Origin of the sequence: Roseovarius sp. MMSF_3350 (genome assembly GCF_030733425.1) — a bacterium.
In the GTDB taxonomy this organism is placed as follows: domain Bacteria; phylum Pseudomonadota; class Alphaproteobacteria; order Rhodobacterales; family Rhodobacteraceae; genus Roseovarius.
Map to the genome: position 1 here is coordinate 169,879 of NZ_JASHIZ010000003.1, position 109,229 is coordinate 279,107.

Here is a 109,229-nt window from a genome sequence, read left to right on the forward strand (position 1 = left end):
AACGTGGTCGAGCATGAGAAATCCAACAATGACGACCAGGTGGAATACGCCGATGCGCTCATTCGCAACAACGAGTGGAAGCGCGCAGACGAAGTGCTGGACGCGGTTCCGCCCACGCACGAGACCTTCAAGCGCTACCGCCTCGAGGCGATGATCGCCGACAGCAACCAGAACTGGACGAAGGCCGACAGCTTTTACGAGACCGCCGTCGGCCTGACGACGACGCCCGCCAGCGTGATGAACAACTGGGGGTATTCCAAGCTGACCCGGGGCGATTTCGCCGCAGCCGAGCGCCTGTTCACCGACGCGCTGCGTCAGGACGACAGCCTGTTCACCGCCAAGAACAACCTTGTCCTGGCCCGCGGCGCGCAAAAGAAATACTCGCTGCCCGTCATGCAGACCAGCCAGGAAGAGCGCGCGCAGTTGCTTTACACGCTGGGCCTCTCGGCCATCAAGCAGGGCGATACAAGCATCGGCAAGGGCCTTCTGCGCGACGCCATCGACACCCATCCCCAGCATTTCGAGGCCGCCGCGCGCAGCCTGCAAGCGCTGGAAAACAACGTCGAGTAACCGGCAGACGAGGCGCGGTCCATGCCCCTTGAAATCACCAGCTGGGCGGCGCTCTGGTTCCTGCCCTTCGTCACCCCGGTTTGCCTCTGGGTGATGTGGAGCGACCTCAAGGCGATGCGCATTCCCAATACCTCGGTTATGACGCTGGCGGGGATATTCGTGATCGTGGGCCTGTGGGCCGTCACCCCCGTCTGGCCCGATTACGCCTGGCGCATCGCGATCATGTTCATCGCGCTGGTGATCGGTTTCATCGCCAACGCCGGCGGTCTGATGGGGGCGGGCGACAGCAAGTTCATCGCCGCCGCAGCCCCCTTCATCGCGCCCGCCGACTGGCGGATCATCATGTTTCTCTTCGCCGCCAACCTTCTGGCCTGTTTCGTCAGCCACCGCGTGGCCAAGCACTCGCCCCTGCGTCGGCTTGCCCCCGACTGGGTCAGCTGGGACCGGGGCAAGAAGTTTCCCATGGGCTTTGCCCTGGGCGCCACGCTGGTGATCTATCTGGGCCTCGGCGCAGCCTACGGGGCCTGAGGCCACTGCCCCATCCCCGCCCGCAGGCGACCATAATTTCCGCATGATTTGATGCCATCCTGGCCCGGATTGCGCCGCTCAACGCGGTGCGTGAACCATGTCGACTTGTCAGAAAATACGGGCAGAATACCATGAACATGCAAGTGACCTCCGGCGTTCAGCCACCCCCGCCGCCGTCCGGGATCGAAGAAATGCGCCTTCCGGTCGTGATGATGCGGGACATCCTGCTGAAGACCATGTTCCGCAAGAACCTCGACATGGTCAGCGAAATCGCCGAGGCGATCTGCCTGCCCAGGGCCGTCACGCAGGAACTGGTCGACATGGCCCGCCAGCAACGCCTGCTCGAGGCGACCGGCACGCTCAACGCCAACTCGGGCGGCGAAATGGGCTTTCAGCTGACCGACGCGGGCAAGTCCCGCGCGCTCGACGCGCTGTCGCAATCGGAATATTTCGGCGCCATGCCCGTGCCGCTCGCCGTCTACCGCGAACAGGTTCAACGCCAGTCGATCCGCAACATCCAGATCACCCGCGACGAGCTTACGGGCGCCATGGGCCACCTCGTTCTGCCGCCCAGCCTGCTCGATCACCTCGGCCCCGCCGTCTCGGCCGGCCGCTCGATCCTGATGTACGGCCCCCCGGGCAACGGCAAATCCTCGATCTCGAACGGCATCCGCGACGCCATGGGCGACAAAATCTATGTCCCCCGCGCCATCGAATATGCAGGCCAGGTCATCACCGTCTACGACCCCATCGTCCATTCCAAAGCCGAGGTCGAGGTCGACGACCCCAACTCCCTGCGCCGCAAGCGCACCTTCGACACGCGCTACGTGCGCTGCGAACGGCCCACGGTCATCACCGGGGGCGAGCTCAGCCTGTCGATGCTGGATCTGGTCTACAACCCCACCGCGCGCACCTACCAGGCACCGCTGCAGCTGAAATCGACGGGCGGCATCTTCATCGTCGACGACCTTGGCCGCCAGGCCGAGCCACCGCAAAGCCTCGTCAACCGCTGGATCGTGCCGCTGGAGGAATCCAAGGACATCCTCGCGCTGCAATCGGGGGAAAAGTTCGAGGTTCCCTTCGACACGCTGGTGATCTTTTCGACCAACTTCCACCCCAACGAGATCTTCGACCAGGCCGCCCTGCGCCGGATCTTCTTCAAGATCAAGATCGACGGGCCGAACCAGCAGGATTTCCTAAAGATCTTCGCCATGGTGGCCAAGAAACGCGGCATGCCGCTGGACGAGGAAACACTGCTGCACCTGCTGAAGGTCAAGTATCCGACGATCAACAATGTCTACGCCAACTACCAGCCGATCTTCCTGATCGACCAGATGATCTCGATCTGCGAGTTCGAGGGCATCCCCTACCAGATGCGCCCCGACCTGCTCGATCGCGCCTGGGCGAACATGTTCGTCAAGGACGAGAAGATCGTGAAGTAGGCGCGCCCCGGAGTTTTCAACAACCCCGGGCAAAACTTTTCCTGAAAAGTTTTGCGGTTGCGCCTACATCTGGCGGATGACGTCGCTACCCCCCGTTTTCACCGAGTGGTTCGCCGCGCGCGGATGGTCCATCCACCCGCACCAGCAGGAGATGCTGGACCGCGCCGATGACCCTGCCCTTCTGCTCATCGCCCCCACCGGCGGCGGCAAGACGCTGGCCGGGTTCCTGCCCACGCTGGTGGACATCGCCGAGCACGGCCACGAGGGTTTGCACACGCTCTATATCTCACCGCTCAAGGCGCTCGCTGCAGACATCAAGCGCAACCTCACCACGCCTGTGTCAGAGATGGGCCTGCCCATTCGCATCGAGGACCGCACCGGCGACACGTCCTCGTCGGCCAAGCGGCGCCAGCGCGCCGACCCGCCGCATATCCTGCTGACCACGCCCGAGAGCCTCGCGCTGCTGACCTCCTACGAAGACGCGCCGCGCATCTTCAAGGGCCTCAAGCGCATCGTGGTCGACGAGATCCACGCGCTGGCGGAATCCAAGCGCGGCGATCAACTGTTCCTCGCCCTCAGCCGCCTCCAGGCCATGTGCCCCGGCCTGCGCCGCGTCGGCCTCTCGGCCACGGTCGAGGACCCCGCCGCCATCGCGCAATTGCTCGCCCGGCACCCCGACCCGTGTAAAATTCTCATGGCTGATCCCGGCCCCGAGCCGGACATCGCCATGCTGCAAACCGACGCTTACCCGCCCTGGTCCGGGGGTGGTGCCGCCTACTCGATCCCGGCGGTGCTGGAAGAGGTGAAACGCCACCGCATCACCCTCATCTTCCACAACACCCGCGCCCAGGCCGAGATCTTCTTTCACAACCTCTGGCTCGCCAACGACGATGCGCTGCCCATCGGCATCCACCACGGCTCGCTCGACCGGGCGCAGCGTGAACGGGTCGAGGCCGCCATGCAGCGTGGCGAGCTGCGCGCCGTGGTCTGCACCGGCAGCCTCGATCTCGGCATCGACTGGGGCGACGTGGACCTCGTGATCCAGGTCGGCGCGCCCAAGAACGTCAAGCGGCTCGTCCAGCGCATCGGCCGCGCCAACCACCGCTACAACGCGCCGTCAAAGGCGCTCCTGGTGCCCGCGAACCGCTTCGAGGTCATCGAATGCGTCGCCGCGCTACAGGCCGTGCGCGACCACGATCTCGACGGCGAGCCGCGCGGCCCCGGCCCCCGTGACGTGCTCTGCCAGCACATCCTCATCCGTGCCTGCGCCGGGCCGTTCGATGCAGATGCATTCTATGACGAGATCAAGACCGTCGGCGCCTACGCCACCCTTACCCGCGCCCAGTTCGACGCCTGCCTCGATTTCTGCGCCACGGGCGGCTATGCCCTGCGCGCCTATGACCAATGGCAGCGCCTGCTCAATCGCGACGGGCTGTGGCAGTTGCGCGACCCCCGTAGTGCCCGCCTCATCCGCATGAACATTGGCACCATCCAGGATGCCGACCTGCTCAAGGTCCGCATGCGCCGCAACCGCGGCGGCAAGCCCCTGGGCGAGGTCGAGGAAGGCTTTGCCGCCTCCCTCACCCCCGGCGACACCTTCCTGATCGGCGGCCAGATCGTGAAATACGAGGGCCTGCGCGAAACCGTGGTCGAGGTCAGCCGCGACGCCGCGAAGAAACCCAAGATCGCCACCTTCGCCGGGACGAAATTCGCCACCTCCACCCAGCTCAGCCAGCGCATTCTCGCGCTCCTGCACTCGGGCGACCACTCCGCCCTGCCCGCCCACACCACCGACTGGATCGCGCTTCAACAGGACGTGTCGCAGCTGCCCAAGGCGGGTCGACTGCTGATCGAAAGCTTCCCACATGAGGGCCGCGAACACGCCTGCATCTACGGCTTCGCGGGCCGAAACGCGCAGCAGACGCTGGGCCTGATCCTCAGCAAACGCATGGAGGAGATGGGCCTCGCCCCCATGGGCTTCGTCTCGACCGATTACGCCACCCTCATCTGGGGGCTGGAGCCGCTGACCGACGCCAGCGGCCTGCTGGACCGCGCGGCCCTGCGCGAAGGCCTCGACAAGTGGCTCGCCGGTAACCAACTGATAAAACGCACCTTCCGCGCCTCGGCCACCATCGCCGGCCTCATCCAGCGCAACCTGCCGCAGGTCCGCAAGACCGGGCGGCAGGCCACGTTTTCGTCGGATATCCTCTACGACACGCTCGCCAAATACGACCCCGATCACCTGCTTCTGGACATCACCCGACAAGAGGCGATGCGCGGCCTGATCGACTTTGGCCGGATCGAGGAAATGCTCGACCGGATCGGCAACCGCGTCGACCTTGTCCGCCTGCCCCGGGTCACGCCCTTCGCCGCGCCGCTCTTCCTCGAGGCCGGGCGCACCCCCGTCGAAGGCAGCGCACAGGACCGCCTGCTCGAGGAAGAAACCCAACGCCTGATGCAGGCCGCCGGCCTCGCCTGACCGGGCGGACAATTCCCCGGAAACCGCTTGCAAAATCGCTCGCCCCGCGTGATGAACGAAGCATGAACGGCTACGAGTTCACATTGGCAGGCGCCCGCCTCACCGCTCTCGGCTCCGGCGCGCTTTACTGGCGTGACCAGAACCTCTTGTGCGTGTCGGACATGCACCTTGGCAAGACCGAACGCCGCGCGCGGCTGGGCGAGGCGCAACTGCCCCCCTACGAGACGCACGATACCCTCTCGCGCCTGCAGGCCGACCTCGAGGCGACCGGCGCCCACACCGTCATCTGCCTCGGCGACAGCTTCGACGACGCGCTCGCCGCCCGCGCCCTGCTGGAGGCCGAAAAGCTCTGGATCAGCCGCCTTCAGGCCGGCCGCCGCTGGATCTGGATCGAGGGCAACCACGATCCCGGCCCCGTCGACCTCGGCGGTGCGCACCTGTTCGAGCTGCCCGTCCCGCCACTCACCTTCCGCCACATCGCGCAGGGCGGCTATTCCGGCGAGGTGTCGGGGCACTATCACCCCAAGGTCACCTTGCCGGTCCGGGGCCGCGCCATCACTCGTCCGGCCTTTTTGCTCGACACCGACCGGCTGGTGATGCCCGCCTACGGTACCTATACCGGCGGTCTGCGCAGCCATGATGCTGCGCTCTGCGGCCTGATGCGCCCCGAGGCGCTGGCGATCCTCACCGGCAAGACGCCGCATCCCGCCCCCATGCCGCGCGGCAGGGCCGGCTGATGCACCCTGTTCCCATCGCCGCCCACCGCACCTAGACTGCGCGATCGAGACCTCACGGAGACCCACGCCCCATGTCCTCGAAAATCGAAACCCGCATCCGCGACAGCTTTGCCCGGCAATCCATGATGCAGACGCTGGGCGCCACGCTCACCGGCATCGCCGAAGGCCGGGTCGAGATCACCGCCCCCGTCCTCGAGGGCAGCCGCCAGCAGCAGGGCGTCGCCCATGCCGGGCTGACTTTCGCCATCGGCGACAGTGCGGCGGGGTACTCCGCCCTCACGCTGATCCCCGAGGGGATGGAGGTGATGACCACGGAAATGAAGATCAACCTGCTCGCCCCCGGCGCGGGCGATACCCTCGTCGCCCGGGGCCGGGTGATCAAGCCGGGCCGACGCCTGATGGTGGTGCAATCGGATGTCTTTTCAGTCATTGATGGGGCCGAGCGCCACGTGGCCATGATGGTCGGCACCATGATCCCGGTGGACCTGTAGCGGCACGACACTAGGTCGTAACCCTTCAGGTTAGCGATGAGGGCGGTCCCCGCCTGTGGGGGCGGTCGGGGGCTGCCCGGCGATGGCCGCCGGGCAAGAAACCTCAGGCCGTCAGCCCTTCGGGTTCCGGCAATCCGTTGGCGCGGCAGCAGGCCGTCACCGTGTTGGCCAGCAGGCACGCGATGGTCATCGGCCCCACGCCACCGGGAACGGGCGTGATCGCCCCCGCGCGCGCCGCGCAGCTCTCATAGTCCGCATCGCCCACCAGCTTGTTCTTGCCGTCGCGCTCAACCCGGTTGATGCCCACGTCGATCACGGTGGCGCCTTCCTTGATCCAGTCGCCCGGCACCATTTCGGGCCGGCCCACGGCGGCCACCACGATATCGGCGCGGCGCACGACCTCCGCCAGATCCTTGGTGCGGCTGTGCGCGATGGTCACGGTGCAACTGTCTCCCAGCAGCAGCTGCGCCATCGGCTTGCCCACGATGTTCGACCGCCCGACAACCACCGCGTCCATGCCGGAAAGCGAGCCATGGTGTTCGCGCAGCATCATCAGACAGCCCAGCGGCGTGCAGGGCACCATGCTCTTCTGCCCGGTACCCAGCAGGCCCACGTTCGAGATATGAAACCCGTCCACGTCCTTGGCCGGGTCGATCGAGTTGATCACCAGGTCGGAATCCAGATGGTCCGGCAGCGGCAGCTGCACAAGGATGCCATGCACGTCCTTGTCGTTGTTCAGCTTGTCGATCAGCGCCAGCAGATCCTCTTCCGAGGTGTCCGGCTCCAACTTGTGCTCGTAGGAGTTCATGCCGACCTCGACGGTCTGCTTGCCCTTCGAGCGCACGTAGACCTGGCTTGCCGGGTCCTCGCCCACCAGCACCACGGCCAGCCCCGGCGTGATGCCGTGCTCTTCCTTCAGGCGGTCCACGTGCCCCGCCACCTTCTCGCGCACTTTTGCGGCAAACGCCTTGCCGTCGATAATCTCTGCCGTCATGTCTGTCCTCCCGGCCCCAAGAATGGTCCCCCACCCTATACCGTTGGTACCGGGCGGGGGAAACACGTCCTTTAGAACAACCCTTCGATTTCGCCTTGGTCGTTCAGGCGGATGTTTTCCGAGGCCGGCCGGCTGGGCAGGCCCGGCATGGTCATGATCTCGCCGCAGACCACCACGACGAAGCCCGCGCCGGCCGAGAGCCGCACCTCGCGCACCGGGACCGAGTGGCCCGTGGGCGCGCCGCGCTGCGTCGGGTCGGTCGAGAAGCTGTACTGCGTCTTGGCCATGCACACGGGCAGGTTGCCGTACCCCTGATCTTCCCATTGCTTCAGCTGGTCGCGCACCTTCTTGTCCGCGATCACCTCGTCGGCGCGGTAGATCTTCTTGGCGATGGTCTCGACCTTCTCGAAGAGACCCATCTCGTCGGGATAAAGCGGCTTGAAGTCCGCCTCGCCCTTCTCGATCGTCTCCACCACCTTCTTCGCCAGGTCCGCCGACCCTTCCGAGCCCAGCTCCCAGTGACGCGACAGCACCGCCTCGGCGCCGTTCTCGGCCACGAAGTCCTTCACCGCCTGCACCTCGGCATCGGTGTCGGTCACGAAGTGGTTGATCGCCACCACCACCGGTACACCGAAAGACTTAACATTCTCGATATGCCGGCCCAGGTTCGGGCAGCCCGCCTTGACCGCGTCGACGTTCTCGGCGCCCAGGTCGGCCTTGGCCACGCCGCCGTTCATCTTCATCGCCCGCACCGTGGCGACCAGAACCACCGCCGAGGGCGCGATCCCGGCCTTGCGGCACTTGATGTTCATGAACTTCTCGGCGCCCAGGTCGGCGCCGAAGCCCGCCTCGGTCACCACGTAGTCGCACAGTTTCAGCGCCGTCTTCGTGGCGATGACCGAGTTGCAGCCATGCGCGATGTTGGCGAACGGCCCGCCATGCACGAAGGCCGGGTTGTTCTCCAGCGTCTGCACCAGGTTGGGCTGCATCGCGTCCTTCAGAAGGACGGTCATCGCGCCCTCGGCCTTGATGTCGCGGCAATAGACCGGGCTGCGGTCGCGGCGGTAGGCCACGATCATCGAGCCCAGCCGTTCCTCGAGGTCCTTCAGGTCGCTCGCCAGGCACAGGATCGCCATGACTTCCGAGGCCACGGTGATGTCGAAGCCGTCCTCGCGGGCAAAGCCGTTGGCCACACCGCCAAGGCTTGACGTGATCTGGCGCAAAGAGCGGTCGTTCATGTCCACCACCCGGCGCCAGACGATCCGGCGGGTGTCGATCTCGGCGTCGTTGCCCCAGTAGACGTGGTTGTCGATCATCGCCGACAAGAGCGCGTGGGCGCTGGTGATCGCGTGGAAGTCGCCGGTGAAATGCAGGTTCATGTCCTCCATCGGCACGACCTGGGCATAGCCGCCGCCCGCGGCGCCGCCCTTCATCCCGAAGTTCGGCCCCAGCGAGGCCTCGCGGATGCAGATCATCGCCTTCTTGCCGATGTGGTTCAGACCGTCGCCCAGCCCCACGGTCGTGGTGGTCTTGCCCTCGCCCGCCGGCGTCGGGTTGATCGCGGTCACCAGGATCAGCTTGCCGTCCTCGTTGCCCTGGACCGAGTTGATGTAGTCCTGGCTCACCTTCGCCTTGTCATGCCCGTAGGGCAGCAGGTGCTCGCCCGGAATGCCAAGCTTGTCGCCAATCTCCTGGATCGGCTTCTTCGACGCCGCACGCGCAATCTCGATGTCTGATTTGTGGCTCATTTTGTCTTCCCTTTGGACATAAGCGATGATGCTTCGGGGACAGCCATACAAATTCGGATGCCCTCACCCGGTCAGGAATCCGACATTTCCGCGGGCTGATGCGGCAGCCTGTCGCGCCCGCGTTTCACATCGGAAACTCGAGTGTTTCCAATGTGCCCCGGAAACGCCGGGCCGTGCTCAGAACGACTTGCCGCTGAGGCATCCTTCCAGATGCAGCCAGGGCCGCTGGTCGGGCACATGCAGGCGCATCCTGTCGCCCACGCGCAAGGGCCCGGGCCGTTCGACCCAGGCCGTCACACCCCGCCGGTGCGCGGCGGCGGGCTTGAACCGCTTGCCGAGGCCGGGATGGTCCTTTTCAAGCTCCTTCGCGGGCCAGATGCAGGGGCGGTTTTCCATGTCCACGATCAGCGCCGTCCCGGCCTCGGTCTGCAGCCGGGACGAGGGCGGCAGACGGCTGAAATCGTCGATCCCCTTCAGTACCAGCGACGCGCCCAGCCATTCGGGGCGCAGGCTGTCGATCCCGATCTCGTCGGCGATGGCCGCAATTTCCTCGGCCGAGACGATGGACAGCTGCCGCACATTGGCAATCTCGGTGCCTTCCGCGTGCTGGTCCTTCACCCGCACGCAGGCAGGCCGGGTGCGCCCGCCGTGAAACTCGCCCGGCACGCCGTCCCATGTGAGGTCCACCTGATCCATCGGGGCCGAGCGAATGCCGCTCTTCTGGTCGGCAACGCATCCGATCCAGGTCACCTCGGCATAATGGTCGGTCGGTATCAAGGCAGGCATCGGCGCGTTCCTTCACACGTGTCAGTCACCGCACACGACGGCGACTTCCGGTCTTTACCGGGAAAAAATCCTATCATCGTCCGGGCATGTCACCTTATCGCCCAAAACAGGTCAAGGTCCCCGGTCATCTTCGCCCCGACCACGCATGAAAAGGAATGTTGATGGCCTTCGCTTTCTTTCGCAAACGCCCCATGCCGCTCTCGCCCGAGGCGTGGGAGTCGGTCAAGGTATTCCACGCCGAGAACCGGACCATCGCACTGGTCAAGCACGGCAAGGTCCTGACCTCCGCCACGAACCGCCGGCACTACCCCGGTATCAGCGAAACCGACTGGATGGCCGTGCAGGTCTTCGAGCTCTTCGAGGACGTCCGCGAGAAGGCCGGCGCGCAGGATCTCGACGCGCTCGGCGCCGGGCACCGGCATATCCTGCTGATGGCCACGCTTGCCGCCAACGGGACGCAGGAAGAATTCGACAGCGCGCTTTCCGCCGACAGGCTTGGCATGGCTGCGCATATGCGCGGCCTGCGCGACGGCTGGGCGTGGGCGCGGTCCATGCCGCCCCCCCGCGCCCTGCCCGGAGAATCCCCTGCCGCGATGCTGGCGCGCTTCAACCGCGGCCTGACGCTGGACAAGGCTTACACGCGCGGCCGCGAGGCCCTGATCTCGGGACGGTTCACCGACAACGACACGCAGCTTTTCCTTCTGCCCTATGCGGTGCAAAGAGTTCGGGCGCTGGGCGCGCAAAGTCCGTGCATCTGGCGCAACGCACCCGCATTCGAAGACCTGCACATGCCCGAACGCGATGCGGTGGACCTGATGTACCGGACGCTCTGCATCTCCGACGACGTGCTGGACCTCATGGACGAGATGCTGGACGAACCGCCCAACGGCGATGTGGTCATGGAGCGCATCAAGATGTTCCACAACGCGGCCATGCAACTGGCCCTGACCGACAGCGTCACGGCGGAGCTGCCCACAGGATTCCCCGGGTCCGTTCACGACATGACGCTTACCGCGTTCGACACCGGGTTTCGCCTGCTGGACGAAGCGATGGTCTATTACGCCGCCCGAAACGGCACGTGACGGTGCAGCGAGCGTGCCGGAATTTTTGAAAAATTCCGTCCCGTTTTCTTTTGCAAGAAAACGCCCCCGCTCAGACCGACAGGGTAAAGAACATCCGGCGGAACGGGAACAGGACCGAGCCGTCGGACCGCACCGGATAGGCCGCGTGCATGGCTTCCTCGTAACGCTTGATCAGCGCCGCCTTCTCGCCTTCATCGAGCGCTTCCAGCACGGGGCGGGCATATGTGCTCTCGGTGAAGCGGCGCACCGGGTGGCTGCCCGGTTCGGCCATCAGGCGCTGGTAATACTCGGTTTCCCACAGGCGGAACTGGCCCATGCCGGACAGAAGCTCATCGTACTTGACCGGTGCCATGACGCCGGGCGTGCCCATCTTCTCGACCCGGCCGAGAAACATTTCCTCGACCAGGCTCAGCCAGACGCGGTGCGACGGCGCCTTGTTCTGGTGCGGCATCTGCACGGCCAGCGTGCCGCCCTTGCTCAGCATCCGGGCCAGTCGGGGCAGCAACTGCTCGTGGTTGCCTACCCAGTGCAGCGCGGCGTTGGAAAAGATCAGCCCCGGCGCCCGCGACGGTGTCCATTCGGCGATGTCGGCCTGGCTGTAGCTGTCGTGGCCCTTCGACGCGCGGGCCTTTTCCAGCATCGCCGGGCTGGCATCCACGCCGATCACCTTGCGGCCGCCCGCGCGGGCGCGCAGCGCCTCGCCCAGGGCGCCGCTGCCGCAACCCAGATCGTAGATGTCGCCCGCGCCCATGCTGCTGATCGTGTTCACGAGGTCGAGGCCCGGCCGCAGCCGGAGATCGTGAAACCGGGCATAGGCGCCCGGGTTCCAGTCGGTCTTCGCGGTAGTCGTCATCGTCACGCTGTGGGTTCCGGCTCCAGCCCGCCATCGGGGGGCGACGATTTCGGCTTGGTCTTGGGGATCGCGGTCAGTGAAGGCTTGTCGTCCTTCTGGGGTGTACCGCCCTGGTCGTCGTCATTCGCCTCGGGCGGATCGCCGTTGATGACGCGCTCGATCTCCTCGCCGGTCAGGGTTTCGTACTCCAGCAGGCCCTGCGCAAGACGTTCCCACTCTTCCTGCCGTTCGGTCAGGATGTCATAGGCCCGCTGATACGCCTCGTCGATCATGCGTTTGACCTCGTCCTCGATCAGCTCCTTGGTGTGGGCCGAGATCGAGAAGCCGCCGGCGCCGTTGCCCATGTAGCCTTCGTGCGCCTGTTCGTAATCGACATTGCCGACCTTGTCGGACATGCCCCAGCGCAGCACCATGGCCCGCGCCAGCGACGACGCCTGCTGGATGTCGCCCGCCGGACCGTTCGACACCGCGTCGGGGCCGTACTTGATGATCTCGGCGGCCTTGCCGGCCATGGTCATGGCCAGCTTCTCCTCGCATTCCGACTTGTGCCAGTTCAGGCGGTCGATCTCCGGCAGGCTGACCACCATGCCCAATGCACCGCCGCGCGGAATGATCGTGGCCTTGTAGACCGGGTCGCATTGCGGCAGGGCCAGGCCGACGATGGCGTGACCGGCCTCGTGATAGGCGGTCTTTTCCTTCTGCGCGGGCGTCAGCACCATGCTGCGCCGCTCGGCACCCATCATGACCTTGTCCTTGGCCTGTTCGAAATCCACCATCGACACGAACCGCCGGCCCACGCGGGCGGCCATCAGCGCCGCCTCGTTCACCAGGTTGGCAAGGTCCGCCCCCGAGAAACCGGGCGTGCCGCGCGCGATGATGCGCAGGTCCACGTCCGGGCCCAGCGGGGTCTTGCGAGCATGGACGCCGAGGATCTTCTCGCGGCCCTTGATGTCGGGGTTGGGCACCGTCACCTGCCGGTCGAACCGGCCCGGGCGCAGCAGCGCGGGGTCCAGCACGTCCTTGCGGTTGGTGGCTGCGATGATGATCACACCTTCGTTCGATTCGAACCCGTCCATCTCGACCAGAAGCTGGTTGAGCGTCTGTTCGCGCTCGTCGTTGCCGCCGCCATAGCCGGCGCCCCGGTGGCGACCCACGGCGTCGATCTCGTCGATGAAGACGATGCAGGGCGCGTTCTTCTTGGCCTGTTCGAACATGTCGCGCACACGGCTCGCGCCGACACCCACGAACATCTCGACGAAGTCCGAGCCCGAAATGGTAAAGAACGGCACGCCCGCCTCGCCCGCGATTGCGCGGGCCAGCAGCGTCTTACCGGTACCCGGAGGGCCGACCAGCAGCGCGCCCTTGGGGATCTTGCCACCCAGACGGCTGAACTTCTGCGGGTTGCGCAGGAACTCGACGATCTCTTCCAGTTCTTCCTTGGCCTCGTCGATGCCCGCCACGTCGTCGAACGTCACACGGCCATGCTTTTCGGTCAGCATCTTGGCCTTGGACTTGCCAAAGCCCATGGCGCCGCCCTTGCCGCCGCCCTGCATGCGATTCATGAAATAGATCCACACGCCGATCAGCAGCACGAAAGGCAGCAGCGAGATCAGGAAGGTCTGAAAGCCGGATTGCTCCTGCGATTCCGCCTTGATCGGGATATCCTGCTCCAGCAGGAGGGCGGTGATCTCGGCGTCCTCCGGCTTGATGGTCGAGTAATTGTTGCCGTCCTCGCCCCGGAAACGCACGTTCTCGCCGTCCAGCGTCACCTCGGACACTTCACCGCCCTCGACCGCCTGAACGAACTCGGAATAGGGAATTGCCTTGCTTTGCAGGGTGTTGCCCGATCCGTTGAACAGGCTGAACAGCGCCATGATCAACAGGAACAGGACCAACCAGAAGGCGAAGTTTCTCGCGTTGCCCAAGGGCTTTCTCCTCACGTCATTCCGGGCCTGACCTAACACATGGCCCGAACCTTATAAATAGAGATCGTTAAGTGTTGTTCAATGCGCAAGGACGCTTGCAAAGAACATGTCTTCATCCCGCAAAAGTGTTGCCGTCCAGCCCTCTGCATGCCCGGCCAGCGGCGCCGCGACCAAATGCCCGTCCCGCCAGACGGCCGGGCTGGCCGCCAGCGACGTGTGCGGCAGCCCCGATTGCGCACGGTTTTCGCAGTCCAGTACGCCCGCCTCGCCCAGTGCGGCCACCTTGGCGCCCTCGGGCCACGGGCCCTCGAGTTGCCAGCGCCCGTCCCAGGCGGCGCCCGGCTTCGCCGTCACGTCCGCCACCGCCTTTGCCTCGCGCGCGAACCGAAGGCGTTCGGCCTCGACGCTCAGGATCACGCCGTGCAGCGTCATGCCGGTGCCGCCACGGATCGCTTCCAGCATCAGGTCCACGGCCTTGCCGCGCGGGCCGTACTCCGCGCCGCTGATCCAGCACAGGATCTCCTGCACCATGCGGCGGCAGATGTCGCGCGGCAGGGTACGAAAGCCCTTGCGGTCGATCAGCACGTCGCCCCTGTCGAATGTGGCATAGTTGCGCGCCGCCAGGAAAACGTACCAGTAAAGTGTCGTGCGGACCTCACCCAGGTGGCGGGCGACGTTGCCGAGCCCGCGGGCGGTGATCCCCATATCCTCCAGCACGGCCAGCGCCTTGCGCGCCCGCGCCCGCTCGAACGCGTCGTCGACATTGCTCGGGTCGTCTACCCAGTCCAGCCCTTCGCGTTCGACCAGCGCCCGCAACTCGGCCCGCGACACCTGCAACAGGGGGCGGCGGAACGCGACCTCGCCCTGCCGCCAGCTTGGTGCCATCGCCGCCAGCCCGTCGACCCCGGCCTCGCGCGCGAGCCGCATCACGAAGGTCTCGGCCACGTCGTTCAGCGTGTGCCCCAGCACGACGTCGGTGATGCTCTCGGTCTTGGCCCAATCGGCGATCAGGCTGTACCGCGCCCGGCGCGCCGCGTCAGACAGGTTTCCCGCGCCCTCCCAGCCCCGCCATTCCAGCGTCTTGTGCGCGACGCCCAGCCGCTCGCAGATGACCGAGACCGCCGCCGCCTCGTCCGGCGAGGCCGCGCGCAGGCCATGGTCCACCGTCACCGCATGAAGGTCCGGCCCGCCCTGCGTCGCCCATTTGCGGGCCAGCAGAAGCAGGCCCAGCGAATCGCTGCCGCCGGATACGGCAATGCCCAGCCGCCTGGGCCGGGCATTGCCGAATGTCGCTACGAACTGATCGAGAATATGCGACGTGGAGTCGTTCACGAACACCCGAGGTTCTGCATCGCCGACGCCGCCTGCCCCACCGCGGGCGATTGCGGAAAGCGTTGCGCCACCTCCCCCAGGGTCAGGCAAGCCTCGTTGGTCTGGCCCAGCGCGCCCAGCGACCGGCCCAGCAGGAACAGCGCCTGCGGCGCTTGCGGGCCGTCCGGCGCGGTGCTGAACGTGTCGAGATAGGCGCGCGCGGCGCCCGTCATGTCATTTGCCTGCTCCAGCGCCTCGCCCCGCTTCAGCCCGGCCTGCGCCTCCATCGGGCTGCCGGGATAATTGGTGGTGAAACGCTCGAACTGCTCGGCCGCGGCGGCGTATTCGCCCGCCTCGAAGGCCGCCATGGCCGCGTCGAAATCGGCTTGCTCGGCGGCAGCCATCTGCACGTTGCCCTCGCCCCCTGCGGTGCTGCCGCTGGCGTCCCCCGTGGTGGCGTTGCCGGTCGTGCCGGTGGCCGGTGCGGCGCCCGTCGCGCCCTGCCCGGACGTCGCCGGCGCCACCCCGCCCAGCGTGTCGCCGGGCTCGATGCTGCCGATATCGCACGAGGGTTCCAGCTCGCAGATCCGGAACTCCAGGTCGCCCACGCGGTTGGTGCCGTCGGTCACCACGCTGTCGATACGGAACTCAAGCTCCTCGGTCTTGGAGGTCAGGCGCTGCAATTCGGATTCGATCGTGTTGACCCGGTCCAGCACGCTGCCGCCCACCGTCGCGGTGCCGGTGGCCCCGGTGGTGTTCAGCTCACGCTTCAGCTTCTGAAGTTCGACATACAGCACCGACAGCTCCTGCCGGATATCCGCCAGGGTTTCGGTATTGGCCTGCTGGGCCGAGGCCGAAACCGGCCCCATCCCGAACGCGGCCACCACGAGGCCCAGTATCACACGACGCATGTTCACCCCACAAATCGCCCTAGCTTGTCGGCACAGCCGAGATCACCGTCACCGCCCGGCGGTTCTTGGCATAGCACGCTTCCTCGCTGCAAATCTCCAGCGGGCGTTCCTTGCCGTAACTGATGACCTTCAGCCGTGCCGGGCTGACGCCCCTCGAGATCAGGTACTCCTGCACCGCATTGGCGCGGCGTGCGCCCAGCGCGATGTTGTACTGCCGCGTGCCCTGCTCGTCGGCGTGGCCTTCGATGATGGCGTTGTATTCCACGTTGGTGGCCAGCCATTGCGCCTGTCCGTCCAGTGTCGCCGTCGCCGTGGGCGACAGGGTGGACTGGTCCACGGCAAACAGCACACGGTCACCGATCGTCTGCTGGAAATACAGCGGCGATTGCGGATCCTGCGCGGTGCCCGCGACGCCGCCTGCCGTGCCGCTGGTGCCCGTGCCGTCGCCGTACTGGTCGCCGAACCGGTCTGGATTGCTGCACGCGCTGACCGCCAGCCCCGCCACCACGATCAGTGCCTTGCTCAGATGTTTCATTTCAGTGCCCCACTCGATGTCTTGTTGCTCTTGCAATGGTTAATATCATAGGCCCGCATCGGATGCATGTCCCTTTTGCGGCCTCAGTTCTGCAACGGTCCCCAGGACGGGTCCGAGGCGCCGGTTTCGGTGCGCACCTGCTTGAGGTTGCGACCGGTGATGTCCACCGACCACAGGCTCGACGCGCCCTGCGCGCCCTGGGTTTCGCGGGTGAACATGATGACCCGGCCATTGGGCGCCCAGGTGGGCCCCTCGTCCAGGAAGGAGGCGGTCAACAGGCGTTCCTCGCTGCCATCCGTGCGCATCACGCCGATATGGAACCGGCCTTTGGATTGCTTGGTAAAGGCAATCAAATCGCCCCTCGGCGACCAGACCGGCGTGCCATAGCGGCCCTGCCCGAAGCTGATCCGCGTCGCCTCGCCGCCGCCGGCGGGCATCACGTAAAGCTGCGGCGTGCCCGAGCGGTCGGATTCGAACACGATCCTGCTGCCATCGGGGCTGAAGCTGGGCGCGGTCTCGATCGACGGCGTGGTGGTCAGGCGCGAGGTCTGCCCCGACGCGATGTTCAACTGGTAAAGGTCGGTGTTGCCGCCCGTGGTCAGGCTGTAGACGATGGTCTGCCCGTTGGGCGCAAAGCGCGGCGCGAAACTCATCTCGCCATCGGCGGCGTTCAGCACGTTGCGCCCCGCCGTCGCCACGTCCAGCACGTAGATCTTGGGAAACCCGCTTTCATAGCTGGTGTAAAGCACCCGATCCCCGCCCGGCGAAAACCGCGGCGCCAGCACGATCGACGCGCTGTCGGTCAGGTAGGTCACGTTGGCGCCATCATAATCCATGATCGCCAGCCGCTTCTGCCGCGCGTCCTTTGGCCCGGTCTCGGACACAAAGACGACCCGGCTGTCGAAATAGGGCGCCTCGCCCGTCAGGCGCGAATAGACCTGGTCCGAGACCTTGTGCGCGATGCGCCGCCAGCCATCCACCGTGCCGACGAATTGCAGGCCCTGGCCCATCTCCTGGCCCGCGAACACGTCATACAGGCGGAACCGCACGACGACCTTGCCGCTGTCATCCACGCTCACGCCGCCCACGATCAGCGCCTGCGCATTGATCGCCTTCCAGTCCGCAAACTGCACCGGGCTCGAAAACGCCGTCACCCGGGCGATATGCGCGTCCTGCGGGATTTCGCGGAACAGCCCCGTGCCGGTCAGGTCGGCGGCGATCACACGGGTGATATTGGCCGCCATCTCCTGCGCCTGTGCGCTCTCGGCCACGAAATTCGGCACCGCAAAGGGCAAGGGCTCGATCACGCCCTCGGTAATTTCGATCCTCAGCGGCCCGCTGCGCTCTTCCTGCGCCATCAAGGGCGCGGCAAGGCCTGCAAGGATCGCCACAAGGGCCAGAAATACTCTCATGTCACTGCTCCCCTTCGACCCTTTGGTCGAATGTCATCTCTGTTTCGCGCCACGCGTCATACCGGTTTCGTGGCAAGTCAAACCCCGTCTGGCCGCAGACCAGAATGGCACGTCGCGCCGCCGTGAAAGAGGTCGTGCCGCTCACCTCACGGGGAATTGAGCGCAAACCGTCGTCAACAACCGTGCCTTTCCGGTTCACCCCGAACGCTACGGTGACAACAGTGCCGCCCGCGGACGGGTTCCAGCAGCCCGGCACGTCCTCGCGAAATTTGCGCGATCTGTCCGCCGGATCGGCCCTGAGAACCGCGACCGGGGCCGGAAGACCCGCAAGCATCGTCGCTTTGCTGATACCATGCCGTGTCATCTGATCCGCATGCTCTCGGGGTTGAATGTCATTTCGATCTCGCGCCACGTGGCGTATTTCTCGATCGGCAGGTTATATCCGCTCGCACCACAGCGGATGATCGCCCGCCGTGCCGCCTCGAACGCCTGCTGCGCCGAGGCGTTGCTGCCGCCCTCGCTGCCGATCATGCGGATCGAGTTGGTGATCGGGCGCCCATCCTCCGACATCGTTACCGCCACGGTCACCGTGGTCGCCAGCGCGTCCGAACTCAGCGAACCGACGTTCCAGCATTCCTGCACCGCCACGCGCAACCCGTCCTTTTCTCCCGCCGTCAGCGGCGGCCCCTGCGGGCTGCCCTGCGGTTCGGGGTCGCTGCCCAGCGCCTCGGCCAGCGCGTCGTTCACGGCAGAGCTGTCGGGGCTGGTGGCCTGCTGTGTCTCGGGTTCCGGCTCCGCCGCGGGTTCCGCCTGCTGCGCAGGCTGCTGTTCGGGCTCCGGCTCGGGGTCGGGCTGGGCGGCCGGGACTGGTTGTTCCGGCCGCGTGCGCGGGCGTACCGAGCGCGGCGGCGCGGCAGAGGCGACTTCCTCGGCTTCGGTCACGATCTCGGTCGTGGCCTCCTGTCGGGCGGTTTCCTCCTGTTCCGGCACAGGCTCCTCGGCCTGCTCGGTGGGCTCGGGGGCCTCCTGATCCACGTCGGCGATCTCGACATCCGGTTCGGGCTGCTCCACCGCCTCGGGGGCGACGCGCGGCGCGGGCCGGGGCTGGGGGCGCTCTGACCGCTCGGGCGCCAGAACAGCGGTGTCCTCTTGCGGCGGCGTCGGCTCCTGCGGCGCGTCGGCGATCTCGGCCTCCGGCACGGGCATCGGCTCGGGCTCGACGGCCTCGGGCACCGGGTCCGGCTCGGCGGTCTCGGTCACCTCGGGCTGATCCTGTTCGGGCGCGGCATCGGCCTCGGACGACAGCTCGGGCGCCTGTCCCTCCTCGGGCGGCTCGGGCGTGTCGACATTGGCCACCGCGTCGGGCGACGGCTCGGCGATCATGGCCGCGTATTCCTCTTCCGAGATGGCCGTCACCTCGGTGATCTCGAACGGCAAGGGGTCGGACTTGAACGCTCCGCCGAAAATCGCAAAGACGATCAGGCCCGTGTGGGCCACACCGGAAATGATCTGCCCGGTGTCCAGCCGCATCTCAGCCGCCCTGCTCGTCAAGCGTGGGACCGCCGGCATCGGTCACCAAGCCGATATTGGCAAATCCGCCGCGATTGAGCGCGCCCATCACCTGCATCACGTCCGAATAGGGCACCGCCCCGTCCGCGCGCAGGAACACCCGCGTGCTGTCGCGTTCCGTGGCAATGGCGCGCAGGCGGTTCACCAGCTCGCCGCGCGGCACCTCGGTGGTCTGGATCATGACCACCCCCTCGGCGGTCACCGTGACGGTCAGCGGCTCTTCTTCCTCGCCAGGCAGGGCATTGGCCGCGGTCTCGGGAAGTTGCACCGGTACACCCACGGTCATCAGCGGCGCGGCCACCATGAAGATGATCAGCAGCACCAGCATGACGTCCACGAAGGGCGTAACGTTGATTTCCGCCATCGGGCGCGACCGCCCGCGGCCCCTGCGCCTGCGGCCGGTGTCACCTGATTTTTGAACAACGCCAGCACCCATTTAAGTCATGCCTCGCTCAGTTCCGAAAAGAGCATCACGCATGCGACCCGAGGAAGCGTTTGCATCGCAAATGCGTTCGGGGCGCGGGTGGGATTCAATCTTGCGACGCATGACTAGCTGTCCAATTGCCGGCTCAGGATGGTCGCGAACTCGTCCGCGAAGGCCTCGTAACTGGCCACGATCCGGTCGGCATCCGCACTCAGCTTGTTGTAGAACACCACCGCCGGAATGGCCGCCAGCAGGCCCAGGCCCGTCGCCAGAAGCGCCTCGGCGATCCCCGGCGCGACAACGGCAAGGTTGGTGTTCTGCTGCTCGGCAATCTCGATGAACGCGTTCATGATGCCCCAGACCGTCCCGAACAGACCCACGAAGGGCGACACCGACCCGATCGAGGCCAGGATGGTCAGCCCGCTCTGCAGCTTCTCGCTTTCCTTGACGATCGCCACGTCCATGCTGCGGTCGATCCGCGCCGTGGCGCCTGCGATCAGCGCCCCGTCGGTGCGGTGCGACCGCCGCCATTCACTCATGCCCGCGGCGAACACCCTCTCGGATTGCCCGTCCGGATCGGGGCCGATTTCGTCGAAAAGCTCGTCCAGCGGCTCGCCGGACCAGAAGCGGCGGTCGAACCGCTCCGCCTCGGCGCGGGCCTTGCGATAGGTGATCGTCTTCTGGATGATGATCGACCACGCCCAGAAGGACGCCACGATCAGCATCAGCATCACCAGTTTCACGATCAGCGTCGCGCGTGCGAATAGCGCCCACAGCGAGAAATCCATCTCCTGTGCCATTGCCAGGGTTTCTGCTTCCATCTGCCTGCTCTTTTACCTGTCCGGGCCTTGTTGACTGGCCGTATTGAGCGTGAAACTAGACGATTTCCAAGGGGAAAGCCAACCTCAACCGCATCCGCGCGGTCAATTGCAGGTGATCAGTGCAGCATCAGGCGGATATTCGCCGGTAGGCGCGCCGGCTGGCCGGTGTCGTTGATGCACACGATGGTCACCTGCGCCGAAAAGACGAGTGCCTCGCCGCGCAGGACCTTCTGTTCCATGACAAGCCGCGCGCCGGTGACCGTGACGACGGTAGTGTTTACCACCAGTTCGTCATCGAACTTGGCCGGATGGTGATAGTCCGCCTCGACCCGCCGCACGGCGAACACCACGCCATCGTCTCGCCGCATCGCGTTCTGGTCGATGCCCAGTCCTCGCACCCAGTCGCTGCGAGCCCGCTCTATGTATTTGAGGTAATTGGCATAATAGACGATCCCGGCCATGTCGGTATCTTCGTAATAGACGCGGATCGGGAACGCATGGGCCATACCCGCCTTCTAAGGCGCGCGGGTGGCGACGGCAACGCAAAAGAGGGGCTCCGCCCCACGGCGAACCTGCGGTTCACCGTTCCCCGGGATATTTTTGGCCAGAGGAAGATCAGGCCGCTAAACCGGGTAGTCCGCCAACACTTCATAGACCGGCCCGTCCGGCGTCAGGGTCGAGCCGTAAAGGCAGAACCGGTCCACCGTGAACGGCCCCGCGCGAAACCCGGCGCAAGCGCCAAGGAACGCGGTCAACCGCCCCATGTCCACCGGCCGCGACCTTGGGAACCGCGCCAGTGTGACATGCGGGCGAAACCGCTCGCGCGGCAGGTCGATCCCCGCCTGCCGGGCCGCGCCGCGCACCTTGTCGTGCAACTGCCGCAGCGGTTCCACCTTCGCCACTTCGGCCCAGACCAGCGCCGGACGCCGCCCGCCCTTCGCCTCGACGCCGGTGAATTCCATCTCGAAAAACGGCACGCGGATCTCTCCCAGCGCCGCGTCCAGTTCCGCCAGCACGGCCTCCGGCTGATCTTCAAGGAAAGCTAGCGTCAGGTGCAGGTTCTCCTCGTCCACCAGCCGCCCCTGCCGCAGCGCCTCCTGCACCGGCAAGAGTGCCTCGATGGCCGCATCCTCCAGCGGAACACCCACAAACGCCCGCATCGCGCGCCCCGGCCGCTACATCTGCCCCAACCGCGCCGCGAGGCGCAGCGCGTGGCTGGCATCCTGCGCCACGGCGGGCATGACCGGATCGTACCCCGCCCGGATCACCGCGCCGATATCGGGCCGCAGGATCACCTGCCCCTCGCCCGCCTGCGCCAACACCGAGCGGTCGGTAAAGGCCGTGTCGGACCACAGCAGGATCGTCTGCGCCACCTGCGCCAGCGCCAGCGTATCGGCGGGCACCCGGGACAGTTGCTCATCCATCCGCAGGAACACGAAACTTGCCTTGATCGCGCCTGCCTCGTCAAAGCGGAAGATCCGGTACTGGTTGGCATCGGCCGCCTTCAGCCGCGCCACCAGCGGGCCAAGGTCTGGGATCATCCGGTCCATGTCCGGTACCTCCAGCAACTCGTCCCACTCCCGGAAGAAAAAGAACATCAGGTTCACGCCCAGCTCCGGGTCGGTTTCCGCCATCTGGTGGCCCGCCATCATCACCACGGCCTCCACCGCGCCCTTGACGATTTCCAGCGTCTTGTCGTCGGTGCCGAACACCACCGGCACGATGGGCCGCCCCCAGCGGGCAAAGAGGTAAGAGCCGTCGGCGCGGGTGAACAGCGCCTCGACGTCTTCAGGAGAGATCAGATCAGCCATGCCGTCTCCCTACCAAAGCCGCCGCCCCATGCAAGCCAAAGCCCCCTTCCGCTGGCGACAAATATCCTCGCCGAAGGCAAGAAACTCTTCTGGCACTACTTGCCGAACAAATCGCTCTGCCCCGCCGCCTTGGGCGCTGCCATCCCAAGATGCGCCCAGGCCCGCGAAGCCAGCATCCGTCCTCTCGGCGTGCGCTGGATCAGCCCCTGCTGGAGCAGGAACGGCTCGATCACCTCTTCCAGGGCATCGCGGCTCTCGCTCAGCGCCGCACTCAGCGTCTCGATCCCCACTGGCCCGCCCTGGTAGGCCTCGGCAATGAGACGCAAATACCGCCGGTCGGCCCCGTCAAGGCCGAGGGCGTCGACCCCAAGCCGCGTCAACGCGCTGTCAGCAAGCGCTTGCGTGATCCGCCCGTCGCCCTCGACCACGGCGAAATCCACCACGCGCCGCAAGAGCCGCCCGGCCACCCGTGGCGTGCCCCGCGCCCGCCGCGCGATCTCCCGCGCGCCCTGCGCCTCTGCCGGAACCCCCAGCTTCTGCGCATTGCGCGTCACGATCTCGTTCAGCTCGTCCTCGGTGTAGAACTGCAACCGCGTCGGGATCCCGAACCGGTCGCGCAAGGGCGTCGTCAACAGCCCCAGCCGCGTCGTGGCGCCGACGAGCGTGAAGGGTTGCAGCTCGATCCGCACCGTCCGCGCCGCCGGTCCCTCGCCGATCACCAGGTCCAGCTCGAAATCCTCCATCGCCGGATACAGCACCTCTTCCACCGCGGGGTTCAGCCGGTGGATCTCGTCGATGAAAAGAACGTCATTGGCCTCCAGGTTGGTCAGGATCGCCGCAAGGTCGCCCGCCTTGGCCAGCACCGGACCGGAGGTCATCCGAAACCCCACGCCCAGCTCGCGCGCCATGATCTGCGCCAAGGTCGTCTTGCCCAGGCCGGGGGGGCCGTGAAACAGCGTGTGATCCATCGCCTCGCCCCGCTGCCGGGCGGACTGGATGAACACCTTCAGGTTGGCCCGCGCCTCGGCCTGCCCGATGAAATCCGCCAGCGCCTGCGGGCGCAAGGCGCGGTCCACATCCTCGGGCAACGCCTCGGGGCGCAAGGTCGGGTCAGGCTCGGTCATGCGTCAATCGTCCCACGTCCGCGAGGCAGGCCGCAAGGCCTGATGCGCCGCCTGCCCATCATCCTTTCGGCGCCAGCAACTTCAGCGCCGCACGGATCAGATCCGCCGTCGCCGCCTCCGGCACCTCACCCGCCGCCTGCGCCACCGCACCCGCGGCCTCGCCGGGGCCATAACCAAGGTTCGTCAGCGCCGACAGCGCCTCGGCCTGCGCCGCGCCGCTCGGGGCTTTCACGGGCGGCGTCCTGGCCACCGGTGCCTCGATCACGTCGTCGTCGCTTTCAAACGGCTCCGGCGCGGCAACCGACGCGCTCGCGCCCATCGCCATCACCTCCGGCGCCTTGTCCTTCAGTTCGATCACAACGCGCTGCGCCGTCTTGGGGCCGATCCCCTTGGCCGCCTTCACCGCGTTCACGTCGCCCAAGGCAATCGCGCGCCCCACGCCGTCCGGTCCCAGCGTGCCCAGAATCGCCAGCGACGCCTTCGCCCCGATCCCCTGCACGCTCATCAGCAGGCGGTGCCACTCCTTCTCCACCAGCGAGGTGAAGCCATAAAGCTGCAACAGGTCCTCGCGCACCAGCAGGTCGGTATAAAGCGCCACATGCTCCCCCGCTCCCGGCAGCGCCGCCAGCGTCCGGTCCGAGCAATAGACGAGATACCCGACCCCCTTCACATCAATCAGAACATGATCGGCGGCGCGATAATCAATACGGCCCGCGATCCGCCCGATCATGCCCGCACCTTCTCTTTCAGCATCCGCGCGGGCCCATGATGCGCGTGGCAGATGGCAATCGCCAGCGCGTCGGCGGCATCCGCCCCGGCCAGTTCGACCCCCGGCAGCTGCACGCGCACCATATGCGCCACCTGGTCCTTGCCGGCATGGCCCACGCCCACCACCGTCTTCTTTACCGTGTTGGGCGCGTACTCGCCCACCTCCAGCCCGAACTGCGCCGGCACCAGCAGGGCGATGCCCCGCGCCTGACCCAGTTTCAGCGTGCCGGCCCCGTCCTTGTTGACGAAGGTCTGCTCCACCGCCGCCGCGCAGGGCGCGTATAGTCCAATGATATCCGAAAGTTGACCGTGCAACGCCAACAGCCGCGCCGCCAGCGTGCCCCCTGCCCCGTGACAAACCCCGTTCGCCACATGGGTCAGGCGGCTGCCCTCCATGTCGATCACGCCCCACCCGAGGTTGCGTAGGCCCGGATCGATCCCGATGACCCGCATCTGCACTGCCCGCCCTTCGTTGTTTTGCCAACGCTCTAGCACGAAAGGGGAACAAACGCCAAGCACTTCCAGTGGTCAGGCGGCCGCCGCGGCCCATGCGCGACACGCAGATCACACCGTGCCAGCCCCCTCCGCACAATATGTAATCGTCAAAAATACAGCATTAACATCATGTTAACAGAAAAAGACCCATGCAGCGCCTGCATAGTGACTATGCGGAAAATGCGTGTTGTCCGACTCCGCCGAACCCCCTAACTCCAGCCTCAGAACAAGAAACAAACCGACTTTTATCAAGGACCATCAAAATGGCTTCAATCGACAACACCCGCAGCATGCATCACGGCGCCCATTTCGGCTCCCTCTTCGTGCGCATCTTCGCCGCCGTTTCCGCCTGGAACGACGCCCGCGTCACCCGCAACGCGCTGAGCCGCCTGTCGGACCGCGAGCTTGACGATATCGGCCTGTCGCGCGGCGACATCGAACGCGCGATCCGCTAAGCGCGGATCCCGCCCGCCCGGCGTCCTCTCCCTGCGCCGGACAGCAAAAAGCCCTGCACGTGACCAGCGTGCAGGGCTTTTTCATTCAGAGAGGTCTTTGGAGGGCTGAGAGGCCTTTGGTCTGAAAGGATATCTATTTCACGAAGGGGCGCAGGTATTGCGCGATCACGTTGGTGACCTGGTCCCGCTGCATCACGAACGCGCCGGCCTGTTCCACCACCGTGCCGGATCTGAGCGCCTCGACCCGCAGGTCATAGGTGGTGCCGCCCAGATGCGCCAGGATCATCGCCTTGAACAGAAACGCGCCCAGAACCAGGAACACCAGACCGCGCACCGAAAAGCCCTGTGCGCGGCGCTTGGGGCGAAAGACGATCAGCCCGTCGCGCGTCACCTTGGCCGAATAGCCGTTGGCGAGGCGGGCGCGGTTGCGGTCGATCTTTTTCAGGCGGGCATCAAAGCCCTGATGGGTGTTGGTCGCATTGGTCATGGCAGCGGTCCTAAATTCTGTTCAACTGATCCCCGGCCCTTATTGAAAAAACTAGGTTTCAAATGTGGCAAAAGTGGGGCCTACGCCTTAAAAACGCTGTTTTTAAAAGCCTTTTCAAACACTTTTGCAGGTCATTATCGTGGTCCACTCACCAATCTGGTCGCGGGATATGACACTGTTTCCGCACTGTGAATAAACCTCGACGACCTCATCCGCCTGTTCGTTCAGAATGCCCGACAGGATCACGAATCCCCGGGGCTTCAGCGCCTGGGTGATTCGCGGCGCCAGCGCGATCAGGGGCGCTTTCAGGATATTCGCGAACACCAGGTCGAACGGCGCGGCCCCGGCGATGCCCGGATGCTCCAGCCCTTCGGCCTCGAGGCATTTCACCCGGCCCACCAGGTCATTGGCCGCCACGTTGACCTCCGCCACCTCGACCGCCACCGCGTCGATGTCGCTGGCCAGGATCGTCGCCTCGGGCCAGACCCGCGCCGCCGCCATGGCCAGCACGGCGGTGCCGCAGCCAAGGTCCAGCACGCTCTTCTGCGGGCCTTCCGCGGCGTTCAGCCGGTCCAGCGCCTTCAGACAGCCCAGCGTCGTGCCGTGATGCCCGGTGCCGAATGCCATCGACGCCTCGATCAACAGCGGCAGCGCATCCTCGGGCACCTTGTCGGCATCGTGGCTGCCGTAGACAAAGAACCGCCCCGCCACCACCGGCGTCAGTTCCCGCTTCACCTTGGCGACCCAGTCCGTCTCGGGCAGTTCGGACACAGTGAAATCCTTCGCCCCGTGCAGCGACGCCAGCAAGGCCAGCCCGGCCGCATCCGGCGCATCCTCGAAATAGCCGCCCACTTCCCACAGGCCCGAGCCGTCCTCCAGCTCGAACACGCCCACGCCCGTGGGTTCCGGCGTCAGACGTTCCAGCGCCTCACCCAGCGCTTCCGCCTGGGATTTGCCGGGCAGGGTAGTCAAAGCGGTGAACGTGGGCATGCGGCCTCCCTTGGACAGATCACTCCGCCGGGGCGGGCGCCCGGGCGGTCAGGATCGTCTCATACCCCGGTTCGGGGTGACGGGGAATAAGCATCGCAAGGATAAATGACACGCCCGCCATCGCGGCGGCCATCACGAACACCGCCACCGGCGAGACCAACCACAGATAACCCAGCGCAGCGGGCAGGAACACGGCGGCGATATGGTTGATGGTGAACGCCACCGCTGCGGTGGGGGCGATATCCCCCGGATCGGCGATCTTCTGGAAATAGGTCTTCAGCGCCAGCGCCAGCGCGAACAGCAAATGGTCCACCACGTACAGCGCCGCCGCCAGCACCACGCCCCAGCCGAAGAAATACAAGCCGCCATAAAGCAGGAAGACCAGCGCCAGCCCCGCGTATTCGAACAACAGCGTCGCCCGCTCCCCGAACACGTGCACTGCGCCGCCCATCAAAGGCGCGAACAGCATGTTGGCCACGAGGTTGATCAGGTAAAGCGCCGTGACCTCGTGCACCTCGAAGCCGAACTTCTCGACCATCATGAAGCCCGCGAAGACGATGAAGATCTGCCGCCGCGCGCCCGACATGAATTGCAGCGCATAATACAGCCAATAGCGCCGCCGCAGCACCATCTTCTTGATCTGCGGGTTGGGCGCCTCGAACTGCGGAAATGCAAAGACACAGAAAAGCGCGATCAGAACCGTCGCCCCGCCCGCGATCATGTAGACGGTGTTGTAGCTCAGATCGAGCGTTTCCCACGTCATCACGATCAGCACATAGGCCACCAGCGTCGTGCCCGACCCGGCCGCCAGCAGCCAGCCCAGCATCTGCGGCGCGCGCTCCTTCTTCAGCCATTGCAACTGCAACGACTGGTTTACCGTCTCGAAATAGTGGAACCCGATCGAACTCAGCATCGTGATCGTCAGGATCCCGCCCAAGGACGGGAACCAGGCCGTCATCGCGGTGGCCACACCCAGCAGGATCAGCGACACCAGCGCCAGCGTCTGCTCGCGCATGAAAATGATGATCGCGATTACCCCGATGGCCAGGAAGCCGGGAATTTCCCGCACTGTATGCAGCCAGCCGATGTCGGACCCGTCGAATCCCGCCGCCTCAATGACGAAGTTATTCAGCAGCGCCGACCACGTCGCAAAGGCCAGCGGCATCGCCGCCGCCATCAGGAACAAGAGCGCCACGGGCCGCTGCCAGATCGGCAACTCGCGCGCCAGTTCAAGGGGATATGTTCTCGCCATGAAAATGCTTTACGCTCAAGCTCCGGCTTTGACCATGCTTCTCGGCGCAAGGCGAATGTGCAAAAATACGCGGCACCGGCCGCGCGCTTTTCTCCATACGGGTCGTCGCGATGATCACCGAACTGCTTGTGGACCAGCGCCGCCCCGGCGCATTTATGGCAAAGCTCCGCCGTCTGGTCACCTCACCGCCTCTCGATGTACGCGATTTCCCTCTCTTCCATCCCGCCGCGCTTCTCCCGGCTCGGCCCAGTGCTGGCGTCACTGCTGGCGCAGCGTCCCGCCCCGGCGCAGGTCATCCTTACCCTGCCCACGCAGTACAACCGCTTTCCCGGCCCCGTCACGCCACCGCCTTTGCCGGACGGCGTCACCCTGTTGCGCAGCGATACCGACTTCGGCCCCGCCACCAAGGCCCTGCCCGCCGCCCGTGCCCTTGCCGACACGGATCTGCGTCTGATCTATTGCGATGACGACTGGCTTTACGCGCCCGATTGGGCCGCGCAGCTGCTGACCAAAGGCGAAGAGGCCACCACCGGCCAGTCCTGGGACATCGCCCGCCTTGGCCGCGTGGGCACCGGCACCGACATCGCCCAGGGGTTTGCGGGCGTCTGCATCCGCCCCGCCTGGCTGGCCGCGCCCGACATGGACCCGCCGTCCGAGGCGCGCCCCGTCGATGACATCTGGCTTTCGGGGCAGCTGGCGCGGCAGGGTATCCCCGTGCGCGCCCGCCCCAAGGCCCGCCAGCACATGCGCTCGGCCTATGACGATGCCCACGCCCTCCAGGATACCACCGCCCGCGACACCGCGAACCGCGCCGCTGCGGCACGGCTTCATGCCCTCTATGGCATCTGGCCCGAGCGCCCCTCGCCCAGCACCGCCCGTGCCGCCCGCTCGTAGAACTCGGCATAGACTTCCGCCTGCGGGATCGCCGCCTCCAGCTTGGGCAACAGCGCGGCATACCGCGCCTCCGACAGGTCCGTCAGGGCAGCCTTCATGTCGTCCTCGCTCTCGCAGACGATCAACCCGGCCGGGTCGATGAACTCCGCGATGTTGGGACACCCCCAATAGATCGGCACGCATTTGCACAGCACCGCGTCGATCAACTTTTCGGTGAAGTAGTTCATCTCCCGCACGTTCTCGATCACCAGCGAAAACCGGTAGGGCGCCAGCCCGTCCGCCTTGTGCTCGAAGGGCTGGTACCCGCCGCCCATCACGTCCACGTCCAGCCCCTCGGCGCGCGCGAAATCCGCCACCCTGTGGCGCAGCGCGTGCCCCTCCTGCGACCGCTTGGCCGAGGCGATCAGGCTGCACGCCCTGGTCTTTGTCAGGTCCAATGCCGTCCAGTCCCCGACCCACGTACATCCCAGCGGAAACAGCACACCGTTGGGTATCGCCGCCAGCAGGTCGGCATTGGAACACAGCACCTTGTGAAACCGCGCATACTGCCGCCGCAGCTTTTGCATGTGATCGCCGTGAATGGCCTCGGGCTCCAGCACCATCACCGAAACCTTGGCCGGCGTACCCAGCCATGGCCGCCGGTACAGCAGGCTCGACGTGTAGACCACCAGGTGATCGTCGGGTCTCAGGTCGCGCAGGGTCTTCTCCGCCCCCGTCAACCGGTCCGGCCGCCCCCTGGGCCAGGCCAGTGCGTCCAGTTTCACCCGCCCCGGCCGCAGGCCCGGCCGGACATCGTAAGGCATGATCGCGATGGCATCGAAATTGTCGTTCATGGCCGCCCTGATACGGCCAAACCCGGGCCCGCGCAATCGCCCCGGCACACCGCGCCCCGCCATTGACATCCCCGCTCAGGATGCCAGCTTAAGAGGTACCCGGAACAGGACGGGTTCCGCCGGAAGGACATGGCAATGACAAATGCGCGCGAGGCCTTCATCGGGGCCATGCGACAGGTGGCCGCCACGGTCACGGTCGTGACCACCGACGGCCCCGCCGGTCGCGCGGGGGCGACGGTCAGCGCGTTCACGTCGCTGTCCGCCGACCCGCCATCGTTGCTGGTGTGCCTCAAGGCCGACAGCACCATCGCGCGCGCGGTCTCGGCCAACGGCGTCTTCTGCGTCAACATCCTGCCCGAGGATGCCGACGACCTCGCCCGTCGCTTCGCCGGCCTGCTCGACGCCGATCACCCCGACAGGTTCGAGGGGATCGAGGTGTTCGACACCGAATTCGGCCCCCTCCTGCCCCGCGCAACCGCCTTTTCCTGCACGCTCACGCACCGGCACGTGCATGGCAGTCACGCCATCTGCATCGGTGACGTCACCGGCATTTCCGACGCCGGGGAAAAGCCGCTCACCTACATGAGCGGTAGCTTTCATATCGTGCGCCCCAAGGCCCGCGTCTGACGCCACGGAGGTCCGGTCCGTCCGCCGCCTCACCACAACCTGCACGAGAAATACCCCGCTTTTGGCACCGTCTTGCTGCGCAGAAGCCGCATTCTGGCCCGGATTCATTTTTAACGCTTTCTCAACAACAGCGAGAAGGAACCAGGAAATGGCCTATCTTGAGGCAAACAGAAAAGCAGGCTGCCACACCGTCGACATGCAAGCCACCGCCCGAGGTCTGGTGGCCGGGGAGCGGTCCGAGCGGTTCCGGCTCGAGGCACTGACAGAGATGGTGCTGCGCATCGCGGGCACCCTCATGGTCATGGGCTCGATCATCATGTGGTTCTTTCTGCCGGTCGACCCCGATACCGGGCGGCTCGAATCCTTCGGCCTGGCCGCGTCGGTCATCGCCGCCAGCGGGCTTTGCGTCTTCGCCTATGGCACGCGCGGCTTTCGCCGCCGCATGACGCTGGATGTCGACGCCGGCACCCTGACGCTGACCAAGATCAACATGCTCGGCCACGCCCGCGTCCGCCGCGAGATCACCCTCGGCACGGTCGAAAGCGTGTACCTGCGCAGACCAGCCCAACCGGGCGGAATGGCCACCCTGTTGGTGCGCGTGGCGGGCAAGGACGCCCCGGCCATCGCCCTGTCGGGCGACCGGCACGAGGTCGAGGAGGTGCATTCGGCGCTTTGCGCGGTGCTCAACAACGACACCGCGCCCGCCGGCCAGGAACCGGTGCTGCGCGTGACCACCCCCCGCCCCAGGCCGAGCCTTTTCACCGCGTATCCCCGGCGCATCACTTCGCGACCGGTGGGTAAAAACCCGCACCTTCCCGGTATGCCCACCCCGCGGCCCTGACCGCCTCCCGAAAGAACAAAAAAAGGCCGCCCCACCGGGACAAGATCCTTGCCAGATGTGTTGAAGCGCCACGCACGAGACTGCGTGCAGCACGTTGCCAGACAAGCCACGAATTTCTAACGTGCGGCGCGGAACCCGACCAGGCGAGCCTTGATCGACGTGCGCAAAAGGCGCTCCGGTCCGACCATGACGGCCCAAGCCAACCCGAACACGATGACGGACGCAATCAACAAAAGCAAAAGGTCCTGACGAACGTACTCTCTCAGGGTTGGGATCAGATGCATCCCGATCACGAAGTGACCGAGATAGATAGGGTAGGACAAGTTGCCGAGGTTCCGCAGAAGTGACGGCGAGCCGGCTTTCCGCACGGTGCGGTTGTGCCGCAGGCTGAACACGAAGAAAGCGAGCAGTCCGCCCCAGACAGTCACCGGCGCAAACGGATTATGCCCTTCCGCTTGAAGGACGATTTGGAGCACCGCTGCTCCGACGTAGAGCGACAACAGGGAGCTTCGCAGGGTGTTGTACCCGTCCTTTTCGCTTCTCCACAGAAGCATGCCAATTGCAAAGAAAACGCCATGGCGAAGCAGGATGACACTGAAAAAGTACCTATCCAGCAGGCTCTGTAGCCTTTCCGGATTGCCCGTGGGCTCCATCAGGGTAACAATGCCCGAGACAAGCAAGAAGGACGTGCTGACAAGGCCAAGGGCAATCGCACAAGCTTGGAAAATGTCGAGGTTGGGCCTTCGTGACCGGACAGCAAGAAGCAAGGCGATCAGGGAGTAGAAAACGGCTTCTACGACAAGTGTCCAGATAACCCCGTCGATATAGGGACCGATCGGAAACAGGATGACCGACCTGAAAAAAGAGTCGAGCAGGAGCGATAGCGGCTCGCCTGCCAAATACCTCACCGCGAAGGCAATGATCGTGTAGATCCAGAGCGCTGGAAGAATTCGGACCGCACGGCGTTTCAGGAATTCGCCTGGTGCGGACCGGTCAGCGCTGGCGACGATGACAAACCCGGAGATGACAAAGAAGACTTGAACGCCGACCCACCCGTGGCCGGTGAATTGATCCATCCATGGCCAAGGGCGGGCTTGTTGCGCCGCAGGAAAGGCCGGTTGGGAGTCACTGAACAACCCGAAATGGAAATAGACTACAAGAACGGCCGCGATGAACCTTATGATATCGAGACCGTAGAGATGCCTGTCGAGGCCAGCGTTCAGGTTGCCGCTCATAATGATCTACTACGCAACCGACGCGGCGTTACTGGCTCAGACATCAATAAACCCTTACTCAAAAACACGATGCTAGTGTGGCTCGTACATATTGCAAAAGTCAATTCACGCGCCGCGCCAGGAATTCGTCGAGCTCGAGAAAACAATGATCGTCTTGGCGAAAGCCTGGCGCACTGGCAGAGGAGGACAACAAAAACTGTGCAAAATCTTGAATGGTTCACATCTCCGCGCCGAGAACGGTCGTTCGCGCTCCCGCAATCGGAGGTGAGAATTTCCGTGAGTGGCGCTCCGAAAGGGCTCCAAGCGGACGAGCGCCCTTTTGGCGATCGCGACCGCCCCGACCGCGATCAACACACACGCAAGAGGGCCGCCCCACCGGGACGGCCCTCTGCCGTATTCTTGCGGCACCCGCCGGACATCTGAGCTGTGTCAAACGCCCGCCGGGCAACGGTTTTCGCGGATGCGAAAACCTTACATCATGCCGCCCATTCCGCCCATGTCAGGCATGCCGCCGCCCGCGGCTGCGCCCTCCTTTTGCGGTTTATCGGCTACCATCGCCTCCGTCGTGATCAGCAGGCCAGCGATCGAGGCCGCGTCTTCCAGAGCCGTGCGCACGACCTTCGCCGGGTCGATCACACCGTATTTGAACATGTCGCCATATTCTTCGGTCTGCGCGTTGAAGCCGAATTTCGGGTCTTCGGATTCACGGATCTTGCCCGCGACGACCGAGCCGTCCACACCGGCGTTCTCGGCGATCTGACGCAGCGGCGCTTCCAGCGCGCGGCGCACGATGGCGATGCCGTTGTTCTGGTCGCTGTTGGCGCCTTCCAGCCCGTCCAGAGCCTTGGCACCCTGAACCAGGGCAACACCGCCGCCCACAACGATACCTTCCTGAACGGCCGCACGGGTCGCGTTCAGCGCGTCATCGACGCGGTCCTTGCGCTCTTTCACTTCGACCTCGGTCATGCCGCCCACGCGGATGACGGCAACGCCGCCGGCCAGCTTGGCCACGCGCTCTTGCAGCTTCTCGCGGTCGTAGTCGCTGGTGGTGTCCTCGATCTGCTGACGAATCTGGCTGACCCGCGCTTCGATCTCGGCCTTCTCGCCCGCACCGTCGACGATGGTGGTTTCGTCCTTGGTGATCTGAACCTTCTTGGCCTGGCCAAGCATGTCCATCGTGACGCTTTCCAGCTTCATGCCCAGATCTTCCGAGATGACCTGGCCGCCGGTCAGGATCGCGATGTCCTGCAGCATGGCCTTGCGACGGTCACCAAAGCCCGGCGCCTTCACGGCGGCGATCTTCAGGCCACCGCGCAGCTTGTTGACCACGAGGGTCGCCAGCGCTTCGCCTTCCACGTCCTCGGCGATGATCAGCAGGGGTTTCTGCGACTGGATCACCGATTCCAGCAGCGGCACCATCGGCTGCAGCGACGAGAGTTTCTTCTCGTGCAGCAGGATCATGCAGTCTTCCAGCTCGGTGGTCATCTTGTCGGCGTTGGTCACGAAGTAGGGGCTGAGATAGCCACGGTCGAACTGCATGCCCTCGACGACGTCGGTCTCGGTGACGAGGCCCTTGTTTTCCTCGACGGTGATGACGCCTTCGTTGCCGACCTTCTGCATCGCGTCCGCGATCATCTGGCCGATCTCGGCTTCGCCATTGGCCGACACGGTGCCGACCTGTGCGACTTCGCTCGAATCGTTGACTTCGCGTGCGGCGTTCTTGATGGCTTCCACGACCTTGGTGGTGGCCAGGTCGATGCCGCGCTTGAGATCCATCGGGTTCATGCCGGCCGCGACGGCCTTCATGCCTTCCTTGACGATGGCCTGGGCCAGGACGGTCGCGGTGGTGGTGCCGTCGCCGGCTTCGTCATTGGTGCGGCTGGCGACTTCCTTCACCATTTGCGCGCCCATGTTCTCGAACTTGTCTTCCAGTTCGATTTCCTTGGCAACCGACACACCGTCCTTGGTGATGCGCGGCGCGCCGAAGGATTTGTCCAGTACCACGTTACGGCCTTTCGGGCCAAGGGTCACCTTGACCGCATCGGCCAGGACGTTGACGCCGCGCAGCATCTTGTTGCGGGCATCGGTATCGAATTTCACGTCTTTTGCAGACATTTAAGTCGCTCCTGATGTATTTGGATTTTCAGATGTGGAGATGATCCGGGGCGTTCAGGCCGCTTTCGCCGCCTTCTTGTCCGTCATCACACCCAGGATGTCGCTTTCCTTCATGATCAGCAGCTCTTCGCCGTCGATCGTGATTTCCGTGCCCGACCATTTGCCGAACAGGATGCGATCCCCGACCGAGACGGCCATCTCGATCAGCTCGCCGCTATCCTTGCGGGCGCCATCGCCAACAGCAACGACTTCACCTTCGCTGGGTTTTTCCTTGGCACTGTCGGGGATAATCAGCCCACCAGCGGTTTTTTCTTCGCTCTCAACGCGGCGTACAAGCACGCGGTCATGCAGCGGTTTGAATGCCATAGCTTTTGCTCCTTGGCTATCAAGTTTCCCTCATGCCCCCCTGCGGGGACCGTTATCACTCACCGTAGTCGAGTGCTAACGGCGCATAGCTAAGGACCGATCACGAAGCTGTCAACATACCTTCGGCAAAAATTTCGCGGGCCGGAACGGGCAGTTTGTTGCGCCCGGCGCCGCACCCCTCTACATCTTGTTTCACAGCCTGAAAACGAGGGGTCGAAGGATGAAATTTCTCTGGTCCGCACTGCTCGCGCCTATGATCGTCGCCGTGGCCCTCGTCACGCCTTTGTCCGCTCAGGCTACCACGGGAGACACCTGCGGCGGCTCCGACCTGATCGAGGCGCTGGACCCCGCCAAGCGCGAGGCACTGCGGCGCGAGGCCGCCGACATGCCCCATGCCGAAGGTCTGCTCTGGCAGGCCACGCGCGGCGACACGGTGATCGACATTTTCGGCACCTATCATTTCAAGCATCGCCTGACCGAGACCCATCTCGACCGCCTGGCGCCGCTGGTCGAGGCCGCCGACAAGGTCTATCTCGAGGTCTCCAACGACGACCAGATGGCGATGCAGCGGGCGATGGCCGAGGACCCGTCGCTGATGTTCATCACCGAGGGCCCCACCCTGCCCGACCTTCTGGGCGAAGAAGACTGGCAGCATTACCGCGCCGAGATGCAGGCCCGGATGATCCCCGGCTTCATGGCCGCCAAGTTCAAGCCGCTCTGGGCCGGAATGATGCTGGGCATCGGCCCCTGCGAGGCCAAGGCCGGCGCGTTCGAGGCCAAGGGCATCGACATGCTGGTGGGCGAGCACGCCGCCGAGGCCGGCAATCCCACCCGTTCGCTCGAGAATTTCGACGACCTGTTGACCCTGCTCGACAGCTTTCCGATGGACGACCAGATCGAGATGATCCGCATGTCGCTCGCCTGGCCCGGCGACATGAACGACCTGTCCTACACGATCCGCGAGCGCTACCTCAGCGAAGAGATCGCGCTGACGCTGGTCTTCTCGCGCTACGTCTCCGAGGAATACGGCGGCGAGGCCGGAGCCGAAGGTTTCGCCATGGTCGAGGACCTGCTGCTGGAAAAACGCAACCTTGGCTGGATCGACCGGCTGGAGGATGAGGTCGCGCCGGGCGACCATGTGCTCATCGCCGTCGGCGCCGGGCATCTGCCCGGCGAGGTCGGCATCCTCAAGCTGCTCGAGGACAAGGGCTACACCGTCACCCGCGTGGACCTCTGACGCCACCGCCCCGCCCGCGCGCCCGTCCGGGGATTCGTAGGGTGGGGTTCCACCCCACCACGCGATCAACAATTCTCTCGCGTCCCAACCGCGTAGGGTGGGTGAAAACCCACGCGCACTCCCGTTAACCACCCCTTAACCGCGTACGCCCCGTCAACCGCCGCCCCCGCAACGACCGCACCGTCGCCATACCCCCCGAATACCGACACGATACCGACGTCAATTCCACCCCTCCGCCGCGGTTAACCCTTCGATTCGGCAAGCCGATCCAGCACCCGTTGCGCCGCCACGCTGGGCACCGTGCGCCCTGCCGCGACATCCTCGGCGCCCTCTGCCATCAGCGCCCGCGCCTCCGGCGTCTCCAGCTGCGCCATCAGGCCCCGCTTCACTTCCTCGCCGAACCAATACCGCGCCTGCGCCTCGCGCCGCGCATCGAAATGCCCGTTTTCACGGCGCCAGTCGACCAGCGCGTTCATCTCGTCCCAGGCCGCTTTCAACCCCTCGTCCTGCAAGGCCGACACCATCATCGCCTTCGGGAACCCCTCCGGATCCTGCGGCCGCTTGCGCAACAATCTCAACGCCCCGGAATAGTCGCTACAGGTCCGTGTCGCCGCCGATTTCAGATCGCCATCCGCCTTGTTTACAAGGATCAGATCGGCAATCTCCATGATCCCGCGCTTCACCCCCTGCAACTCGTCGCCGCCCGCGGGCGCCAGCAGCAACAGGAACAGATCGCACATCTCCGACACCACCGTCTCGGACTGGCCCACGCCCACCGTCTCGATCAGCACCACGTCGAATCCCGCCGCCTCGCATAGCGTCACCGCCTCGCGGGTGCGCCGTGCCACGCCGCCCAGATGCGTCTGGCTGGGCGAGGGGCGGATGAACGCGCCCGGCTCCCGGCTCAACCGTTCCATCCGCGTCTTGTCGCCCAGGATCGAGCCGCCCGACCGCGCCGAGCTCGGGTCCACCGCCAGCACCGCCACGCGCAGCCCCATGCCGGTCAGCATCATGCCGAACGCCTCGATAAACGTGCTTTTTCCAACACCCGGCGTGCCCGACAGCCCGACCCGGACCGCCTGCCTGCCATGCCCCGCGACCCTGTCCAGCAAGGCCTGCGCCGCCTTCCGGTGATCGGCCCGCCCGCTTTCCACCAGCGTGATCGCCCGTGCCAGCGCCCGGCGCTCCTGCGCCAACAACTGTTCGGCAAGCTTTTCCGTGTCGGTCATGGCGCGTCGTCTCCTCCGGTCCGGTGCGCGGCGTGGCGCGGCCTCGGCAGGGCCTTCCGACTTGTGCCCCAGCCGGGCCCGAAATGTCCAGCAACCGCGGCAGCCCCGGCACCGCAGGGCCGGTTTACGAAATCGTAACCACTTGCCCGACATATTCCCACACGGTCCCGCGCCAGATGCCGGGATGAAAACCGGGCGGAACGTGTTACCTTGGTCATTGCGCCATGTCCAATCTCGGACACAATGCAAGAGGCCCGCACGTGACAGTCAAAACCCGGTTAACCCATATCGCCCTCGCGGCGTTCTTCACCGCCACCGGCGTGCCCGCCGCGCTGGCCGACAGCATGCAAGCGCGCTATGACGTCCGCCTGATCGGCGCCAAGGTCGGCGAAATGGCCATGGCCAGCACCGAGACCTCCGGCACCTACAGCACCCGCGCCCGCTTCGCCACCACCGGGGCCATCTCCGCGCTCAAACAGGCCAGCTTCGACCTGTCCGCCAAGGGCCGCAGGTCCGGCAACCGTTTTGTCCCCTCCAGCTATACCGAGGTCACCTCGGAAGGCCGTCGCTCCACCAACCTCAGGATCAGCTTCTCCGGCGGTGTCGCCACCCAGGTCACCGGCGACACCGGCAGCAGTGCGCCCGCCGTGAATCCGCGCACACTTCCCGGCGCCTACGACCCCTTGACGGCGCTCTACGCCGCCCTGCGCGACCAGCCCCCGAGTGAACTTTGTTCTTTGAACGCAGATGTTTACGACGGCCACCGCCACGCCCGGCTCAGCCTCACCAGCCGCAAGGCGCTGGATGGCGGTCGCGTGCAATGCTCGGGCCAGTACCGCCGCATCGCCGGCTATTCCGCCAGCGAGCTGCGCCACAGCACCGCGCCGGTGTCGATCATCTACGTCCCGCAGGGCAACACCATGCGCGCCGACACCGTCGTGGTGCGCACCCGCTATGGTCAAGTGTCGATGCATCGCCGATAAGGCGGGCATGACCCGCGACAGGCTTCCCATAGACGACGCCATCCCGGCGCTTCTCACCGCACTGCGCGACACCGGCCGCGCCGTCCTGCAAGCGCCCCCCGGCGCGGGCAAAACCACCGTGGTGCCCCTTGAAATGCTGACCGCCGGGCTCACCCAAGGCCGCATCGTCATGCTCGAGCCCCGCCGCCTCGCCGCCCGCGCCGCCGCCGAGCGCATGGCCTCGACCCTGGGCGAAAAAGCAGGCGAAACGGTGGGTTACCGCGTCCGCGGCGACGCCAAGGTCTCAAGCGCCACCCGGATCGAGGTCGTCACCGAAGGCATCCTCACCCGCCGCGTCCAGTCCGACCCCGAACTCACCGGCATCGGCGCGGTGATCTTCGACGAGTTCCACGAACGCTCTCTCAACGCCGACCTCGGCCTCGCCCTCTGCCTCGAAGTGGCCGGCGCCCTGCGCGACGACCTGATGCTGCTGGCCATGTCCGCCACGCTCGACGCCGCCCCGGTGGCCGAGCTGATGCAGGCCCCCATCGTCACCTCCGAAGGCCGCAGCTTTCCGGTCGAAACCCGCCACCTCGACACGCCAACGCCGAAGAAAACAAGGTGGGACGCGGCCCTTGCCGACCTTGTTACCAAGGCCGTCTCCGAGACCACTGGCGGCGTCCTTGTCTTCCTCCCCGGCGAAGGCGAGATCCGCCGCGCGCAGGCCCTGCTGAAGGATCGCCTGCCGCCCGACTGCCACATCCGCCCCCTCTTCGGCGCGATGGACTTCGCCGCCCAACGCGCCGCGATTGCCCCCGTAACCGAAGGCCGCAAGGTCGTCCTTTCCACCTCCATCGCCGAAACCTCGCTCACCATCCAGGATATCCGCGTGGTGGTCGACGGCGGCAAGTCCCGCCGCGCCCGGTTCGATCCCGGCTCCGGCATGTCGCGGCTGGTGACCGAGCCCGTCACCCGCGCCGAGGCCACGCAACGTACAGGCCGCGCGGGCCGCGTCGCAAAAGGCACCTGCTACCGTCTCTGGACCAAGGGAGAGGAAGGCGCCCTGCCCGCCTATCCCCCTGCCGAAATCGAGGCCACCGACCTTTCGGGCCTCGCCCTCGAACTGGCGCTTTGGGGCGCTGCGCCGGACGACCTGCCCTTCCTCACCCCACCCAATCCCGGCAGCTATGCCGAGGCGCAGGCGCTCCTGCACATGCTGGGCGCGCTCGACGCGCAGAACCGCATAACCGAGCATGGCAAGGCGCTGGCCAAACTCCCCCTGCACCCCCGCCTTGCCCATATGTTGGGCACCGCCGGGCCCGAGGCGGCCCTGCTCGCCGCACTTCTGGCCGACCGCGACCCGCTTTCGCGCGGTGCCCCGGTGGACCTCACCCTGCGCATGGCCGCCCTGCGCGACCCCAAGGGCCGCCACCCACACCCTGCCAATCATGGGGCGGTGATGCGCATCCGCGCCGAGGCCAAGCGCCTGGCCTCACAGGCAGAATCGACACGGACCAGCGGGATGTCCGACGCGGAGTGCGCCGCCCTCGCCTACCCCGACCGCATCGGCCTGCGCCGCAAAGGCGACGCGCCACGCTTCGTCCTTTCCGGCGGCAAGGGCGCGCATCTGCCCGACGAAGACCCCCTCGCCGGTCAACGCCTGCTGGTTGCCACGGATCTAGACGGCAACCCGCGCGAGGCCCGCATCCGGCAGGCCATCGCGCTTTCCGAATCCGAACTCCGCGCCCTTTTCGCCGATCAGATCGCATGGCAGGATGTCTGCCACTGGGATCGCCGCGAGCGTCGCGTCATCGCCCGCAAACAGGAACGCTTCGGCGCGCTCGTGCTGGACGACCGCATGTGGAAGGATGCCCCCGACGACGCCGTGGCCCTTGCCATGCTGGACGGTATCCGCGACCTCGGCCTGAACTGGTCCGACCCCGCCCGCCGCTTCGCCGCGCGCGTCGCCCTTCTGCGCGAGGCGGGCGAGGACCTGCCCGATATGTCCGACGCCGCCCTGCTCGAAAACCTCGAAACCTGGCTCCTGCCCTATATCACCGGCCTCAAGACCGCCGCCGACTGGAAGCGTTTCGACATGCTAAACCCCCTGCGCGCCCGGCTCACCTATGACCAGATGCAGCGCGTTGACGCCGCCGCCCCGGCGCATTTCACCACGCCGCTGGGGCGGCGCATCCCCATCGACTATTCCGGCGACCATCCCGAGATTTCCCTGCGCCTGCAGGAAATGTTCGGCCAGACCACCCACCCCACCGTGGGCCGGACGCCCCTGCGCGTCACGCTCCTGTCGCCCGCAGGCCGCCCGGTGCAGACCACGCTCGATATTCCCGGCTTCTGGGATAGCTCCTACGCCGACGTTCGCAAGGACATGCGCGGCCGCTATCCCAAGCACCCTTGGCCCGAAAACCCGCGCCAAGCCGACCCGACGCTGCGCGCCAAGCGCCGCCCCGGTTCCTGATCCCGCATCCATGGCTTTGAAAATTTGACTTTTTATCACCCTAACGTATATACTTTTATGAAAACACTTCGACACGAGCAGAACCATGACGACCTCGATGAAAAGGGCTTGGGCGGAATTCGTCCAGCCGATCCTCCGACGCCCGCCCGAGTTGCAGGTCGCGGCGCTGTGCTATCGTGAAACCGCGACCGGCGAGACCCAGGTCCTGCTGATCACCAGCCGGGGCACCGGACGCTGGATCGTGCCCAAGGGCTGGCCGATGGAAGGCAAGAAAGCCGCCGATGCCGCGCTTCAGGAAGCCTGGGAAGAGGCCGGCGTCACCAAGGGCGCCACGATCGAGGGCCATGTCGGCAGCTATGCCTATGACAAGCACCTCGACGACGGCTACGACGCCCCGGTCGAGGTCGAGGTGTTCAAGGTCCGCGTCAAGCAACTGGCCGACATCTATCCCGAACATGACGAGCGCACCCGCCGCTGGGTCAGGCCCACCGATGCGGCTGAAATGGTACAGGAACCGGGCCTCAAGGCCATTTTGCTGGAAATGTAACGGTTTTATGACAGTGCGGCATTGAACCGCCGCGCCAGACGGGCTAGCGCTCGGCCCCGAACCGGACCGGGAGGGGACCGTGGCCGAAGACCCGCAATCCAACCAGTGGAAAACGCTCGACAAGGATCTCGGGCGCATCTCGCAGATCGAGTACGCGACGGCCTATGTCTCGCGCCCGCTGATCTCGCTCGGCATTGCGCTGGCGTTCATGGTCCTCGCCGGTTTGGGCGCGGGGCTGTTCTTCGGGGCCTTCCCCAACAACATGGTGGTCATCGCCGCGGCGATCTTCGGCGCCTATATGGCGCTCAATATCGGCGCGAACGACGTGGCCAACAACATGGGGCCGGCGGTGGGGGCCAACGCGCTCACCATGGGCGGCGCCATCGTTATCGCCGCGATCTGCGAAAGCGCGGGTGCCCTCTTGGCGGGGGGCGACGTGGTCTCGACCATTTCCAAGGGCATCATCGACCCCGACGGCATGCAGAACACCCAGACCTTCATCTGGGCGATGATGGCGGCACTGGTCTCGGCCGCGCTCTGGGTCAACCTCGCCACCAAGGTCGGCGCGCCTGTCTCCACCACGCATTCGGTCGTGGGCGGCGTCATGGGCGCCGGCATCGCGGCCGCGGGCCTTGCCACGGTGAATTGGCCCACAATGGGTGCCATCGCTGCCAGCTGGGTGATCTCGCCCGTTTTGGGCGGGATGATCGCTGCCGGCTTCCTCGCCCTGATCAAGAGCCGGATCGTCTACCGCGAAGACAAGATCGCCGCCGCCCGCCGCTGGGTGCCGATCCTGGTGGGTCTCATGGCCGGCACCTTCGCCACCTACCTGGCGATGAAGGGCCTCAAGCGCATCGTCAGGATCGACATCGGCACTGCCCTTTTGATCGGCGCGGCAACCGGCGCGGCGATCTATGCCCTGACCATCCCCCTGATCCGCCGCCAGTCGGAGGGCATGGAAAACCGCCGCCGCTCGCTCAAGGCGCTCTTCGGCCTGCCGCTCATCATCTCGGCGGCGCTTTTGTCCTTCGCCCACGGCGCGAATGACGTCGCCAACGCGGTGGGACCACTGGCCGCCATCGTTTATGCGTCCGAGGCCGGCGGCTTTGCCGGTGAGGTGACCATCCCCCTCTGGGTCATGATCATCGGCGCCTTCGGCATTTCATTCGGCCTCTTCCTGTTCGGGCCCAAACTCATCCGAATGGTCGGCAGCCAGATCACCAAGCTCGATCCGATGCGCGCCTATTGCGTCGCCCTGTCGGCGGCGATCACCGTCATCGTGGCCAGTTGGCTGGGCCTTCCGGTCAGTTCCACGCATATCGCCGTGGGCGGCGTCTTCGGCGTCGGCTTCTTCCGCGAATGGTACATGGAACGCCGCCTTCGCAAGGGGCTGACGACCGGCGGCAAGGGCAAGCGCCTCGCCCCCGAGGAACGCCGCCGGCGCAAGTTGGTGCGGCGCAGCCATTTCATGACCATCGTCGCCGCCTGGGTCATCACCGTCCCTGCCGCGGCGCTGATGTCCGCGGTGATCTTCTTTGTCCTCAACAGCCTGACGGGCTAACCCTCACGCGCCGCACAGGCCGGCCCTTGACGGGCCCCGGTCGTGCCATCCCGCGATGCCCCTGCCGATCGGGCTCAGGTCTCGTCCCACCACGGCCCGTGGAACCTGCCTTCCTGTCCCAGCCGCTCGAACCCGTGATAGCCGAAGAAATCGCGCTGCGCCTGAATGATGTTCGCGGTGCCATAGCCCTGGCGCATGCTGTCATGCCATTGCAGGGCCGCCGACAGTGCCGGTATGGCATGGCCTCCCGCAACCGCCTCCGCGACGACCTTGCGCAGCGCGGGTACGGTCCGTTTCAGGATCTCGGCGAAACGAGGCGACAGGAACAGCTGCCCATGTGGCAGATCCTCGCGGAACGCCTCCGAGATGTCGTCCAGCAACACCGACCGGATGATGCACCCGGCGCGCCAGACTTCGGCGACGCGGGCATGGTCCAGATGCCAGTCGTATTCCTGCGACGCCGCCTCCAGCACACGAAATCCCTGCGCATAGCACAAAACCCGCGCCGCCATGAACGCCTCAGCCAGAACGTCCTCGTCCAGGCTCAATAGACCACGTTCCGCGCCCAGCAACTCCTCGGCCCTGGTGCGCGTGTCCTTTTCCGACGACCACGCGCGCGCGCCGACCGCGGCCTCGATCATGGTCGCGGCCTGGCCCATGCGCACGGCCTCCACCACGGTCCAGCGCCCGGTTCCCTTTTGTCCCGCGGCATCCTTGATGACATCGACCACCGGATGCCCGGTCGCGGGGTCGGTATAGGCCAGCAACTCGCCGGTGATCTCTACCAGGTAGGATTTCAGCGCCCCCTCGTTCCACTTGGAAAACAATGCCCCGATCTGCGCCGGCGGCCAGACGCACCCGTTATGTAAGAGGCCGTAGATCTCGGCGATCACCTGCATGTCGGCATATTCGATCCCGTTATGCACGGTCTTGACGAAATGCCCCGCCCCGTCCGGGCCAAGGTGATCGACGCAAGGGTCACCCTCATACCGCGCCGCGATCGCGCGCAGCACATCGCGCAGCTGTTCCCAGCTATGGTCGCTGCCGCCCACCATCATCGACGGCCCGTGCCGCGCGCCCTGCTCGCCGCCCGACACGCCCATGCCGACGAAATGCAGTCCCTTTTCCGCCAGGGCCTTCGCGCGTCGGCGCGTGTCGTGGAAATCGGCGTTTCCGCCATCGATGATCGTGTCGCCGTCTGTCAGCAGGGGCGTCACCTCCTCGATCATCGCATCCATCGGCCTGCCCGACGGGATCATGAACAGGATCACGCGCGGCGTCTTCAGCCCGGCCACGAAATCGTGCAGGCTCTCGTGCGGATGCAACCGCTCGGCCAGCGGTCCGGCCTCGTCGACGAACTCGCCGATCCAGTCGGCCTCGCGGTTTGTCACGGCCACCTCGAAGCCCTTCTCGGCCATGTTCAGCGCCAATGCGCTGCCCATCGTGCCCAGCCCGTAAACGCCGATCTGTGCCTTGCCCGGTACCATGCGCTCTCCTTTTCTGGGCGCCGTTCGCCCCAAGCCTAGACCGCCCCGCGCCCGATGCCAAGAAAGCCGACCGCACACGACCCGGCCTTTCGCGCCACGCGCTCTTTTTCCCGGCAGACATGGCGTCGCGCCTTGCACGCCCGGAATGCCGCGTCGCACAAACCTGCGCGCGAGCAACGCGCACCTTCAGGTCAGGCTCAGACGCCCAGGCACCAGCGCATGATCGCCTTTTGCGCGTGCAGGCGATTCTCGGCCTCGTCGAACACGACCGAATGCGGCCCGTCCATCACGGGGCTCGTCACCTCTTCCTCGCGATGCGCGGGCAGGCAGTGCATGAACAGCGCGTCGGGCTTGGCGTGCTTCATCAGTTCGGCATTCACCTGGTAGGGGCGCAGCATGTTGTGGCGGCGTTCCTTGCTGGACTGGCTGTCATGCATGCTGACCCAGGTATCGGTCACCACCAGGTCCGCGCCCTCCACCGCCTTGGCCGCGTCACGCTCGATGGTGATCGTGCTGCCCGCCTTGCGCGCCAGCCCGACGAATTCGTCCTCGGGGTCCAGCTGGGACGGCCCGGTGAAGGTCATGTCGAACCCGAACTGACCCGCCGCATGCAGGAAGGATGAACAGACGTTGTTGCCATCCCCGGCCCAGACCACTTTCTTGCCCCGGATCGGCCCGCGATGCTCTTCATAGGTCATCACGTCGGCCATGATCTGGCAGGGATGGGTGCGGTCGGTCAGCCCGTTGATCACCGGCACGTCGGCATACTCGGCCATCTCCTGCAACACGCTCTCGTCGAAGGTCCGGATCATGATCAGGTCGACATAGCGGCTCATCACCCGCGCCGTGTCGGCAATGGTCTCGCCATGTCCAAGCTGCATGTCAGCGCCCGACAGCACCATCGTCTCGCCGCCCATCTGGCGCACGCCCACGTCGAAACTGGTGCGCGTCCGCGTCGACGGCTTCTCGAAGATCAGCGCCACCATCCGGCCCGCCAGCGGCTGCTCGTCATCGGCCGCGCCCCGGGGCCGTCCGGCACGCGCGGTCTTCATGTGCCGCGCCCCGTCGATGATCCCGCGCAACTCGCCCGCGTCGGTGGTGTGAATATCCAGAAAATGCTGCATCGTCCCGCTCCTCATGCCTCGGCCAGCGCCGTCTTCACGGCGGTCGCCGCCTTGTCCAGCCGGGCCACTGCCTCGCCGATCTCCTCGTCCGTCAGGGTCAGGGGCGGCAGGATCCGCACCACGTTCTCCGCCGCGGGCACAACGGCCACTTCGGCCTCATAGCCGGCGGCAACGACGTCTGTATTGGTCGCCACGCATTCCAGCCCCAGCATCAGGCCCATGCCGCGCACGCCCCTGAACACCTCCGGGTGCGCCGCCACCAGCCCTTCCAACTTCTGCCGGAAAAGGCCTGCCTTGCGGTTCACCTCGGCCAGAAAATCGGGGTCGGAGATGATATCCATCACCGCGCAGCCCACGGCACAGCCCAGCGGGTTGCCGCCATAAGTCGAGCCATGCGTGCCCGCCGTCATCCCGCTGGCCGCAATCTCGGTGGCCAGCACCGCGCCAAGGGGAAAGCCCCCGCCGATGCCCTTGGCGACCATCATGATATCCGGGTTGGCGCCCGCCCATTCGTGGGCAAACAGCTTGCCGGTCCGACCCATTCCGCATTGAACCTCGTCAAAGATCAGCAGGATGCCCTTCTCGTCGCACAGGTCGCGCAGCCCCTTCAGGCACTGGTCCGGCACCGGCTTGATCCCGCCCTCGCCCAGCACGGGCTCCAGCAGAATCGCCGCCGTATTCTCGTCGATGGCGGCGTGCAGCGCGTCATGATCGCCAAACGGCACATGCTTGAACCCCGGCAGCAGCGGCCCGAACCCCTTCGTCATTTTCTCGGACCCGGCGGCGGCAATCCCCGCACTCGACCGGCCGTGAAAGGCCCCCTGAAAGGCGATGATATCGGTCCGGTCCGGCTGGCCCTTGTCATGGAAATACTTGCGGCACATCTTCACCGCCAGCTCGCAGGCCTCGGTGCCCGAATTGCAGAAGAATGCCGTGTCGGCAAAGGTCTCGGCCACCAGCTTGTCCGCCAGTTCCTGCTGCTTGGGGATCTGGTAGAGGTTCGATGTATGCCACAGCGCCCCCGCCTGCTCGGTCAGCGCGGACACCAGCGCAGGGTGCGCATGGCCCAGCGCGTTCACCGCGATGCCCGCGCCAAGGTCGAGAAAGCGTCGACCATCCGCCTCGATCAACCAGGCGCCCTCGCCTTTGACAAAGCTGAGCGGTGCACGGTTATAGGTCGGCAGAACGGACGGGATCATGTCGGGTATCCTCAAGTATGGAAGCCCTTTGAGTGCCGTAAGGCAGGGCGTTCGTCAATGGTGGAAAGGGTTTGGTGCACTCCGGCACCGGGGATCGAACAGGCGAAGCGGACGTCAGGCGCAGGTGCGGCGGCGTCGGCTCTGAATATATGTGTGGCGTTCGATCATGGGCGCTGACATAGCCGCTTGCGCGTCCCGCGCAAAGCGTTTTCTTCGGGCGCTCACATGACGCTTGAGTTTCCCCCGCCGGCCTGCCACTGGACAGGCGATGACACCGACCTCCCAGAACCCCGGCGCCGCTGCGCTTTTGACCCTTGCCGCCGCCGCCTTCATCGCGGGCTGCACGCTCCTGGCCAAGGCGCTCGGCACCGATGCGCTCGGCCCCGCGCTGCATCCGCTGCAGATCAGCCAAGGCCGGTTCCTCTTCGCACTCATCGTCTTCTCTACCTTCGCCACCGTCACGCGGTTTCGCATCGTGCGCCCGGCGCTGCACCTGCATCTTCTGCGCTCGGGCTTGGGCTGGGGCGGCGTCACCCTGATGTTCGCCGCCGCCGCGTTCATCCCGCTCTCCGACGCCACCGCGATCAGCTTCCTGAACCCGGTCTTCGGCATGATGCTGGCCATTCCCATCCTGGGAGAGAAAGTCGGCCCTATCCGCTGGACCGCCGCCGGCATCGCCCTTTTGGGCGCGCTCATCCTGACCCGCCCCGGCGGCAGCACGATCGAGCCCGGTGCGCTGCTGGCGCTGGCCGCAGCCGCCTGCCTCGGGGCCGAGCTTATCGCCATCAAGTTCCTCTCTGGCCGAGAGCGCCCGCTTCAGATCCTGCTGATCAACAACCTCTTCGGCTGCCTGATCGCCAGTGCCGCCGCGTTTTTCGTCTGGACCGCGCCCACGCCCGCGCAATGGGCGGCGCTGGCCGGGATCGGCCTCTTGATGGCGACCGCGCAAACCTGCTTCGTCAACGCGCTGGCCCGCGCCGATGCCAGTTTCGTGGCCCCATTCTTCTATGCCACGCTGGTTTTCGCCGCGCTCTACGATGCCGCCGTATTCTCGGTCCTGCCCGATGCGGTCTCCATCCTGGGGGCGCTCACCGTCCTCTCCGGCGCCGCCCTCCTTGCCTGGCGCGAGGCGCGGCTAAAATCCCCCACCACGCCGCCCGCGCGCCCGCTCTGACCCCGCTTGCCATCGCCGACGGAATGCCTACGGTCGGCCCCGACGCTGAAAGGAACTGCCCCATGGCCCACCGCCCAAACCGCCCGCTCTCGCCGGCCACCAAGCTGGCCCAGGCCCTGCGCTTTCTCGATCCTGCCACTGGCGCGATCGTGCCTCAGATTCAGACAGCCGCCACTTACGCGCGGGATGAAAACTACGCCCTGCGCCAAAGCTACATGTACCGCCGCGACAGCAACGTGACGACCGAACAGGCCGAAGCGATCATCGCCGACCTCGAAGGCGCCGCGGAAAGCCTGCTGTTCTCGTCGGGCATGGGCGCGGCCACCGCCGTGATCGAACACCTGCCCGCCGACGCGCACGTCGTGGTGCCCGAGGTGATGTATCACGGCGTCCTCGCCCAGTTCAAAACCTACGAGGCCAAGAACCGCCTGCGGGTCAGCTACTATCCCGCCGGCGATCTCGACGCGATGAAGGCCGCGACGATCAAGGGCGACACCGCGCTCGTCTGGGTCGAAAGTCCCAACAACCCCAACTGGGACACGACAGACATCGCCGCCGCCGCCGAGATCGCCCATGCCGCCGGGGCGAAACTGGTCACCGACTGCACCGGCACGCCCCCCTGCGCCACCCGCGCGCTGGAGCTTGGCGCGGACATCTCCTTTCACTCCGCCACCAAGTATCTCAACGGCCATTCCGACGTGACTGCTGGCGTGCTCTCGGTGCGCGAAACCGGCGCATATTGGGACGAAATCTTCCACACCCGCATGATCCAGGGCACTGTCCTGCACTCCTTCGACGCCTTCCTGCTCATTCGCGGGATGCGCACCCTGATGCTGCGCTATGAGCGCGCGACCGAGAACGCCTTGGCCGTCGCCCGGCATTTCGAAGGCCACCCCGGCATCAAGGCGGTGATGTATCCCGGCCTGCCCTCGCATCCCGACCACGAGATCGCCAAGCGCCAGACCGGCGGTCTCTACGGCGGGATGCTCTCGATCCTCGTCAAGGGCTCCGAGCAGACCGCCATCGACGTCAGCCGCTATTGCGAGGTCTTCTATCCCGCCACGTCTCTGGGCGGCGTCGAAAGCCTGATCGAGCACCGCAAGACCGTCTCGGGCGAGGGCTTCCCGGTCCATCCGCGCCTGCTGCGCCTGTCTATCGGGATCGAGGACGCGGGCGACCTCATCGCCGACCTCGAACAGGCGCTCGACCGCGCGGGCGCCGCGGCGTCGTAACGTCACCCTTGATCGCGGAGCCTCTTCCTTGGCTAAATGCGGCCCGAGGGAAGAGGACATGCCGCTCAGCATCTTGTTACCGATGGTCGTGCTCGGCATCGCAGGCATTGCGGTGCTTTTGCACCTGCTTGGCCTCTCGAAACCCGCCACGTTCCAGGACGAGGCCGCCGCCCGCCGCGCCTGGCTGCGTGAATTTCCCGAAGATACACCGACCCGCGTGATCCTCAGCCAGGACCGCCACGCCGCCCTCGTGGAAACTCCGCAAGGCCCCGGCGTCGTCTGGCCCATGGGCGCCGACACCACGGCGCGGTATCTCGACGGAGCGCAGATCAAGCAGACCGAAACGGGCCTGCGGATCACCCTGCCCGACTACACCGCGCCACGGATCACCCTGACACTCGACCCCGAAGAGGCCCGCCACTGGCCCGGCCTGATGGAAGCCCGCAGATGACCGATCAACTGACCTATCCCGACGTGGTGAACTTCGCCGTGCCGGTCTTCATCGCCCTCATCCTGATCGAACTCACTTGGATCGTGCTCAAACGCCGCGGCGGCCGGTACGAGACCTACGACGCGCTCACGTCTCTGGTGATGGGCGCGGGCAACGTCGCCTCCAGCATCTTGCTGGGCTTCGTCGCCTACGGCTTCTTCATGGCGCTCTGGGCGATCACGCCGCTGGACTTGGGCACGTCGGTCTGGGTGGTAATCCTGTGCTTCGTGCTCGATGACCTGCGCTACTACTGGGTCCACCGCTTCGGCCACCGCATCCGCTGGGTCTGGGCCAGCCACGTCAATCACCATTCGTCGCAGCACTACAACCTCACGACCGCCCTGCGCCAGACATGGACCGGCACGTTCACCTTCATGATGCTGGTCCGCGCGCCGCTGATCCTGCTGGGCTTTCATCCGGCGATGGTGCTTTTCTGTGGCGGGCTGAACCTGATCTACCAGTTCTGGATCCATACCGAGGCGATCACCCGCCTGCCCCGCTGGTTCGAGGCGGTGATGAACACGCCCTCGCATCACCGCGTCCACCACGGCCGCAACGCGCGCTATCTCGACGCCAACTATGCGGGCGTCTTCATCATCTGGGACAAGATGTTCGGCACCTTCGTCCCCGAGCAGGACAGCGAGAAAGTCGATTACGGTCTCGTGCGCAACCTCGGCACCTTCAATCCGATCCGCGTGGCCTTCCACGAATGGGTCGGCATCTTCCGCGACGTGATCCAGCCGGGCCTAACCTGGCGCGACCGGCTGAACTACTGCATCCAGCCCCCGGGCTGGAGCCATGACGGCAGCCGCGACACTTCCGAGACGATCAAGCGCAAGCATCTCGCCAAGCACCCCGAGGACGCGAACACGCCCGGCTTCGAGAACCTCACCTGATCGCGGGCGCGGAAATTTTTCAAATTTCCGCCTCCGCCAAAATGCGTTCCCTTCCGCCACGCCGCGCGCTACGCATGACCCATGCGCCTCTTCCTGCTCACCGCCGTGACGATGGTGGCCTTCGCCGCCAACTCCATCCTCAACCGCCTCGCCTTGGCGGGCGGCCATATCGACGCCGTCCCCTTCGGCGCGATCCGGCTGGTGGCGGGGGCGGCGATGCTGGCCGGCCTCTGCATCGTCCTGCGCGGCGGGCTGCGCCTCGGCGGGCCCGCGCGGGTCTCGGGCGTGCTGTCGCTTCTGGTCTACATGTATGGCTTCTCGCTCGCCTACACCGCGCTCGACGCAGGGCTTGGCGCGCTCATTCTCTTCGGCATGGTCCAGATCACCATGTTCGCCGCCGCCCTCATGACGCGCGAGCCCTTGCCCGCCCGCCGCTGGATCGGGGCGGCACTGGCGCTTTCAGGTCTCGCCTGGCTCATGTGGCCCGGCGCAGGCACGCCGGTCAGTCCGTTGCATGGAGCCCTCATGGCGCTCGCGGGAATCGGCTGGGGCATCTATTCTCTCGCTGGCCGCAGATCCAGGGACGCGCTCCAGGCCACCGCCGCCAATTTCACTCTCGCCGCGCCGTTCGGCCTGCTGGCGTGGCTGGCCCTGCCCGCCGTGACCGACGCCGCCCCCCTGACCGGCTACGGTATCTTCCTCGCCATCGTCACCGGCGCCGTCACCTCCGGGCTGGGCTACGCGCTCTGGTACACCGTCCTGCCCTCACTCGCCGCCTCCGTCGCGGCCGTTGCACAGCTCACCGTGCCCATCATCGCGCTGCTGGGCGGCATCCTCCTATTGGGCGAATCCCTCACCCTGCAGATCGTGCTCGCCTCCGCGCTCGTTTTGGGCGGCGTTGCGCTTTCCATGCCGCGGCGCCGCACTTCCTGACCGCGGGGACTGTTCCCGCGCCGCGTAATTGCCTATCTGACAGGTCATGAAAGCCGCGCTCACAGCCCTTGCCCTGGTTCTGCCCGCCCCGGCCCTGGCCGATTGCGTGGTGCTGCTGCACGGTCTGGCGCGGACCGAAACCTCCTTCATCGTGATGGAGGAAGTGCTGAAAAACGAGGGCTACACCACCTTCCGCACCGACTATCCCTCGACCGAACTCGACATCGCCAAACTGGCCGAGGAAACCCTGCCGCAAGCCGTGCGCGTTTGCAGGGACGACAAGGTTCACTTCGTCACTCATTCCATGGGCGGGATCCTTCTGCGCCACTGGCTGCGCGACAACCGCCCCGCCGACATGGGCCGCGTCGTGATGCTCGGACCGCCAAACCACGGCTCGGAACTGGTGGATCAGCTCGGCGGGCTTGAGCTTTTCGAATGGCTCCACGGTCCCGCCGGCCTGCAACTCGAAACCGGCGACGGCGGTTTCGCAAGCGGACTGCCCGATGTGGATTTCGAGCTTGGCATCATTGCCGGCACCCGCTCGCTCAACCCCTATTACTCGACGCTGATCGAGGGCGCCGATGACGGTAAGGTCTCGGTCGAGTCCACCAGGGTCGAGGGGATGGCCGACCATATCGAACTGCCCGTCAGCCACACGTTCATGATGAACAACCCCTATGTCATGGCCCAGGCGCTGGCCTTCCTGCGGACCGGCGCCTTCGATCACGACATGAATATCACCGACATGCTGATGGGCCTCACGGAATGAGCCTGTCACTGCGCCTGACCGGGGCCGAGGTGCTGACGCCCTCGGGCCTCGAAGACACCCCGCTCTGCCTGTCGGACGGTGCGATCACCGATAAGACGTCAGCGCGCGAGGTTGACCTCTCGGGCTATCTCATACTGCCCGGGCTGGTCGATGCCCATGGCGACGCTTTCGAAAAACACCTCGCCCCCCGGCGCGGCGCCATGAAAGACCTCGACCAGGGACTGATCGTGGCCGAGGCCGAGCTTGCCGCCAACGGCATCACCACCGCCACGCTGGCCCAGTTCTACAGCTGGGAAGGCGGAATGCGCGGGCCGGATTTCGCCCGGCGCGTGCTGGAAAGCCTTGACGATATCCGCCCCCGCGTCGGCACCGACCTGCGCGTGCAGCTGCGCATCGAGATCTCGATGCTGGACGACTACGCCACGATAGAGGATTGGATCACCCGCTACGCCATCCCCTACCTGGTGTTCAACGACCACCTGCCGCATGACCTGCTGGCAAAGGGCAAGACGCCCCCCGGCCACGTGGGCAAATCGCTCAGGATCGGCAAGAATCCCGACAGGCATCTCGAAGACATCCACGCGCTGCACGCCGGAATGGAGGATGTTCCCGCCGCCCTCGACGCGCTCTGCACCCGGCTCTCGGACCTGCCCTTGCGCCTTGGCAGTCACGACGACAACACCGCCGCCCAGCGCGCCGCATGGGACGCGCGCGGCGTCCACATCGCCGAATTTCCCGAAACCGCCGAGGCGGCCGAGGCCGCCCGTGTCGCCGGCGCCCCCATCGTTCTTGGCGCCCCCAACGTGGTACGCGGCGGCTCGCACAAGGGAAATGCCAGCGCGCTCGACCTCATCGCCATGGGCCTCTGCGACGCGCTTGCCTCGGACTACCACTACCCGTCCATGCGCCGCGCCGCCTTCCTTCTGGCCGATTGCGGGCTGATGGAGTTCGCCGCCGCCTGGGGAATGATCTCGTCGGGCCCGGCACAGCTTCTCGGTCTTTTAGATCGCGGCACGCTTACCCCCGGTCAACGCGCCGACCTCGTCATCCTCGACGCAAAGACACGCGACGTTTGCGCCACGGTCTCGGCCGGTCAAATCACCTACATGAAGGGCGAGGTCGCCGCCCGGTTCGTTGGCTAGCCCGACCGCGCGACTCGGTTCACATGCCCCATCTTGCGCCCCGGCTTGGCCTCGGCCTTGCCGTAAAGATGCAGGCTCGCGCCCGTTTCCCCGGCTATCGCCGGAACACGGTCCATGTCATCGCCAATGAGGTTCTCCATCACCACGTCGGCATAACGCGACCCGTCGCCCAGCGGCCAGCCGGCGACCGCGCGGATATGCTGCTCGAACTGGTCCACCGCACAGCCCTGCTGCGTCCAGTGGCCAGAGTTATGCACCCGCGGCGCGATCTCGTTCACGATCAGGCCCCGAGGCGTCACGAACAGCTCCACGCCGATGACGCCAACATAGTCCAACTCGTTCAGGATCCGCCCCGTCAGCAACACCGCATCGGTGCGCTGCACCGTGCTCAGGTTGGCCGGCACCGTGGTGGTGTGCAAGATCCCGTCACGATGCACGTTCTCGCCCGGATCGAAGCAGGCCACCTGTCCGTCCACCCCCCGCGCCCCGATCACCGACACCTCGTGGCTGAACTCGACGAACCCTTCCAGGATCGCGGGCGCGCCGTTCATCTCGTTCAGCGCCGCCTCGGCCTCGGACACGTCATTGATGCGAACCTGCCCCTTGCCGTCATAGCCGAACCGCCGCGTTTTCAGAATCGCGGGCGTGCCCATATCCTCCAGCGCAGCCTTCAGGCTCGCAAGATCGGTGATGTCGGCATAGGGCGCGGTCTTCAGCCCCAGCCCGGTCAGAAAGTCCTTCTCGGTCAGCCGGTCCTGGCTCACCCGCAGCGCCTCGCGCCCCGGGCGGATCGGGCGGGCGGCTTCCAGCACGTCCAGCGCCGAGGTGGGGATATTCTCGAACTCGTAGGTCACCACGTCCACGGCCCCGGCGAACTGCCGCAGCGCATCCTCGTCCTCATAGGGCTTCTGGAAATGAAAGTTCGACACGTGGCTCGCCGGGCAATCGCCTGCCGGCTCGTAGATGCAGGTCTTGAACCCCAGACGGCTCGCCGCGACGGACAGCATCCGGCCCAGTTGACCGCCCCCCAGGATCCCGATCACCGCCCCCTGTGGCAAAGGCTCAGTCATCGCTGGGCTCCTCGGGGATCGAGGCCGACAGCGCATCGCGCCACTTGTCCAGACGCTCGGCCAGCGCGATATCTTCATTCGCCAGGATCGCCGCGGCCATCAGGCCCGCATTGGCCGCACCCGCCGCCCCGATCGCCATGGTCGCCACCGGAAACCCCTTGGGCATCTGCACGATGGAATACAGGCTGTCGACACCGCTCAGCGCCCTGGTCTGCACCGGCACGCCGATCACGGGCACGCGCGTCTTGCTGGCCATCATTCCCGGCAGGTGCGCCGCGCCACCCGCCCCCGCTATGATCGCCTTCAGGCCCCGGTCCACGGCGCTCTTGCCATAGTCCCACAGCCGATCCGGCGTGCGATGCGCCGAGACGATCTTCGTCTCGTACGCCACGCCCAGCTCGTCCAGAATGACCGCGGCCTCCTTCATGGTGGCCCAGTCCGACTGGCTGCCCATGATGATACCGATCTGCGGATTGCCCATCGCTCGCTCTCCTTTACGGAGCGCGCACTATACCCATCGCCGCTGCCTACGCAATGATATCCGGCAACAGGCGGTCCTCGATCCACTGGATCCGGTCCTTCAGCCGCAGTTTCTGCTGCTTGAAGCGTTTCACGGTCAGGGGATCGCTGGTGCCCTTTTCCTCCAGCGCCCGGATCGCCTCGTCCAGGTCGCGGTGCTGGCGGCGGAACTCTTCCAGTTCCACCCGCAGCACCTCGTCGGACTTCATCGACAGCTCGTTGAACTTGTTCATGGGCGCTCGATTCTCCCGAAACCACCGAAGACCCCGACAATAGCGTCAAAGCTCTCGTGGGCATAGCCCTTGCAGGCCCCGCCCCGCCGCCCCATATTCAGTTCCAAGAGGTCGCCGCGAACGGGGCCTTCACATACGGACTGTCGCTTGACTGGATAAGGACACGCCCATGACAAAGCTATCTATGGGATCGCACCCCTACATGCTCGGCTTCGAGCAACTGGAACGCCTGCTGGAACGCAGCGCCAAGTCGGGGAACGAAGGCTACCCGCCCTTCAATATCGAACAGACCTCCGAGAATTCCTACCGGATCACGCTGGCCGTGGCCGGATTCGCCGATGGGGACCTGTCGATAACGCTGGAAGACAGGCAACTGGTGATCCGTGGCCGCCAGCGGGACGATGCGGACGGCCGTGTCTACCTGCATCGCGGCATCGCCGCCCGCCAGTTCCAGCGCAGCTTCGTGCTGGCCGACGGCGTCGAAGTGGGCGAGGCGATCATGGAAAACGGGCTTCTGCACGTGGACCTCACGCGCGCCGCACCGGAAACGGTGGTTCAGACCATCAAGATAAACAAGGGGTAAACAGTATGGACACGCAATACGAATTCGATCACGAGGCCGAGCGCCCCATCGTCTATGTCCGCCAGGTCAACGCAGATGATCTGCCCGAGGACATGCGCGAACAGGTGGGCGAGCTGGAAACGCTCTATGCCGTGCACAACGAGGAAGGCGAGCGCTTGGCACTTGTCGCCGACCGAAAGATGGCCTTCGTCCTGGCCCGCCAGAACGACCTCGACCCGGTCACCGTGCACTAGCATGCGATTTCGGTTTCGGCCCCCACCCCGGGCCGAAACCCCGCTGGCCAAGCGGCATCTGCGCTGGCATACCGGCTTTCGACGCTCCTCCGACGCGAAAGGCCCGTATCCCAGTGACCCAGATCATCACGTCCCTCTCCGACATCTCCGGCAATTACGACGCGCTTTTCGTCGATCTCTGGGGGTGCGTGCACAACGGCGTCACCGCCTATCCCGAAGCGGTCGAGGCGCTGATGACCTACCGCGCCGATGGCGGCACGGTGGTGCTGGTCACCAATTCTCCCAAGCCCCGCGCCGGAGTCGAGTCCCAGCTTGAAAGCTTCGGTGTCCCCGCCGCCTGCTACGACGCCATCGCCACCTCCGGCGACAGTGCCCGTGCCGCAATGTACCGCGGCGTGGTGGGCAACAAGGTATGGTTCATGGGCGAATGGGAGCGTGACGCAGGTTTTTTCGAGCCGTTGGAGATTATCGACGACCCCGCCGAGATCGAGCGGGTCGACCTCAAGGACGCCGAAGGTATCGTTTGCTGCGGCCCCAACGATCCGATGGCCCTTCCCGACACCAATCGCGCCGATTTCCTCTATGCCAAGCAGAAGGGCCTGAAACTGCTCTGTGCCAACCCCGACATCATCGTCGACCGCGGCGACGTGCGCGAATGGTGCGCGGGTGCGCTCGCACGGCTTTACACCGAGATGGGCGGCGAAAGCCTCTATTTCGGCAAGCCGCATCCACCCATCTATGACCTCGCCCGCCGCCGTCTCTCGGCGCTCGGCCGCGATGTGTCCAGCGACAAGATTCTCGCTATCGGCGACGGCATCGCCACCGACGTGCAGGGCGCGATGGGCGAGGATATCGATTCTCTCTTCATCACGGGCGGCCTCGCGGCCAAGGAAACCAAAACGTCGCACCACCCCGATCCAAAGGCGTTAAACGCCTACCTGCAAACGGAAATGTCGTCTCCGACCTACGCCATCGGCATGCTGCGCTGATAAAATAACCCTTGATTTTCTGCGCCTGCAAAGTAATAAAGTTGCAACCTTGCCCGTGTTAGGGTGTTATTTATTGCGCGCAGAATGGGCGCGCAGGTGGAAATGGAGGGTCTGATGTTGGACAACATGCCGCGCGGAACGATCACGATCGAAGAGATCGAAATGGGAATGACCCGGTCGCTGCGCAAAGTGGTGACCGACGAGGATATCCGCATGTTCGCCGAGGTCTCGACCGATCATAACCCGGTGCACATGGACGACGACTACGCCCGCGACACCATCTTCGAGGGCCGCATCGCCCACGGCATGCTGACCGCCGGATTGATCTCTGCCGTGATCGGCGAACAGCTTCCCGGTCATGGCACCGTCTACATGGGCCAGACCCTGAAATTCCTCGCCCCCGTGCGCCCCGGCGACATGGTCGAGGCTGAGGTGGAGGTGACCGCCATCGACTACGCCAAGCGCCGCGTCACGCTGGAGACCCGTTGCCTCGTCGACGGCAAGAAGGTCCTTGTGGGCGAAGCCACCGTGCTGGCACCGACAGGTAAGTTCGACTGATCGGCGCACGACCGCGCAAGACACTCTTGGCCGCGTCACACGCCCGGAACACGAATCGTGTATGATGCGTTTCGTAAGTGGAGAACCAGAGGGAGGACCCAACCTATGGATGCAATCCAGACAGCCGAATATGCCCGCGCCCTGCTCAGCGCCCATGGCCCCAAGGCCGAGGCCGAGGCCGCACGCAAGATGCGCGAGTCTCAAGATGCCGGGCGCAAGTCCGAGGCCGCCGATTGGGCCGCCATCCGTCAGGCGGTTTCGCAACGGCGCGGCCCCAGCCAGACCTGAGACGCGCACCCAAGGCGATCAGCCCATGTCGGGCTCGGTCGCCTTGAAACTCTCGATCTCCTGCATCGGCGCCCACCACCGTGCCAGCTTGCCGGTGATAATGTTGTCGGCCTCCGGCGTCAGCGATACGTAATGGATCATCGGCGCCAGCATGTAGTCGGCCATCGAAGGCTCCTTGCCGCAGATGAACGGATCGGCCCAGTCCATCAGCAGCGCGTTCAGCGTCTGTGAATCGGCAAGGCTCTTCGACAGGGCATCGTCATTCTTGCCGCCGACAAGCTCGGGAAACAGGTGATAGCCTGCGGCGCTCATCAGGGCGTCATAGCCGTAGCTGCCAAAGACGCTGATCGCCTCGTTCATCTTCGCCCGCGCCCTTGGGTCGTCAGGCACAAGGCTCGGCCCGTTGCCCGTCTCGTCGATATAGCGGCAGATCGCATCGGCCTCGCGCAGGCGCATGTCGTCAATGTCCATCACCGGCACCTTTCCGAACGGATGCCGTTTCAGGTGCTCGGGCTGCTTCGGCTCGCCTTCCAGAACATTGACGTGCACCTGGTCATAGTCGATCTCGTTTTCCATCAGGAACATGCGAACCGTGCGCACATAGGTCGATCCGTCAAATCCGTACAGAACGGGTTTATCGGCCATTCTCTCATCTCCAATCATTGCGTTGCCTACCGCAGAACGCATCAGGACCATTTACGTTTCTTCCAACACGCCATGCGCGGCACCGCCTCTTGATCACCCCTGCGCATATCGCTACCCCTGCGCCATGCGCATCATCCGCGATTACACCTTCATTGATCCCCAGGACCGGGGCGCCTCCGTCGCCATCGGCAACTTCGACGGTGTGCATCTGGGCCACCAGTCGGTGATCGACCTCGCCCGCAAGGGCGACGGCCCCCTGGGCGTGCTCACGTTCGAGCCGCACCCGCGCGAATATTTCGCCCCCGACGCGCCCCCTTTCCGTCTGATGGGCCACGAGGCCCGCGCCAACCGCCTGGCCAAGCTGGGCGTCGAACGGCTCTACGAGCTCAACTTCAACGCCGCCCTCGCCAGCCTCACCCCCGAAGAGTTCGCCCGCAACGTCATCGCCGACGGCCTTGGCCTGACCCACGTGGTCGTCGGCGCCGATTTCTGCTTCGGCAAGGGCCGCGCCGGCAATGCCGACGATCTTCAGCGCTTCGGGCAGGACATGGGCTTCGACGTCACCATCGCCACGCTTCTGGAGGGCGATGACGGCCAGGTCTCCTCCACCGCCATCCGCGACGCGCTTTCCGAGGGCCGTCCCCGCGACGCCGCCGCCATGCTGGGCCACTGGCACCGTATCGACGGGCCTGTGATCGGCGGCGAACAGCGCGGCCGCGACCTGGGCTATCCCACCGCCAACATGTCCATCGAAGGGCTGCACCCGCCCCGCTTCGGCGTCTACGCCGTGCTGGTCGACGTGCTCGACGGCCCTCACCGGGGCCACTACCACGGCGCCGCCTCCCTCGGCGTACGCCCGATGTTCCAGGGCGAGATCCCCAATATCGAGACGTTCCTCTTCGATTTCTCCGGCGACCTCTACGGCGCCGACCTGTCCGTGGCCCTCGTCGAATACCTCCGCCCCGAGGAAACCTTCGACAGCCTAGAGGCCTTCATCGCCCAGATGGACGACGACTGCGACCGCGCCCGCGCGGTGCTGGCCGCCATATGACCGACGCGTCCGACCCCATCGACCGTTCCGGCCTGCGACCGCGCTACTGGGAAACCGTGCCTCTGGACCGCATGACCCAGAAAGAGTGGGAGGCGCTCTGCGACGGCTGCGGCAAGTGCTGCCTCAACAAGCTCGAGGACGAGGACACCGGCGAGGTCGCCCTGACCCGCATCGCCTGCCGCCTTTTCGACGACAGCACCTGCCGCTGCGCCAATTACGAGATCCGGCACCAGTTCGTGCCCGAGTGCATCTCGCTTTCGCCCAGGACCATCGAGAAAAGCCTCTACTGGCTGCCCGAAACCTGCGCCTACAAGCTCCTGTGGAACGGCAAGCCGCTTTACGACTGGCACCCGCTGATCTCCGGCACGCCCGACAGCGTGCACGCCGCAGGCGTCTCCGTGCAGAACGCCACCCTGCCCGAGTTCGAGATCCCCGAAGACGAGTGGGAAGAGCACCTGATAGAGGAACCGCTGGGATGCGACTAGGCTCCGACAACACCGGCCCCGCCCTTCCCCAGGTGATGGAGGCGCTGGCAAAGGCGAATGACGGCCACGCCACCCCTTACGGCGCCGACGCGCTTACGGGTGCCGCCCGCGACAAGGTGCGCGAGGTTTTCGAGGCCCCCGACGCCGCGGTCGAGTTCGTCGCCACCGGCACAGCCGCGAATGTCCTCGCGCTCGCCACCCTGACCCAGCCGTGGCAGACCATCTTCTGCACGCCCCGCGCCCATATTCTAGTCGACGAATGCCACGCGCCCGAGTTCTACACCGGCGGCGCGCGCCTGACCCTCACGGGGCACGAGGACAAGATGACGGCCGATGACCTCGCCGCCGTCCTCGCAACCCTGCCGCGCCGCGACGTCCACACGTCCGAACCCGGCACCGTCGCCCTTACCCAGGTCACCGAGATGGGCCAGCTCTACACACTGGACGAGCTGCGCAGCATCACCGACGTGGCCCATACCCACGGCCTCTCGGTACATCTCGACGGTGCCCGCTTTGCCAATGCCTGCGCCGCCCTCGGCTGCACGCCCGCCCAGATGAGCCATGAGGCCGGGATCGACGCCGTCTCCTTCGGCGCCTCCAAGAACGGCTGTCTGAATGTCGAGGCTGTCGTCCTGTTCGACCCCGCCAAGGCATGGGAACTGGAACGACGCCGCAAACGCGGCGGGCACCTTGTGTCCAAGGGCCGCTTCCTCGCCGCGCAAATGCTGGGATATCTCCAAGACGATGTCTGGCTGCAATCGGCACAGCGCGCCAACGCCAACGCCGCCCGCCTCGTCGCGGGCCTGCGCGCCCTGCCCGATTGCACCTTCACCGCCGAGCCGCAAGCCAACATGATCTTCGCCCGCCTGCCCCGCGCCACACATCAGCGTCTGCATGCGGGCGGCGCCGTCTACGGCCTCTACGAAGGCCCCCTGGAGGATGGCGACCCCGACGAACCGCTCCTGATGCGCTGCGTCTGCGACTGGTCCCTCACCGAGACCCAGATCGACGACTTTCTTGCGCTCGCGAAAGGATGACGCGCGGTTTCAGGCCCACCACCGCGCCACGGCAACGCCCACGGTCGCGGACACCGCAGTAAGCAGCGTACCCCAAGTGAAGTCCGTGGCCACCATACGCCACGTCCAGTCCTTCAGCGTCGACAGGTTGGTGAACTCGTAGGTGCCATAGCCCATCGCCCCGATCAGCGCAGCCGTTGCGAACACCCACAGCAAACTGTGATCATGCTGCATCGCGGGCCAACTGACGAACCACAGCACGCAGAAGACGTAGAAGGCATAGAACGCGACCGCCGGGCCAAGCCGGGGGCTGTCCAGCAGCAGGCCCTTGATATCCTTCTCGAAGGTCGGCTTGATCAGGTAGCTCAGCCCCAGGTAATCCAACCCCAGAAAGACTGCAAAGGTGACGACGTAAAGTATGGCGATGGTCATGCTTGGCCTCCCGACCGGTTGAACGCGGCCCGGACCTGGCCGGTTCCTCCCGCCCGTCAACAGCTAGCGCGAAGTTACGCAAGACCAGCTGTCGGCGTCACACATCGCGCAGGAACCGCAGGATTTCCGCGCTCACCTGCCGGGGATGGCTGATCGGCACCATGTGCCCCGCCCCGGCCATCACCGCCCGTTCCGCGTTGGGCAACCGCGCCGCGAGTCCCTCGTTGATCGCGCCGATGATGTCCGGGGACTCGCTGCCCTCGATCAGCAGCGCGGATTGCGTCACACCCTGCAGGACACCGGGCGCCAGCAGGCCACCCACGTCGTCGTAAAGCGCCGCATGCCCCGCCTCGACCAGCGGCATCTGCGCGGCCAGCCGGTCGCGCTCCTCGGCGCCCAGGCTCTGCCACTCCGCCCCGTTGCCCCAGACTGACAAGAAGGCCCGCGCCGCCGCGTGCCGGTCCCCGGTCGCCATCCCCTCGGCAAACCCGGACATCTGCGCTGCAAAGCCCTCGCGCATCTCCGGATGATCGTCCAACGCCACGGCAAAGAACACCGGCTCGATCAGCACCAGCGACCGCACCAGTTCCGGCCGCATCACCGCCAACCGCAACGCCACCGTCGCACCAAAGGAATGCCCGACGAAATGCGCCGGATCATCCAGCAGATCGGCCGCGATCTCGGCGGTCACTTTCTGGATCTCGCCGCGCCCGTCCCAAGCGCCGCTGCGCCCGTGCCCCGGCATGTCGAACGCTGTGAGCGTCAGCGCCCCCGACAGGTGCCGCGCCAGCCCGCTCCAACTGCCCGAATGCGCCAGCGAGCAATGGATGGCCAGCGCGGCTTCGGGGCCTTGCCCGAATGTCGTCCAATAGGTCGGAAATCCGGCTTTCAACCCGTCAGGCATCGCGCGCCACGGGGGCATCTGCGGGGAAATGCGGCAGGGTGCGTCTCATTTGTCGGGCCTTTCGCGGCATTCGGCACCCTTACCCAATGCATGTCTTTGCCACAGGTGCCACCCATGCTAATCGGTGTCAACGTCACGAATCTGTCAAGATCGACCACCCGGGGACCCTTTCACATGTCAGTCACACACGAGCCGAAGCTCATTTCCGGCAACGCCAACATGCCGCTTGCCAAGGCGGTCGCGCGCCGGATGTCCATGCACCGCGGAGTCAATGTCGGGCTGGTCGACGCCCGCGTCGAGCGCTTCAACGACGGCGAGATCTTCGTCGAGGTGTTCGAGAATGTCCGCGGCGAGGACATGTTCATCATCCAGCCCACCTCGAACCCGGCCAACGACAACCTGATGGAACTGCTCATCATGTCCGACGCGCTGCGCCGCTCCTCGGCCAAGCGCATCACCGCCGTGATCCCCTATTTCGGCTATGCGCGGCAGGACCGCCGCACCAAGGCCCGCACGCCCATCTCGGCCAAGCTGGTGGCCAACATGATCGTCGAGGCGGGCATCGAACGGGTCCTGACGATGGACCTGCACGCGGCCCAGATCCAGGGTTTCTTCGACATTCCCGTCGACAACCTCTATGCCTCACCGGTCTTCGCGCTGGACGTGATGACCCAGTTCCGCGACCACCTCGACGACGTGATGATCGTCTCGCCGGACGTCGGCGGCGTGGCCCGCGCCCGGGAACTGGCCAAGCGGATCAACGCCCCCCTCAGCATCGTCGACAAACGCCGCGAGAAAGCCGGCGAAGTGGCCGAGATGACCGTGATCGGCGATGTCAGCGAAAAGATCTGCGTGATCGTCGACGACATGTGCGACACCGCCGGAACCATGTGCAAGGCGGCACAGATCCTGCTCGACAACGGCGCCAAGGAGGTGCACGCCTACACCACCCACGGCGTACTCTCTGGGCCCGCAGTGGAACGGATCACCAACTCGGTGCTGAAATCCATGGTCATCACCGACACGATCCAGCCCACCGAAGCGGTCAAAAACACCCCCAATATCCGTATCATCCCCACCGCCCCGGTCTTTGCCCAGGCGATCCTGAACATCTGGAACGGCACATCGGTGTCGTCGCTCTTCGAAACCCCGACGCTGGAGCCCATCTACGAAGGACAGTTCGGCACCTGAGCCTGACCCGATCGAGTGGCTGCGCCACGCTCTTTTGTTTGATTGGAGCCAGCCCCAAAGCCCGGGATATTTGTAGCCAGAAGAAGAAACTCCGCCGTGCTGCTTCCTCTGGCGAAAAATATCTCCGCCGGAGGCACAAAGCTCTTCAGTGAAGCTGCCAGTCGTCTTCGTGCGGCACCGCACCGATGGCCATCCACCGGATCCGGGCTCGGGCGACACGCGTATCACCCCATGTGCGGAACACCACCTCGAACCCCGTCGCCACCACCTTCTCGGCGGTGACATCGGCGCGGGCGTTCGTGGCGCTGTCCATGTCCCACATCGATAGGCTGACATGCACGGCGGGCGGTTCCTTGAAGGCGGTGCCGAACGTCACCTTGCGGCGGCGTTCGCGGGCGCCGGTGCCGGTCCACATCTCGCCGCCATCCTCATAGTCGGAAAACAGGACATCATCACCCTGCTCGATCCCGATGGTCTGATTGACAAGATATTTCATTTACCGCCACGCGCCGCCACGCCAATGGTCCTACTATCGCTTTTCGTCGAAATTGAGAACCAAAAAGGAAAAGGGCCCGACATTTGTGGGCCCTTCCCAGAATGCTACCCTGCGCGTCAGCCCCTCAGGGCGCTGGCGCCTTGGACGTGGTGGACAGGCCGATCTGGTCGCCCATCGCCACCATGTCGGCCAGCAGTTTCGCCGCGTCGTCCACCGGCCCGGGCTCGTTGACGAATGTTTCCTGCGCCTTGGCCAGCCGGTCTGTCGCCTCGTCGACCATCTTCTGGAATTCGTCCTGCGTCATGTCCTCGCGCGGCAGGGCGCGTTCCGCCAGCACCGAGATCGAGTCGGCGTTGATCTCGGCAAAGCCTCCGGTGACGACATATTCCTTGTCACCATCCGAGCCGGAGACGCGTACCACGCCCGGTCGAAGGGTCGTGATCAGCGGCGCGTGATCGGCCATGGCCGTCATGTCGCCGTCGGTGCCGGGGATCTGCACCTCGGTCGCCTCGACCGACGCCAGCAGGCGCTCGGGGCTCACAAGGTCGAACTGCACTGTATCAGCCATATTGGCCTCCGTTTCTGTCACGCCAGGTCTCGCCCACCCTTTGGCTCATCCCTTAGGGTGGGTGAAAACCCACGCTTATGCGGCGTCCGCGGCCATTTTCTCGGCCTTGGCTTTCACATCGTCGATGCCGCCCACCATGTAGAATGCGCCTTCGGGCAGGTGGTCGTACTCGCCGGCCACAACCGCCTTGAAGGACGCGATCGTGTCTTCCAGCGGCACCTGGATGCCGTCCGAGCCGGTGAACACCTTGGCCACGTCAAAAGGCTGCGACAGGAAGCGCTGGATCTTCCGGGCGCGCGCCACGGTCAGCTTGTCCTCTTCGCTCAGTTCGTCCATGCCGAGGATCGCGATGATGTCCTGCAGCGACTTGTAGCGTTGCAGGATCCCCTGCACGTCACGCGCCACCTTGTAGTGCTCCTCGCCCACGATCTGCGGGTCCATCAGACGCGAGTTCGAGTCGAGCGGGTCCACAGCCGGGTAGATGCCCAGCTCCGAGATGGCGCGCGACAGAACGGTCGTGGCGTCGAGGTGGGCGAATGTCGTGGCCGGCGCGGGGTCGGTCAGGTCGTCCGCAGGCACGTACACGGCCTGGATCGAGGTGATCGAACCGGCCTTGGTCGACGTGATGCGCTCCTGCATCGCGCCCATGTCCGTGGCCAGCGTCGGCTGGTAACCCACCGCCGAGGGAATACGGCCGAGCAGAGCCGACACCTCGGAACCCGCCTGCGTGAAGCGGAAGATGTTGTCCACGAAGAACAGAACGTCCGTACCCGAGGCATCGCGGAACTGTTCGGCCAGCGTCAGACCGGTCAGCGCCACACGGGCACGCGCGCCCGGCGGTTCGTTCATCTGGCCGTAGACCAGCGCCACCTGGGAGTTCTCCAGGTTCTCGGGGTCGATGACGTTCGACTCGATCATCTCGTGATAGAGATCGTTGCCCTCACGCGTACGCTCGCCCACACCGGCGAAAACCGAGTAACCCGAGTGCACCTTGGCGATGTTGTTGATCAGTTCCATGATCAGAACCGTCTTGCCCACGCCGGCGCCGCCGAACAAGCCGATCTTGCCGCCCTTGGCGTAAGGCGCCAGCAGGTCAACGACCTTGATGCCGGTGACCAAGATTTCCGACTCGGTCGACTGTGCCTCGAACTCGGGCGCGGGCTGGTGGATCGCGCGGGTCTCTTTCGCCTCGATCGGCTTGCCCTCGTCCACCGGCTCGCCGATGACGTTCAGGATGCGGCCCAGTGTGGCGTCGCCCACCGGCACGCTGATCGGGCCGTCGGTGTCGGTCACTTCCTGGCCGCGTACCAGGCCCTCGGTGGAGTCCATGGCGATCGTGCGCACGGTGTTTTCGCCAAGGTGCTGGGCCACTTCGAGGACCAGCCGCTTGCCGTTGTTGTCGGTTTCCAGGGCGTTCAGGATTTCGGGCAGGTGGTCCGTGAACTGCACGTCCACCACGGCGCCGATCACCTGTGTGATTTTGCCTTTTGCTTTGGCCATTGTCGTTTCTCCGGTTGTTCTTAAAGCGCCTCGGCGCCCGAAATGATTTCAATCAGCTCGTTGGTGATCACGGCCTGACGCGAGCGGTTGTACTCGATGGTCAGCTTGTCGATCATCTCGCCCGCGTTGCGCGTCGCGTTGTCCATGGCCGACATCCGAGCGCCCTGTTCACTGGCGCCATTCTCCAGCAGGCCGCTGAAGATGGCCGTGGCCACGCCCCGGGGCAGCAGGTCGCGCAGGATCGCGTCCTCGTCGGGCTCGTAGTCATAGATCGTGCCGGCATCGTCCGACTCTTCAGCCGCCGTTTCGTCGATCTCGAAGGGGATCACCTGCTTCATGGTCGGCTTCTGGCTGACCACGTTCTCGAATTCCGAGAAAAAGATCTTGGCGACGTCGAACTCTTCGTTGTCGAAACGATCCAGCACGTTCTGCGCCACCTTCTGCGCGTCGGCATAGCCCACGTTCTTCACCTCGGACAGATCGACATGGTCGATGAACAGGTCGGAAAAGTCACGCTTCAGCGCGTCCCGGCCCTTTTTGCCGACGGTGATGATCTTCACGGTCTTGCCGTCGGACTTGAGCCTGTTGATCTCGGTCCGCGCCAGCTTGGCGATGTTGGCGTTGAAGCCACCGCAGAGGCCCCGCTCGGCGGTCATCACGACCAGCAGATGCACATCGTCCTTGGCCGTACCGCGCAGCAGGGGCGGTGCGTTCTCGGCATCGCCCGCGGCGGCGGCCAGCTTGGACATCACCGCATTGAACCGCTCGGCATAGGGGCGGGCCATTTCGGCCGCATCCTGGGCCCGCCGCAGTTTCGCGGCGGCCACCATCTGCATGGCCTTGGTGATCTTGCGGGTCGATTTGACCGACTCGATCCTGTTTTTTAGGTCCTTAAGACTCGGCATTGCCTCGTCACCCCCTTATCCGAAGTCGGCTGCGAACTCTTCGATGGCCGACTTGAGCTTGTCTTCGGCGTCGCCCTTGATCTTGGGATCCTCGTTGGTGATCCAGTCCAGAACGTCCTTGCGCTTGGTGCGCATGTGGTTCAGCAGCCCGTCCTCGAACCGGCCAACCTGGTCGACGCTGATCTTGTCGAGATAGCCATTCGTGCCGGCGTAGATCACGCAGACGATCTCGGCGTTGGTCAGGGGCGAGTATTGCGGCTGTTTCATCAACTCGGTCAGACGCTCACCACGGCTCAGCAGGCGCTGGGTCGAGGCATCGAGGTCCGAGCCGAACTGGGCAAAGGCCGCCATTTCGCGGTACTGCGCAAGGCTCAGCTTCACCGGGCCGGCAACCGACTTCATCGCGTTGGTCTGGGCCGAGGAGCCCACGCGGCTGACCGACAGGCCGGTGTTCACGGCCGGGCGGATGCCCTGGTAGAACAGCTCGGTTTCCAGGAAGATCTGGCCGTCGGTAATCGAGATCACGTTGGTCGGGATAAAGGCCGACACGTCGCCGCCTTGCGTTTCGATGATCGGCAGCGCCGTCAGCGAGCCCGAGCCGTTCTCTTCGTTCAGCTTGGCCGACCGCTCCAGCAGACGGGAGTGCAGGTAGAAAACGTCACCCGGGTAGGCTTCGCGGCCCGGCGGGCGGCGCAGAAGCAGCGACATCTGGCGATAGGCCACGGCCTGTTTCGACAGGTCATCGTACACGATCAGCGCGTGACGGCCGTTGTCGCGGAAATGCTCCGCCATGGCGGTCGCCGAATAGGGCGCCAGGAACTGCATCGGCGCGGGGTCCGACGCGGTGGCGGCCACGACGATGGAATATTCCATCGCGCCGGCTTCTTCCAGCTTCTTCACCAGCTGCGCCACGGTAGAGCGCTTCTGCCCCACGGCAACGTAGACGCAGTAGAGCTTCTTGCTCTCGTCGTCGCCGGCGGCGTCGTTATAGGATTTCTGGTTCAGCATCGTGTCCAGAGCCACGGCGGTCTTGCCGGTCTGCCGGTCGCCAATGATCAGCTCCCGCTGGCCACGGCCGATCGGGATCATGGCGTCGACCGATTTCAGACCCGTTGCCATCGGCTCGTGCACCGATTTACGCGGGATGATGCCCGGCGCCTTGACGTCCGCGACGCCACGAGCCGAAGCCTTGATCGGGCCCTTGCCGTCCAGCGGGTTGCCCAGGCCGTCCACGACCCGGCCCAGCAGTTCGTCACCGATGGGCACGTCCACGATGGACTTGGTGCGCTTGACGGTGTCGCCTTCCTTGATGTCCCGGTCCGAGCCGAAGATCACGACGCCGACGTTGTCGGTCTCCAGGTTCAGCGCCATGCCCATGATGCTGCCGGGGAACTCCACCAGTTCACCGGCCTGCACGTTGTCGAGGCCGTGGACGCGGGCAATCCCGTCGCCGACTGACAGCACGCGACCCACCTCGGCAACTTCGGCTTCCTGGCCGAAATTCTTGATCTGGTCCTTAAGGATCGCAGAAATCTCTGCAGCTTGGATACCCATTTATCCGACCTCTTTCATTGCATTCTGTAGGGAATTGAGGCGCGAGCGGATCGACGTGTCGATCATCTTCGAGCCCACCTTTACGACAAGACCGCCAATGAGGCTTTCATCGACGGTCGCATTGATCTTGACGTCTTTTCCGACGGTGCTCTTCAGCGTCTCGGCCAGCTTCTTCGATTGCGCGTCGGTCAGCTTGACGGCGCTGGTCACATCGGCGGTCACTTCGCCCTTGTGATCGGCAATGCGCTCGTTCAGCAGGCGGACCAATTGCGGCAGCACGAACAGGCGGCGCTTTTGCGCCATCAGCGCCAGGCCGTTCTTCAGTTCGGGGACAAGACCCATCTTCTCCGCAATGGCCGTGATGGCACGGCCCTGGTCCTCGCGACTGACGACCGGGCTGCTGATCAGGTCACGCAGATCGGCACTGTCGTTCAGGGCGGCGGAAAGATCGGCAAGGTTCGTTTCAAGCTTGTCCAGCGAGTTTGCGTCTTTGGAAAGCTCGAAAATGGCAGTGGCATAGCGTTCGGCAATGCCGGAGGAGATCGAAGCTGGTTCGGACACGTCCACCCTTCCGATAGTTTGACCCCGGCTCGACAAAAGACGGCGCAAAGGCCGTCTTTACCAGGGTGGTTAGAGACGATGAAACTCGCGAGACATCGATTTTCGTGGGCGGTTTAGCAGACCGTTCCGAACCTCGCAAGCTAGCAGAAAGGAGTTGTATGCCGATGGATACCATTGTTTTTCAAAGGCTTACCCCGGATGCGACCGAATGCGCATTTTTATTGCGACAAAAATCGTAACTTTTCGTCGCTTTTTTGCGATTCCTTCGTGAACGGCGTGCCGAAAACTCCGGCAAGACTGGCCCTCGCAGGGCGCGCGTCGCGTTACCGCTATCACGCGCCAAGCGTGTTCTTCCGGCCTCGAAACACGCCGATTGCACGCCGGCCGGTCTGGTCCTAAGGAGCCTGCGATGACCCGTCCCGCCTCTTCCCTTGTCCGGTACGCCCGCGCCCTGACCCTCCTTCTGGCGGTCGGCATCCTCGTGGTCATGCTCTGGCCGCACGACGCGGCGTCGGTACCGTTCACGCTGATCGACAAGGTGTTGCACTTTCTGGCCTTCGCGGCCCTGATCCTGCCCATGGCCTGCACCGAACCGCGCCGCGCCCTGCGTCTCGCCCCCGCCTGCATCGCCTTCGGCGCGGCGATCGAGATCATCCAGCCCGCCTTCGGGCGCGGCGCCGAGTGGCTGGATCTTCTCGCCGATGCGCTCGGCGTCGGGCTGGGACTTTGCGTAGGAATGCTGGTCCGCGCGGTCTTGCGGCGTAGCTAGACCGGCTTGGCCTGCGGATCCGGCTTTGGCCGCAGAACGCCCAGCGGGCTGCGCACCGTGTCCCGGATGGCCGAGCCGCGATCGGTGGGCGCGTGCACCCGCTTGGTGGCCTGCACGATCAGCACGCCGCCTTTCAGCACCACCGACAGCTTGCCGCCCATATTCTCCCACATGCCCGCCGTCTTGCGCCAGAATTTGCGGTGCGACGGCGGCTGGTAGAGCGCGGTCACGTGCCGCTCGGGCAGAAAATTACGGGTCTTCAGCTGCGACTCCAGCTGGCTCTGGCTGTAGGGGCGCCCGTACCCGAATGGCGTGCGGTCGCTGCGCGACCACAGCCCCGCCCGGTTCGGCACCACAAACAGCGCCGAGCCCCCCGGCCCCAGCACCCGCCAGCACTCCTCCAGCAATTCGCCGGGCCGCTCGCATGTCTCCAGCCCATGCACCAGCATCAGCTTGTCGACACGCCCCGTCTCCAGCGGCCACAGGGTTTCTTCGCACAGAACGCTGATATTGGGTTTGTCCGACGGCCAGCGGATCACCCCCTGCGGCGCCGGCATCAGCGCGATCACCCGGCGGCTGTCCTTCAGGTAGGGCCGAAGGAACGGCACGGCAAAGCCATAGCCCGCCACCGTCTGACCCTTCGCCTCGGGCCAAAGCGCCCTGATCTCGGCGCCCACGGTTTTCTGCACCGCGCGCCCCAGCGGGTTGCGGTAATAGAAATTCCTCAGGTCCTGCACGTCCAGATGCATTGCAGCCCGCGCCTCGATCCGTCACTCTCGGGGCAAACATAACCACGAATTCAAGGATCGACCAATGACATTGCAGATCGAAACCGTCCCGTGCCTTTCGGACAACTACGCCTTTCTCGCCCACGACCCTGAGACCGGCGAGACCGCCGTGGTGGACGTTCCCGAGGCCGCGCCGATCCTCAAGGCTTTGGCAGACAAGGGCTGGAACGCCACGCATGTGCTCATCACCCACCATCACGCCGACCACGTGCAGGGGCTGGATGAGCTTCTGGCCAAGCATGACGCAAAGGTCGTGGGCCACGCCGCCGACGCCTCCCGGCTGCCAAAGCTCGACATCGCGCTTCAGGACGGCGACACCATCAACATCGGCTCGGACACCGGCACCGTCATGGACGTGTCGGGCCACACCATCGGACACATCGCCTTTCACTTTCCGGACAGCAAGGTGGCCTTCACCGCCGACAGCCTGATGGCCCTGGGTTGTGGCCGCGTCTTCGAGGGAACCATGCCCCAGATGTGGCACAGCCTGTCTAAACTCGCCGCCCTGCCGCCCGACACGACCATCTGCTCCGGCCATGAATACACCGCCGCCAACGGGCGTTTTGCGGTCACTATTGATCCCGACAATCCGGCGCTTATATCAAGGGTCAAGGCGGTCGAAGCCGCCCGCGATCAAGGGAAACCGACCGTTCCCTCGACCCTGTCCGAAGAATTGGCCACCAACCCGTTCCTGCGTGCCTCCGATCCCGCCGTGCAGGCGAATCTCGGCATGACGGGCGCCGACGCCGCCGACGTGTTCGCCGAAATCCGCACCCGGAAGGACAATTTCTAGGCACGCCCGGCTGGGCTTGCCAAATTGTCACGGGGACGGCCTGCAAAAGCGGCTTTTGTAAGATCGGACAGGGAAAAGTGAACGGGTTTTGGAAAAAAGTCCTTGAAGGCTGGCCTGTATCGACCAAACTTTAATCATATAAGGCGAAGGTCGCGGGACCGGCCCTAGCCCAAGCAGAGGGAGCACACCGTGCCGTCATTCTCTAACACGCTGGAACAGGCAATCCACGCTGCACTGGCCCTGGCCAATGCGCGCCAACACGAATTCGCCACGCTGGAACATCTCCTGCTGGCCCTGATCGATGAACCCGACGCCGCCCGCGTGATGAAGGCATGCAGCGTCGAAACCGAAGACCTGCGCACCACGCTGGTGGAATTCATCGACGATGACCTGTCCAATCTCGTCACCGACATCGAAGGCTCCGAGGCGGTGCCCACCGCCGCCTTCCAGCGCGTGATCCAGCGCGCCGCCATCCACGTGCAGTCGTCTGGCCGCACCGAGGTGACGGGCGCCAACGTCCTCGTCGCCATCTTCGCCGAGCGCGAGTCGAACGCCGCCTACTTCCTGCAGGAGCAGGACATGACCCGTTACGACGCGGTCAACTTCATCGCCCATGGCGTGGCCAAGGACCCGGCCTTTGGCGAATCCCGGCCCGTGCAGGGTGTGGGCGAAGAAGAGGCCGAACAGACCAAGTCCTCGTCCGAGGGCGAGCAGGTTGAGAACGGCGAATCCGCCCTGGCCAAGTACTGCGTCGACCTCAACGAGAAATCCCGGCGGGGCGACGTCGATCCCCTGATCGGTCGCGACAGCGAGGTCGAGCGCTGCATCCAGGTGCTCTGCCGCCGGCGCAAGAACAACCCGCTCCTGGTGGGCGATCCCGGCGTCGGCAAGACCGCCATCGCCGAAGGCCTCGCGCACAAGATCGTGGGCGGGCAGACGCCCAAGGTCCTGTCGAAAACGACCATTTTCTCGCTCGACATGGGCGCGCTGCTGGCCGGCACGCGCTATCGCGGCGATTTCGAGGAACGGCTCAAGGCCGTCGTGACCGAGCTCGAGGAGCATCCCGACGCGGTGCTCTTCATCGACGAGATTCACACCGTCATCGGCGCCGGCGCCACTTCGGGCGGCGCGATGGACGCCTCCAACCTGCTGAAGCCCGCGCTTCAGGGCGGCAAGCTGCGCTGCATGGGCTCCACCACGTTCAAGGAGTTCCGCCAGCATTTCGAAAAGGACCGCGCCCTTTCCCGCCGGTTCCAGAAAATCGACGTGGTCGAGCCCACGGTCGATGACGCGATCAAGATCCTCAAGGGCCTCAAGCCCTATTTCGAGGAGCATCACAGCGTGAAATACACCGCCGAGGCCATACGTACTGCGGTGGACCTTTCGGCGCGCTACATCAACGACCGCAAGCTGCCCGACAAGGCCATCGACGTGATCGACGAGGCCGGCGCCGCACAGCATCTCGTCGCCGCCTCCAAGCGGCGCAAGTCCATCGGTCCCAAGGAGATCGAGAATGTCGTGGCCAAGATCGCCCGCATTCCTCCGAAAAACGTCTCCAAGGACGATGCCGAGGTGCTCAAGGATCTCGAAGGCTCGCTCAAGCGCGTCGTCTTCGGCCAGGACACCGCGATCGAGGCGCTGTCGGCAGCGATCAAGCTGGCGCGCGCCGGCCTGCGCGAACCCGAAAAGCCCATCGGCAACTACCTCTTCGCCGGCCCCACCGGCGTCGGCAAGACCGAGGTGGCGAAACAGCTTGCCGATACGCTGGGCGTGGAACTGCTGCGCTTCGACATGTCCGAGTACATGGAGAAACACGCGGTCTCGCGCCTGATCGGTGCGCCTCCGGGCTATGTCGGCTTCGACCAGGGCGGCCTGCTGACCGACGGCGTCGATCAGCATCCGCATTGCGTCCTGCTGCTCGACGAGATCGAAAAGGCGCATCCGGACGTGTTCAACATCCTGTTGCAGGTGATGGACCACGGCAACCTGACCGACCATAACGGCCGCACTGTGAACTTCCGCAACGTGGTCCTGATCATGACCTCGAACGCCGGCGCCACCGAGCTTGCCAAGGCCGCCATCGGCTTTGGCCGCGACCGCCGCGAGGGCGAGGACACAGCCGCCATTGAACGCACCTTCACGCCGGAATTCCGCAACCGGCTGGATGCGGTCATCTCCTTCGGCCCGCTGCCGAAAGAGGTCATCCTGCAAGTGGTCGAGAAGTTCGTGCTGCAACTCGAAGCGCAGCTGATGGACCGCAACGTGACCATCGAGCTGACCAAGCCCGCCGCCGAATGGTTGGCCGACAGGGGCTACGACGACAAGATGGGCGCGCGCCCCCTGGGCCGCGTGATCCAGGAACACATCAAGAAGCCGCTGGCCGAAGAATTGCTCTTTGGCAAGCTCGCCAAGGGCGGCGTCGTCAAGGTCGGGGTCAAGGACGGCCAGATCGATTTGCGCATCGAGGGCCCGGAACATCCGCGCCTGTCGGGAAAAAAGCCGCCTCTTCTCACGGCAGAGTGACAGGGGCGCAGACTTTGCGGTAAGCTATGACACGGGCGGCATCTCATGCCGCCCGTTTTAGCGTCCGCCCCCAGCTTTCGAGGTTTCCCCTTGCCAACCGTCGATCATGCCGCACTGACCGCCGCCCTCATTCTGCTGGCCGCTCCCGCCTTGGCAGAGCCGCCGACCCTCGCGCTGCCCATCGACTGCGCCCTGGGCCAAACCTGCTATATCGAGGATTACGTCGACCTTGACCCCGGCCAGGGACAATTCGATTTCATGTGCGGCCTCAAAAGCCGAGATGACCATCGCGGCACCGACTTTCACCTGATGTCATTCGAGGCGATGGAGACGGGCGTGAACGTGCTCGCCGCCGCGCCTGGCCGCGTCGCGGCCTCCCGCGACGGGATGGAGGACATCGCATTCACCCCGGAAACCAGCGACCGTGTAGCAGGGCAGGAATGCGGAAACGGCGCGCGCATCGACCATGGCGATGGCTGGCAGACCCTCTATTGCCACCTCAAGAAAGGCTCGATCGTCGTACAGGAAGGCCAACAGGTCGAGACCGGAACGCCCCTGGGCGAGATCGGTCTCAGTGGCATGACCAACGCACCGCATCTGCACCTGACCGTTCTGAAGGATGGCGAGGTCATCGATCCCTTCCTGCCCGAGGCCGAACCCGGCACCTGCGGCACCGCCACCGGCCCGGGACTGTGGGAAACCGCCCTGCCCTATCACCGCGCGGGCCTCTTCACCGCAGCCTTTTCCACCGCCGTACCCGAGTTCGACGCCGTGAAATCCGGCGATGCCCGCGTGACCGAGACCACCTTCGACACGCCTTTGGTGCTCTACGGTTACGTCTTCTATGCCCAGCCCGGCGACACCATGCGCATCACCGCCTCGGGCCCCGAGGGCGAGATCTTCTATCATTCCGAGACGCTCGAGGCGCCGCAGGCGCAGCTCTTCCGCGCCTATGGCCGCCGTGCGCCCGAAGGCGGCTGGCCCCCCGGCGCCTATCGCGGCTACGTGACTTTGGAACGGGACGGCCAGGTGCTGGCCAACCGCCACGCCGACATCATAGTGCTGGCAGAATAGCGAGACGCCCCAAAGGCAGCCGGTCGGCAGCAACGCCGCCACGCCCGCCGGGTATCGCGCACCCGCCCGCCTATTTCTCCGTCAGCTTCAGCTCGATGCGCCGGTTCTGCGCTCGCGCCTCGGGCGTGTCGGCGGGATTGATCGGCTGGTACTGCCCGAACCCATTGGCCGACAACCGTTCCGGCGGCAGACCAAGGAAATCGACAAGATAACGCACCACGGACAGGGCCCGCTGCTGGCTTAGCTCCCAGTTATCCTCGAACTGCGCCCCCGCGCGCACCGGCACGTTGTCGGTATGCCCGTCCACCTGGATCACCCAGTCGATATCCTCGGGAATATTCTCGGCCACCGTGCGCAGGATGTCGGCCACCTTGGCCAGTTCTCCTTCGCCCGCGTCCGACAGACGCGCTTCACCTTGCGCGAACAGCACCTCGGACGAGAACACGAAGCGGTCGCCCACGATCCGAACGCCTTCCTGCTCTTCAAGCAACTGTCGCAACCGGCCAAAGAACTCCGACCGGAACTTCTCCAGATCCGCACGCTCCGCTTCCAGCCGCTTGCGCTCGGCTTCCTCCAGCTCGCGCCGTCGCCGTTCCTCGGCCGCCACCCGCGCCAGCGCGGTGTTCAGCTCGTTGCCCAGCGATTGCAGCTGCACCTCCGTCGCCGCCTCGCGGGCCTTGGCATCGTCCAGAAGCGCCTGCAACTGCCCCAGCTGTTCGCGCAGCGCCCGCACCTGCTGGTTCAAGAGCGCCTCCTCCTGCTGCGCCTCGTCCGCCAGCGCGCGCTGCCGGTCCAGCTCGGCCTGCACCTGCCCCAGCATCGCCGCGCGCTGCTCGGCTTCCGTCAGCCGCGCCTCGGCCTCCTCTTCGGCGGCCAGCTTTGCGGCCAGGGCGGCGGCCAGCTGTGCGCGCACATCCTCCGCCGACATGGCCTCGGCCGTGGCCGCTTCGTTCGCCGCCATCAACGACGCGATCCGCTTGTCCCGGGCCTGCACATCCGCCTCAAGCGCCTCGATCTGCCGCCGCAAATCCGCGATCAGGTCGGCATTCTCGACCGCCTCGTTCTCGGCGGCGGTCTTCGCGGCCAGCGCCTCGGCCAGCCGTTCCTCCAGGCTCGCCGCCGTTTCCGCCACCTGCCCGCTGTCTTCCTGCAATGCGGCCAGTTCCGCCTCGGTCTCGCTCAGGCGAACCTGCAATTCTTCCGCCCGCACCGCCTCGGTCTCCACGTCGGCCAGCGCCTGCGCCAGTTCCGCCTCCAGCGCGCTCAGCTCCGAGCGGCGCACCTCGCGCCCGCTCTCGGCCTCTTCCAGCGCCGCCTCGGCCTCCTGCTGCGCCATCAGCGCCGCCGCCAGCCGCACGTCGAGGTCCTCCTGGGCGTCCTCCGCCGCGGCCAGCATGGCCAGCGTCTCCTCGGCGCGCCGGCGCTGTTCCTCCAGCGCCAGCGTCATCGCGGTCAGTTCCGCATCGGCATCTTCCAACCGGTCGCGCAGCGCCTCCGCTGCCGCCGCCTCGGCCAGCCGCGCCTTCTCCTCGTCCGACAATTGCGCCTGCAAATCCTCGACCTGAGCCGTCAGTTCCGCCTGCGCCGCCGCGTCCTCCTCGGCCTCGCTGCGCAGATCGGCAATCATCGCCTCCAGCGCATCGGCCTGCGCCGCCGCCAGCCGCGCCGCTTCTTCCTGTGCATCGATCTCGTCGCGCAGCCCCGCCAGCGCCAGTTGCAACCGCTCCTGCTCGCTCAGCAGTTCCTCGCGCTGGCCTTCGAGGTCGGCAATCGTCCCAAGATTCTCGTCGCGCTGCGCCAGCAGCCCCGCCACCTGCTCCTCGAAACTGGCGATCCGCGCCTCCGCCTCGGCGATCTGAGTTTCCTGCGCCGCGATCAGCGCCGCCTGCTGCTCCTGCCGCTCGCGCGCATCGCCCAGCGTCGCGGTCAGCGCGCCCACCCGTTCGGTCAACGTGGCGTTGCGGTCCTGTTCCAGCCCCAGCGCCCGGCTCAATGCGGCCACCTCGTTCGACAACTCGTCCAGCCGGCTTTCCTGTCCGCTGATCGTCTCGCGCAGCACGAACTGCACCACCATGAAGATGGTCAGCACGAACATCAGCACCAAGAGAAGGCCCGTCATCGCATCCACGAACCCAGGCCAGATCGAGGCCTGGAACCGTGCGCCGGTGCGCCGTGACAGGGCCATCGCCTAGCTCCCCTGCTCCCGCTCGGGCCGGCGCAACGCCCGCAGCGAGGTATCGCCCCGCCCGTGGCTGGACGCCAGCTGCCCGATCGCCCGCGACAGCGCGTTCAGATCGGTGCGCAGCTCGCTCATGCTTTCCTGCCGCCCGGCGCTGATCTCCTCCAGGATGCGCAGCATCTGCACGTCGATCGACCGCAGCCGCATCCTGCTTTCCGCGTCGATCCCGCCACTCTCGCCCTCGTGGCTCGCCATCTGCCGGATCAGCTCTTCCTGCCCGTCCGCCACGCGCGTCAGCGCGTCGTGCAAGGGCGCGGTGTCGGTCAGCCGCTCGGTCAGCTTTTCCATCGAGTCGGCCAGCAGGCCCAGCTTTTCGTCCACCATCGCGCGGCTCACATCGGATTGCGTCAGCATCAGCTGCAGGCTCTCCATCTGCTCGCCCATGTGGTCGACGACGCTCGCCATAACCCCGGCCTCGCTGCCGGTCTCTCCGTCGCCCGAGGCAAGACCCACGCGCGTGATCGTCGACATCCACTCTTCCAGCTCGCGGTAGAACCGGTTCTGCCCGTGTCCCGCGAACAGCTCCAAAAGGCCCACCACCAGCGACCCGGCCAGGCCCAGAAGCGAGCTGGCAAAGGCCACGCCCATCCCGCCCAGCTGGGATTCCAGCCCGGTCATCAGGCGGTTGAATACGTCCACGCCTTCCTCGCCCTCCTGCGGGGCCAGGCTGCGGATCGTGTCCACCACCGCCGGCACCGTCGTGGCCAGGCCATAGAACGTCCCCAGAAGTCCTAGGAAAATCAACATGCTGGTGATATAGCGCGTGATTTCCCGCGCCTCGTCGATCCGCTGGGCCACCGAGTCCAGGATCGACCGGGCCGAGCCCGAGGCGATCTTCATCCGCTTGCCGCGCTGTTTCAGCAAGGTCGCCAAAGGCGCCAGCAGTTGCGGCGCCTTGATCTCTTCGCTGCCAGGGCGTTCACCCACGAACCCCTCGATCCAGCGCACCGAGCCGATCAGCTGGTACATCTGCCAGAAACAGGCCACCACGCCGATGACAAAGACGAACAGGATGAACCCGTTCAGGTACGGGTTCGCCTGGAACACCGGCAACACCCGCGGCAGCGCAAAGAACGCGCCTAGCCCCGTCAGGGCCAGCACGATCAGCATTAGCGTGATCTGCCTTACGGGGTGTGAAAAGTTCGGCTCGACCTCACGGTCCGGCTGGTCCATCTGGACGGCTCCCGGCGCGGTTATTGTTTGGCGACACCCTACGCGTTAACCACTGTGAAGCCAAGGTTTTAAAGCATTTCCGCCGCGTCCGCCCCGTGCGCCCGCTCAAATCCCGATCCCCTTCACCCGACGCACCAGCCAGTCCAGTTCGGGGTCGTGAATCCCAAGCTCCTCCAGGTGCGCGACGGTCTGGAAAAGATATTCGTGGTTAGGCCCCCGGCCGCCGTGCGCGCGCGCGATGATCCGCGCCTGTTCCTCCAGGTCCAGCCCGCCGCAATACTGCACGTGATCGGCGTCGATCACATAGGTCAGCGCCCGCACCTGCCGCCCGTCGCGCAGCATGATGTCCAGCTCTTTTTCCAGATAGGCCGCCGACACCAGTTCCCGCTCGCGCAGGTAGGCCAGCACCTTGTCCTCCTCGTCCTCGTGCACCGCCAGCGCCACGCCCCGGCACAGCGCATCGGGGCTTTCGTCCAGCGCCAGCACAAGGCCGGGGTTCTCCTCGGTTCCGCGATGATGGATCGAGCGCATGCAGAAACTGCGGTGATAGCCCGGCAAGGCCGCCAGCACCCGCTGAACGGGGGTAAAGCCGGGGTTCCAAACCAGCGACCCATAGCCGAACACCCACATCGTCATTTTTCGCTCCTTGCGCTTTCCCCTGCCCCCTAATCACTTTAGATACCACTCGGCAAGGGCTCGAAAGAAGGCGGGTAGGCAGATGCGCGGCATGTTGATCCTGATCGTGGTGGCGGCCCTGGCGTGGTCCGTCTACTGGGCCGTGGGCTCCACCGGCGCCACCAAGGCGTTCGAGGCGTGGTTCGAGGGCCGCCGCGCCGATGGCTGGGTCGCGGATTATTCCGACCTGTCGACACAGGGCTTTCCCAACCGCTTCGACACCACCTTCACCGACGTCAGCCTCGCCGACCCCGACACCGGCCTGGCGTGGGAAGCGCCGTTCTTCCAGGTCTTCGCGCTCAGCTACAAGCCCAATCACATCATCGCCGTCTGGCCAGACGTGCAGCTTATCGCCACGCCCCAGGCCAAGTACGATGTCACCAGTACCGACATGCGCGCCAGCCTCGTCACCCGCGCCGCGCCCGGCCTGCCGCTCGAGCGCCTGACCCTCACCGCCGAGGATCTCGCGGTCCAGCCCATCACCACCGTACAGCCGACCACCGCCGACAGCCTGCGGCTCGCCGCCGAACGCACCACCGCCTCCGACAGCAGCTATCGCCTCGGCCTCACCGCCGACGGCTTCGCGCCCGCCCTCGACTGGCGGGTCAAGGTCGATCCCGGCGATACCCTGCCCGACACGCTCGAGGCGTTGTCTCTGGACATGACCGTGGATTTCGACAAGCCCTGGGACCTCTCGGCGATCGAAGAGGCCCGTCCCCAGCCCCGCCGCATCGACCTCAAGCTGGCCGAGGCCCGCTGGGGCCGGCTGGAACTGCAGGCCGCGGGCGAGGTCACGGTCGACGCGGCCGGCATCCCCACCGGTGAGATCACCGTCAAGGCCCGCAACTGGCGCGACATCCTGCGCCTCGCCGTGGACAGCGGCGCGCTGCCGCAGGGCCTTGCCAGCACGCTCGAAGATGGATTGGCGCTGGTGTCGCAGATGGCCGGCAATTCCAGGACGCTCGACATTCCGCTGGGTCTGCGCGACGGCCGGGTGCTCTTGGGTCCCGTTCCGCTCGGCCCGGCCCCCGTCCTGCGCCTCCGCTAGGCTTCAAGGTTTGTTACAAGACTCCGGAGCCCGACAGTCCGGAGCCCCGAAAACACCCTTGGGGATGTCCGGGAAATGCTCACAAGGGCCCGCCGTCGCCGGGGTGCCGCGAACCCGTTCAGGCACATCATCTCGACCGTGCAAGGAACTCATACCGTCACGACACGTTTTTCCCCCGGGACGTCAATATCGGAGGAGTGACACAACATCCGTCCTCCCGACCGTTTGAATAAACGAAAGGAGACACAAGATGAAAACCCTGACGACAACAATGCTGACATCCGCCGCGCTTGCCACGGCGGCCCCCGCACTGGCTCAACAGAGCGATGCGGAAACCGACATGCCCGCCTTCTGCGAAACCGCCTTCATGCCGGCCGACCAGAACAAGGACGGCTTCATGAGCGAGCAGGAGATCAACGAGGCACGCGATGCCGAATTCGCCGCCCTCGACCTCAACAAGGACGGCTCCGTGGACCGTGAAGAGATGGTCAACTGCATCGGCAACGCGCAGGACAAGCAGCAAGCCGCGATGGACACGTCGCAGACTGACGGCGAGTCGCGTGATTGGGCCGAACTCGACACCGGCGGCCAATCGGAAATGTCTGTCGAGGAATGGCAGAACATGACCAACAAGATCTGGAAAAGCGACGACTCCGACATGAAATCGGCCGTCTCTGAAGACACGGACGATGCAGAGCGCTTTGCCAAAACCGCCGTTGATCGGTTCCAGATGTACGACGGAAACGGCGACGGGGTCATCACCCAGGCAGAATACGAGGGTGAAGTCGACAAGGACTGGAGCCAGAAGGCGATGGAAAAACGTTTCGACGCCATGGACTCCGATGATTCCGGCGCACTGTCGCCCGCAGAGTATCGCGGTGCCGGCACAACCGCGCTGGACATGAACGCCGACACGTCGGACAGCAAAAACATGAGCAGCGACAGTGCCGATGCGTCCGATAGCACGGATATGAGCAGCGACAGCGCCGATGCATCCGATAGCATGGACAGCAGCAGCGACAGCGCCGATGCGTCCGATACCAGCGACACGACCGCAACCGAGACGCAGAGCGCAAGCGACGCGAACACCATTCCCGTCGTGGTCTACTACTACTCGCTCGTGTAAGCTGACGCGCATCTAGGATCAGCAAGACCTCGAAAAGAGAGCGCCGGACCTCGCCGTCCGGCGCTCTTTCTGTTGCGCGACGTCGTGCGCGCGCAGAGTCGTGTGATCCGGGAACGGCAATCTCCCGCCGGGGGCCATGCGACATCGTTGGCGCCGACTTGCTCTGCACCCGCGCGGGTCTAGTTCAAGTTTATTAAGACGCGCCCACCGGCGCGCCAGTACCAGTAGGCGTAGGAGGTTCGCATGTGGCGAATTGTTACGTTTTGCTCCACCGCTATCGTGCTTTCCGCGGCGGCCATGGCCGACGACACGGGCACTGACGACAACCGCTCGGTCACATCAGACATGCCGCAACTCAACACCGCCGGCTTTCTCTTCGACGACGCACTTACCGAAGACGGCAATACGGACAGCGACGAAGAGGACGATAGCGACGACGGCGATAGCGACGAAGACCGCAAGACGTCAGACGAAGACCCTGCAGAGGATGAAGACGAAGAGGACGACGGCTGATCATCCTCTCGCCTGATCCGGACACGCAGCGACGTCAGTCGCCCTCGCCCATCTCGAACCCGAGGTGCCGCGCCACGGTAAAGATGTCCTTGTCGCCCCGCCCGCACATGTTCATGCACAGGATGTGATCTTTGGGCAGGTCCGGCGCGATCTTCATCACATGGGCCAGCGCGTGGCACGGCTCCAGCGCCGGGATGATCCCTTCCGCCTCGCAGCACAGCTTGAACGCTTCCAGCGCTTCCTTGTCGGTGATCGACACGTATTTCGCGCGCCCGATCTCGTGCAACCAGGAATGCTCGGGCCCGATGCCCGGATAATCGAGGCCCGCGGAAATCGAATACCCTTCCAGGATCTGCCCGTCATCGTCCTGCAGCAGGTAGGTCCGGTTGCCATGCAGGACGCCGGGGCGGCCGCCGGTCAGCGACGCGCAATGTTCCATCTTCTCGTTCACGCCCTTGCCACCGGCCTCGACGCCGATGATGTTCACGTCCTTGTCGTCGAGGAACGGATAAAACAGCCCCATCGCGTTCGACCCGCCGCCGATGGCCGCGATGATCGTGTCGGGCAGGCGGCCCTCGGCCTCCTGCATCTGTTCGCGGGCTTCCTTGCCGATGATCGACTGGAAATCGCGCACCATCGCAGGATAGGGATGCGGCCCGGCCACCGTGCCGATGCAGTAGAACGTGTCGCGCACGTTGGTGACCCAGTCGCGCAGCGCGTCGTTCATCGCGTCCTTCAGCGTGCCGCGCCCGCTGGTCACCGGGATCACCTCGGCGCCCAAGAGCTTCATGCGGAATACGTTGGGCCGCTGACGCTCGACGTCATGCGCGCCCATGTAGACCACGCATTTCAGCCCGAACTTGGCACAGACCGTCGCCGTCGCCACGCCGTGCTGCCCCGCGCCGGTCTCGGCGATGATGCGCGTCTTGCCCATGCGCCGCGCCAGCAAGATCTGCCCCAGCACGTTGTTGATCTTGTGCGCGCCGGTGTGGTTCAACTCGTCGCGCTTCATATAGATCTTGGCGCCGCCCAGCCGCTCGGTCAGCCCTTCGGCATGGTACATCGGGCTCGGCCGCCCGACGTAGTGCTTCCACAGGAAATGCATCTCGTCCCAGAAACTCTGGTCGGTCTTGGCGTTCTCGTACTGCTCTTCCAGTTCCAGGATCAGCGGCATCAGCGTCTCGGACACGAAGCGCCCGCCGAATTCTCCGAAACGCCCCTTTTCGTCGGGGCCGGTCATGAAGGAGTTGAAGAGATCGTTCATGGTCATCATCCCTGTTTGCTAGAGCCTCAATAGGCCACGGGCCCGCCGGTTTCCAGAGCAATCCACTGCGACGAAGCGCCAGAATATTCGTACGAATATTCTCGGGCGCTCACCTCACTCGCACGACATAGCCGGTGCTAAGCAGCTCCGGCTCGGCCAACAGGAAAGGCCGGAAGGGTGGCGTGGTATGGATCACCTCCCACGCACCGGACGCGGCCAGCTTGTCCAGAACCGGCGGAAATCCCTGCTCTTCCCAAGTCGCGTCCAAGAGGTTGAACACCCCGATACCGCCGTGCCGCGTCACCCGCGCCAGGTGTTCCAGTGTGGCAGGCGGCGCATGGCCCGGCCCGAACGCCCCGACACAGACGAACCCCGCAAAGGCGCCGTCGTCAAACGGCAACCCGACGCCGGTATCGGCCTCTTCCAGCCGCTCGTAGGCCCCGGTCTGCTGAGCAAATTTCAGCATGTCCGGCGACAGATCGCAGCCCACGATCCGGTCATATCCCATCAGCCGCAGCGTCTCGCCCACCAGCCCGGTGCCACAGCACGCGTCCAACACCGGCGCATCCGCGTCCCCCAGGTATCGCCCCAGCAGGCCGGCCCCCAGAGCGGGCAGTCGAAACCCCTTGCTCAGGCAGTCCGCGTCATAGGAGGTCGACCACTTGTCATAGATCGCCTTCGATTCGTCCGGGCTCTTCGCCCCGTAAACGTCATCCAGATCCTGCGTATCCATTGGCACCTCCTTTGCCCCAGCTTGGGCAAAGTGGCGCGATGCGTCAATCGAGTGCCAGCTTGAAACCGGTATGCGACGCGACAAAGCCGATGCGCTCGTAGAACCGCCTGGCATCTTCCCGGTCCACGTTCATCGTTAGCTGCACCAGCGTGCAGCCCGCCGCCCTCGCCCGCGCCTTGACGTCGTCGAACATCGCCTCGCCCACGCCTTGCCCGCGCAGGTGCCCCGCCACGCGCACGCTCTCCACCTGCGCCCTTCGCGCGGCGCGCAACGACAGACCGCTGATAAAGGTGATCTGGTAGGTGGCGACAATCCGGCCCGCGGCATCTTCGCCCACGATAAGATGGTTGCTGCCCTCGTCCTGCATCCGCGCAAAGGCCGCCTGGTAAAGCGCCGGGTCGGCCCCTTCACGCCCCTGCCCCAGCATGTCATCTGTCAGCAGTTCCACCACGCCGGCCACATCCGCCGCGACCGCCTCACGAAACCGGATCATGCGCGCGCCGCGTCGGCAAAGGCCCGCATCTTGCCATGGTCCTTGACCCCTGGCGCACTTTCCAGCGCAGAAGACAGGTCAAGCTGCCGCGCCCCGGTCACCCGGATCGCCTCGGCCACGTTTTTCACCGTCAGCCCACCGGCCAGCATCCAGGGAACGTTCCAGTCACGCCCCGCAATCAGGCTCCAGTCGAAACTCTCCGCATTGCCTCCGGGCCGCGTCGCGTTTTTCGGCGGCTTGGCATCCAGCAGGATCTGGTCCGCCACCGCCGCGTACCGCTCGATCGCCTCTAGGTCGCCCGCCTCGCGCACCCCCACGGCCTTCATCACCGGCAGGCCATAGCGGGCCTTGATCCCGGCCACCCGCTCGGGGCTTTCCTGTCCATGCAATTGCAACATGTCCAGCGGCACGACGCCCGTCAGCTCGTCCAGCAAGGCGTCGTCCGCATCCACCACCAGCGCCACCTTGGCCACGCCCGGCGGCACGGACAGCGCCATCTCTCGCGCCAGTTCCGGCGTCACGTAGCGCGGCGATTTCGGGAAAAACACGAACCCCACATAGGCCGCCCCCGCCGCCACCGCGGCAGGGATGTCCTCGGGCCGGGTCAGCCCACACATCTTTATACGAATGTCCTGCGCCATGACGCGGTCGGTTAGCTGGCCTCGTCCAGAAGCGCAAGAACCTCGTCCTTGTCCTTGTGCCTCTCGCCTTTCAGCCGGCGCACCTCGGCGCGCAGCGCCGCCATCTCCCGCGCCTGCCGCGCCGCCGCCGCACGCTCCTTGGCCTCGCGGATCCACTCCCAGATGAAACCGATCACCAGGCCCGCCAGGATCCCGCCGAACATCACGATGAACAGCGGAAGTTCATAGGACGGATTCACCGCCGCCATGCCGCCCAGTTCCCCGGGCAGGATCCGGACTTCGACAAACTGCCGGTTGGCCAGCGCGATCAGGATAAGCGCCAGTCCAAAGATGGCGATCGAAAGGTAGCGGATATATCGCATCAGGATTTCCCGTTCAGCCGTTCACGCAACAGCTTGCCGGCCTTGAAGAACGGCACATGCTTTTCCTCGACCTGCACCGATTCTCCGGTGCGCGGGTTGCGGCCCGTGCGCGCATCCCGTTTCTTGACCGAGAACGCCCCGAAGCCGCGCAACTCGACCCGGTTGCCTTCGGCCATGGCATTGGTGATTTCGTTGAAAATGGTGTTCACTATGCGCTCGACGTCGCGCTGGTAAAGGTGTGGGTTCTCGTCGGCGATCTTCTGTATTAGTTCCGACCTGATCATCGGTTCCCCCCTGCGTTGTTCTTTGGTCGAGCAGCGTAGCGACTTTAACGACTATAGATAGAAAAAGCGCAATTAGAAACTGCAACCTACCGGATAAACTGGAAAATTCTGGGGGTAAACCTGCAGGACTTCGCCCATATCGCGGACTTTTCTGTCCTGACGCAGGGCAGCGCGCCGCGCCGTCAGGGCGAGTTCAGGCTGCGGAACGTCTGATTCGGGACCCGTGCGGCAGGGTCTCCGCCCGGCACCGATGAACCGGACCGAATGGCCCGATGCCGGGTCGCGACGAGGGCTGTCGCGGCGTGAATTTGCAGGCGACATCACTCCTGTTTTGCTGATCGCGCCACCGGCACAGGCGCTGACATCCAATGTAAAAGGCCCCGCGCAATTGGCGGGGCCTTTCAAATCCGCAAACCGTCGTCGGCTTACTTGTCGTCGTCGCCTTTCAGCGCGGCGCCCAGGATGTCGCCCAGCGAGGCGCCCGAATCCGAGCTGCCATACTGTTCCACGGCTTCCTTCTCTTCGGCGATCTCGCGCGCCTTGATCGACAGGCCCAGACGGCGGGTCTTGCTGTCGACGTTGGTGACGCGCACGTCGACCTTGTCACCGACCGAGAACCGCTCGGGGCGCTGTTCGGAGCGGTCGCGCGACAGGTCGGAGCGGCGGATGAAGGATTTCATGCCTTCGTATTCCACCTCGATGCCGCCATCCTCGATCGAGGTGACCTCGACGGTGATGATCGAGCCGCGCTTCACGCCGCCCACGGCCTCGGCGAACTTGTCGCCGCCCAGCGCCTTGATCGACAACGAAATGCGCTCTTTCTCCACATCCACTTCCGAGACGACGGCCTGAACCACATCGCCCTTCTTGTAGCTCTGGATCGCGTCTTCGCCACGCTCGTCCCAGCTGATGTCCGAAAGGTGCACCATGCCGTCGATGTCGCCGTCCAGACCGATGAACAGGCCGAACTCGGTGATGTTCTTGACTTCGCCCTCGACCTCGGTGCCCTCGGGATGGGTTTCCGCGAACACTTCCCACGGGTTGCGCATGGTCTGCTTGAGGCCCAGAGACACGCGGCGCTTGGCCTGGTCGATTTCCAGCACCATGACTTCGACTTCCTGAGAGGTCGAGACGATCTTGCCGGGGTGGACGTTCTTCTTGGTCCACGACATCTCAGAGACGTGCACCAGACCCTCGACACCGGGTTCCAGCTCGACGAACGCACCGTAGTCGGTGATGTTCGTGACACGGCCGGTATGCACCGATTCCAGCGGGTACTTGGCGGCGACCAGATCCCACGGATCGTCCTGCAACTGCTTCATGCCCAGGCTGATGCGGTGGGTTTCCTTGTTGATCTTGATCACCTGGACCTTGACGGTCTCGCCGATGTTCAGGATCTCGGAGGGGTGGTTCACACGGCGCCACGCCATGTCGGTCACGTGCAGCAGGCCGTCGACACCGCCCAGGTCCACGAAGGCCCCGTATTCGGTGATGTTCTTGACCACGCCGTCCACGGCCTGACCTTCGGTCAGGTTGCCGATGACTTCGGCGCGCTGCTCGGCGCGGCTCTCTTCCAGGATGGCGCGACGCGAGACAACGATGTTGCCACGGCGGCGGTCCATTTTCAGGATCTGGAAGGGCTGCTTGAGACCCATCAGCGGGCCGGCATCGCGCACGGGGCGCACATCGACCTGAGAGCCGGGCAGGAACGCCACGGCGCCGCCAAGATCGACGGTGAAACCGCCCTTGACCCGGCCGAAGATCGCGCCTTCGACGCGCGCGTCGTCCGCGTATGCTTTCTCCAGGCGATCCCAGGCTTCCTCGCGGCGGGCCATTTCACGGGAAATGACGGCTTCGCCACGGGCGTTCTCTGCCGAGCGCAGGAACACTTCGACCTCGTCGCCCACTTCGATTTCGGGCGCTTCACCGGGATTTGCGAATTCCTTGAGTTCGACGCGGCCTTCCATCTTGTAGCCGACGTCGATGATGGCTTGTCCCGCTTCAACCGCGATGACCTTGCCTTTGACAACCGTTCCCTCTTGGGGGGTGTCCATTTCGAGGCTTTCATTAAGGAGGGCCTCGAATTCCTCCATCGATGCGTTTTGAGCCATGTGGCGTTTCAATCCTAACGTTTCGTTGTGTCCGGCCGCGCGGTTGTCTCCGCCGGTCTTCAGGGTTTCGTTGGTCAGTCGGGCCGCCTCATATACGCAAAACAAAGAGGGCCGGTATTCCCGACCCTGCTCGCTCTCAATGCTCTGCGGCGGTTCCGCCTTGTCGACGAGGGGCGCTATAGCCCGCTCGGCCATGACAATCAAGGGGTTTCGTGCCCCGCCCCGGCCCCGGGCCCGTCCTCGCGCAGCCGCAGTTGCAGGTAATCGCCCGGCGCCCGCACCATCACGCCTTGCCCCCGGAACGGCCCGTTGGGGTTGAAGACCTCCACATCCACCGCCTCGCCCTCCGACAAGTCCACGTAAAGGATGTTGCTGCCGCACCAGTCGATGCTGGCCCGCAACATGTGCTGGGTCGGCTCCACCTCGACGCTCACCTGGCTCTTGCGCTTGATCGTGCCGACTTCCTCGCCCGTCACGGTCAACCGGTAGGCCCGGAAGATATCCATCCATCCGCCGCCGCGGTGAAAGGTGATCCGCGCCGTCATAACGCCGCACGCACCCGCGCGACCTCGGCACAGGCCGCTTCGACCGCGCCTTCGATCGACAACGCGGTCGTGTCCAGCAATATCGCATCCCGCGCCGGCTTCAGCGGCGCCGTCGCACGCGCCGAGTCGCGGTCGTCGCGCAGACGCAAGTCGGCCAACACCTCGTCATAGGTGGTGACGGTTCCCTTGCCTAGAAGTTCCTCCAGCCGCCGTTGCGCCCGCACATCATCGCTGGCCGTCACGAACAGCTTCACGTTCGCCTCGGGGCAGATCACCGTGCCGATGTCGCGCCCGTCCAGCACCGCGCCGCCCGAGCGCGCCGCAAAGGCCCGCTGGAACTCCACCAGCGCGGCACGCACCTCGGGCACCGCGGCCACGCGGCTGGCGGCCTGTCCGACTTCGGGCGAGCGCAGATCGTCTGCGTCGAGGTCCTCGGCCCTCAGCGCGCGCGCGGCGTCCACCGGCTCGGTCCCGTCCAGGGTGCGCCGTCCCGTCGCGCGATAAAGCAGCCCGGTATCCAGATGCGCGAAACCGAACCGTTCGGCCACCGCCCGCGCCACGGTTCCCTTGCCCGCCGCCGCCGGCCCGTCGATCGCTACAGTAAAACCCATGATGTCCTTCGCCTCGCTTGCCGCCGTCGCCGCGCGGATTGCCCTGACGGGTCCGGCCCGCGCCGCAACACAGTGTTTCCCGAAACTGCCCGTTTCCGTCGGCCAAATCACCCCACTAGGGCGATAACAAGGCAAGATTTTCACACTTCTGTCGCCTTTGCACCGCACAACGTGTCCATGACCCCACCCGATGACCCGACACCCGCCGAACGTCCATGCCGCCCCTGGCGCAGTCGCACGACGCGCCGCACCTGCGGCGGTGGATTGTTGTCCGGTCTGCCTTTCGCCGAAATGGTTCTGCTGGCGGGGTTCCTGATGTCCGCAGGCATGTTCCTCACGGTCGAGGACAACCACGCCGCGCAGGCACCATCGCCTTCGACAGCATCCAGCCCGACACGCTGACGCGCGACCGCGCGCCGCCCGTGCAGCGACCGTCGGCGCGTGGTTTTTCGAACGAAGGAAGCATGGAGCGGGTAGCGGGAATCGAACCCGCGCGTTCAGCTTGGGAAGCTGACAGGCTACCATTACATCATACCCGCCTGCGCGACCGTCTAGGTATGCCGCCCGTCCCGCCCGGTCAAGACGGATTCGCGTCTCCGTCGCCTCACTCGGCCGCCCGCACCCCGGTATAGGTATAGGTCTCTTCCTCCCCGTCCGAGGTGCTGGCCACCAGCAGGCCGACCCCCAGTTCCGGAAGATAGTGATAGCGCTCGGTGTAGGTCGGATCGTCATTGAAGGTCAGGTCGATCTCGAACGCCGGATAGGTGCAAGGTCCAAGCTCGATCGTCTTCAGCGGCCCCGATTTCGCCGTCCCGCCGCCGGTGCTGTCATTGCTCCATTCCGCGTCAGGGCGGGGCTCGTCCCATTTTTCCAGGTCGGCATAACTGGCGAACACATCCTTCTCCCCGACCTTCACCACCCCGTCCTCGATCGGCGTCGAACTGGCCAGGTACAGGCCGTGCCGCGTTTCGAGAACCGAGCCCGACCCATCGGGAAACTCCGTCTGGATCAGGATCTGCTCCGGAGCAAAGCGCCGGTGCGTCTCGGTCATCCCGTCGCGGGTCTCGAACACCACACCACTGTCAAGCGCCTCGGCATCGGGACAGCCCATCGCGGGCAGCGCCGATGCGCTGGCCAGAACAAGAGAAAGCAATATCGATTTCGGTGTCATCTCGGCTCGATCAATCGGTTGCGCCCTGTCGGCATCGGAAAAAGGGACCGCCCCGCGGCGACCGACGCTCAGGGCACATCCTTACCCTGCGCAATCGCCGGTCGCAGCGCAATGCCCTTCTGCGTGGCCGCCTCAGCCGCGCCTGCGCCGGCGCCGTCCGCCCTCGTCCCCGCCGCCGGTATTGAATGACGGGTTCGGCAACGGCGCGACCTTGGCCAGTTCCGGGAACGGATCGGTCTTGTGCGGAATGGCGTTGGCGGCCACGAAATGCTCCTGGAACTTGGGTTCGATCGCGGTCTCGACCTTGGTGATCTCGCGCACCACCCGCTCGATCTCGCGCCGCGCTCCCACGTTGCACAGCGCGATCCGCGCGCCCGTGCCCGCGGCATTGCCCGCGCTGGTGACCTTGTCCAGCGGAACGTCCGGGATCATCCCCAGCACCATCGCGTGCTTGGCACTGATATGCGCGCCGAACGCCCCGGCCAGCACCACGCGGTCCACCTTGTCCACGCCGCGCTGGTCCATCAACAGCCGCGCGCCCGCGTAAAGCGCCGATTTCGCCAGTTGAATCGCCCGTATGTCGCCCTGCGTCACGGTTATACGCGGCCCGCCCTCCGCGGTGGCGTCATGCACCAGGTAGGAATGCGTCCGCCCCTCGGCCACCATCCGCGCGGTCCCGGTCGCCTCGGCCGAGCCGATCAGCCCGCTTTCATCCATCAGCCCCGCCATGCGCAGCTCGGCCACCGCCTCGATGATGCCCGACCCGCAGATGCCGGTGATCCCGCCTGGCCCCAACTCCTCGGCAAAGCCGTCCTCGTCCGACCACTTGTCCGATCCGATCACGCGGAACCGCGGCTCTTTCGTCTCCGGGTCGATCCGAATGGCCTCGATGGCGCCGGGCGCCGCCCGCTGCCCGCTGGAGATCTGCGCCCCTTCAAAGGCCGGCCCGGTCGGTGACGAACAGGCCAACACCCGTGTCTTGTCGCCCAAAAGGATCTCGGCATTCGTGCCCACATCCACGATCAGCGCCAGGTCGTCGGATTTGCCAGGCTCCTCGCTCAGCGCCACGGCGGCACAATCCGCGCCCACATGCCCCGCGATGCAGGGTAGCACGTAGACCCGCGCCCGCGTGTTGATGGCGGTCAACTCCAGCTCCCGCGCCTCCAGCGCCATGCTGTCGGACGTGGCCAGAGCGAACGGTGCCTGCCCCAGCTCCACCGGGTCGATCCCCAGCAGCAGGTGATGCATCACCGGGTTGCAGACGAACACCGTCTCCACGATCAGGCTCGGGTCGACCTCGGCTTCCCTGGCGATCTCCTCCGCCAGCGTGTTGATTGCCTCACGCACGGCGCGGGTCATTTCCTGGTCGCCGCCGGGGTTCATCATCGCATAGCTCACCCGGCTCATCAGGTCCTCGCCGAACCGGATCTGCGGGTTCATGATGCCCGACGACGCCTTGACCTCTCCGCTTTCCAGGTCCGTCAGATGCGCCGCCACCGTGGTCGAGCCCAGGTCGATCGCCAGCCCGTAAAGCCCGCTCTCGTGCAGCCCCGGCCAGATCTCGATCACCCGCGGCACGCTCTCCATGTGTGACTGGTGCAGCGCCACGGTTACCCGGAACTTGCCCTTGCGCAGCACCGGCTGCAACTTCGACAGCAGCGTCAGGTCAGCGGTGATCTCTTCGATCTCCCACTGCTCGCGCAGCGCCCGCTCCAGCCGCTCCAGGTCGCCCGTGGGCTCGTGCATGTCCGGCTCGTCCACCTCGACGAAGTAAAGCCGCGTCGCCGGGTCCATCTGGATCACCCGGGCCGAGGCCGCCTTGCGCACCACCTGCTTGTGCACCTGGCTTTCCGGCGGCACGTCGATCACGATGTCGCCCATCACCTGCGCCTGGCAGCCCAGCCGCCGCCCCGCCTTCAGCCCGCGCTTCTGGTCATAGCGTTCCTCGACCGCGTTCCACTCCGAAAGCGCGCCCTGATGCACGGTCACCCCATGCTTGGAAAACTCGCCATAGCCGGGCGTGATCTGGCACTTGGAACAGATCCCCCGCCCGCCGCAGACCGAGTCCAGATCGACACCCAGCTGCCGTGCGGCGGTCAGCACCGGCGTGCCTTTCGGGAACCGCCCGCGCTTGCCCGAGGGCGTGAATACCACCAGTGGATCGGTCTCGTTCATCTTGCATCGCCTTTGGCCAAAGCATTTTCCAGCGGCACCATACCGCTTTACCGCGCCGCCGAAAGCCTGCGACCGGCAGAATCTGGCCCGCCCGCGACCCCGAAAATTCGTACGAATTTTCGCCGCCAAAGATTATTCGTACGAATAATCTCTGGCTTCCCGCTCAGATGCGCCTGATCTTTGCCCCCAGCCCGGTCATCAGCGCCTCGAACACCGGAAAGGACGTGGCGATCGGCCCGCCGTCATCCACCGTCACGGGGTCCTTGCTCGCCAGGCCCAGCACCAGGAACGACATGGCGATCCGGTGATCCAGATGGCTGGCACAGGCCGCCCCGCCCGGCACGCCGCCCGCGCCCATGCCCTCGACGATCCACCAGTCCTCGCCCTCCTCGACCGTCACGCCACAGGCGCGCAGGCCGGTGGCCATCGCGTCGATCCGGTCGCTCTCCTTGACGCGCAGTTCCTTGACCCCGCGCATCACCGTGCGCCCGGTCGCATTGACCGCAACGGCCGACAGCACCGGGTACTCGTCGATCATGCTCGCGGCGCGCTCGGGCGGCACCTCTATGCCTTTCATGTCGGGCGAAAACCGCGCCCGCAGGTCCGCCACCGGCTCGCCGCCTTCCTCGCGCTCGTTCTCATAGGTCAGATCCGCGCCCATCTCGCGCAGGGTGGTGAACAGCCCCGCCCGCGTCGGGTTCAGCCCGATATTGGGCACCAGCACGTCCGACCCTTCGGTGATCAGCGCCGCACAAACCGGGAAAGCCGCACTCGACGGATCCCGCGGCACGACAATGGTCTGGGGCGTCAACTCGGGCTGACCAGTCAGGGTGATGACCCGGCCCTCGTCCGTCACCTCGGTCGAGATCTCTGCCCCGAACCCGGCCAGCATCCGCTCGGTATGGTCGCGCGTCGCCTCGCGCTCGATCACCACGGTCTGCCCCGGGGCGTTCAGCCCCGCCAACAGCACGGCCGATTTCACCTGCGCCGACGGCACCGGCACCTCGTAGCGGACCGGCACCGGCTCCCGCGCGCCCACAATCGTCATCGGCAGCCGCCCGCCCTCGCGCCCCACCGCGCGCGCTCCGAACAGCGCCAGCGGATCGGTCACCCGCGCCATGGGCCGCCCATTCAGGCTGGCATCCCCTGTAAACGTCGCGGTGATGGGCGCCGTCGCCATCGCCCCCATGATCAGCCGCACGCCGGTTCCCGAATTGCCACAGTCGATCACCTGCCCCGGCTCGGCAAAGCCACCGACACCTACTCCGTGCACATGCCAAACGCCGTCCGCGTTTCGCTCTACCTCCGCGCCCATCGCCCGCATGGCCTTGGCCGTGTCCAGTACATCCTCGCCTTCCAGCAGGCCGGTCACCACCGTGTCGCCGATGCTGAGCGCCCCAAGGATGAGGCTGCGATGCGAGATCGACTTGTCGCCGGGCACATGCGCCTCGCCTTTCAGGCCAGAGGACAGGCTGGATTGCATCGGGACGGGCGCGCCATGACCAGACATCGGACTTCCTTCCTTAAAAGTTCGCCCCGCTGATAGCGCAGCCCCCAGGCAGCGTCCATCACGCCTTTCCTCTGGCCATAAATATCCCGGGGGTTTGGGGGCTGGCCCCCAATTCAACCTGCGTTTGGGGGCTGGCCCCCAATCGATCGAACCTGCCTGGCGCAGCCGCTCCTTCAGGTCACTTGCCCTCGCGCTTGCGCACCGCCGCCGTCACCAGCAGTTCCACCTTCAGCTCGGGGTGCGCCAGCTTGGCCTCGCCACAGGCCCGGGCGGGCGCGTGACCCTCAGGCACCCAACTGTCCCACACCTCGTTCATCTCGGCGAAATCGGCCATGTCGGCCAGCCAGATCGTGCATTGCAGGATGCGCGTCGCATCCGACCCCGCCTCGCCCAACAGCGCCTCGACCTTTTCAAGGCAGGTGCGGGTCTGATCCGCCACGCTGTCGCCGCGGTTGCCCACCTGCCCGGCCAGATAGATCGTGTCGCCATGGATCACGATCTGGCTCATGCGGGCGGCGGTATGGTGGCGGACGATATCTGTCATGACGGGGCTCCTTTCCCAAGGTTCGCCCCGTCATAACGCGCCCGGCCCTGCTGTGCCAGATCCGCGATGCTGCCCGCAATGGCCCAGTCGGCCATGCTCTTGCGCCAGGCCAGCGTCCGGTCTCCGACCCGGCCCGCCGCCATTTCGGCCCCGAGGTCGTTCAGCCTCATCGGCCCGACCTGCTGCGGTGCCTCCGCGAACCACCAGGGCGCCTCCCGCGGGCACCACACCCACGTCGCCGTAATAATGGATCACCCCGCCCAGGCAGGTCGCCGGGGCGGCCGCCCAGCTGCCTGCATCTCTGATCGGCAGGCTCATCCCGGTCGAAGGCGACCACATCACCGGCGCCACCACTGCCGAAACCGTACGGGACAACGTCGCCGCGACGACCGGCTGAGGCGTTCGGCCAATACAGCAGCCCCTACGCCTCACCGTACGAGGTTCAATGATCGCCGTTTTCCAGGTGCAGCTTGATGTCGACCAGTACCTGCTGAAGTGCCATGGTCTCCTTCAGCAGACGCCTGGCCTCGGCGGCCGAGATCACACCGTCCTCGATCGACTGGTGATACTCCGCCATCAGCATGGCAAATCGTTGCGACAGCGCGATCACGTCCGAATTGACGCCGCCCGTACCGCTGTCGTTGCGCCGCGCGTCCTCAAAGCTCAGCTGCGTGCCGTTCAGCTCCGCCAGCGCGGCGGTCACGTGCGGATAGGACGCCGCCGCCTCCAGAGCGGCCACCGCGTCGACCGGCATGAACCGGTCCGCATGTTCGTCATGACCCGAATAGTACCGCCCCAGCGTCGCCTTGGACTTGCCGGTCAGCTTGCACGCCGGCTCCACGCCCACATCCTTGACCAGCGCCTCGGTGTGTTTCTTCAGATATGATCCGGCTTTCGACATCCCGCCCTTTCCCTTTGTCGCGCCGTTATCCGGATTGCTCCACGACGCCGCAATGGTGGAAAACCTTACGTTTCCGTAGCCCGCGCGGACCCCGGCGCGCTTGATCCCGCGCCCCTCTTGCGGATAACTCGACACATGGCCAAGCTCTACTTCCACTACTCCACCATGAATGCCGGCAAGTCGACGCTGCTGTTGCAGGCCAGCCACAACTACCGCGAGCGTGGCATGAACACTCACCTTCTGACCGCCGCGATCGATGACCGCGCCGGACCTGCCCGGATCGGCTCGCGGATCGGCATCGGGTCCGAGGCCGACACCTTCACCGCCGATGACGACCTCTTCGCCCGCCTCGAGGCGATACTGGCCACGGGCCCGCTGGCCTGCATCTTCGTCGACGAGGCACAGTTCCTGACCGAGCCCCAGGTCTGGCAACTCGTCCGCGTGGTCGATGACCTGGGCGTCCCGGTCATGTGCTACGGTCTGCGCGTCGATTTTCAGGGGCAACTCTTTCCCGGCTCCGCGACCCTTCTGGCCTTGGCCGACGAGATGCGCGAGGTCCGCACCATCTGCCACTGCGGCAAGAAGGCCACCATGGTCGTGCGCCGCGACGCGCAGGGAAACGTGGTGACCGACGGCGCCCAAATCCAGGTCGGTGGGAACGAGACCTACGAAAGCCTCTGTCGCCGCCACTGGCGCGAGGCCACGGGCGATGCCGTGCCGGTCACGCCCGGGGCCTAGGGTGCTGAAAAACACCGCGCTCGGCGTCCTGATGTTCGTCTCCGCGATGATCGCGGTCTGTCTCTACGCGATCAACACGGTCGACATTTCCCTCGACAAGACCACCGCCGCCCATAACGCGGCGCGGCAGGCGTTTCTGGCTGACCTGCCCAACTCCGGGTGCCTGCGCGACGCCGACATCACCGCCTCCCGCGCCCGCGTGCAAGAGCCGCAGTTCGACTGGTGCGTCACGCCCGACTCCATGAAGACATGGCTGCGCGTGACCGTAAAGCCGCCCCGCCCTTCTCTACCGAGGACGAGAACGCCCAGGTCTTCGCCTTTGACGATGCGGGCTGCGCGGTCGACTGGTCTTACGCCTCCGGCCCCGGCTTTACCTGCGCCGAGTGACGCCGGGCGCGGGACCGCTCCGGAACCCGCCTCCCCGTCCGCGCGTTTCTCTTTCGTATCGCAAAGGAGACCGACATGGACCGCCTGTCCTTCTACATCACGTTTTTCACCGGCAGCTTCATCACCGGCGTCATCGTGATCGCCGGGTTTTCATTGGGCTATTATACCGTCTGGACCATCGCGATCGCCGCCGTCGCGGGCCTGCTGCTCGCCTGGCCAACCGGCTACATGATTTCGCAGCGCATCAAGCGCGACGATCCGGACTGGACGCCCGAGGCCGACCCTGGCGACCAGCCCGTCATCCCACGGCCGGACGCGCCCGAGGTCTAGGCTCGCTCGACCAGAACCGACCCCACGGAGTATCCCGCTCCGAAAGAACAGATCAGCCCAGTGTCGCCGGGTCGCAGATCATCCGAGTATTTCGAGAACGCGATGATCGACCCTGCCGATGACGTATTGGCATAGTCCTGCAGGATGTTCGGCTGCTCGTCGGCCTCCGGCACCCGCCCCATCACCTTGCGCCCGATGAAATCGTTCATCGTCTTGTTGGCCTGATGCAGCCACAGCCGTTTGAGGTCCGCCGCCGCGACGCCGGCCTCTTCCATGTGTCCGGCAATATGCGCGCTGACCAGCGGCAGCACTTCCTTAAACACCTTGCGCCCCTCCTGCACGAACTGCATGTCGCGCCGGTCCTGCAGCTCCGGGTCGCGCGTGCGCCGCAGAAAGCCGTTATTGTTGCGGATGTTGTTGGAAAACTGCGTGGCGCAGCGGGTCGAATGCACCAGGAAATGCGCGCCCTTGGCATCCTCCGCCCGCTCGATCACCAGCGCGGTGCACACGTCCCCGAAGATGAAATGACAGTCCCGGTCGCGCCACTCCAGGTGGCCCGAGCATATCTCGGGGCTGACCACGATGGCGCAGCGCACGCTGCCCGACCGCACCATGTCCGCCGCCGCCTGTATCCCGAACGTGGCCGAGGAACACGCCACGTTCATGTCGAACGCGAACCCCTTGGCCCCCAGCAACTGCTGGATCTCGATCGCCACGGCCGGATAGGGCCGCTCGTGGTTGCTCGCGGCGCAAATTATCAGGTCGACCTCGCCCGCCTCGCGCCCCGCCTGCGCCAGCGCCTTGCCGCAGGCATCCAGCGCCATCTCCGCCATGATCCCCGGCTCGTCATTCGACCGCTCGCGCAGCCTGGGATGCATCAGGCCGGGATCCAGCACACCCGACTTGTCCATGACGTAGCGCTGTTCGATCCCCGAGGCATTGACGATGAACTCCGAAGAAGACGCCGCCTTGGCCTCGATCTCTCCCGCCGCGATTGCGTCGGCGTTCTCGGCGTTGAATCGCTCGGCGTAGGCGTTGAAGGCCACCACCAGTTCGTCGTTGGTGATGGTTTCTTCCGGCGTGAAAACGCCCGTGCCGGTGATCGCAGGCTTGAACATGTCTCTCTCCCTCGAAGTATCGGCCACCACGCCAGAACCATGCCCCGAGGTCAAGCGAAACGCCGCGGAAAACCGGCCGCCCGGGGGAACCGCTTCTGTCGCGGCGGCGTTTGACGCACGTAAACGCGCAGCGTGCGGCGCGCCTTCGGACAGACTTGCGAGAGATGACATGGCGCACCCCGACCGCTCATCAAGACCCATCACTGCCATCATCGACCGCCTGGAGGACACCACGACCAGAAAACAGGTGACCCTGCGTTGCATGATCGAGGCGTTCGGCAAAAGCTCCTTCACCACCGCGATGTGCGTCCCGGCGCTCTTGGTGGCTTCGCCGCTCAGCGGCATACCGCTTTTCTCCAGCGCCTGCGGCATCCTGATCGCCTCCATCGCGGCGCAGATGCTGGTGGGCCGCAAACACCTCTGGCTGCCCAACTTCGTGATGAACCGAAGCGTCGGCAACAAAACGATGCTCGCCGCGCTCCGTCGCCTGCACCGGGTGGGCGAACGGATCGACGCGATCACCCGGCCGCGCCTGTCGGCCCTGATGACGCTGCCGATGCGCAAGCTCTACCAGGCGCTCTGCGTGCTTTGCGGCGTTCTGATGATCTTCCTCGAGATCATGCCGTTTTCATCGTCCATCCTCGGCATGGCGACGATCTTCTTCGCCACCGCGATCATCGTCCGCGACGGGGTTCTGGCGTGCCTCGGGGTGACCATAATGTGCCTCGGCGCCAGCCTGCCACTCTTCGCGCTTCAGGCGATGTAGGGTGGGGTTCCACCCCACCACGATCCCGCGCGGATTCTGCCCATGACCGTCCGCACCTCTTTCCATCACGTAGGGTGGGGTTTCACCCCACCTAATCCCCCCCGCTCAATTCACCAGGTTCGGTGGCGTTTCCCCGGCCAGGGCCGCCCGCAGGTTCTCCACCGCCACGCGTCCCATCATCTCGCGCACCTCCAGCGTCGAGGTGCCCATATGCGGCAACAGAACCACATTCTCCAGCGCGGTCAGCGCCTCCGGCACTTCCGGTTCGTTCTCGTAGACGTCCAGGCCCGCGCCCGCGATCCGCCCCTGCTGCAAGGCGGCGATCAGCGCGGGCTCATCCACGATGTCGCCCCGCGCGATATTGATCAGATGCGCCTGGCGCGGCATCAGGGCGATCGCCTCGGCGTCGATCAGACGGTGGGTGTCCGGGCTGACCGGCAAGGCCACCACGGCGAAATCGGCGCGGCCCAACAACTCTTCAAGCGTTCTCACCCGTTCGGTGGGAAAGCTCAGTTCCTTCTCGCTCCGCGACCAGTAGATCACGTCCATTCCGAACCCGTGATGACACCGCTGCGCAATCGCCGCCCCGATCCGGCCCATCCCGATGATCCCCACGGTCTTGCCGGTGACATGCGTTCCCAAAAGTTGCGTCGGGTTCCACCCCGGCCACTTGCCGGCTCGCACCATGCGCTCGCCCTCGCCGGCGCGGCGCGCGCTCATCATGATCAGCGTCATGCCGATATCCGCCGTGGCCTCCGTCACCGCCCCCGGCACGTTTGTCACATGCACGCCCGCCGACCGCGCAGCGGCCAGGTCGATATGGTTGATCCCCACGCCGTAATTCGCCAGCACCTTGCAGCGCGGGTTCTGCGCCTCGCGGAACACCTCGGACGAAAACGTGTCGCCGAACATCATCAGAACCCCGTCATAGAGGTTCAGTGCCGCGCGCATCTGCCCGATCTTCAGCGGCGTGTTTTCCTCGCGCATCTCGACATCGAAATGCTCGCGCGCCATGTCCACCACGCTTTCGGGCAGGGGCCGGGTGAAATAGACCCGTTTCAATGCATCCGCCCTCCGATGGGCACCTCAAGGTCCGGCGAGAGCAGCACGATCCCGCCCTCCGAGTCACTTACGCCCAACACCAGCACCTCGGACATCACCGGCCCGATCTGGCGCGGCGGAAAGTTCACCACCGCCATCACCTGCTTTCCCACCAAGCCCTCGGGGTCGTAATGCTCGGTGATCTGGGCCGAGCTCTTCTTCTCGCCCAGTTCCTCTCCGAAATCGACCCAAAGCTTGATCGCGGGCTTGCGGGCCTCGGGGAAGGGCTCGGCCCGGGTTATCCTGCCCACCCGGATATCCACCTTCAGGAAATCGTCGAACGTGATCGCGTCAGCCACGGCGCAACTCCTTCGAGCGGTCGGCAGCGGCCTTCACCGTGGCCTTCATCAAAGGCGACAGGCCATTCTGCTCATCCATCAGAACCTCCAGCCCCGCCTGGGTGGTGCCGTTGGGGCTGGTGACATTCTCGCGCAGCTGCGCCGGCGTCTCGTCCGCCGCCTCGGCCAGCGCGCCGGCACCCGCCACCGTGGCCTGCGCCAGCTGCATCGCAAGTTCCGGCGACAGCCCCTCGGCCTCGCCCGCCTTGGCCATGCATTCGATCATGTGAAACACGTAAGCCGGGCCAGACCCGGACACGCCCGTGACCGCGTCCATCTGGTGCTCGCCTTCCAGCCGCACCACCTGTCCCACGGCCTTCAGCAACGCCTCGGCCAGGTCCATCTGATCGCCGCTCACCTCGCCATTGCCGACGATGGCGGTAATGCCGCGGCCCACGGCGGCGGGGGTGTTGGGCATCGCGCGGATGATCGGGCTGTCACTGCCGAACGCCGCTTCGAACGCCTCGATCGGCGTGCCCGCGGCGACCGAGACGAACAGCGTCCCGCCCCCGCCCATCGCCGCGATCGTGGGCAGCGCCTCTCCCATCATCTGCGGTTTGACGGCGATCAGCACGATGGCCGGATTCGCCGGCAGATCCGCGTTCAGATGCACCCCCGTCCCCTTCAGCCAGTCCGAGGGCTTGGGATCGACCACCCAGACCGATCCGGGCGGCAGGTCGCGTTCCAGCCACCCCGCCAGCATCGCCGATCCCATCTTGCCACAGCCCAACAGGACAAGGCCCTTGTCGGCCACATGCTGCATATCCATTCCGGTGCGCCCCTCTTTCCTTGTCTTTCACGGGGTTGATAGTCCGCGCATCGCACCCCTGCAATACGCCACGGCCCACCTCGGCCACACCTCGCGCAAAAGAAAAAGGGCGCGCCGCCCGGCACGCCCCGTTCGCCTTAAAATTGTGCGACGTCAGGCCCGGCCATACGCCTCGCCGATGGCGATCTGCAGCGCCTCTTTCGGACTCCTGTCGCCCCACACCACCAGTTGCAGCGCAGGATAGAACCGCTCGGCACTCGTCACCGCCGCGCCGATCAACGTGTCGATCTGTTCGGGGCTGATCGCCTGCGCGCCGGTCATGACCAACCCGTAGCGATAGACCATCAATTGCTGCTCGGCCCAGAAGGTGAAGGCGCCCGCCCAGCATTGGTCGTTCACGTCGTTCAGCACGTGGTAAAGCGCCGGCAGCTTGTCCTCCGGCGGCTCCATCTCGAAGGTGCAGACCATGCGCAGCGTCTCGTCATAGGCCGACCAGGCCAGCGTGATCGAATAGGTCCGCCACTGCCCCTCTACCGCCATGGCGATCTGGTCGTCACCGATCCGGTCGAAATCCCAGTCGTGATGCTCGGCCAGATGCTCGACGATGTCTATGGGATGAAGGTCTTCTGAAAAGAACTGCTCGGAAAGTGCCATGGCGCCACCTCATGTGTTGTAGCGAAGGGGCTGGCAGCGCCCAAACGCTAGGTGCCTGCTCTAGGAAAGGGGTTCATTCCCGCTTTTCCTACAAGATATGGTGAGGGGGGATTTGCGACCTGTAAAGCTATTTCTTGGGGATAACCGCAATAAGTTGTGGATGACATGAAAATTTCATCAAGCCTTGGGCGTGGCGGTCCCTGCCTCGCCCAACCGCCGTCCCGGACTTGATCCGGGACCTCCTGCGCCGACGAACCTCATGCTTGCGCGTGCGGATCACCGCGATCGAACGAGGGTTCGGCCAAATGAAAATGGCTGCCCGAAGGCAGCCATTGACTTGAGTTTCAAACTGTATACGGCGACCTAGCCGCCCATGTTCGTCCGTGCGTTCGCTTTCAGCGCCGTCTCGAACTCGGCCTTGGTCATGTTGACGGTCACACCGTCGTCACCGACCATCAGCGCGTTCAGCGGAATGCCCGCACGTTCAACGGCGCGGTTGTCGGCACCTTCCATCTCGCCGTCCAGATCGACGACTGCGATGTTGCCTTGGGAATCGGCGTCGTTATACGTACCGATCAACTCACCGTCGGTGGTGTAGACCTCCGTGTCGCCGGTCAGCGCGGCGTCCAGCTCCGCCGAAACGTCGCTTGCGGCGTCATAGGCGTCTTCGGCCACGCCACCCACGGCATCGACCCCGGCCTGGGCCGTATCGGTCGCGCTCTCACTGATGGCATAGACCGTATCGCCGACTTCTTCGGCCGCAGCGCCGGCCTGTGCCGAAACGCTCGCCTCGGCCTCGGTATCGGCCTGGGCCGTCTCGTCGCTTGCCGCGAACGGCATGACAGGTGCGGACACCAGGGCAGCAATCGCCAGGGCGGATGTGAATGTCGGTTTCATAAGGACTCCTCCTTTTTCCATCTTGCGGGCAAGTGGCCCGCGTGAATGTACGGAATCAATGCAACCGCCGGGCCTCACGTTCCATGCGGATTTGCCGGGGGAGCAGGGAACTCGGAAAACAGCAAAATAATGCCGATTGGCCACCCTGGCACACGCCACGTACTGCTCGACTCCCCCGTCCCGCGCGCGACCCGGGCCTCGTAGGGTGGGTGAAAACCCACCTCCGCCGAACGCAAAACGCGGCCCGCAAGGGGGCCGCGCCTCGAACCAAACCGATGGAAACGTGCCTTACGTCGCGCCTTTCTCCAGCGCGTCCAGCCGCGCCTTGAGCGCCTCGTTCTCCTCGCGGGCCTTCTGCGCCATGACGCGCACCGCGTCGAACTCCTCGCGGGTGACGAAATCGCGGTCGGCCAGCCAGCGGTCCACCATCGACGACATCGCCGTCTCAGCCTCCTGCTTGGCACCCTGCGCCACGCCCATCGCGTTCGTCATCAGCTGGCTGATATCGTCCAGAACCTTGTTGCGCGTCTGCATATCGCTCTACCTTCCGTTACACTTGATCTCTATATGGGCGCGAAACCGCGTCGGGGCAAGGTTGACTTCGCCCCGCGCCAGCAGCAGAACGGCGCCCATGAAAGCAGCGATCCCCTTCCCCGACATCTCGTCCGAGCTGTTCTCGTTCACCGTCTTCGGGTTCGATATCGCCCTGCGCTGGTATGCGCTTTCCTACATTGCAGGCATCCTGATCGGCTGGCGGCTGGTCGTGATGGCCGTGAACCGCCCGCACCTGTGGAAGGACAACGTGGCGCCGATGAGCGTGAAGCAGGTCGAGGATTTGGCCACATGGGTCATCCTCGGCGTGATACTCGGCGGGCGGCTGGGCTTCGTGCTCTTCTACCAGCCACTCTATTACTTGCAGAACCCGGCCGAGATCCTGGTGATCTGGCAGGGTGGCATGTCTTTCCACGGCGGGCTTCTGGGCGTCATCATCGCCTGTATCACCTATTCACGCGTCCAGGGCATCCGCTGGCTGACCGTCGCTGACATCCTGTGTGCCGTCACGCCTGTCGGTCTCCTCCTGGGCCGCGTCGCGAACTTCATCAATGCCGAGCTCTGGGGCCGCCCAACCGACCTCCCCTGGGGCGTGATCTTTCCGGGGGCCGCGGCACAGGACTGCGCGAACGTCGCTGCCGGCCTCTGCGCCCGTCACCCCTCGCAACTCTACGAAGCGGCGCTCGAGGGTCTGATCCTCGGCGCCATCCTGCTCTATCTCGTCTTCCGCCGCGGCTTGCTGAAACGCGTCGGCGCCGCCACCGGCATCTTCTTCGCGGGCTACGGCATCGGGCGGTTCATCGTCGAGTTCGTCCGCCAGCCCGATGCGCAGTTCGTCAGCCCCGGCAACCCGCTGGGCCTGGCGTGGCACGTGAACGGCTATGGCCTGACCATGGGCCAGATCCTCTGCATCCCGATGATCGCCATGGGGCTCATCACGCTGGTGCTGGCCTACCGCAAGCACGCCCGTTCCACAGCCACCGGATGACCGCTCTGGCGGAGATCCTGCGGGCCGAGATCGCCGCGACCGGCCCGATGCGCCTCGACGCCTACATGGCCGCCTGCCTGATGCATCCCGAGCATGGATACTACGCCACCCGCGATCCGTTCGGTGAAAAGGGCGATTTCATCACAGCCCCCGAGATCAGCCAGATGTTCGGCGAACTCACCGGCCTCTGCCTCGCGCAAGCCTGGCTCGATCAGGGGGCACCCAACCCCGTCGCCCTTGTCGAACTCGGCCCCGGCCGCGGCACGCTGATGGCCGACGCCCTGCGGGCCACACGCGGCGTGCCCGGCTTTCACGACGCCCTGCAAGTGCATCTGGTGGAAACCTCCCCCGCCCTGCGCGCCCGCCAAGCCGACACGCTGTCCGGCCATACCCCCACCTGGCACGACAGCGCCGACACCCTGCCCGACCTGCCCACGCTCTCGGTCGCCAACGAGTTCTTCGACGCGTTGCCCATCCGCCAGTTCCAGCGCCAAGGCGACGGCTGGTGCGAACGCGTCGTCGGCCTCTCGGACGACACGCTCGCCCTCGGCCTCAACGCCAAGCGGATCGAGCCGACCCTCGCCCACCGGCTCGACGACACGGCCGACGGCGTCATCGTCGAGACCTGCCCCGCCGCCGCCCCCGTCATCAACGCGCTGGCCCGCCGTATCGGGTCGCGTGGCGGCGCGGCGCTCGTCATCGACTACGGCGACTGGCGCTCGCTTGGCGACACGCTGCAAGCCGTCCGCGGCCATGACCGCGCCGATATCCTCGCCGCGCCGGGCACGGCCGACCTCTCCGCCCATGTGGATTTCGAAGCATTGACCCACGCCGCCCGCGGCACCTGCAACACCACCCGCCTCGCCCCGCAGGCGCTCTTTCTCTCGCGCCTCGGCATCACCCAACGGGCCGAGGCCCTTGCCGTGAACATGAGCGGCCCTAAGCTAGAGGCACACCACGCCGCGTTTCACCGCTTGACCGGGCGGGACGAAATGGGGACGCTCTTCAAGGTGATGGCGCTCTATCCCGAGGGTGCCGCACCCCCACCCGGACTGGAACCATGACGCTGGAAATCCTCACCGACGACAGCCTCGCGCCTGTCAGCCACGGTTTCTTCACCCGCAAGGGCGGGGCGTCCTCGGGCGTGTTCCACGGGCTGAACTGCGGCCAGGGTTCCTCCGACCAGTCCGAGGTCGTGACCATCAACCGCGCCCGCGTCGCCCGCGCCATGGACGTCCCCGAGGATCACCTGGTCACCGTCCACCAGACCCATTCCACCGATGTCCACGTTGCCACCGGCCCCTCCGACACCCGGCCCAAGGCCGACGCCATCGTCACCGCCACGCCGGGCCTGGCGCTGGCCATCCTGACGGCCGATTGCCAGCCCGTGCTCTTTGCCGACCGCAAGGCCGGCGTGATCGGCGCCGCCCATGCCGGCTGGCGCGGGGCGGTCGATGGCGTGCTGGAATCCACCCTCGATGCGATGGAAGCACTTGGCGCCAGCCGCGCCGACACCACCGCCGTCATAGGCCCCTCGATCAGCCAGCCCGCCTACGAGGTCGGCACCGAGTTCTTCGAGCGTTTCGCCGACGACGATCCCGACAACACCCGGTTCTTTACCAACGGAAAGCCCGGCAAGTACCAGTTCGACCTGCCCGGCTTCGGCTTGCACCGCCTGCGGGCCGCCGGGATAGGCGATGCCACCTGGACCCGCCACTGCACCTACAGCGACGCCGAGCGCTTCTTTTCCTACCGCCGCGCCACGCATAACGGCGAGGCAGACTACGGGCGCCTGATCTCGGCCATCCGGCTCTAGACCGGCCCCCACCCGATTCTGGCGCGAACGGGGCGAAACGCTGCACAAGATTGCCTCAATTCTGGAAACAATCACCGTCCATCACATTGGATTGGCCACGCTTCCGCAGCGGCCAACCTTGTTTTATTGGCCATCCGCAATTGGGACGGCGCGACCACATTCGCGCCCGCGCGACCCGAAAAATTTCCGAAATTTTTCGCGCCACGCCAAACCATGGCCGCAAACCCGGGCAAATATAAAGCCATCAGAACAACACGCCCCAAAAGGCGGCGAGGCAGAAAAGAGTTGAGAGGAAAGACCATGAAGAAGCGTTGGATGAAATCGCTGATCGAAACCAGCCGGCAAGCCACCCCGGACATGCCGTTCTCGCGCCGTGTGCGGTATGCAAACCGCCTGACGCCCAAGGCATCCGCGCTTCGGATCGCCTGATCCGCTCCAAGCCCCGATCCCGGCAATGGCCGCCTCTTTCCAAGGGGCGGCCATTGTTGATTCGAATGTGTCTCGAAATCGAATTGTGGCGCGCGTGTTGATGCCGCGCGGACAATGCGCCGGCCATTCCGCAAATTGTCCGACCCTATGGAACAATGCCCCGCAAAATTTGACGACAGTTTGCCGATTCTGCCTTTATCGTGCCCGTAACGTACATGACGGACCATCCCTCTGTCGTTGTCGGTGGGGGCCGACGCGGTTGTGATGACCCTGTAAAGGATCGCACGATGGGCACCCCTACCATTGCCACCCCCTTCCCGGTGGCGCGCAAGACAGATGGCACACCCGGTTGCACCGGAACGGCCAGCGTACCGGCCGCCGCTCGATCGCCGCGCCCGATGCGCAAGTTCCGGATGGCGTATCTGCGCCCGGACGGCACGCCCCACCAGACCGAACAGATCGCGCCCGCCACCCCGATCTTCGACAGCGCGTTTTCCGCCTTTTCCCACGGCACGCTTCTGCGCACGCCCTCCGGGCAGGTCGCCGTGCAGGATCTCGAACCGGGCATGAGCGTTTCGACCACCGAGCACGGCCCCTCCCGCGTGCTCTGGATCGGCTCCATGACGCTGGTGCCTGCCGCCGCCGGCATCGACCAGGCGGCCTGCCGCCTGACCCGGATCATGCCCGACACCTTCGGACTGGGCCGCCCCGAGGCGAACCTCACCGCCGGTCCCGGCGCGCGGGTCCTCGCCCGGCCACCCGGCCTGCGCGACAGCTTCGGGCGCGAACGCGTTCTGACCCCGGCCACCGATCTCGTCGATGGCATGAACGTGGTCGAACTGGTGCCACCCCGGCCCGTGACGGTCTATCATCTGTGCCTGCGCCGCCATGCCATCCTGCGCGCCTCGGGCATCGAGGTCGAAAGCTTCCATCCCGGCCCCGGCTTTGAACGCGCCATGGGCCCAAACATGCTGGCGCTCTTCCTGTCGCTCTTTCCGCATGTCAAAAAACCGGCCGATTTCGGCAGCACCAGCCACCCGCGCCTGCCGCTCCAGGGGCTCTCCGTCTGACCGGACCGGATCAGGACCGGCCCCAGCCGATCTTGGCCCAGGCCCGCTCGTGCACAAAGAAACTGGCAAAGCCGATCGCCGACGTGATCATCGCATAGACGCCGCCCTGGGCCACCGACCCGGTCATCAGGAACCCGATCAACGTCATCACCATCAGGCCCATCACCTGCCAGGTGGTCGCTTTCGCCAGCGTGCGTTTCTTCGTGTCCATGTCCTATGCTCCCCTTTGCGCGTGCCGTTCTTCATCAGCTAGCATCAGGACGCCCTGTCGTGTATTCTGTCTTTGCTTAACAAACATAATAAATGTCCATTAAAGTGGACAAGGTGCGTTACTATGAACAAGCAGGCCCGCGCCACGATCTTTCGCGACCGGCTCACCGGCGCCATGACGATGACCGGCACCAATCTCAGCGCGCTCGCGCGCCAGACCGGCGTCAGCCGCTCCACCGTGTCGCAACTGCTCGATACCGAGACCGCCCGGATGCCCAACGCCCATCTCGCCGCCGGCTGCGCCGAGGCGCTTCAGGTCAGCTCCGACTGGTTGCTGGGCCTCACCGATCGCCCCGAGCGCCCCGGCGACGTGATCGAAGCCGCGCTCAGCATGACCGAGGCCGACCGCACATCCGCCGACGCCCAGCTGCTCGACTGGCACCGCGAGGCCAGCGGCTACAAGGTGCGCCACGTCCCCGCCACCCTGCCCGACATGCTCAAGACCGAGGCGGTGATGCGCTGGGAATACGCCGCCTTCCTCGGCAAGACGCCGGGCCAGGCCGTGCGCGCCATGCAGGACAACCTCGACTGGCTCCGGCGCGAGGCGACCGAGTACGAAATCGCCATGCCCCGGCACGAGCTCGAGGCGTTCGCCCAGGGCACCGGCTATTGGCAGGGGCTCGACCGCGCCGCGCGTCGTGAACAGATCCTGCATCTCGCCGAGCAAGCCGAGACGTTCTTTCCCTCCCTGCGCCTCAACCTCTTCGACGCGCACAATCTCTTTTCCGCGCCCGTCACCCTCTTCGGCCCACTAATGGGCGTGATCTACGTGGGCCGCTTCTACCTGGCCTTCCGTGAACCATCGCGACTAAAGCTGCTGTCAGGCCACATGGACTGGCTGATCCGCGAGGCGGTGGTCGATGCCCGCGACGCCCCGGGCTGGATCGCCGACCTGACGAAACACCTCTGACCCAACTTCGGAAGCACGCCCGTTGCGCCGCCCCGCGCATCACCGCTATCGTGACGGCACGCCCGTGACCGTCCATTGCATTCCCAACAGAAAGCCTTTGCCCATGCCCCGCCTTTTCGCGCTCAGCCTCACCACCTGCCTCGCCCTCGCCGCCGCGCTTGTTTCGACCCTGCCGGCCCAGGCCCAGGACAATCCGGTCATCGCGCGCATGACCGCTTTCGTTGAGACATACAACGCGCAGGATGCCGAAAGCCTCGCCGGCTTTTACGCCCCCGACGCGGCTCTCCTGCCGCCCGGCCAGGCCTCGGTGCTGGGGCGCGAGGCCATCGCCCAGCATTACGCCCAGGCTTTCGCCGCCGGCGCACGCGACCTGCAATTCAAGACCTTCGACATCCGCGCCTTCGACACCAGCGCGGTCGAGATCGGCGAAACCGTCGTCATGGTGGGCGAGCAACGCATCGTCGGCCGCTACATGCACCTGTGGGAGGTGATCGACGGCCAGCTCCTGCTGACCCGCGACATGTACCACGTGCTGAAGGTCGAGTAGCGACCTCAGGCCGACCGGCTCAGTCGCTCTTCCAGGATCTCGAAGGGCACGCCCGGCTCGTCCTTGGCACAGCGAATGACCAGCGAGGTCTTCACCGAGGCCACATTCTCCGCCGCCGTCAGCTCGCCCGTTAGAAAGCTCTGGAACGTGCTCAGGTCCGGCGCCACGCATTTCAGGATGAAATCCACCTCGCCGTTCAGCATGTGGCACTCCCGCACCAGCGGCCACGCCCGGCACCGCGCCTCGAACGCGCTCAGGTCCGCCTCGGCCTGGCTGACCAGTCCGACACTGGCAAAGACCTGCACCTCGAAACCCAGCTCACGCGCGTCCACG

At 65.4% G+C, this 109,229-nt stretch carries 121 protein-coding genes and 1 tRNA gene (2 of these 122 only partly in view); 51 read left to right on the forward strand and 71 right to left on the reverse strand.

From position 1 onward, the window contains the following. From RBB31_RS04930 to RBB31_RS04955, 6 genes are all read left to right on the forward strand, one after another. Positions 1-570: the 3' portion of a lipopolysaccharide assembly protein LapB gene (locus RBB31_RS04930; protein WP_306128147.1), read on the forward strand. It extends 288 nt beyond the left edge of the window; only the last 570 of its 858 coding nucleotides appear in the window; its start codon lies off the left edge, out of view; it ends in the stop codon at positions 568-570. Between the two features lie 21 nt (positions 571-591). After that, positions 592-1,098 (forward strand): prepilin peptidase, encoded by a 507-nt coding sequence (locus RBB31_RS04935; RefSeq protein WP_306128148.1) that lies wholly within the window; start codon positions 592-594, stop codon positions 1,096-1,098. 131 nt (positions 1,099-1,229) lie between these two features. Then, positions 1,230-2,540, forward strand: coding sequence for an ATPase (locus tag RBB31_RS04940; RefSeq protein WP_306128149.1), 1,311 nt, complete (start codon positions 1,230-1,232; stop codon positions 2,538-2,540). Between the two features lie 76 nt (positions 2,541-2,616). Next, positions 2,617-5,019: a ligase-associated DNA damage response DEXH box helicase gene (locus tag RBB31_RS04945; RefSeq protein WP_306128150.1), complete on the forward strand. Its 2,403-nt coding sequence runs from the start codon at positions 2,617-2,619 to the stop codon at positions 5,017-5,019. Between the two features lie 62 nt (positions 5,020-5,081). Then, positions 5,082-5,756 carry a ligase-associated DNA damage response endonuclease PdeM gene (gene pdeM, locus RBB31_RS04950; RefSeq protein WP_306128151.1) on the forward strand — a complete coding sequence of 225 codons (675 nt, stop codon included), beginning with the start codon at positions 5,082-5,084 and terminating at the stop codon, positions 5,754-5,756. A gap of 71 nt (positions 5,757-5,827) precedes the next feature. Next, positions 5,828-6,247, forward strand: a complete 420-nt coding sequence (locus RBB31_RS04955; RefSeq protein WP_306128152.1) for a PaaI family thioesterase — start codon at positions 5,828-5,830, stop codon at positions 6,245-6,247. Positions 6,248-6,350: 103 nt separating this feature from the next. On the opposite strand, the gene folD is transcribed toward RBB31_RS04955, so the two are convergent. The 3 genes from folD to RBB31_RS04970 all read right to left on the reverse strand — a co-directional run bounded on the left by folD (position 6,351) and on the right by RBB31_RS04970 (position 9,775). Further along, positions 6,351-7,241, reverse strand: coding sequence for a bifunctional methylenetetrahydrofolate dehydrogenase/methenyltetrahydrofolate cyclohydrolase FolD (folD, locus tag RBB31_RS04960; RefSeq protein WP_306128153.1), 891 nt, complete (start codon positions 7,239-7,241; stop codon positions 6,351-6,353). Positions 7,242-7,312: 71 nt separating this feature from the next. After that, positions 7,313-8,989: a formate--tetrahydrofolate ligase gene (locus RBB31_RS04965; RefSeq protein WP_306128154.1), complete on the reverse strand. Its 1,677-nt coding sequence runs from the start codon at positions 8,987-8,989 to the stop codon at positions 7,313-7,315. A gap of 177 nt (positions 8,990-9,166) precedes the next feature. Continuing rightward, positions 9,167-9,775 (reverse strand): MOSC domain-containing protein, encoded by a 609-nt coding sequence (locus tag RBB31_RS04970; RefSeq protein WP_306128155.1) that lies wholly within the window; start codon positions 9,773-9,775, stop codon positions 9,167-9,169. Between the two features lie 161 nt (positions 9,776-9,936). On the opposite strand from RBB31_RS04970, the gene RBB31_RS04975 reads away from it, so the two are divergent. Next, complete coding sequence (locus RBB31_RS04975) at positions 9,937-10,857, forward strand: hypothetical protein (RefSeq protein ID WP_306128156.1); 921 nt, start codon at positions 9,937-9,939, stop codon at positions 10,855-10,857. 70 nt (positions 10,858-10,927) lie between these two features. Here the strand turns inward: RBB31_RS04975 and RBB31_RS04980 are convergent, their stop codons facing one another. The 16 genes from RBB31_RS04980 to ruvC all read right to left on the reverse strand — a co-directional run bounded on the left by RBB31_RS04980 (position 10,928) and on the right by ruvC (position 24,774). Next, positions 10,928-11,710 (reverse strand): methyltransferase domain-containing protein, encoded by a 783-nt coding sequence (locus RBB31_RS04980; protein WP_306128157.1) that lies wholly within the window; start codon positions 11,708-11,710, stop codon positions 10,928-10,930. Positions 11,711-11,712: 2 nt separating this feature from the next. Then, positions 11,713-13,635, reverse strand: a complete 1,923-nt coding sequence (gene ftsH / locus RBB31_RS04985) for an ATP-dependent zinc metalloprotease FtsH (protein WP_306128159.1) — start codon at positions 13,633-13,635, stop codon at positions 11,713-11,715. A 78-nt stretch (positions 13,636-13,713) separates the two neighbouring features. Next, positions 13,714-14,967, reverse strand: coding sequence for a tRNA lysidine(34) synthetase TilS (tilS, locus tag RBB31_RS04990; RefSeq protein ID WP_306128160.1), 1,254 nt, complete (start codon positions 14,965-14,967; stop codon positions 13,714-13,716). After that, positions 14,964-15,857, reverse strand: coding sequence for a tol-pal system protein YbgF (ybgF, locus tag RBB31_RS04995; RefSeq protein WP_306128161.1), 894 nt, complete (start codon positions 15,855-15,857; stop codon positions 14,964-14,966). Before ybgF ends, tilS begins: the two co-directional genes overlap by 4 nt. A 19-nt stretch (positions 15,858-15,876) precedes the next feature. Next, positions 15,877-16,392, reverse strand: coding sequence for a peptidoglycan-associated lipoprotein Pal (gene pal, locus RBB31_RS05000; protein WP_306128162.1), 516 nt, complete (start codon positions 16,390-16,392; stop codon positions 15,877-15,879). A gap of 83 nt (positions 16,393-16,475) precedes the next feature. After that, the gene (tolB, locus tag RBB31_RS05005; RefSeq protein ID WP_306128163.1) at positions 16,476-17,804 is read right to left on the reverse strand and encodes a Tol-Pal system beta propeller repeat protein TolB; all 1,329 of its coding nucleotides are present in this window, start codon (positions 17,802-17,804) and stop codon (positions 16,476-16,478) included. A 1-nt stretch (position 17,805) separates the two neighbouring features. Beyond that, entirely contained in the window at positions 17,806-18,168 is a 363-nt protein-coding gene (locus RBB31_RS05010; protein WP_306128164.1) for a hypothetical protein, read from the reverse strand. Further along, positions 18,165-19,328, reverse strand: a complete 1,164-nt coding sequence (locus RBB31_RS05015; protein WP_306128268.1) for an energy transducer TonB — start codon at positions 19,326-19,328, stop codon at positions 18,165-18,167. Before RBB31_RS05015 ends, RBB31_RS05010 begins: the two co-directional genes overlap by 4 nt. A gap of 7 nt (positions 19,329-19,335) precedes the next feature. Further along, on the reverse strand, positions 19,336-19,809 hold the full coding sequence (tolR, locus tag RBB31_RS05020; protein WP_306128165.1) for a protein TolR: 474 nt from the start codon (positions 19,807-19,809) through the stop codon (positions 19,336-19,338). A 113-nt stretch (positions 19,810-19,922) separates the two neighbouring features. After that, complete coding sequence (tolQ, locus tag RBB31_RS05025; RefSeq protein WP_306128166.1) at positions 19,923-20,618, reverse strand: protein TolQ; 696 nt, start codon at positions 20,616-20,618, stop codon at positions 19,923-19,925. Positions 20,619-20,734: 116 nt separating this feature from the next. After that, positions 20,735-21,124, reverse strand: coding sequence for a tol-pal system-associated acyl-CoA thioesterase (ybgC, locus tag RBB31_RS05030; RefSeq protein ID WP_306128167.1), 390 nt, complete (start codon positions 21,122-21,124; stop codon positions 20,735-20,737). Between the two features lie 117 nt (positions 21,125-21,241). Continuing rightward, complete coding sequence (thpR, locus tag RBB31_RS05035; RefSeq protein WP_306128168.1) at positions 21,242-21,778, reverse strand: RNA 2',3'-cyclic phosphodiesterase; 537 nt, start codon at positions 21,776-21,778, stop codon at positions 21,242-21,244. A 15-nt stretch (positions 21,779-21,793) separates the two neighbouring features. Further along, positions 21,794-22,429, reverse strand: coding sequence for a hypothetical protein (locus RBB31_RS05040; RefSeq protein ID WP_306128169.1), 636 nt, complete (start codon positions 22,427-22,429; stop codon positions 21,794-21,796). Between the two features lie 95 nt (positions 22,430-22,524). Further along, the gene (gene ruvB / locus RBB31_RS05045) at positions 22,525-23,553 is read right to left on the reverse strand and encodes a Holliday junction branch migration DNA helicase RuvB (protein ID WP_306128170.1); all 1,029 of its coding nucleotides are present in this window, start codon (positions 23,551-23,553) and stop codon (positions 22,525-22,527) included. A gap of 58 nt (positions 23,554-23,611) precedes the next feature. Next, positions 23,612-24,283, reverse strand: a complete 672-nt coding sequence (ruvA, locus tag RBB31_RS05050) for a Holliday junction branch migration protein RuvA (protein WP_306128171.1) — start codon at positions 24,281-24,283, stop codon at positions 23,612-23,614. Beyond that, positions 24,280-24,774: a crossover junction endodeoxyribonuclease RuvC gene (gene ruvC, locus RBB31_RS05055; protein WP_306128269.1), complete on the reverse strand. Its 495-nt coding sequence runs from the start codon at positions 24,772-24,774 to the stop codon at positions 24,280-24,282. Before ruvC ends, ruvA begins: the two co-directional genes overlap by 4 nt. 305 nt (positions 24,775-25,079) lie before the next feature. Between ruvC and RBB31_RS05060 the strand changes: the two genes are divergently transcribed. Then, entirely contained in the window at positions 25,080-25,271 is a 192-nt protein-coding gene (locus RBB31_RS05060) for a DUF1127 domain-containing protein (RefSeq protein ID WP_306128172.1), read from the forward strand. A 133-nt stretch (positions 25,272-25,404) separates the two neighbouring features. Here RBB31_RS05060 and RBB31_RS05065 read toward each other — a convergent pair whose 3' ends face one another. From RBB31_RS05065 to RBB31_RS05075, 3 genes are all read right to left on the reverse strand, one after another. Further along, positions 25,405-25,758: a hypothetical protein gene (locus RBB31_RS05065; protein WP_306128173.1), complete on the reverse strand. Its 354-nt coding sequence runs from the start codon at positions 25,756-25,758 to the stop codon at positions 25,405-25,407. A gap of 114 nt (positions 25,759-25,872) precedes the next feature. Beyond that, positions 25,873-26,748 carry a 50S ribosomal protein L11 methyltransferase gene (locus tag RBB31_RS05070; RefSeq protein WP_306128174.1) on the reverse strand — a complete coding sequence of 292 codons (876 nt, stop codon included), beginning with the start codon at positions 26,746-26,748 and terminating at the stop codon, positions 25,873-25,875. Between the two features lie 19 nt (positions 26,749-26,767). Further along, the gene (locus tag RBB31_RS05075) at positions 26,768-28,000 is read right to left on the reverse strand and encodes an MFS transporter (RefSeq protein WP_306128175.1); all 1,233 of its coding nucleotides are present in this window, start codon (positions 27,998-28,000) and stop codon (positions 26,768-26,770) included. A 249-nt stretch (positions 28,001-28,249) separates the two neighbouring features. Here RBB31_RS05075 and RBB31_RS05080 point away from each other — a divergent pair, with 249 nt between their 5' ends. Next, positions 28,250-28,894 (forward strand): hypothetical protein, encoded by a 645-nt coding sequence (locus tag RBB31_RS05080; protein ID WP_306128176.1) that lies wholly within the window; start codon positions 28,250-28,252, stop codon positions 28,892-28,894. Here the strand turns inward: RBB31_RS05080 and RBB31_RS05085 are convergent. Then, a complete protein-coding gene (locus tag RBB31_RS05085; protein ID WP_306128177.1) occupies positions 28,837-29,727 on the reverse strand; it encodes a glycosyltransferase family 10 domain-containing protein in 891 nt (296 codons plus the stop codon). The genes RBB31_RS05080 and RBB31_RS05085 overlap by 58 nt on opposite strands. Positions 29,728-29,862: 135 nt before the next feature. Here RBB31_RS05085 and RBB31_RS05090 point away from each other — a divergent pair, with 135 nt between their 5' ends. Together RBB31_RS05090 and RBB31_RS05095 are read left to right on the forward strand one after the other, a co-directional pair. Continuing rightward, positions 29,863-30,354, forward strand: a complete 492-nt coding sequence (locus tag RBB31_RS05090; protein ID WP_306128178.1) for a flavin reductase family protein — start codon at positions 29,863-29,865, stop codon at positions 30,352-30,354. A gap of 196 nt (positions 30,355-30,550) precedes the next feature. Continuing rightward, positions 30,551-31,195: a hypothetical protein gene (locus RBB31_RS05095; protein WP_306128179.1), complete on the forward strand. Its 645-nt coding sequence runs from the start codon at positions 30,551-30,553 to the stop codon at positions 31,193-31,195. Positions 31,196-31,311: 116 nt separating this feature from the next. On the opposite strand, the gene RBB31_RS05100 is transcribed toward RBB31_RS05095, so the two are convergent. From RBB31_RS05100 to groES, 3 genes are all read right to left on the reverse strand, one after another. Continuing rightward, positions 31,312-32,430 carry an acyltransferase gene (locus RBB31_RS05100; protein WP_306128180.1) on the reverse strand — a complete coding sequence of 373 codons (1,119 nt, stop codon included), beginning with the start codon at positions 32,428-32,430 and terminating at the stop codon, positions 31,312-31,314. Between the two features lie 471 nt (positions 32,431-32,901). After that, complete coding sequence (gene groL, locus RBB31_RS05105) at positions 32,902-34,545, reverse strand: chaperonin GroEL (RefSeq protein ID WP_306128181.1); 1,644 nt, start codon at positions 34,543-34,545, stop codon at positions 32,902-32,904. 54 nt (positions 34,546-34,599) lie between these two features. Further along, positions 34,600-34,911 carry a co-chaperone GroES gene (gene groES, locus RBB31_RS05110; RefSeq protein WP_306128182.1) on the reverse strand — a complete coding sequence of 104 codons (312 nt, stop codon included), beginning with the start codon at positions 34,909-34,911 and terminating at the stop codon, positions 34,600-34,602. A gap of 220 nt (positions 34,912-35,131) precedes the next feature. Between groES and RBB31_RS05115 the strand changes: the two genes are divergently transcribed. Continuing rightward, positions 35,132-36,148 (forward strand): TraB/GumN family protein, encoded by a 1,017-nt coding sequence (locus tag RBB31_RS05115; RefSeq protein ID WP_306128183.1) that lies wholly within the window; start codon positions 35,132-35,134, stop codon positions 36,146-36,148. 242 nt (positions 36,149-36,390) lie between these two features. Here the strand turns inward: RBB31_RS05115 and meaB are convergent, their stop codons facing one another. Further along, a complete protein-coding gene (meaB, locus tag RBB31_RS05120) occupies positions 36,391-37,377 on the reverse strand; it encodes a methylmalonyl Co-A mutase-associated GTPase MeaB (protein ID WP_306128184.1) in 987 nt (328 codons plus the stop codon). Between the two features lie 260 nt (positions 37,378-37,637). On the opposite strand from meaB, the gene RBB31_RS05125 reads away from it, so the two are divergent. From RBB31_RS05125 to RBB31_RS05140, 4 genes are all read left to right on the forward strand, one after another. Then, entirely contained in the window at positions 37,638-38,360 is a 723-nt protein-coding gene (locus RBB31_RS05125) for a DUF3108 domain-containing protein (RefSeq protein WP_306128185.1), read from the forward strand. A gap of 7 nt (positions 38,361-38,367) precedes the next feature. Next, positions 38,368-40,815 carry an ATP-dependent helicase HrpB gene (hrpB, locus tag RBB31_RS05130; protein WP_306128186.1) on the forward strand — a complete coding sequence of 816 codons (2,448 nt, stop codon included), beginning with the start codon at positions 38,368-38,370 and terminating at the stop codon, positions 40,813-40,815. 85 nt (positions 40,816-40,900) lie between these two features. Then, positions 40,901-41,362, forward strand: a complete 462-nt coding sequence (locus RBB31_RS05135) for an NUDIX hydrolase (protein WP_306128187.1) — start codon at positions 40,901-40,903, stop codon at positions 41,360-41,362. Between the two features lie 79 nt (positions 41,363-41,441). After that, positions 41,442-42,923: an inorganic phosphate transporter gene (locus RBB31_RS05140; RefSeq protein ID WP_306128188.1), complete on the forward strand. Its 1,482-nt coding sequence runs from the start codon at positions 41,442-41,444 to the stop codon at positions 42,921-42,923. 74 nt (positions 42,924-42,997) lie between these two features. Here RBB31_RS05140 and gndA read toward each other — a convergent pair whose 3' ends face one another. The 3 genes from gndA to RBB31_RS05155 all read right to left on the reverse strand — a co-directional run bounded on the left by gndA (position 42,998) and on the right by RBB31_RS05155 (position 46,733). Continuing rightward, entirely contained in the window at positions 42,998-44,410 is a 1,413-nt protein-coding gene (gene gndA, locus RBB31_RS05145; protein ID WP_306128189.1) for an NADP-dependent phosphogluconate dehydrogenase, read from the reverse strand. 197 nt (positions 44,411-44,607) lie between these two features. After that, the gene (gene argF / locus RBB31_RS05150; RefSeq protein ID WP_306128190.1) at positions 44,608-45,534 is read right to left on the reverse strand and encodes an ornithine carbamoyltransferase; all 927 of its coding nucleotides are present in this window, start codon (positions 45,532-45,534) and stop codon (positions 44,608-44,610) included. 11 nt (positions 45,535-45,545) lie between these two features. Continuing rightward, on the reverse strand, positions 45,546-46,733 hold the full coding sequence (locus RBB31_RS05155) for an aspartate aminotransferase family protein (protein ID WP_306128191.1): 1,188 nt from the start codon (positions 46,731-46,733) through the stop codon (positions 45,546-45,548). Positions 46,734-47,001: 268 nt separating this feature from the next. Here RBB31_RS05155 and RBB31_RS05160 point away from each other — a divergent pair, with 268 nt between their 5' ends. The 7 genes from RBB31_RS05160 to RBB31_RS05190 all read left to right on the forward strand — a co-directional run bounded on the left by RBB31_RS05160 (position 47,002) and on the right by RBB31_RS05190 (position 53,369). Further along, positions 47,002-47,907, forward strand: coding sequence for a DMT family transporter (locus tag RBB31_RS05160; protein WP_306128192.1), 906 nt, complete (start codon positions 47,002-47,004; stop codon positions 47,905-47,907). Between the two features lie 62 nt (positions 47,908-47,969). Continuing rightward, complete coding sequence (locus tag RBB31_RS05165) at positions 47,970-49,139, forward strand: PLP-dependent aspartate aminotransferase family protein (RefSeq protein WP_306128193.1); 1,170 nt, start codon at positions 47,970-47,972, stop codon at positions 49,137-49,139. 58 nt (positions 49,140-49,197) lie between these two features. Next, positions 49,198-49,590 carry a hypothetical protein gene (locus tag RBB31_RS05170; protein WP_306128194.1) on the forward strand — a complete coding sequence of 131 codons (393 nt, stop codon included), beginning with the start codon at positions 49,198-49,200 and terminating at the stop codon, positions 49,588-49,590. Beyond that, a complete protein-coding gene (locus RBB31_RS05175; protein ID WP_306128195.1) occupies positions 49,587-50,525 on the forward strand; it encodes a sterol desaturase family protein in 939 nt (312 codons plus the stop codon). The genes RBB31_RS05170 and RBB31_RS05175 overlap by 4 nt, the downstream gene beginning before the upstream one ends. 81 nt (positions 50,526-50,606) lie before the next feature. Continuing rightward, on the forward strand, positions 50,607-51,458 hold the full coding sequence (locus RBB31_RS05180) for a DMT family transporter (protein WP_306128196.1): 852 nt from the start codon (positions 50,607-50,609) through the stop codon (positions 51,456-51,458). Between the two features lie 46 nt (positions 51,459-51,504). Next, complete coding sequence (locus RBB31_RS05185; RefSeq protein WP_306128197.1) at positions 51,505-52,227, forward strand: alpha/beta fold hydrolase; 723 nt, start codon at positions 51,505-51,507, stop codon at positions 52,225-52,227. Further along, the gene (locus RBB31_RS05190; RefSeq protein ID WP_306128198.1) at positions 52,224-53,369 is read left to right on the forward strand and encodes an alpha-D-ribose 1-methylphosphonate 5-triphosphate diphosphatase; all 1,146 of its coding nucleotides are present in this window, start codon (positions 52,224-52,226) and stop codon (positions 53,367-53,369) included. The genes RBB31_RS05185 and RBB31_RS05190 overlap by 4 nt, the downstream gene beginning before the upstream one ends. Here the strand turns inward: RBB31_RS05190 and RBB31_RS05195 are convergent. From RBB31_RS05195 to RBB31_RS05205, 3 genes are read right to left on the reverse strand one after another with little or no spacing between them, the layout of a single operon-like run. After that, positions 53,366-54,439, reverse strand: coding sequence for a 5-(carboxyamino)imidazole ribonucleotide synthase (locus RBB31_RS05195; protein ID WP_306128199.1), 1,074 nt, complete (start codon positions 54,437-54,439; stop codon positions 53,366-53,368). The genes RBB31_RS05190 and RBB31_RS05195 overlap by 4 nt on opposite strands. After that, a complete protein-coding gene (purE, locus tag RBB31_RS05200) occupies positions 54,432-54,920 on the reverse strand; it encodes a 5-(carboxyamino)imidazole ribonucleotide mutase (RefSeq protein WP_306128200.1) in 489 nt (162 codons plus the stop codon). Before purE ends, RBB31_RS05195 begins: the two co-directional genes overlap by 8 nt. A gap of 46 nt (positions 54,921-54,966) precedes the next feature. Further along, positions 54,967-55,191, reverse strand: a complete 225-nt coding sequence (locus RBB31_RS05205) for a YdcH family protein (RefSeq protein WP_152491240.1) — start codon at positions 55,189-55,191, stop codon at positions 54,967-54,969. Between the two features lie 169 nt (positions 55,192-55,360). On the opposite strand from RBB31_RS05205, the gene RBB31_RS05210 reads away from it, so the two are divergent. The 5 genes from RBB31_RS05210 to RBB31_RS05230 all read left to right on the forward strand — a co-directional run bounded on the left by RBB31_RS05210 (position 55,361) and on the right by RBB31_RS05230 (position 57,842). Beyond that, complete coding sequence (locus RBB31_RS05210) at positions 55,361-55,774, forward strand: Hsp20 family protein (protein WP_306128201.1); 414 nt, start codon at positions 55,361-55,363, stop codon at positions 55,772-55,774. 5 nt (positions 55,775-55,779) lie between these two features. Continuing rightward, entirely contained in the window at positions 55,780-56,007 is a 228-nt protein-coding gene (locus RBB31_RS05215; RefSeq protein ID WP_306128202.1) for a DUF1150 family protein, read from the forward strand. 113 nt (positions 56,008-56,120) lie between these two features. After that, on the forward strand, positions 56,121-56,996 hold the full coding sequence (locus RBB31_RS05220) for a TIGR01459 family HAD-type hydrolase (RefSeq protein WP_306128203.1): 876 nt from the start codon (positions 56,121-56,123) through the stop codon (positions 56,994-56,996). Positions 56,997-57,110: 114 nt separating this feature from the next. Further along, positions 57,111-57,554, forward strand: a complete 444-nt coding sequence (locus RBB31_RS05225; protein WP_306128204.1) for a MaoC family dehydratase — start codon at positions 57,111-57,113, stop codon at positions 57,552-57,554. Between the two features lie 105 nt (positions 57,555-57,659). Then, on the forward strand, positions 57,660-57,842 hold the full coding sequence (locus tag RBB31_RS05230) for a hypothetical protein (protein ID WP_306128205.1): 183 nt from the start codon (positions 57,660-57,662) through the stop codon (positions 57,840-57,842). Between the two features lie 18 nt (positions 57,843-57,860). Here the strand turns inward: RBB31_RS05230 and RBB31_RS05235 are convergent, their stop codons facing one another. Continuing rightward, positions 57,861-58,487 carry a glutathione S-transferase family protein gene (locus RBB31_RS05235; protein ID WP_306128206.1) on the reverse strand — a complete coding sequence of 209 codons (627 nt, stop codon included), beginning with the start codon at positions 58,485-58,487 and terminating at the stop codon, positions 57,861-57,863. A gap of 124 nt (positions 58,488-58,611) precedes the next feature. Between RBB31_RS05235 and RBB31_RS05240 the strand changes: the two genes are divergently transcribed. From RBB31_RS05240 to RBB31_RS05250, 3 genes are read left to right on the forward strand one after another with little or no spacing between them, the layout of a single operon-like run. Beyond that, the gene (locus RBB31_RS05240; protein WP_306128207.1) at positions 58,612-59,538 is read left to right on the forward strand and encodes a bifunctional riboflavin kinase/FAD synthetase; all 927 of its coding nucleotides are present in this window, start codon (positions 58,612-58,614) and stop codon (positions 59,536-59,538) included. Beyond that, positions 59,535-60,023, forward strand: coding sequence for a YcgN family cysteine cluster protein (locus RBB31_RS05245; protein ID WP_306128208.1), 489 nt, complete (start codon positions 59,535-59,537; stop codon positions 60,021-60,023). Before RBB31_RS05240 ends, RBB31_RS05245 begins: the two co-directional genes overlap by 4 nt. After that, the gene (locus RBB31_RS05250) at positions 60,014-61,060 is read left to right on the forward strand and encodes a low specificity L-threonine aldolase (protein ID WP_306128209.1); all 1,047 of its coding nucleotides are present in this window, start codon (positions 60,014-60,016) and stop codon (positions 61,058-61,060) included. The genes RBB31_RS05245 and RBB31_RS05250 overlap by 10 nt, the downstream gene beginning before the upstream one ends. Before the next feature lie 9 nt (positions 61,061-61,069). On the opposite strand, the gene RBB31_RS05255 is transcribed toward RBB31_RS05250, so the two are convergent. Continuing rightward, complete coding sequence (locus RBB31_RS05255; RefSeq protein WP_306128210.1) at positions 61,070-61,471, reverse strand: DUF2177 family protein; 402 nt, start codon at positions 61,469-61,471, stop codon at positions 61,070-61,072. 97 nt (positions 61,472-61,568) lie between these two features. Beyond that, positions 61,569-62,393, reverse strand: coding sequence for an alpha/beta fold hydrolase (locus RBB31_RS05260; protein WP_306128211.1), 825 nt, complete (start codon positions 62,391-62,393; stop codon positions 61,569-61,571). A gap of 156 nt (positions 62,394-62,549) precedes the next feature. Between RBB31_RS05260 and RBB31_RS05265 the strand changes: the two genes are divergently transcribed. Further along, complete coding sequence (locus RBB31_RS05265; protein WP_306128212.1) at positions 62,550-63,566, forward strand: ribose-phosphate pyrophosphokinase; 1,017 nt, start codon at positions 62,550-62,552, stop codon at positions 63,564-63,566. A 145-nt stretch (positions 63,567-63,711) separates the two neighbouring features. On the opposite strand, the gene RBB31_RS05270 is transcribed toward RBB31_RS05265, so the two are convergent. The 6 genes from RBB31_RS05270 to RBB31_RS05295 all read right to left on the reverse strand — a co-directional run bounded on the left by RBB31_RS05270 (position 63,712) and on the right by RBB31_RS05295 (position 69,156). Beyond that, complete coding sequence (locus tag RBB31_RS05270; protein ID WP_306128213.1) at positions 63,712-64,062, reverse strand: H-type lectin domain-containing protein; 351 nt, start codon at positions 64,060-64,062, stop codon at positions 63,712-63,714. Positions 64,063-64,186: 124 nt separating this feature from the next. Next, the gene (locus RBB31_RS05275) at positions 64,187-64,630 is read right to left on the reverse strand and encodes a F0F1 ATP synthase subunit epsilon (RefSeq protein ID WP_306128214.1); all 444 of its coding nucleotides are present in this window, start codon (positions 64,628-64,630) and stop codon (positions 64,187-64,189) included. 75 nt (positions 64,631-64,705) lie between these two features. Then, positions 64,706-66,130: a F0F1 ATP synthase subunit beta gene (gene atpD / locus RBB31_RS05280; protein WP_306128215.1), complete on the reverse strand. Its 1,425-nt coding sequence runs from the start codon at positions 66,128-66,130 to the stop codon at positions 64,706-64,708. Between the two features lie 20 nt (positions 66,131-66,150). Further along, positions 66,151-67,035: a F0F1 ATP synthase subunit gamma gene (locus RBB31_RS05285; protein WP_306128216.1), complete on the reverse strand. Its 885-nt coding sequence runs from the start codon at positions 67,033-67,035 to the stop codon at positions 66,151-66,153. A gap of 15 nt (positions 67,036-67,050) precedes the next feature. Beyond that, positions 67,051-68,589: a F0F1 ATP synthase subunit alpha gene (gene atpA, locus RBB31_RS05290; RefSeq protein ID WP_306128217.1), complete on the reverse strand. Its 1,539-nt coding sequence runs from the start codon at positions 68,587-68,589 to the stop codon at positions 67,051-67,053. Then, on the reverse strand, positions 68,590-69,156 hold the full coding sequence (locus tag RBB31_RS05295; protein WP_306128218.1) for a F0F1 ATP synthase subunit delta: 567 nt from the start codon (positions 69,154-69,156) through the stop codon (positions 68,590-68,592). A gap of 403 nt (positions 69,157-69,559) precedes the next feature. On the opposite strand from RBB31_RS05295, the gene RBB31_RS05300 reads away from it, so the two are divergent. Then, positions 69,560-69,919, forward strand: a complete 360-nt coding sequence (locus RBB31_RS05300; RefSeq protein ID WP_306128219.1) for a VanZ family protein — start codon at positions 69,560-69,562, stop codon at positions 69,917-69,919. Here RBB31_RS05300 and RBB31_RS05305 read toward each other — a convergent pair. After that, positions 69,916-70,668 carry a class I SAM-dependent methyltransferase gene (locus tag RBB31_RS05305; RefSeq protein ID WP_306128220.1) on the reverse strand — a complete coding sequence of 251 codons (753 nt, stop codon included), beginning with the start codon at positions 70,666-70,668 and terminating at the stop codon, positions 69,916-69,918. The genes RBB31_RS05300 and RBB31_RS05305 overlap by 4 nt on opposite strands. 64 nt (positions 70,669-70,732) lie before the next feature. On the opposite strand from RBB31_RS05305, the gene gloB reads away from it, so the two are divergent. The 3 genes from gloB to RBB31_RS05320 all read left to right on the forward strand — a co-directional run bounded on the left by gloB (position 70,733) and on the right by RBB31_RS05320 (position 75,097). Continuing rightward, entirely contained in the window at positions 70,733-71,500 is a 768-nt protein-coding gene (gloB, locus tag RBB31_RS05310; protein WP_306128221.1) for a hydroxyacylglutathione hydrolase, read from the forward strand. 189 nt (positions 71,501-71,689) lie between these two features. Beyond that, positions 71,690-74,023 (forward strand): ATP-dependent Clp protease ATP-binding subunit ClpA, encoded by a 2,334-nt coding sequence (gene clpA, locus RBB31_RS05315; protein ID WP_306128222.1) that lies wholly within the window; start codon positions 71,690-71,692, stop codon positions 74,021-74,023. Positions 74,024-74,113: 90 nt separating this feature from the next. Next, entirely contained in the window at positions 74,114-75,097 is a 984-nt protein-coding gene (locus tag RBB31_RS05320; RefSeq protein WP_306128223.1) for a M23 family metallopeptidase, read from the forward strand. 70 nt (positions 75,098-75,167) lie between these two features. Here RBB31_RS05320 and RBB31_RS05325 read toward each other — a convergent pair whose 3' ends face one another. From RBB31_RS05325 to RBB31_RS05335, 3 genes are all read right to left on the reverse strand, one after another. Then, on the reverse strand, positions 75,168-77,282 hold the full coding sequence (locus RBB31_RS05325) for a peptidoglycan -binding protein (RefSeq protein WP_306128224.1): 2,115 nt from the start codon (positions 77,280-77,282) through the stop codon (positions 75,168-75,170). A 3-nt stretch (positions 77,283-77,285) separates the two neighbouring features. After that, positions 77,286-78,509: a biopolymer transporter ExbB gene (locus RBB31_RS05330; RefSeq protein WP_306128225.1), complete on the reverse strand. Its 1,224-nt coding sequence runs from the start codon at positions 78,507-78,509 to the stop codon at positions 77,286-77,288. Positions 78,510-78,614: 105 nt separating this feature from the next. Continuing rightward, the gene (locus RBB31_RS05335) at positions 78,615-79,145 is read right to left on the reverse strand and encodes a gamma-glutamylcyclotransferase (RefSeq protein WP_306128226.1); all 531 of its coding nucleotides are present in this window, start codon (positions 79,143-79,145) and stop codon (positions 78,615-78,617) included. Between the two features lie 82 nt (positions 79,146-79,227). On the opposite strand from RBB31_RS05335, the gene RBB31_RS05340 reads away from it, so the two are divergent. From RBB31_RS05340 to RBB31_RS05350, 3 genes are all read left to right on the forward strand, one after another. Further along, positions 79,228-80,232, forward strand: coding sequence for a DUF2125 domain-containing protein (locus tag RBB31_RS05340; RefSeq protein ID WP_306128227.1), 1,005 nt, complete (start codon positions 79,228-79,230; stop codon positions 80,230-80,232). Positions 80,233-80,482: 250 nt separating this feature from the next. Beyond that, complete coding sequence (locus tag RBB31_RS05345) at positions 80,483-81,358, forward strand: hypothetical protein (RefSeq protein ID WP_306128228.1); 876 nt, start codon at positions 80,483-80,485, stop codon at positions 81,356-81,358. Positions 81,359-81,655: 297 nt separating this feature from the next. Continuing rightward, positions 81,656-81,871, forward strand: a complete 216-nt coding sequence (locus RBB31_RS05350) for a hypothetical protein (protein ID WP_306128229.1) — start codon at positions 81,656-81,658, stop codon at positions 81,869-81,871. Positions 81,872-81,905: 34 nt separating this feature from the next. Here the strand turns inward: RBB31_RS05350 and trpB are convergent, their stop codons facing one another. The 9 genes from trpB to RBB31_RS05395 all read right to left on the reverse strand — a co-directional run bounded on the left by trpB (position 81,906) and on the right by RBB31_RS05395 (position 88,915). Next, on the reverse strand, positions 81,906-83,135 hold the full coding sequence (gene trpB, locus RBB31_RS05355) for a tryptophan synthase subunit beta (protein WP_306128230.1): 1,230 nt from the start codon (positions 83,133-83,135) through the stop codon (positions 81,906-81,908). Positions 83,136-83,244: 109 nt separating this feature from the next. Then, positions 83,245-83,868, reverse strand: a complete 624-nt coding sequence (locus RBB31_RS05360) for a class I SAM-dependent methyltransferase (RefSeq protein WP_306128231.1) — start codon at positions 83,866-83,868, stop codon at positions 83,245-83,247. Between the two features lie 43 nt (positions 83,869-83,911). Further along, positions 83,912-84,361: an N-acetyltransferase gene (locus tag RBB31_RS05365; protein ID WP_306128232.1), complete on the reverse strand. Its 450-nt coding sequence runs from the start codon at positions 84,359-84,361 to the stop codon at positions 83,912-83,914. Continuing rightward, complete coding sequence (locus RBB31_RS05370; protein WP_306128233.1) at positions 84,358-85,002, reverse strand: phosphoribosylanthranilate isomerase; 645 nt, start codon at positions 85,000-85,002, stop codon at positions 84,358-84,360. Before RBB31_RS05370 ends, RBB31_RS05365 begins: the two co-directional genes overlap by 4 nt. 11 nt (positions 85,003-85,013) lie before the next feature. Continuing rightward, on the reverse strand, positions 85,014-85,364 hold the full coding sequence (locus RBB31_RS05375; protein ID WP_306128234.1) for a lipopolysaccharide assembly protein LapA domain-containing protein: 351 nt from the start codon (positions 85,362-85,364) through the stop codon (positions 85,014-85,016). After that, positions 85,364-85,648: an integration host factor subunit beta gene (gene ihfB, locus RBB31_RS05380; RefSeq protein WP_057792171.1), complete on the reverse strand. Its 285-nt coding sequence runs from the start codon at positions 85,646-85,648 to the stop codon at positions 85,364-85,366. Before ihfB ends, RBB31_RS05375 begins: the two co-directional genes overlap by 1 nt. Before the next feature lie 425 nt (positions 85,649-86,073). After that, complete coding sequence (rpsA, locus tag RBB31_RS05385) at positions 86,074-87,759, reverse strand: 30S ribosomal protein S1 (protein WP_306128235.1); 1,686 nt, start codon at positions 87,757-87,759, stop codon at positions 86,074-86,076. A gap of 200 nt (positions 87,760-87,959) precedes the next feature. Then, complete coding sequence (locus RBB31_RS05390; RefSeq protein ID WP_306128236.1) at positions 87,960-88,265, reverse strand: hypothetical protein; 306 nt, start codon at positions 88,263-88,265, stop codon at positions 87,960-87,962. A gap of 35 nt (positions 88,266-88,300) precedes the next feature. Next, on the reverse strand, positions 88,301-88,915 hold the full coding sequence (locus RBB31_RS05395; RefSeq protein WP_306128237.1) for a d(CMP) kinase: 615 nt from the start codon (positions 88,913-88,915) through the stop codon (positions 88,301-88,303). Positions 88,916-89,092: 177 nt separating this feature from the next. Between RBB31_RS05395 and RBB31_RS05400 the strand changes: the two genes are divergently transcribed. Then, the gene (locus RBB31_RS05400; protein WP_306128238.1) at positions 89,093-89,317 is read left to right on the forward strand and encodes a hypothetical protein; all 225 of its coding nucleotides are present in this window, start codon (positions 89,093-89,095) and stop codon (positions 89,315-89,317) included. 63 nt (positions 89,318-89,380) lie between these two features. Here RBB31_RS05400 and RBB31_RS05405 read toward each other — a convergent pair. The 7 genes from RBB31_RS05405 to RBB31_RS05435 all read right to left on the reverse strand — a co-directional run bounded on the left by RBB31_RS05405 (position 89,381) and on the right by RBB31_RS05435 (position 95,216). Next, positions 89,381-89,454, reverse strand: a tRNA-Gly gene (locus RBB31_RS05405). Positions 89,455-89,519: 65 nt separating this feature from the next. Continuing rightward, a complete protein-coding gene (locus tag RBB31_RS05410; protein ID WP_306128239.1) occupies positions 89,520-90,086 on the reverse strand; it encodes a hypothetical protein in 567 nt (188 codons plus the stop codon). A 132-nt stretch (positions 90,087-90,218) separates the two neighbouring features. Next, a complete protein-coding gene (locus RBB31_RS05415; protein ID WP_306128240.1) occupies positions 90,219-92,261 on the reverse strand; it encodes an ASKHA domain-containing protein in 2,043 nt (680 codons plus the stop codon). A gap of 163 nt (positions 92,262-92,424) precedes the next feature. Then, entirely contained in the window at positions 92,425-93,771 is a 1,347-nt protein-coding gene (gene aroA, locus RBB31_RS05420) for a 3-phosphoshikimate 1-carboxyvinyltransferase (RefSeq protein ID WP_306128241.1), read from the reverse strand. 178 nt (positions 93,772-93,949) lie between these two features. Next, complete coding sequence (locus RBB31_RS05425) at positions 93,950-94,315, reverse strand: RidA family protein (RefSeq protein WP_306128242.1); 366 nt, start codon at positions 94,313-94,315, stop codon at positions 93,950-93,952. Then, positions 94,312-94,545, reverse strand: coding sequence for a DUF4339 domain-containing protein (locus tag RBB31_RS05430; protein WP_306128243.1), 234 nt, complete (start codon positions 94,543-94,545; stop codon positions 94,312-94,314). The genes RBB31_RS05425 and RBB31_RS05430 overlap by 4 nt, the downstream gene beginning before the upstream one ends. Before the next feature lie 212 nt (positions 94,546-94,757). Next, positions 94,758-95,216 carry a hypothetical protein gene (locus RBB31_RS05435; protein WP_306128270.1) on the reverse strand — a complete coding sequence of 153 codons (459 nt, stop codon included), beginning with the start codon at positions 95,214-95,216 and terminating at the stop codon, positions 94,758-94,760. A gap of 135 nt (positions 95,217-95,351) precedes the next feature. Here RBB31_RS05435 and RBB31_RS05440 point away from each other — a divergent pair, with 135 nt between their 5' ends. The 3 genes from RBB31_RS05440 (at position 95,352) to RBB31_RS05450 (ending at position 96,671) form a co-directional block, all read left to right on the forward strand. Continuing rightward, the gene (locus RBB31_RS05440) at positions 95,352-95,954 is read left to right on the forward strand and encodes a thymidine kinase (protein ID WP_306128244.1); all 603 of its coding nucleotides are present in this window, start codon (positions 95,352-95,354) and stop codon (positions 95,952-95,954) included. A gap of 249 nt (positions 95,955-96,203) precedes the next feature. After that, positions 96,204-96,341 (forward strand): hypothetical protein, encoded by a 138-nt coding sequence (locus RBB31_RS05445; protein WP_306128245.1) that lies wholly within the window; start codon positions 96,204-96,206, stop codon positions 96,339-96,341. 75 nt (positions 96,342-96,416) lie between these two features. Next, positions 96,417-96,671: a hypothetical protein gene (locus RBB31_RS05450; protein ID WP_306128246.1), complete on the forward strand. Its 255-nt coding sequence runs from the start codon at positions 96,417-96,419 to the stop codon at positions 96,669-96,671. Here RBB31_RS05450 and RBB31_RS05455 read toward each other — a convergent pair. Then, positions 96,668-97,789, reverse strand: a complete 1,122-nt coding sequence (locus RBB31_RS05455) for a beta-ketoacyl-ACP synthase III (RefSeq protein ID WP_306128247.1) — start codon at positions 97,787-97,789, stop codon at positions 96,668-96,670. The two genes, RBB31_RS05450 and RBB31_RS05455, sit on opposite strands and share 4 nt — an antisense overlap. A 169-nt stretch (positions 97,790-97,958) precedes the next feature. Here RBB31_RS05455 and RBB31_RS05460 point away from each other — a divergent pair, with 169 nt between their 5' ends. Then, positions 97,959-98,555: an exopolysaccharide biosynthesis protein gene (locus RBB31_RS05460; protein WP_306128248.1), complete on the forward strand. Its 597-nt coding sequence runs from the start codon at positions 97,959-97,961 to the stop codon at positions 98,553-98,555. 105 nt (positions 98,556-98,660) lie between these two features. On the opposite strand, the gene RBB31_RS05465 is transcribed toward RBB31_RS05460, so the two are convergent. From RBB31_RS05465 to RBB31_RS05490, 6 genes are all read right to left on the reverse strand, one after another. Then, the gene (locus tag RBB31_RS05465; protein WP_306128249.1) at positions 98,661-99,617 is read right to left on the reverse strand and encodes a D-glycerate dehydrogenase; all 957 of its coding nucleotides are present in this window, start codon (positions 99,615-99,617) and stop codon (positions 98,661-98,663) included. Next, positions 99,614-99,955, reverse strand: a complete 342-nt coding sequence (locus RBB31_RS05470; RefSeq protein WP_306128250.1) for a tRNA-binding protein — start codon at positions 99,953-99,955, stop codon at positions 99,614-99,616. The genes RBB31_RS05465 and RBB31_RS05470 overlap by 4 nt, the downstream gene beginning before the upstream one ends. Beyond that, positions 99,948-100,763 (reverse strand): pyrroline-5-carboxylate reductase, encoded by an 816-nt coding sequence (gene proC / locus RBB31_RS05475; protein ID WP_306128251.1) that lies wholly within the window; start codon positions 100,761-100,763, stop codon positions 99,948-99,950. The genes RBB31_RS05470 and proC overlap by 8 nt, the downstream gene beginning before the upstream one ends. A gap of 153 nt (positions 100,764-100,916) precedes the next feature. Further along, positions 100,917-101,417 (reverse strand): YbjN domain-containing protein, encoded by a 501-nt coding sequence (locus RBB31_RS05480; protein WP_306128252.1) that lies wholly within the window; start codon positions 101,415-101,417, stop codon positions 100,917-100,919. A 363-nt stretch (positions 101,418-101,780) separates the two neighbouring features. Further along, entirely contained in the window at positions 101,781-102,314 is a 534-nt protein-coding gene (locus RBB31_RS05485; RefSeq protein WP_306128253.1) for a hypothetical protein, read from the reverse strand. A 288-nt stretch (positions 102,315-102,602) separates the two neighbouring features. Then, complete coding sequence (locus RBB31_RS05490; protein ID WP_306128254.1) at positions 102,603-102,848, reverse strand: accessory factor UbiK family protein; 246 nt, start codon at positions 102,846-102,848, stop codon at positions 102,603-102,605. Positions 102,849-102,945: 97 nt separating this feature from the next. Here RBB31_RS05490 and lgt point away from each other — a divergent pair, with 97 nt between their 5' ends. The 5 genes from lgt (at position 102,946) to RBB31_RS05515 (ending at position 107,169) form a co-directional block, all read left to right on the forward strand. Next, positions 102,946-103,854, forward strand: a complete 909-nt coding sequence (lgt, locus tag RBB31_RS05495) for a prolipoprotein diacylglyceryl transferase (protein ID WP_306128255.1) — start codon at positions 102,946-102,948, stop codon at positions 103,852-103,854. Next, complete coding sequence (locus RBB31_RS05500) at positions 103,851-104,918, forward strand: class I SAM-dependent methyltransferase (protein WP_306128256.1); 1,068 nt, start codon at positions 103,851-103,853, stop codon at positions 104,916-104,918. Before lgt ends, RBB31_RS05500 begins: the two co-directional genes overlap by 4 nt. Next, positions 104,915-105,670: a peptidoglycan editing factor PgeF gene (gene pgeF, locus RBB31_RS05505; protein WP_306128257.1), complete on the forward strand. Its 756-nt coding sequence runs from the start codon at positions 104,915-104,917 to the stop codon at positions 105,668-105,670. The genes RBB31_RS05500 and pgeF overlap by 4 nt, the downstream gene beginning before the upstream one ends. A gap of 300 nt (positions 105,671-105,970) precedes the next feature. Further along, a complete protein-coding gene (locus RBB31_RS05510) occupies positions 105,971-106,099 on the forward strand; it encodes a hypothetical protein (protein ID WP_306128258.1) in 129 nt (42 codons plus the stop codon). A 287-nt stretch (positions 106,100-106,386) separates the two neighbouring features. Next, the gene (locus tag RBB31_RS05515; RefSeq protein WP_306128259.1) at positions 106,387-107,169 is read left to right on the forward strand and encodes a Hint domain-containing protein; all 783 of its coding nucleotides are present in this window, start codon (positions 106,387-106,389) and stop codon (positions 107,167-107,169) included. Between the two features lie 10 nt (positions 107,170-107,179). On the opposite strand, the gene RBB31_RS05520 is transcribed toward RBB31_RS05515, so the two are convergent. Next, complete coding sequence (locus tag RBB31_RS05520; RefSeq protein WP_306128260.1) at positions 107,180-107,380, reverse strand: DUF2061 domain-containing protein; 201 nt, start codon at positions 107,378-107,380, stop codon at positions 107,180-107,182. Positions 107,381-107,503: 123 nt separating this feature from the next. On the opposite strand from RBB31_RS05520, the gene RBB31_RS05525 reads away from it, so the two are divergent. Continuing rightward, entirely contained in the window at positions 107,504-108,349 is an 846-nt protein-coding gene (locus RBB31_RS05525; protein ID WP_306128261.1) for a helix-turn-helix domain-containing protein, read from the forward strand. A gap of 103 nt (positions 108,350-108,452) precedes the next feature. Continuing rightward, positions 108,453-108,896, forward strand: a complete 444-nt coding sequence (locus tag RBB31_RS05530; protein ID WP_306128262.1) for an SgcJ/EcaC family oxidoreductase — start codon at positions 108,453-108,455, stop codon at positions 108,894-108,896. Between the two features lie 5 nt (positions 108,897-108,901). Here RBB31_RS05530 and RBB31_RS05535 read toward each other — a convergent pair whose 3' ends face one another. Next, positions 108,902-109,229, reverse strand: partial view of an Lrp/AsnC family transcriptional regulator gene (locus tag RBB31_RS05535; RefSeq protein WP_152496485.1) — the 3' portion only. The gene runs 173 nt beyond the window's last position; 328 of the gene's 501 nt are visible here — the last part of the coding sequence; the start codon falls outside the window, past its right edge; the stop codon is at positions 108,902-108,904.

What these genes read in the sequence shown, in the direction of transcription:
- RBB31_RS05490 (WP_306128254.1), bottom strand. Translation starts at nt 102,848, where the DNA reads ATGCAGACGCGCAACAAGGTTCTGGACGATATCAGCCAGCTGATGACG.
- RBB31_RS05180 (WP_306128196.1), top strand. Translation starts at nt 50,607, where the DNA reads ATGCGCCTCTTCCTGCTCACCGCCGTGACGATGGTGGCCTTCGCCGCC.
- RBB31_RS04935 (WP_306128148.1), top strand. Translation starts at nt 592, where the DNA reads ATGCCCCTTGAAATCACCAGCTGGGCGGCGCTCTGGTTCCTGCCCTTC.
- gloB (WP_306128221.1), top strand. Translation starts at nt 70,733, where the DNA reads ATGACATTGCAGATCGAAACCGTCCCGTGCCTTTCGGACAACTACGCC.
- ruvA (WP_306128171.1), bottom strand. Translation starts at nt 24,283, where the DNA reads ATGATCGGGCGGATCGCGGGCCGTATTGATTATCGCGCCGCCGATCAT.
- RBB31_RS05185 (WP_306128197.1), top strand. Translation starts at nt 51,505, where the DNA reads ATGAAAGCCGCGCTCACAGCCCTTGCCCTGGTTCTGCCCGCCCCGGCC.
- RBB31_RS05415 (WP_306128240.1), bottom strand. Translation starts at nt 92,261, where the DNA reads ATGAACGAGACCGATCCACTGGTGGTATTCACGCCCTCGGGCAAGCGC.
- RBB31_RS05210 (WP_306128201.1), top strand. Translation starts at nt 55,361, where the DNA reads ATGACAAAGCTATCTATGGGATCGCACCCCTACATGCTCGGCTTCGAG.
- RBB31_RS05090 (WP_306128178.1), top strand. Translation starts at nt 29,863, where the DNA reads ATGACAAATGCGCGCGAGGCCTTCATCGGGGCCATGCGACAGGTGGCC.
- RBB31_RS04980 (WP_306128157.1), bottom strand. Translation starts at nt 11,710, where the DNA reads ATGACGACTACCGCGAAGACCGACTGGAACCCGGGCGCCTATGCCCGG.
- RBB31_RS05335 (WP_306128226.1), bottom strand. Translation starts at nt 79,145, where the DNA reads ATGACGATGTGGGTGTTCGGCTATGGGTCGCTGGTTTGGAACCCCGGC.
- RBB31_RS05340 (WP_306128227.1), top strand. Translation starts at nt 79,228, where the DNA reads ATGCGCGGCATGTTGATCCTGATCGTGGTGGCGGCCCTGGCGTGGTCC.
- ihfB (WP_057792171.1), bottom strand. Translation starts at nt 85,648, where the DNA reads ATGATCAGGTCGGAACTAATACAGAAGATCGCCGACGAGAACCCACAC.
- pgeF (WP_306128257.1), top strand. Translation starts at nt 104,915, where the DNA reads ATGACGCTGGAAATCCTCACCGACGACAGCCTCGCGCCTGTCAGCCAC.
- RBB31_RS05040 (WP_306128169.1), bottom strand. Translation starts at nt 22,429, where the DNA reads ATGGCTGATCTGATCTCTCCTGAAGACGTCGAGGCGCTGTTCACCCGC.
- RBB31_RS04970 (WP_306128155.1), bottom strand. Translation starts at nt 9,775, where the DNA reads ATGCCTGCCTTGATACCGACCGACCATTATGCCGAGGTGACCTGGATC.
- RBB31_RS05450 (WP_306128246.1), top strand. Translation starts at nt 96,417, where the DNA reads ATGGACCGCCTGTCCTTCTACATCACGTTTTTCACCGGCAGCTTCATC.
- RBB31_RS05225 (WP_306128204.1), top strand. Translation starts at nt 57,111, where the DNA reads ATGTTGGACAACATGCCGCGCGGAACGATCACGATCGAAGAGATCGAA.
- RBB31_RS05165 (WP_306128193.1), top strand. Translation starts at nt 47,970, where the DNA reads ATGGCCCACCGCCCAAACCGCCCGCTCTCGCCGGCCACCAAGCTGGCC.
- RBB31_RS05230 (WP_306128205.1), top strand. Translation starts at nt 57,660, where the DNA reads ATGGATGCAATCCAGACAGCCGAATATGCCCGCGCCCTGCTCAGCGCC.
- trpB (WP_306128230.1), bottom strand. Translation starts at nt 83,135, where the DNA reads ATGAACGATCTCTTCAACTCCTTCATGACCGGCCCCGACGAAAAGGGG.
- meaB (WP_306128184.1), bottom strand. Translation starts at nt 37,377, where the DNA reads ATGACCGACACGGAAAAGCTTGCCGAACAGTTGTTGGCGCAGGAGCGC.
- atpA (WP_306128217.1), bottom strand. Translation starts at nt 68,589, where the DNA reads ATGGGTATCCAAGCTGCAGAGATTTCTGCGATCCTTAAGGACCAGATC.
- RBB31_RS05075 (WP_306128175.1), bottom strand. Translation starts at nt 28,000, where the DNA reads ATGGCGAGAACATATCCCCTTGAACTGGCGCGCGAGTTGCCGATCTGG.
- ybgF (WP_306128161.1), bottom strand. Translation starts at nt 15,857, where the DNA reads ATGCGTCGTGTGATACTGGGCCTCGTGGTGGCCGCGTTCGGGATGGGG.
- RBB31_RS05455 (WP_306128247.1), bottom strand. Translation starts at nt 97,789, where the DNA reads ATGTTCAAGCCTGCGATCACCGGCACGGGCGTTTTCACGCCGGAAGAA.
- RBB31_RS05060 (WP_306128172.1), top strand. Translation starts at nt 25,080, where the DNA reads ATGGCTTCAATCGACAACACCCGCAGCATGCATCACGGCGCCCATTTC.
- RBB31_RS04955 (WP_306128152.1), top strand. Translation starts at nt 5,828, where the DNA reads ATGTCCTCGAAAATCGAAACCCGCATCCGCGACAGCTTTGCCCGGCAA.
- RBB31_RS05305 (WP_306128220.1), bottom strand. Translation starts at nt 70,668, where the DNA reads ATGCATCTGGACGTGCAGGACCTGAGGAATTTCTATTACCGCAACCCG.
- gndA (WP_306128189.1), bottom strand. Translation starts at nt 44,410, where the DNA reads ATGGTACCGGGCAAGGCACAGATCGGCGTTTACGGGCTGGGCACGATG.
- RBB31_RS05265 (WP_306128212.1), top strand. Translation starts at nt 62,550, where the DNA reads ATGTCAGTCACACACGAGCCGAAGCTCATTTCCGGCAACGCCAACATG.
- RBB31_RS05425 (WP_306128242.1), bottom strand. Translation starts at nt 94,315, where the DNA reads ATGACAGATATCGTCCGCCACCATACCGCCGCCCGCATGAGCCAGATC.
- RBB31_RS05370 (WP_306128233.1), bottom strand. Translation starts at nt 85,002, where the DNA reads ATGGCGCAGGACATTCGTATAAAGATGTGTGGGCTGACCCGGCCCGAG.
- pdeM (WP_306128151.1), top strand. Translation starts at nt 5,082, where the DNA reads ATGAACGGCTACGAGTTCACATTGGCAGGCGCCCGCCTCACCGCTCTC.
- RBB31_RS05365 (WP_306128232.1), bottom strand. Translation starts at nt 84,361, where the DNA reads ATGATCCGGTTTCGTGAGGCGGTCGCGGCGGATGTGGCCGGCGTGGTG.
- RBB31_RS04965 (WP_306128154.1), bottom strand. Translation starts at nt 8,989, where the DNA reads ATGAGCCACAAATCAGACATCGAGATTGCGCGTGCGGCGTCGAAGAAG.
- RBB31_RS05345 (WP_306128228.1), top strand. Translation starts at nt 80,483, where the DNA reads ATGAAAACCCTGACGACAACAATGCTGACATCCGCCGCGCTTGCCACG.
- RBB31_RS05525 (WP_306128261.1), top strand. Translation starts at nt 107,504, where the DNA reads ATGAACAAGCAGGCCCGCGCCACGATCTTTCGCGACCGGCTCACCGGC.
- RBB31_RS05515 (WP_306128259.1), top strand. Translation starts at nt 106,387, where the DNA reads ATGGGCACCCCTACCATTGCCACCCCCTTCCCGGTGGCGCGCAAGACA.
- RBB31_RS05500 (WP_306128256.1), top strand. Translation starts at nt 103,851, where the DNA reads ATGACCGCTCTGGCGGAGATCCTGCGGGCCGAGATCGCCGCGACCGGC.
- RBB31_RS05115 (WP_306128183.1), top strand. Translation starts at nt 35,132, where the DNA reads ATGAAATTTCTCTGGTCCGCACTGCTCGCGCCTATGATCGTCGCCGTG.
- RBB31_RS05520 (WP_306128260.1), bottom strand. Translation starts at nt 107,380, where the DNA reads ATGGACACGAAGAAACGCACGCTGGCGAAAGCGACCACCTGGCAGGTG.
- RBB31_RS05460 (WP_306128248.1), top strand. Translation starts at nt 97,959, where the DNA reads ATGGCGCACCCCGACCGCTCATCAAGACCCATCACTGCCATCATCGAC.
- RBB31_RS05510 (WP_306128258.1), top strand. Translation starts at nt 105,971, where the DNA reads ATGAAGAAGCGTTGGATGAAATCGCTGATCGAAACCAGCCGGCAAGCC.
- RBB31_RS05440 (WP_306128244.1), top strand. Translation starts at nt 95,352, where the DNA reads ATGGCCAAGCTCTACTTCCACTACTCCACCATGAATGCCGGCAAGTCG.
- groES (WP_306128182.1), bottom strand. Translation starts at nt 34,911, where the DNA reads ATGGCATTCAAACCGCTGCATGACCGCGTGCTTGTACGCCGCGTTGAG.
- RBB31_RS05480 (WP_306128252.1), bottom strand. Translation starts at nt 101,417, where the DNA reads ATGGCACTTTCCGAGCAGTTCTTTTCAGAAGACCTTCATCCCATAGAC.
- aroA (WP_306128241.1), bottom strand. Translation starts at nt 93,771, where the DNA reads ATGTCTGGTCATGGCGCGCCCGTCCCGATGCAATCCAGCCTGTCCTCT.
- proC (WP_306128251.1), bottom strand. Translation starts at nt 100,763, where the DNA reads ATGGATATGCAGCATGTGGCCGACAAGGGCCTTGTCCTGTTGGGCTGT.
- tolQ (WP_306128166.1), bottom strand. Translation starts at nt 20,618, where the DNA reads ATGGAAGCAGAAACCCTGGCAATGGCACAGGAGATGGATTTCTCGCTG.
- RBB31_RS05065 (WP_306128173.1), bottom strand. Translation starts at nt 25,758, where the DNA reads ATGACCAATGCGACCAACACCCATCAGGGCTTTGATGCCCGCCTGAAA.
- ruvB (WP_306128170.1), bottom strand. Translation starts at nt 23,553, where the DNA reads ATGACCGAGCCTGACCCGACCTTGCGCCCCGAGGCGTTGCCCGAGGAT.
- RBB31_RS04940 (WP_306128149.1), top strand. Translation starts at nt 1,230, where the DNA reads ATGAACATGCAAGTGACCTCCGGCGTTCAGCCACCCCCGCCGCCGTCC.
- RBB31_RS05155 (WP_306128191.1), bottom strand. Translation starts at nt 46,733, where the DNA reads ATGATCCCGTCCGTTCTGCCGACCTATAACCGTGCACCGCTCAGCTTT.
- RBB31_RS05255 (WP_306128210.1), bottom strand. Translation starts at nt 61,471, where the DNA reads ATGACCATCGCCATACTTTACGTCGTCACCTTTGCAGTCTTTCTGGGG.
- rpsA (WP_306128235.1), bottom strand. Translation starts at nt 87,759, where the DNA reads ATGGCTCAAAACGCATCGATGGAGGAATTCGAGGCCCTCCTTAATGAA.
- RBB31_RS05390 (WP_306128236.1), bottom strand. Translation starts at nt 88,265, where the DNA reads ATGGATATCTTCCGGGCCTACCGGTTGACCGTGACGGGCGAGGAAGTC.
- RBB31_RS05285 (WP_306128216.1), bottom strand. Translation starts at nt 67,035, where the DNA reads ATGCCGAGTCTTAAGGACCTAAAAAACAGGATCGAGTCGGTCAAATCG.
- hrpB (WP_306128186.1), top strand. Translation starts at nt 38,368, where the DNA reads ATGACCCGCGACAGGCTTCCCATAGACGACGCCATCCCGGCGCTTCTC.
- RBB31_RS05010 (WP_306128164.1), bottom strand. Translation starts at nt 18,168, where the DNA reads ATGACACGGCATGGTATCAGCAAAGCGACGATGCTTGCGGGTCTTCCG.
- RBB31_RS05375 (WP_306128234.1), bottom strand. Translation starts at nt 85,364, where the DNA reads ATGCGATATATCCGCTACCTTTCGATCGCCATCTTTGGACTGGCGCTT.
- RBB31_RS05360 (WP_306128231.1), bottom strand. Translation starts at nt 83,868, where the DNA reads ATGGATACGCAGGATCTGGATGACGTTTACGGGGCGAAGAGCCCGGAC.
- RBB31_RS05135 (WP_306128187.1), top strand. Translation starts at nt 40,901, where the DNA reads ATGACGACCTCGATGAAAAGGGCTTGGGCGGAATTCGTCCAGCCGATC.
- RBB31_RS05485 (WP_306128253.1), bottom strand. Translation starts at nt 102,314, where the DNA reads ATGAAACCGACATTCACATCCGCCCTGGCGATTGCTGCCCTGGTGTCC.
- RBB31_RS05215 (WP_306128202.1), top strand. Translation starts at nt 55,780, where the DNA reads ATGGACACGCAATACGAATTCGATCACGAGGCCGAGCGCCCCATCGTC.
- RBB31_RS05190 (WP_306128198.1), top strand. Translation starts at nt 52,224, where the DNA reads ATGAGCCTGTCACTGCGCCTGACCGGGGCCGAGGTGCTGACGCCCTCG.
- RBB31_RS05270 (WP_306128213.1), bottom strand. Translation starts at nt 64,062, where the DNA reads ATGAAATATCTTGTCAATCAGACCATCGGGATCGAGCAGGGTGATGAT.
- RBB31_RS05250 (WP_306128209.1), top strand. Translation starts at nt 60,014, where the DNA reads ATGCGACTAGGCTCCGACAACACCGGCCCCGCCCTTCCCCAGGTGATG.
- groL (WP_306128181.1), bottom strand. Translation starts at nt 34,545, where the DNA reads ATGTCTGCAAAAGACGTGAAATTCGATACCGATGCCCGCAACAAGATG.
- RBB31_RS05160 (WP_306128192.1), top strand. Translation starts at nt 47,002, where the DNA reads ATGACACCGACCTCCCAGAACCCCGGCGCCGCTGCGCTTTTGACCCTT.
- RBB31_RS04975 (WP_306128156.1), top strand. Translation starts at nt 9,937, where the DNA reads ATGGCCTTCGCTTTCTTTCGCAAACGCCCCATGCCGCTCTCGCCCGAG.
- RBB31_RS05275 (WP_306128214.1), bottom strand. Translation starts at nt 64,630, where the DNA reads ATGGCTGATACAGTGCAGTTCGACCTTGTGAGCCCCGAGCGCCTGCTG.
- RBB31_RS05395 (WP_306128237.1), bottom strand. Translation starts at nt 88,915, where the DNA reads ATGGGTTTTACTGTAGCGATCGACGGGCCGGCGGCGGCGGGCAAGGGA.
- RBB31_RS05235 (WP_306128206.1), bottom strand. Translation starts at nt 58,487, where the DNA reads ATGGCCGATAAACCCGTTCTGTACGGATTTGACGGATCGACCTATGTG.
- RBB31_RS05085 (WP_306128177.1), bottom strand. Translation starts at nt 29,727, where the DNA reads ATGAACGACAATTTCGATGCCATCGCGATCATGCCTTACGATGTCCGG.
- ybgC (WP_306128167.1), bottom strand. Translation starts at nt 21,124, where the DNA reads ATGGCCCATGCGTTCCCGATCCGCGTCTATTACGAAGATACCGACATG.
- RBB31_RS05260 (WP_306128211.1), bottom strand. Translation starts at nt 62,393, where the DNA reads ATGCCCCCGTGGCGCGCGATGCCTGACGGGTTGAAAGCCGGATTTCCG.
- RBB31_RS05445 (WP_306128245.1), top strand. Translation starts at nt 96,204, where the DNA reads ATGGCTGCGCGTGACCGTAAAGCCGCCCCGCCCTTCTCTACCGAGGAC.
- RBB31_RS05205 (WP_152491240.1), bottom strand. Translation starts at nt 55,191, where the DNA reads ATGAACAAGTTCAACGAGCTGTCGATGAAGTCCGACGAGGTGCTGCGG.
- thpR (WP_306128168.1), bottom strand. Translation starts at nt 21,778, where the DNA reads ATGCGGGCGTTTGTGGGTGTTCCGCTGGAGGATGCGGCCATCGAGGCA.
- RBB31_RS05245 (WP_306128208.1), top strand. Translation starts at nt 59,535, where the DNA reads ATGACCGACGCGTCCGACCCCATCGACCGTTCCGGCCTGCGACCGCGC.
- RBB31_RS05350 (WP_306128229.1), top strand. Translation starts at nt 81,656, where the DNA reads ATGGCCGACGACACGGGCACTGACGACAACCGCTCGGTCACATCAGAC.
- RBB31_RS05175 (WP_306128195.1), top strand. Translation starts at nt 49,587, where the DNA reads ATGACCGATCAACTGACCTATCCCGACGTGGTGAACTTCGCCGTGCCG.
- RBB31_RS05530 (WP_306128262.1), top strand. Translation starts at nt 108,453, where the DNA reads ATGCCCCGCCTTTTCGCGCTCAGCCTCACCACCTGCCTCGCCCTCGCC.
- tolR (WP_306128165.1), bottom strand. Translation starts at nt 19,809, where the DNA reads ATGGGTGCTGGCGTTGTTCAAAAATCAGGTGACACCGGCCGCAGGCGC.
- RBB31_RS05195 (WP_306128199.1), bottom strand. Translation starts at nt 54,439, where the DNA reads ATGACTGAGCCTTTGCCACAGGGGGCGGTGATCGGGATCCTGGGGGGC.
- RBB31_RS05300 (WP_306128219.1), top strand. Translation starts at nt 69,560, where the DNA reads ATGACCCGTCCCGCCTCTTCCCTTGTCCGGTACGCCCGCGCCCTGACC.
- RBB31_RS05100 (WP_306128180.1), bottom strand. Translation starts at nt 32,430, where the DNA reads ATGAGCGGCAACCTGAACGCTGGCCTCGACAGGCATCTCTACGGTCTC.
- lgt (WP_306128255.1), top strand. Translation starts at nt 102,946, where the DNA reads ATGAAAGCAGCGATCCCCTTCCCCGACATCTCGTCCGAGCTGTTCTCG.
- RBB31_RS05330 (WP_306128225.1), bottom strand. Translation starts at nt 78,509, where the DNA reads ATGGACCAGCCGGACCGTGAGGTCGAGCCGAACTTTTCACACCCCGTA.
- purE (WP_306128200.1), bottom strand. Translation starts at nt 54,920, where the DNA reads ATGGGCAATCCGCAGATCGGTATCATCATGGGCAGCCAGTCGGACTGG.
- RBB31_RS05435 (WP_306128270.1), bottom strand. Translation starts at nt 95,216, where the DNA reads ATGTCGAAAGCCGGATCATATCTGAAGAAACACACCGAGGCGCTGGTC.
- RBB31_RS04945 (WP_306128150.1), top strand. Translation starts at nt 2,617, where the DNA reads ATGACGTCGCTACCCCCCGTTTTCACCGAGTGGTTCGCCGCGCGCGGA.
- RBB31_RS05400 (WP_306128238.1), top strand. Translation starts at nt 89,093, where the DNA reads ATGACCCCACCCGATGACCCGACACCCGCCGAACGTCCATGCCGCCCC.
- argF (WP_306128190.1), bottom strand. Translation starts at nt 45,534, where the DNA reads ATGCAGCATTTTCTGGATATTCACACCACCGACGCGGGCGAGTTGCGC.
- RBB31_RS05240 (WP_306128207.1), top strand. Translation starts at nt 58,612, where the DNA reads ATGCGCATCATCCGCGATTACACCTTCATTGATCCCCAGGACCGGGGC.
- atpD (WP_306128215.1), bottom strand. Translation starts at nt 66,130, where the DNA reads ATGGCCAAAGCAAAAGGCAAAATCACACAGGTGATCGGCGCCGTGGTG.
- RBB31_RS05410 (WP_306128239.1), bottom strand. Translation starts at nt 90,086, where the DNA reads ATGACACCGAAATCGATATTGCTTTCTCTTGTTCTGGCCAGCGCATCG.
- pal (WP_306128162.1), bottom strand. Translation starts at nt 16,392, where the DNA reads ATGAAACATCTGAGCAAGGCACTGATCGTGGTGGCGGGGCTGGCGGTC.
- RBB31_RS05070 (WP_306128174.1), bottom strand. Translation starts at nt 26,748, where the DNA reads ATGCCCACGTTCACCGCTTTGACTACCCTGCCCGGCAAATCCCAGGCG.
- RBB31_RS05095 (WP_306128179.1), top strand. Translation starts at nt 30,551, where the DNA reads ATGCAAGCCACCGCCCGAGGTCTGGTGGCCGGGGAGCGGTCCGAGCGG.
- RBB31_RS05170 (WP_306128194.1), top strand. Translation starts at nt 49,198, where the DNA reads ATGCCGCTCAGCATCTTGTTACCGATGGTCGTGCTCGGCATCGCAGGC.
- folD (WP_306128153.1), bottom strand. Translation starts at nt 7,241, where the DNA reads ATGACGGCAGAGATTATCGACGGCAAGGCGTTTGCCGCAAAAGTGCGC.
- RBB31_RS05325 (WP_306128224.1), bottom strand. Translation starts at nt 77,282, where the DNA reads ATGGCCCTGTCACGGCGCACCGGCGCACGGTTCCAGGCCTCGATCTGG.
- ruvC (WP_306128269.1), bottom strand. Translation starts at nt 24,774, where the DNA reads ATGCGGGTCATCGGGATCGATCCGGGCCTACGCAACCTCGGGTGGGGC.
- tolB (WP_306128163.1), bottom strand. Translation starts at nt 17,804, where the DNA reads ATGAGAGTATTTCTGGCCCTTGTGGCGATCCTTGCAGGCCTTGCCGCG.